Source organism: Paenibacillus sp. 481 (genome assembly GCF_021223605.1).
GTDB lineage: Bacteria > Bacillota > Bacilli > Paenibacillales > Paenibacillaceae > Paenibacillus_B.
This window is the reverse complement of the sequence record NZ_CP075175.1, coordinates 5,539,705-5,655,047: the sequence shown is the minus strand read 5'-3', so window position 1 is coordinate 5,655,047 and position 115,343 is coordinate 5,539,705. Positions and strand designations below refer to the sequence as shown.

General features: G+C 47.6%; 49 protein-coding genes, 2 pseudogenes and 2 riboswitches (2 of these 53 only partly in view). Of the genes and pseudogenes, 37 read left to right on the top strand and 14 right to left on the bottom strand.

Translation table 11 applies throughout. The features are described from left to right. Window positions 1-1,167, bottom strand: the 5' portion of a protein-coding gene (locus KIK04_RS23980; RefSeq protein WP_232276290.1) for an amidohydrolase. 48 nt of this gene lie to the left of the window's left edge; only the first 1,167 of its 1,215 coding nucleotides appear in the window; the start codon lies at window positions 1,165-1,167; its stop codon lies beyond the left edge, outside the window. Between the two features lie 343 nt (window positions 1,168-1,510). Here KIK04_RS23980 and KIK04_RS23975 point away from each other — a divergent pair, with 343 nt between their 5' ends. Then, complete coding sequence (locus KIK04_RS23975; protein WP_232276289.1) at window positions 1,511-2,095, top strand: GNAT family N-acetyltransferase; 585 nt, start codon at window positions 1,511-1,513, stop codon at window positions 2,093-2,095. Window positions 2,096-2,448: 353 nt separating this feature from the next. Here the strand turns inward: KIK04_RS23975 and KIK04_RS23970 are convergent, their stop codons facing one another. Then, window positions 2,449-3,714 carry a nitric oxide synthase oxygenase gene (locus KIK04_RS23970; protein ID WP_269670981.1) on the bottom strand — a complete coding sequence of 422 codons (1,266 nt, stop codon included), beginning with the start codon at window positions 3,712-3,714 and terminating at the stop codon, window positions 2,449-2,451. Between the two features lie 745 nt (window positions 3,715-4,459). Here KIK04_RS23970 and KIK04_RS23965 point away from each other — a divergent pair. Together KIK04_RS23965 and KIK04_RS23960 are read left to right on the top strand one after the other, a co-directional pair. Then, complete coding sequence (locus tag KIK04_RS23965) at window positions 4,460-4,945, top strand: YiaA/YiaB family inner membrane protein (protein ID WP_232276288.1); 486 nt, start codon at window positions 4,460-4,462, stop codon at window positions 4,943-4,945. Window positions 4,946-5,182: 237 nt separating this feature from the next. Then, on the top strand, window positions 5,183-5,434 hold the full coding sequence (locus KIK04_RS23960) for a hypothetical protein (protein ID WP_232276287.1): 252 nt from the start codon (window positions 5,183-5,185) through the stop codon (window positions 5,432-5,434). Here the strand turns inward: KIK04_RS23960 and KIK04_RS23955 are convergent. Beyond that, on the bottom strand, window positions 5,384-5,578 hold the full coding sequence (locus KIK04_RS23955) for a hypothetical protein (RefSeq protein ID WP_232276286.1): 195 nt from the start codon (window positions 5,576-5,578) through the stop codon (window positions 5,384-5,386). The genes KIK04_RS23960 and KIK04_RS23955 overlap by 51 nt on opposite strands. 137 nt (window positions 5,579-5,715) lie before the next feature. Here KIK04_RS23955 and pdxR point away from each other — a divergent pair, with 137 nt between their 5' ends. The 6 genes from pdxR (at window position 5,716) to KIK04_RS23925 (ending at window position 15,326) form a co-directional block, all read left to right on the top strand. Further along, window positions 5,716-7,164, top strand: a complete 1,449-nt coding sequence (gene pdxR, locus KIK04_RS23950; RefSeq protein WP_232276285.1) for a MocR-like pyridoxine biosynthesis transcription factor PdxR — start codon at window positions 5,716-5,718, stop codon at window positions 7,162-7,164. A 195-nt stretch (window positions 7,165-7,359) separates the two neighbouring features. Next, the gene (locus tag KIK04_RS23945; protein ID WP_232276284.1) at window positions 7,360-9,084 is read left to right on the top strand and encodes a methyl-accepting chemotaxis protein; all 1,725 of its coding nucleotides are present in this window, start codon (window positions 7,360-7,362) and stop codon (window positions 9,082-9,084) included. 185 nt (window positions 9,085-9,269) lie between these two features. After that, window positions 9,270-10,130 (top strand): DUF421 domain-containing protein, encoded by an 861-nt coding sequence (locus tag KIK04_RS23940; RefSeq protein WP_232276283.1) that lies wholly within the window; start codon window positions 9,270-9,272, stop codon window positions 10,128-10,130. A 186-nt stretch (window positions 10,131-10,316) separates the two neighbouring features. Next, window positions 10,317-12,038, top strand: a complete 1,722-nt coding sequence (locus KIK04_RS23935) for a methyl-accepting chemotaxis protein (RefSeq protein WP_232276282.1) — start codon at window positions 10,317-10,319, stop codon at window positions 12,036-12,038. A 158-nt stretch (window positions 12,039-12,196) separates the two neighbouring features. Further along, a complete protein-coding gene (locus KIK04_RS23930) occupies window positions 12,197-13,672 on the top strand; it encodes an ABC transporter substrate-binding protein (RefSeq protein WP_232276281.1) in 1,476 nt (491 codons plus the stop codon). 181 nt (window positions 13,673-13,853) lie between these two features. Further along, window positions 13,854-15,326, top strand: a complete 1,473-nt coding sequence (locus tag KIK04_RS23925; protein WP_232276280.1) for an ABC transporter substrate-binding protein — start codon at window positions 13,854-13,856, stop codon at window positions 15,324-15,326. A gap of 116 nt (window positions 15,327-15,442) precedes the next feature. Here the strand turns inward: KIK04_RS23925 and gcvPB are convergent, their stop codons facing one another. The 3 genes from gcvPB to gcvT are packed head-to-tail and all read right to left on the bottom strand — an operon-like array spanning window position 15,443 to window position 19,438. Next, on the bottom strand, window positions 15,443-16,900 hold the full coding sequence (gcvPB, locus tag KIK04_RS23920; protein WP_232276279.1) for an aminomethyl-transferring glycine dehydrogenase subunit GcvPB: 1,458 nt from the start codon (window positions 16,898-16,900) through the stop codon (window positions 15,443-15,445). Further along, window positions 16,872-18,260: an aminomethyl-transferring glycine dehydrogenase subunit GcvPA gene (gene gcvPA / locus KIK04_RS23915; protein ID WP_232276278.1), complete on the bottom strand. Its 1,389-nt coding sequence runs from the start codon at window positions 18,258-18,260 to the stop codon at window positions 16,872-16,874. The genes gcvPB and gcvPA overlap by 29 nt, the downstream gene beginning before the upstream one ends. Then, complete coding sequence (gcvT, locus tag KIK04_RS23910) at window positions 18,257-19,438, bottom strand: glycine cleavage system aminomethyltransferase GcvT (RefSeq protein WP_232276277.1); 1,182 nt, start codon at window positions 19,436-19,438, stop codon at window positions 18,257-18,259. Before gcvT ends, gcvPA begins: the two co-directional genes overlap by 4 nt. 298 nt (window positions 19,439-19,736) lie before the next feature. Further along, window positions 19,737-19,832, bottom strand: a riboswitch (glycine riboswitch). Window positions 19,833-20,019: 187 nt separating this feature from the next. Between gcvT and gcvH the strand changes: the two genes are divergently transcribed. The 3 genes and pseudogenes from gcvH (at window position 20,020) to KIK04_RS23895 (ending at window position 23,583) form a co-directional block, all read left to right on the top strand. Then, a complete protein-coding gene (gene gcvH / locus KIK04_RS23905; protein WP_232278880.1) occupies window positions 20,020-20,409 on the top strand; it encodes a glycine cleavage system protein GcvH in 390 nt (129 codons plus the stop codon). Between the two features lie 982 nt (window positions 20,410-21,391). Continuing rightward, entirely contained in the window at window positions 21,392-22,267 is an 876-nt protein-coding gene (locus KIK04_RS23900; protein ID WP_232276276.1) for a family 16 glycosylhydrolase, read from the top strand. Between the two features lie 134 nt (window positions 22,268-22,401). Continuing rightward, window positions 22,402-23,583 (top strand): annotated as a pseudogene (locus KIK04_RS23895) (hypothetical protein). Between the two features lie 190 nt (window positions 23,584-23,773). Here the strand turns inward: KIK04_RS23895 and KIK04_RS23890 are convergent. Next, window positions 23,774-24,661: a helix-turn-helix domain-containing protein gene (locus KIK04_RS23890; protein WP_232276275.1), complete on the bottom strand. Its 888-nt coding sequence runs from the start codon at window positions 24,659-24,661 to the stop codon at window positions 23,774-23,776. A 74-nt stretch (window positions 24,662-24,735) separates the two neighbouring features. Further along, window positions 24,736-26,085: a C45 family autoproteolytic acyltransferase/hydrolase gene (locus KIK04_RS23885; protein ID WP_232276274.1), complete on the bottom strand. Its 1,350-nt coding sequence runs from the start codon at window positions 26,083-26,085 to the stop codon at window positions 24,736-24,738. Between the two features lie 287 nt (window positions 26,086-26,372). Between KIK04_RS23885 and KIK04_RS23880 the strand changes: the two genes are divergently transcribed. Then, entirely contained in the window at window positions 26,373-27,239 is an 867-nt protein-coding gene (locus KIK04_RS23880) for a GNAT family N-acetyltransferase (RefSeq protein ID WP_232276273.1), read from the top strand. Window positions 27,240-27,274: 35 nt separating this feature from the next. Here the strand turns inward: KIK04_RS23880 and KIK04_RS23875 are convergent, their stop codons facing one another. Next, window positions 27,275-27,646, bottom strand: coding sequence for a hypothetical protein (locus tag KIK04_RS23875; protein WP_232276272.1), 372 nt, complete (start codon window positions 27,644-27,646; stop codon window positions 27,275-27,277). A 107-nt stretch (window positions 27,647-27,753) separates the two neighbouring features. On the opposite strand from KIK04_RS23875, the gene KIK04_RS23870 reads away from it, so the two are divergent. Together KIK04_RS23870 and KIK04_RS23865 are read left to right on the top strand one after the other, a co-directional pair. Next, window positions 27,754-30,894, top strand: a complete 3,141-nt coding sequence (locus KIK04_RS23870) for a GNAT family N-acetyltransferase (RefSeq protein WP_232276271.1) — start codon at window positions 27,754-27,756, stop codon at window positions 30,892-30,894. Between the two features lies 1 nt (window position 30,895). Then, window positions 30,896-31,756 (top strand): amidohydrolase family protein, encoded by an 861-nt coding sequence (locus KIK04_RS23865; protein ID WP_232278879.1) that lies wholly within the window; start codon window positions 30,896-30,898, stop codon window positions 31,754-31,756. A gap of 53 nt (window positions 31,757-31,809) precedes the next feature. Here the strand turns inward: KIK04_RS23865 and KIK04_RS23860 are convergent, their stop codons facing one another. After that, window positions 31,810-32,298, bottom strand: coding sequence for a DUF4214 domain-containing protein (locus KIK04_RS23860; RefSeq protein ID WP_232276270.1), 489 nt, complete (start codon window positions 32,296-32,298; stop codon window positions 31,810-31,812). Window positions 32,299-32,760: 462 nt separating this feature from the next. Between KIK04_RS23860 and rsgA the strand changes: the two genes are divergently transcribed. Together rsgA and KIK04_RS23850 are read left to right on the top strand one after the other, a co-directional pair. Next, a complete protein-coding gene (gene rsgA / locus KIK04_RS23855; protein WP_232276269.1) occupies window positions 32,761-33,849 on the top strand; it encodes a ribosome small subunit-dependent GTPase A in 1,089 nt (362 codons plus the stop codon). A gap of 240 nt (window positions 33,850-34,089) precedes the next feature. Next, the gene (locus KIK04_RS23850) at window positions 34,090-34,809 is read left to right on the top strand and encodes a DUF8817 family protein (RefSeq protein ID WP_232276268.1); all 720 of its coding nucleotides are present in this window, start codon (window positions 34,090-34,092) and stop codon (window positions 34,807-34,809) included. 403 nt (window positions 34,810-35,212) lie between these two features. On the opposite strand, the gene KIK04_RS23845 is transcribed toward KIK04_RS23850, so the two are convergent. Beyond that, window positions 35,213-36,271, bottom strand: a complete 1,059-nt coding sequence (locus KIK04_RS23845; RefSeq protein WP_232276267.1) for an alpha/beta hydrolase — start codon at window positions 36,269-36,271, stop codon at window positions 35,213-35,215. 291 nt (window positions 36,272-36,562) lie between these two features. Here KIK04_RS23845 and KIK04_RS23840 point away from each other — a divergent pair, with 291 nt between their 5' ends. The 7 genes from KIK04_RS23840 to rpoN all read left to right on the top strand — a co-directional run bounded on the left by KIK04_RS23840 (window position 36,563) and on the right by rpoN (window position 44,762). Beyond that, window positions 36,563-36,754 (top strand): hypothetical protein, encoded by a 192-nt coding sequence (locus KIK04_RS23840; protein WP_232276266.1) that lies wholly within the window; start codon window positions 36,563-36,565, stop codon window positions 36,752-36,754. Between the two features lie 171 nt (window positions 36,755-36,925). Continuing rightward, entirely contained in the window at window positions 36,926-37,942 is a 1,017-nt protein-coding gene (locus KIK04_RS23835; RefSeq protein WP_232278878.1) for a helix-turn-helix transcriptional regulator, read from the top strand. An 11-nt stretch (window positions 37,943-37,953) separates the two neighbouring features. Continuing rightward, the gene (locus KIK04_RS23830; RefSeq protein WP_232276265.1) at window positions 37,954-38,955 is read left to right on the top strand and encodes a BtrH N-terminal domain-containing protein; all 1,002 of its coding nucleotides are present in this window, start codon (window positions 37,954-37,956) and stop codon (window positions 38,953-38,955) included. Between the two features lie 27 nt (window positions 38,956-38,982). After that, complete coding sequence (locus KIK04_RS23825) at window positions 38,983-40,083, top strand: hypothetical protein (RefSeq protein WP_232276264.1); 1,101 nt, start codon at window positions 38,983-38,985, stop codon at window positions 40,081-40,083. A gap of 194 nt (window positions 40,084-40,277) precedes the next feature. Next, on the top strand, window positions 40,278-41,759 hold the full coding sequence (locus KIK04_RS23820; RefSeq protein ID WP_232276263.1) for a UDP-N-acetylmuramoyl-L-alanyl-D-glutamate--2,6-diaminopimelate ligase: 1,482 nt from the start codon (window positions 40,278-40,280) through the stop codon (window positions 41,757-41,759). Between the two features lie 138 nt (window positions 41,760-41,897). Then, window positions 41,898-42,060, top strand: a riboswitch (FMN riboswitch). 137 nt (window positions 42,061-42,197) lie between these two features. After that, entirely contained in the window at window positions 42,198-43,127 is a 930-nt protein-coding gene (locus KIK04_RS23815) for a DMT family transporter (protein WP_232276262.1), read from the top strand. Window positions 43,128-43,391: 264 nt separating this feature from the next. Next, a complete protein-coding gene (gene rpoN, locus KIK04_RS23810) occupies window positions 43,392-44,762 on the top strand; it encodes an RNA polymerase factor sigma-54 (RefSeq protein WP_232276261.1) in 1,371 nt (456 codons plus the stop codon). Here the strand turns inward: rpoN and KIK04_RS23805 are convergent. Next, window positions 44,757-45,542 (bottom strand): sulfotransferase family 2 domain-containing protein, encoded by a 786-nt coding sequence (locus KIK04_RS23805; RefSeq protein WP_232276260.1) that lies wholly within the window; start codon window positions 45,540-45,542, stop codon window positions 44,757-44,759. The two genes, rpoN and KIK04_RS23805, sit on opposite strands and share 6 nt — an antisense overlap. Window positions 45,543-45,725: 183 nt before the next feature. Between KIK04_RS23805 and cysC the strand changes: the two genes are divergently transcribed. Beyond that, window positions 45,726-46,268, top strand: a complete 543-nt coding sequence (gene cysC / locus KIK04_RS23800) for an adenylyl-sulfate kinase (protein WP_232276259.1) — start codon at window positions 45,726-45,728, stop codon at window positions 46,266-46,268. 44 nt (window positions 46,269-46,312) lie between these two features. Here the strand turns inward: cysC and KIK04_RS23795 are convergent, their stop codons facing one another. After that, window positions 46,313-47,794 (bottom strand): aldehyde dehydrogenase family protein, encoded by a 1,482-nt coding sequence (locus tag KIK04_RS23795; protein WP_232276258.1) that lies wholly within the window; start codon window positions 47,792-47,794, stop codon window positions 46,313-46,315. Window positions 47,795-48,675: 881 nt separating this feature from the next. Between KIK04_RS23795 and KIK04_RS24510 the strand changes: the two are divergent. From KIK04_RS24510 to KIK04_RS23765, 7 genes and pseudogenes are all read left to right on the top strand, one after another. Further along, window positions 48,676-51,870: pseudogene (locus KIK04_RS24510) on the top strand (non-ribosomal peptide synthetase); the annotation flags it as partial. A 6-nt stretch (window positions 51,871-51,876) separates the two neighbouring features. Continuing rightward, complete coding sequence (locus tag KIK04_RS23790) at window positions 51,877-72,120, top strand: non-ribosomal peptide synthase/polyketide synthase (RefSeq protein ID WP_442951198.1); 20,244 nt, start codon at window positions 51,877-51,879, stop codon at window positions 72,118-72,120. Window positions 72,121-72,236: 116 nt separating this feature from the next. Beyond that, entirely contained in the window at window positions 72,237-92,153 is a 19,917-nt protein-coding gene (locus KIK04_RS23785; protein ID WP_232276256.1) for a non-ribosomal peptide synthase/polyketide synthase, read from the top strand. Window positions 92,154-92,287: 134 nt separating this feature from the next. Beyond that, complete coding sequence (locus tag KIK04_RS23780) at window positions 92,288-102,109, top strand: non-ribosomal peptide synthetase (RefSeq protein ID WP_232276255.1); 9,822 nt, start codon at window positions 92,288-92,290, stop codon at window positions 102,107-102,109. Between the two features lie 607 nt (window positions 102,110-102,716). Further along, window positions 102,717-103,628 (top strand): helix-turn-helix transcriptional regulator, encoded by a 912-nt coding sequence (locus KIK04_RS23775; RefSeq protein WP_332330025.1) that lies wholly within the window; start codon window positions 102,717-102,719, stop codon window positions 103,626-103,628. 43 nt (window positions 103,629-103,671) lie between these two features. Further along, complete coding sequence (locus KIK04_RS23770; RefSeq protein ID WP_232276253.1) at window positions 103,672-104,160, top strand: DinB family protein; 489 nt, start codon at window positions 103,672-103,674, stop codon at window positions 104,158-104,160. A gap of 420 nt (window positions 104,161-104,580) precedes the next feature. Then, window positions 104,581-105,576 carry a hypothetical protein gene (locus tag KIK04_RS23765; RefSeq protein ID WP_232276252.1) on the top strand — a complete coding sequence of 332 codons (996 nt, stop codon included), beginning with the start codon at window positions 104,581-104,583 and terminating at the stop codon, window positions 105,574-105,576. A 94-nt stretch (window positions 105,577-105,670) separates the two neighbouring features. Here KIK04_RS23765 and KIK04_RS23760 read toward each other — a convergent pair whose 3' ends face one another. Continuing rightward, complete coding sequence (locus KIK04_RS23760; protein WP_232276251.1) at window positions 105,671-108,955, bottom strand: ATP-binding protein; 3,285 nt, start codon at window positions 108,953-108,955, stop codon at window positions 105,671-105,673. A gap of 129 nt (window positions 108,956-109,084) precedes the next feature. On the opposite strand from KIK04_RS23760, the gene KIK04_RS23755 reads away from it, so the two are divergent. The 5 genes from KIK04_RS23755 to KIK04_RS23735 all read left to right on the top strand — a co-directional run. Further along, on the top strand, window positions 109,085-110,206 hold the full coding sequence (locus KIK04_RS23755) for a response regulator (RefSeq protein ID WP_232276250.1): 1,122 nt from the start codon (window positions 109,085-109,087) through the stop codon (window positions 110,204-110,206). Window positions 110,207-110,372: 166 nt separating this feature from the next. Then, a complete protein-coding gene (locus tag KIK04_RS23750; protein WP_232276249.1) occupies window positions 110,373-111,059 on the top strand; it encodes a GGDEF domain-containing protein in 687 nt (228 codons plus the stop codon). A gap of 117 nt (window positions 111,060-111,176) precedes the next feature. Continuing rightward, the gene (locus tag KIK04_RS23745; protein WP_232276248.1) at window positions 111,177-112,316 is read left to right on the top strand and encodes a glycosyl hydrolase family 8; all 1,140 of its coding nucleotides are present in this window, start codon (window positions 111,177-111,179) and stop codon (window positions 112,314-112,316) included. Between the two features lie 39 nt (window positions 112,317-112,355). Next, entirely contained in the window at window positions 112,356-113,888 is a 1,533-nt protein-coding gene (locus tag KIK04_RS23740; protein WP_232276247.1) for a glycan biosynthesis hexose transferase WsfD, read from the top strand. Between the two features lie 50 nt (window positions 113,889-113,938). After that, window positions 113,939-115,343, top strand: partial view of a DUF2334 domain-containing protein gene (locus tag KIK04_RS23735; protein WP_232276246.1) — the 5' portion only. The gene runs 230 nt beyond the window's last position; 1,405 of the gene's 1,635 nt are visible here — the first part of the coding sequence; it begins with the start codon at window positions 113,939-113,941; its stop codon lies off the right edge, out of view.

Below are 115,343 nucleotides of genomic sequence, written 5' to 3'. Positions count from 1 at the left end.
GTCAGGTCTGCGAGCTACGACCTCCGCCGAACAGGTAGCATCGAAGAAGACGATGTTAGCTGCATCGCCTTGCATTGGCCAGAGGCGGTTGCCCTGCTCATCTAACGTTTTGCGTCCACCTGTAATAAAAGTTAACGCTCCTGTCAGTGACCGCTCGTCGATCCAGCGGTAGCGTTCTGCAAGGCGCGTTGCTTTTTCAAGGACATCGCCCGTGCCGAATGGTGCCCATGAATCGTAGAAGCCGTCACAGCCAAGGGCAACGTGTATTCCTTGTTCATGCATCAAGGGGACAGGAATGGCCCGATTTGTGGCGACTGTTGTCATGATCGACACGCCGAGTGCGGCGAAGCGATCGATCATCTCATTCGTTTGCGCTTGCGGCGAATCGCCCAGCGCAAAAGCATGGCTAATCGCCATCCGGTTATGCCAGCCCGCATCCGCTGTCATGTCGGCCAGCCGTTGCATCGTATGTAAACCGAGCGTGGACGAGTCGTGCAGATGAATATCTACATCTGCATCGGCCTCTACCGCGATGTCCATCATGAGCTGAAGGGAGCGCTCAATGTCGCCATCGACACCTCCTGGGTCGAGTCCACCAACGTGGGTTGCACCTTCCTGCATCGCCTGTCTCATCAGATCGCCTGCTTGCGAGCGCAGCAGGCCGTGTTGTGGAAAGGCGACAATTTCAGCAGTCATGCGGTTGCTGAACGTATCCAGTGCTCTGCGCACCCCTTCCAAATTTTTCAGACCGACATGGGGGTCAATATTGACATGAGTGCGAATATGAGTTGCACCGAAAGAGGCGATCAGCTCTAGCATCGCTTCAGCTCGCGTTTGAATGGAATCTAATAGAATGACCGATTCTTTCGCTTCCATATTCAAACGTTCGATTAAGCTATTGACCGGTTTGCATGATTTCCAACCATAGCCGAGATACGTTTTATCCAAATGATTATGATTTTCTTGGAAAGAGGGAAGTGCCAGCAAATGGTTCGCATTATGCTGTGGCATTTCCGTCTCTAGCGGGCGATCCGCAGAAACGATTTGTTGAATAGTCCCTTGGTCAATTAGAAGATGACACAATTCTGAACGGGTATGAAATACGCCATCCTCGTCTTCGATGAAACCGCTGTCCAGTCGGACGTTTGTGAGCCAGTATGCTGTCATGGGTGGGTTCAGCCTTTCTTTTTGCTAGGATAAAAGAATGGAATCTTTGAAGCTTTGAAGCATTATAGTGAAGCTTAGCACAACTAGGATGAAGAGTGGCATATGGATATTGTATCGTTGTCATATGGAAATGATATGGTGGGATAACTGAATTTTTTATGAAAAAAAAGGATCTTCTCACTTCGTGTGAAAAAGCCTTGATTAAAGTTAGGCAAATCTATTATTTATGCTATTGATGTAAAAAGCAATGGGCGCTATAGTAACATGAATGACATCAATGGCCAGTACATAATAGTTATTAATTTCCAGTTAATGAAACGCCCAACGACAAGGAGACATGGACATGACTACTCAATCCCTACTAATGATGAATATTTCAGAACAATTTGAAACAGCACGCATGTACATTCGCAAACCTTTGCTTGGCGACGGGGTTGAAGTAAATGCAGCGATTATGGAAAGCTGGGCAGACTTGCACAAGTGGATGGTATGGGCGCAAGAAAAGCCTACTGTGGAGGAAACGGAAGAAAATATACGTCAAGCACACATTCATTTTTTAGAACGCAAGCAATTTCGGTTACAAGGCTACCATAAAGAAACAGGTGAATTGGTTTTTTGCGGAGGTTTACATTTGCCGGACTGGAAAGTAAGGAAATTTGAAATTGGTTATTGGGTGAGGAACAAATACGCAGGCAAAGGTCTGGTAACGGAAGCGGTGCAAAAGATCGAGCAATTTGCGATCGAAGAATTGAGGGCCAACCGACTTGTGATACAATGTGATGCTGAAAATGAGCAGAGCGCCAATGTAGCAAGACGATGTGGGTTCACATTAGAGGGGATCATGCGTAACGAGTGCTATGATGCTACGGGTACGAATTTACGTCATACGATGTTGTTCTCTAAGGTAAGAGGGATTGAGTTTAACTAGCAGTACATTTACGCAAGAACTTCTTTATCTGATGGTATAAACTTTGGTGTCATTAATCGAGTTCGTCGTTGTGAATATGATAGTCAGAAAATTACTTTAAGATATTAGTAAAACGAAATCGTTTAACTTATACGCAAACGTGATACAAAGGGTATGGTTAGGGGGATTTTGTTTCATTGATCCATATTTGTTCTATATCTAAATACAATCTGTTTTTCCTACGGTTTACTGCATGTAAGGCTCCGCTGATGGTTGTCAGCTGGAGCCTTATTTTTTAGAAGAATAGTTCCAGTACCAAGCTTCAACTTCTTCTTAGCTTCTAGTCAGCATACGCAACTACTCGTTCCCTACACTTAGGATAAGCTACCCGAAGTCGAATGGAACGGACAAGAAGCCGATTTTTCGGGAAGCGCGTGCGATTCACGCAGCTCGGAAAGCTTGTGCAGCTCGCGTAAATCGTTCACCGACAACTTCTCGTACGGAGCATCCTGATACAAAAAGTTAGGCGACTGCTGCCGATTGTCGTACTGATGATGGAAAATCGGTGTTGCGGCAGGTGAGATCGGCGGAATCAGCCATGTCCAATCGCCTGTTATCGATCGGCCAGCCGTTTGCTCAAGCTGTTCAAACCGCATGAATTGCTGCGCGGCCGTATGATGGTCTACAATACTAACCCCAGCTTCTTTAAATGAATAGAGCACAGCTGTATTCAGCTCAACGAGCGCACGGTCTTTCCAGAGCGAGTAATTAGAGGTCGTCTGGAGTCCCATTTTAGAGGCGACGACAGGCAATACATGATAGCGCTGCTCATCAGCCAAATTGCGCGCTCCGATTTCAGTTCCCATATACCAGCCGTTAAACGGTGCGGCTGTATAGGCAATGCCGCCAATTTCAAGCTGCATGTCCGAAATGATTGGCACGGCGTACCATTTAAGCTGCAAATCTTGCTTAAACCAATCATATTCGGGATGACTTAATGGAACTTCAAGCACCAGTTCCTCAGGAATCGGGAACCATTGCGGGGTTCCATCATCTATTTGTACAACGAGTGGCAGGATATCAAAGTCGGTGCGCTTTCCTTGCCATCCAAGTGACTCACATACGCGTGTAAAGGTCAAGGAGTGCGGGTCACCAATGATCCCATCAGCATGACCATGACCAGTTTCATCACCAATCTCATTTTCACGCTTATATCCGGCATAACGTAGCAATTGATGATTCCAAATTTGGACTCGCGATTTGCCATGTAAACGAGCAGGGAACACCGTAATCGTTGGTCGGATACGCCCCTCGTTCGTTGCATACTGGATATGGTTCAGCAGCGCAGCGCGCACTTCATCGAAGTGCTGCACATCCCGTGCATCCATAACGTGCAGCGACTGCCAAAATAACCTACCAATGCAGCGATTGCTGTTGCGCCATGCCATTTTGGCCCCATGCTCCAGCTCTGAATACGTATGAACATAGCTGCCTGTACGTGTTATTTCTTCCCGAATATGTTGAAGACGCTCAGTCGTTTCCTGTTCGGTGCGACCAAGCTCGCTATAGCATTGTTTAATAAAAGGGACAGCTGCTTCCCAAATGGTTTCGTTTCGAATGATGTTAGCCCCCTTATCCACCCTTGTTCACAATGATACGGAACTAGAAGTGGCTGCATACCGCACATGATTGGCGTTAATACAGTTAGCGTATCATATCGCATAGGCTCGAAAGCATGTCAATTTTCCGAATTTTGAAGCCAATCGATGGTAGCAAGCATGTGAAGTGTTCATTTCCTCATTCCAACCCTCTTCGTCTGCGTAAGTCTATTCCATCCACTCCACATGCTGGAATTAAGCTTTTACATCTAAATACCGATTATATATAATAGATACTAGTTTCATACTCGATAAGGGGAATAATCCCGTGTAATGTCAACGTGTTGCTAAGCCCTGTCCTTGAAGGTATACATATGAACACATGAATACACGAATTGGTTTGTACGATCTGTTATCACTATGATCTGTTTTCACTATGATCTGTTTTCACTATGATCTGTTCTCACTACGATCCGTTATCTTTACGATCGGCTATCTCTGTGAGCGGATATACGTACGAGGCGACCTTATCATACAGTCTTCTATGTTTCCTACACACATGTTAATCACACACCTAAGAAAAAGTAGCGCCGTCGCACGATCGGATCGGTACATACCACGAATAAATTTACAACTATCACCTCTTTTTATACATATATTCATCTTATTTTTTTGTGAAATGCAAGCATGTTGCTTGTCAGCTATATGGGGCAGCGACAATTACGTTGGCAATGGGCGCTTCTTGTGACTTCTGAGTATGGATCAAACAGAGAGGAGAAGATTGCACTTGAAGAGACGTAATACAATGGCATTCACCGCAATGTCTTATGTGTTCTTTACCGTTTCGGTAGCACTCACACTTGGGGGGATCATTTGGTATCTCGATCAACCTTTTGCTGTTAAGGGCTACTATGGGATGGGTGTGTTTTGCACGATCATGGCGAGCTTCACCTTGCAAAAAGTGATTCGTGACAACGAAGAGGACAAACTAGCTCAAGAACGGTCCCCTGATCGTCAGCAGCCAATGGGCAAGCGCAATACGGCAGCGTTTACAGCAATGGCGTATGTGTTTTTTGCTGTATCAGTTGCGCTTACGCTCGGCGGGATTGTCTGGTTTCTGGATCAACCTTTTGCAGTAAAGGGTTACTATGGAATGGGAATATTTTGTACGATTATGGCCAGTTTCACCCTGCAAAAAGTAATTCGCGACAACGATGAGGACAAGCGCTTGGTTGAGAGCCCTGTCGGGGCGAGGGCGGAGCACCTTTCGTAACAACAGATGGCAACAAACTGTAATCATTTCAAAAACGGACTGCCCATCAAGGGTAGTCCGTTTGTTCGTTCTAATATAACAAAAGTATTCCGGGTCAATCCGTGCAAAACGTAGGTGTGTATCTTTATATTTAAGTTAAAGTGCCCATTCACGATGGCAGATGTCTACATATGGTGGTATATATGCGGAAGCGGGTTTATTGAATGTATGCCTTGAAAAGGGAAGGGTGCTCGTACAATGGCCAAAAAAAAGTCAGAAGAATTAACATGGACAGCAGACGACATCGCCATAGTTGGACTTTTATTTTCCATTTTAGGTGATTTTTTTGAGTTACTGGCCATTTTTCAAACACGTCTAGAAGAGGCCGAAGCGGAAGCTGAAGGAAAACCATCGGAGGATGTGCCTCCACTAACACTGCCGCTTAGAAATAAACGAGCCTTAACTGCGCACATAAAACAGAAATATACCAACCAATATGAAGAAAAATAAGACGTAATAAACCGTTAACCGGCCCCAATTTTTCATAAAGCTTGCTCCGTATTTCTCCCGATGCTGCTGTGAACCGAGCCATAAGGTTATACCTAGCCCTACGAGCATGACTACGATAACGATCCCCATTAAAATCTTCATCATGATGCCCCCTAGTAATAATTATCTACGTATAGCATACTTTGTTCTGTTTTCGCTGAGACCATCCAATTGTTGTTTATTTAGGCCATCCACTTTATGATAATAAGCGTATACATTATGAAATGGACAGGTGAGGCAACTTGGAATGGAAGCCCAATCGTAATATAAGTATGCCCGTTTACCGTCAGATCGCAGCTTACATAGAAGAACGAATTTCTTGCGGTGAACTCCCGCCAGGAAGCTTGCTTCCGTCTGAGAGGGAATTGGCTCAATTGCTGCAAGTAAATCGGAGTACAGTTGTGTCCGCTTATGATCAGTTGCGTTCTTTTGGCATCGTCCAACGCGAGCAAGGGAGCGGAACACGTGTAAGTAAAGATATGTGGGGCAGCTCCAAGGTGCGCGTTCCGAATTGGAAACGCATGATCGATACAGGAGCATTCGCCTCTAATCAACCACTTATGCAGACCATTCGCAAAGTGGTACAAGAGTGCAACGCCAACATGATCGATCTTGCCAGTGGAGAGTTGGCCGAATCATTATATCCAACCGAGGCGCTGCGGCGAATTATTGCTGAACAGTCATTCGATATGCCGTTTGGCTACGGCCATTTGCAGGGCTATTATCCGCTGCGTCAGACGTTGGCCGAACAAGAACATCATATGAAGCAAATTGATTGCACGCCCTCATCTATCTTAATCACGTCAGGGGTGCAGCAAGCTCTGCACCTTGTTGCGCAATGCCTACTCAAAGCAGGGGATACGGTGGCAATTGAAAATCCGTCTTACTGCTATTCGTTGCCGATGTTTCATAAGGCAGGCATTCGTACATGTTTACTATCAGTCGATCGGCACGGGATCGATCCCGAACAGCTCGTCCAGCTTCATCGCAAGCAGCGGATTAAGATGATATTCGTGAATCCGAACTATCATAATCCTACAGGCACTGTGCTTTCGTATGAGCGCCGCTTACGGCTGCTCCACATTTCGGCTGAATACGGAATTCCGATCGTTGAAGATGATCCTTACAGCTTGACATCGTACGATGGACAGGTTGTACCTACTTTAAAATCGTTGGACCGCAATGGCTCTGTCCTGTACATAAGTTCTTTGACGAAGATCGTATCTTCCGGCATTCGCATGGGCTGGGTTATTGGCCCGCAAGCAGTTATTGAGCGGTTAACAGATGCGAAGCAGCAAATTGATTTTGGACATAGCGTTGTGTCGCAATGGGTGGCCAATCAGTTTATTCGTTCGGATGCGTACACGACTCATCTCATTCGCTTAAGACGAGAACTTAAGCAGCGCAAGGACGCTGTGATCAGCAGCTTGCAGCAGATGCGGGCACAGGGAATACCCATTGAAGAGCTGGCGGAGCCGCAGGGGGGGATTCATGTGTGGTGCAAGCTTCACGCCACATTTCCTGCATCCAGATTGCTTAAGGAAGCGATACAACGGGATGTGATATACGTTCCTGGTATTGCAATGGGGCAAGATGAACGTTGTGTACGTTTCTCTTATGGCAAGGCTACTCCGGCCCAGTTGGAAGCAGCGCTGCAGCGATTTTCTGCGGCATGGGCAGCGTGTAATTGAAGGCTAAAATAAGGACTTGCTGATCGCGGATTTTTTCTGCAGAAAGGCAAGTTTTATTTTGTTGCCAAAAGGATATGCGTCAAATGGCACAATTTACATAGTGCCAAAAGCCTAAATTATTTAGCTGTTAATTCCGATAAATATATCTTTGAACTATGAAATAGATAGAGAGAGTTAGAGAGGGGAAGCAATACGATGGAAATGCTTGTGAAGAAATTCCGAGATTTGAAGACATCAACCAAGATAGGGCTGCTCGTAGGTGTGAGCCTTTTATTTTTACTGCTCAATGCAACCATCACTTATCGTGCTTTAAAAGATATTGAGGGCGTAAATGCGAGTATTTACAATTACAATTTGAAGTCGATTATTTGGCTGAATGATATGATTCAAAATAATCGTTCTGTCGACGCTGCATTGTTTGAAATGATGGTGTCAGATGATGCTGCTAACAAAGAAAAGTTGAAAGAGTATATTTCCCAGTTAAGAGATAGTAACAATAAGTTACTTAAGAGCTACAAACAAGTTACGGCAAATGAAGAACATCTAAAGCTAGTCAAACAATATGAAGACTTATTGAAACCTTATCGTCAACAATACAATAAGACAAAAGAGCTGGCCATGCAAGGCCGCGGCGCAGAAGCTTTTGACGTATACGATGAGCATGTACGTCCCGTTCGTGCGAAAGTGCAGGTCGTATTGGGCGAGCTTGTAACGCGCAACGAAAAGCTTGGGGGACAGCAAGTGAACCAAGCGCGAGACTGGGCGAGATCGGCAACAGAATCGACGCTTGTCATTTGTCTTATTTCCATTATAGTGAGTGGGGCATTTGCCTACCTTATCGTTCGTGTTATCGTTCATCCTTTGCGAGAGGTGCAGTGGCTGATGACAAACGCTTCGCAAGGAGATTTGTCTATACGAGGTACATATAATGCCAAGGATGAAATCGGAACGCTTGTGAAAGATTTCAATTCAATGATTGACGGTTTGTCTACGATTATACAGACGGTTAACGATCGTTCTAATCTGCTTATGAACAGTTCTTATACGGTTGCTAATCATGCACGAGAAACGATGCAAGTTACGGAAAAGATTACGGCTTCGATGGAAGATATGTCAACGGGTGCAAAGATGCAGAAGCAGGCGTCGAAAGAAAATGCAATCGCATTGGAAGAGTTTGCACGTGGCATTCAATCTATCGTTGAAAATTCCACCAGTGTAGCTGATCTATCTTCGCACTCAGCCGTACGCGCTGAAGAAGGAAACCGTACGTTGAAGCAAGCGATTGAGCAAATGAACTCGATTCAGTTATCTGTACGTACGACTGCTTCTGTCATTGAAGAGCTTGATGATCGCTCTAATCAAATTGGCAATATTGTTGGCGTTATGACAGGGATTGCTGGCCAAACGAATTTGCTGGCCTTGAATGCCTCCATTGAAGCTGCTCGTGCCGGAGAGAGTGGCAGAGGATTCGCAGTGGTTGCAGGTGAAGTGCGTAAACTGGCAGAGCAGTCATCCGTGTCAGCGAAGCAGATCAAAGAGCTAATTGAAGAGATTCAATCCAGCACGCATCAGACCGTATCTGCAATGGCCCATGTACAAGAAGATGTTGTTGCGGGTACCGTAATCGTGAAGCAAGCAAGTGAAATGTTTGAACATATTTTAGCGCTTGTCCAGCAAGTATCCGGTCAGATACAGGAAGCTTCTGCCGCAACCGAGGAAATGTCGGCCGGCACGGAAGAAATTTCGGCTTCCATTGATGAGATGGCTGGAATCGCTGCGGAAACAGCGGGTACGGTTCAAGTTGTCGTATCCGAATCTGAAGAGCAGCTTGCTTCGATTGAAAGCATTAGCGAAGCCATGGACGAGTTAAAGCAACTCGCAGAAGATTTGCAAAGCTTAGTCGCAAAATTCAAATTGTAACACGCCATCTACGATCGTGTTCCTCAATCGCCTCGCTTATTAAGCGAGGCGATTGTTATTTACCTCTACCATGGAAAAAGTGGAATAATAAAGTTCACTCCTCCACATACTGATTTTGCACCCTGTATACATACATGTTGGATGAACCATACAGGTCAGACGGATATTGATGGAGGAGGGAGTATATGCAGAACGTTCTTGAAGTTATTTTGCGTACGCTGACAGCTGTGGTCGTCTTGTTCTTTATTACGAAAATGCTGGGTAAGCGGCAAATTTCGCAGCTGTCCTTGTTCGAATATATTACGGGCATTACGATTGGCAGCCTTGCGGCCTATGTATCGCTTGATTTGGAAAGTAATTGGTATTTAGGCATTTTATCGCTAGCTGTATGGGCGCTCGTTTCGCTAGGAATCGAATTTGCCCAACTCAAAAGTAAGAAGCTCCGTGATGGTATTGATGGGACAGGCACTGTGCTTATTAAAGAAGGCAAGATTCTAGAAGATAATTTGAAAAAAGAGCGCCTAACCTTGGACGAATTAATGGAACAACTGCGTAGCAAGCAGGTGTTTGCCCTTGCGGACGTCGAATTTGCGACGATGGAAGTTAACGGTCAAGTTAACGTCTTGCTTAAAAAAGAAAATTTGCCGGTCACGGCTAAAATGCTCGGGCTTAGCGTACTTGCAGAATCGGAGCCGCAGACGGTCATTTCAGATGGAAACATCATGAATGAACCACTGGCTGCCGCAGGATATACACGGGAGTGGTTAAAGGCGGAACTGAATCAGTTAAGCTTAACACCAGAGCAAGTATATGCGGCTCAAGTTGATTCTAATGGTCAGTTGTTCGTAGATTTATACAAAGACAGCATTAGCCCGACCAATCCGAGTCAGCATATGCAGCTGTTAGCCGCCTTGAAAAAATGCACAACCGAACTAGAGCAGTTAACTGGAACTGCAAAAACAAAGCAAGACCGAAAGAAAGTGGAGCAATGCACGAAGAGCTTGAAAGAGGCGATTGCTAAAGTAGGCCCCTTGTTGCAAACGTAGCGATTATAGCTCCTCTAGAGGTGGGAATAAGTTGAAGCAAAGAAGCGTTCTCCTAGTGTCAGGTGGAGAATGCTTCTTTTTGTATATAAATGGATGTTAATTACTATAAAGGTTTTGTCGTATTTTGTCGATAAATAAGCAACGCAAGACAACAGAAATCGTAACACGAAGGAAAGAGGGACAAGAATGATTAATCTCAAATTACAAAATTGGAAGACATCTGTAAAGATGTACACACTTGTGGCTACAGGTGTATTGTTTTTAGTTCTAATATCAGTTAATGCGAACTACTCGCTACAGCAAATCGGTCAAAAAAATAGTAGCCTCTTCGAACATCATCTCAAAGGTATTATTTGGCTCAAACAAATGATTATTAACAATCGCACGATAGATACCGCGTTATTTGAACTCATGGTTTCTTCTGATCCGGCACGCATGAATATCCTCAAAAAAGAGGTAGATGAGCTGCAAGCGGACAACAATCTTCTACTAACTCAGTACAAAGCAGTCGCAGATGATAAACAGGAACTCATGCTGTTGTCTAAATATGAAGCAGCACTTCAACCTTATCGACAAGAAGTTGACGAAACCATTGCGCTAGCGAGCGTAAACAAAAATGAAGAAGCGTATGCCAAGTACAAAACAGAAGTACGCGATGTCCGTAAAGTTGTACAAGATTTGTCGCTAGAACTTATCCAATGGAATGAGAAAATCGGGGAGCAGGAAGTAGCTAAAACGAACCAACTTGTGCAATCCTCGGCCTCAGGTAGTGTGGTGATGACAGGTATTGCATTAGTGCTCTGTCTGGCACTAGGAACGTATATCGTCCGTCTGATCGTCAAGCCGCTTCAAAAGATGCAGCAGCTTATGGCTCTAGCTGAGCAGGGCGATTTAACTGTACGTGGTACGTACAACGCTAAAGATGAAATTGGGAAGCTGACGAGGGACTTCAATAAGATGATGGAAGGGTTATCGACGATCATGCGCACCGTGCAAGAGCGCTCGCAAACCCTACTTGCTAGTTCTACTTATGTGGCCAAACATGCACAGGAATCGACCCAATCGACGGAGCGGATTATCGCTTCCATGGATCAAGTTGCAACAGGTGCGCAAGTACAGCAGCAAGCTTCACAGGAAAATGCAACTGCCTTGGAAGAGTTTGCACGAGGCATTCAGTCGATTGTGGAAAATACGAGCGCTGTCGCTGATTTGTCAAACCAATCATCGGATCAAGCGAATGAAGGGCAATTGATTTTGCATAAGTCGATGGAGCAAATGGAATCTATTCACCAATCCGTAACGACAACCTCGCAATCGGTGTCGTTGTTGAGTGATCGTTCTGAGCGGATCGTCGGCATCGTTGATGTGATGAGCAATATCGCAAAGCAAACGAATTTACTTGCGTTGAATGCATCCATTGAAGCAGCACGAGCAGGTGAAAGCGGCAAAGGCTTTGCGGTTGTCGCAGGTGAGGTGCGCAAGCTTGCCGAGCAATCGGCTACCTCGGCACAGCAAATTACGGCGCTGATTACAGAAATGCAGCAAAGTACGAAGGAAACGGTAAGCGCGATGTCGGTCGTACGACAAGATGTCGCTTCTGGTAAAGAGGTTATCGAGCAAGCGGGCCAAGTGTTTGCAGACATTGTAAGGATCGTTCAACAAGTGTCAGCTGAAGTCCAGGAAGCCTCGGCTGCTACCGAGCAAATGTCTGCGGGCACGGAGGAGTTGTCTGCTTCGGTTGATGAGATGGCCAGCATTGCAACTGCGACGTCGGACAACGTGCAGACGGTTGTGTTAGCGTCGGAAGAGCAGTTTGCAGCGATGGAAAACATAACGAGTGCGATTGATGAATTGAAGCAATTAGCGGATGACATGCAGGAAATTGTACAAAAATTCAATCTGGCATAACGTGGTATCGTTCGAGTAAGCCGCGTAAAGATGGATATTTCGCCATCTTTACGCGGCTTTTTTTGTTGAATTTTGTATACAGGTGTAAGTAAAAGAGGTGCTGATCGTTATGTTAGTTATAACCTTTTTTTACAAGAGAGAATGGAGAGGAAGCGATCATGTTGAAGCACCATCGTACTGCCAGAAAGTTACTTATTTTTACGTTAACGATGTCATTCCTATTTCCGTTGTTGGCAGCTTGCAGCAGTGGGGATAAACAGCAAGAAGCCGAACAAGTATTGCGTATCGGAATTCCGACGAGCTACGGGGATGACAGCCATTTCCGGAGAGAATTTACCGATATGTTTGAATTGGCTCATAAAAATGTGAAGATTGAAATTGTTCCAGGGGCAGTAAAGGAAGGTTATCGTTATATGGACTGGTCACAGCCTCAAAAAGGTGAAGATGAATTTAAAAATATGAAAAAATTAATGAATTCTTCCCAGCCGGTCGACGTTGTCGTAACGGATATACAAACACATTCTCAATTGGCGAAAGAAGGGCTCATTAAAGATTTAGAACCGCTGATGAAAAAAGACAACGTGGATACAAACGATATGATCCCCGCGATCATGAACGGGATTAAAGCTATGGGAGATGGCAAAGTATATGGATTAACGTCGACCTTCAGCTCTTCTGCTTTGTTCTATAACAAGAAATTGTTTAAGGATGCAGGTGTTCCGTTGCCAACAGATGGAATGAGCTGGGATGAAGTATTTGCGCTTGCGAAACGTGTAAGCAAAGGCGAAGGCAAAGATCGTACGTATGGTTTTAATTTTGATAAATACCCATCGAGTCTGTACTATCAACTCTATCATTACACAGCACCGCTAAATATGCGCGAATATGACGATAAAGCTGAGAAAATGGTCGTGAACGGACCTCAATGGAAAAAGTTTCTCGAACAATTGAGCAGCTTGAGCAAAGAAAAAGTGATGTATCAAGAGGACGATTCTCAGCAGGAACGCAGAGAAGGCCCGCTTGCGTATGATTTGTTCCTATCCAACAAAACAGCAATGGTAATAGGCCACTATGGTTATACGGATGAACTCAATACGGTCATGAATATGGGGAATAAAGTTAAAGGATTAACTCCGTTCGAGTGGGATGTTGTCACTTTACCTGAGCATCATGAAGCTCCTGGCGTGAGTGGTGGTTATTACTTATCGGATATGACGGCGATCAATAACAAAGCGACAAATCCAGATCTGGCTTGGGAATTTGTTAAGTTCGTCAATAGTCCCGAAATGATCAAGCTTAAATCTCGCAGCTCGTATCAACTCGTCAATAGCCAATCTGTACTGAAACAAAAAGAGGGGCTCAATTTTAACGCGGAAGCCTTCTATAAGCTGAAATTGAATGTGCCGGACGCTTCAGCGATTAAGCAGCAAGAGTTGCAACGAGAAAGACCGAGTCTGCGCTATATGAGTGACTTGCAAGCTCGAATTATTGGTGAGATTATTTCCGGTAAAAAATCAGTGGCAGACGGTTTAAAAGAGTGGGAAACAAGAGGTAACGATATGCTGCAGCATATTAAGAAAAATCCATCTGGTAAAATGGATAATCTCATTCAAAAAGAGGTTTATGGTAAATAATATCATAGCATTGCCATGAATATTGTCTCTTAGCAAGCATAAATGTGCTGAACATGCTGCTAAGAGATTTTTTTATAAAATGTTGTTGTTAAAGTGTAACTTTATATCCAATTATTACGTCTAAGTTACGTATTATTTCAAATATATTGAAAATTGATGCAATTCAAGGAGGAGTAACAGAGTGAAGAGCAAGCGAATCGTGAAAAAAGTGCTGCTGTTGTCGTTAGCGATGTCTCTTATGATCCCGTTGTTTACAGCATGCACCAGCAGTGAATCTAGTAAAGGGGAAGGCAATCAAGTATTGCGTATCGGTATTCTCAACGGAATCTCTGATGACTCTCATTTTAGAAACCAATATACAGATATTTTTGAAATTACAAATAAGGGTGTCCGGATTGAAATTGTGCCCGCTGTAAACCAAGATGCTAGACGCTACGAGGATCACAATAACCCAACAGCTAAAGCGGAAGATGGCTTGGCCAACTTAAAGAAATTACTGACCGGATCGAATCCGGTAGATGTCGTCGTAGCTGACGTGCACAGCTATCAAGCATTAGTGCGCGATGGCTTGTTAAAAGATATTTCTCCGTTAGTACAAAAAGAAAACATCGATCTAACGAAATATGTTCCTGCTGTTATCGACGGAATTAAAGCGCTTGGCGATGGCAAGCTATACGGTTTAACACCTTCATTCGATGCTTCCGCTATTTATTACAATAAGAAATTGTTTAAAGAAGCGGGGGTAGATTTCCCGCGGGATGGGATGGATTGGGATGAGTTATTTACACTTGCTCAACGGGTAAGTAAAGGTGAGGGGAAGGCGAGAACGTACGGCTTTAGCTTCTCACAACATAGTTCTGATCTTAATACTGCCGTTGATATGTATACGAAGCCGTTAAATTTGCTTAAATTTGATGAAAAAGGAGAGAAGATGCTTGTCAACTCTCCGCAGTGGAAAAGAGCGTTGGAAAAACTCGTGAAGTTGTATCGGGACAAAACGGTGATGAGTGAGCAGCCGCAATGGAGTGAGAAAAGTGGACCACTTGATTACGATTTATTCTTATCAGGTAGAACCGCAATGGTCGTTGGGTCGTATTTTTTTGCCCAGTCGGTTAACGATGCGATGCAAAATGCAGGCAAAATCAAAGGCTTCACTCCGTTTGAGTGGGATGTGGTAACCTTACCCGAACACCGCGAAATGCCAGGTGTAAACAGCTCGATACAATTGTCTGACATTATTTCCATTAATGCAAAAGCGAACAACCCCGAATTGGCATGGAAATTCCTTGAGTTTTCCAATAGCGAAGACATCATTAAATTAAAATCACGCAACAGCTACAACTTAGTCTCCATCAAGTCCTTAATTAACAAATCGGAAAAAGCAAACTACAACATTGAAGCTTTTTACAAGATGAAGCCACTTCCTCCCAACAAGAACGACATTCAAATGTCGAAGCTGTTCGAACAAAAACCTAACATTCATTACATTTTAGAACTTGAGCATCAAATGATGTATAAAATGCTGGCCAGCAAAAAGTCTGTCGATGAATTTTTGAAAGATTGGGAGTCAAAAGGAAATAGTCTACTTCAACAAATTAAAAAAACACCACGAGGCAATTTGAGCGAATCGGTACTGCAAATCATTCATAATTAAAAAGCGATCACAAAAGAAGCAGGTAAGTGCTAGGATGCACAACCTGCTTCTATTTGTGGACTAAGTAAAGTGTAAATCCCAGTACGTAAGGTAACAGGTGTAGATAGACGCCTACACTAAGAACAAGAGCAATTCAGCACGGGCTTGCGTGCGGCCTGCGTTTCGTCCAGTCTCCTTACAGGTGTATGATGCGGCGCGTTCAGCAATAGCTCCGGATTGGTGGCCGCTTCTTGAGCAATTTGAATCATCGTATCCGCAAAAGCGTCCAGCGTTTCCTTACTTTCTGTCTCTGTTGGCTCAATCATGATGCACTCTTCGACGTTAAGTGGGAAATAGATCGTTGGCGGATGGTAGCCAAAGTCGAGCAACCGTTTGGCGACATCAAGCGTGCGTACGCCGAAAGCTTTAAGACCTTTGCCTGACATAACGAATTCATGCTTGCATACACGTTGATACGGCATGTCGTAAAAAGGAGCCAAGCGATGCATTAAGTAATTGGCGTTCAATACAGCGCACTCCGAGACACGGCACAATCCTTCTGGGCCGTACGTGCGCATATACGTATATGCACGTACGAGAATACCAAAGTTGCCGTAATACGCTTTGACACGGCCGATAGACTGCGCACTGTTATCCTCAAAATAGAACGATCCGTCATCACGTTGGGCGACAATTGGTTTTGGCAAGTAAGGGATCAGCTTGCTTTTTACCCCAACTGGACCTGCACCAGGACCGCCACCGCCATGCGGCGTACTCATCGTTTTGTGCAAGTTCAGATGCACGACGTCAAATCCCATATCGCCAGGGCGGGTAATTCCCATAATCGCGTTCGAATTGGCGCCGTCGTAATAGAGCAGTCCGCCAGCTTCATGCACGATTTGGGCGATTTCTACGATCTGTTCCTCGAACAAGCCGAGTGTGTTCGGGTTCGTGAGCATCAGTGCAGCCGTGTCCTCATTCACTACGGCACGCAGCGCATCCAAGTCAACGAGACCTTGCTCGTTAGACTTGATCGTAATCGTGTCCAATCCGGCTACTGTCGCACTGGCCGGATTCGTGCCATGTGATGAATCCGGCACGATAACTTTCGTGCGTATTTCACCACGACTTTCATGATAAGCGCGAATCATCATGAGGCCGGTCCATTCACCGTGCGCACCCGCTGCGGGCTGGAGCGTTACCTGATCCATGCCCGTGAGCGCTGCGATGTCTTGTTGGAGGGTATACAGCAGCTGCAATGCTCCTTGGATGCTTTCTTCCGGTTGATACGGATGAATCTTGGCAAAACCAGCAAAACGGGCTACATCTTCATTAATTTTCGGATTGTATTTCATTGTGCATGATCCGAGCGGGTAGAAACCGTTGTCAATGCCGAAGTTGCGGCGTGACAGCTCGGTATAATGGCGAATCACATCCACTTCGTACACTTCCGGCAGTTCAGCTGGCTGACTGCGCAGCAGCGAAGCTGGAATCAGCTCTTGCAGCTCGATTTCAGGGACGTCACATTCCGGCAGCGAGTAAGCGACACGGCCAGGCTTGCTAAGTTCAAATATGAGCGCTTTGTCTTGTTTCATGTAGGCAAGCCTCCAATCGTTCAACAAATTGATCCATTTGTTCTTTCGTTCTACGTTCTGTTACCGCGATAAGCATATGTCCTTGCAGCTCCGGATACGCTTTTCCTAAATCGTAGCCTCCGAGTACACCTGCATCCAATAGCTTTTTATTAATTTCCGTCATATTGGCCCCGCTAGGTAGCTTGATGACGAACTCATTAAAAAATGGTGCAGAGAAAGGAAGCGACAGATCAGCTCGTTTCGCAAATTGGGCAGCCGCATAGTGCGCTTTTTGCACATTTAAGTGCGCCACCTCTTGCAAGCCCGTTTTGCCCATAGTGGACAAGTAGACCGACGCGCACAGCGCCAATAACGCTTGATTCGAACAAATGTTAGAAGTCGCTTTCTCACGTCGAATATGCTGCTCACGCGCTTGCAGTGTGAGCACAAAGCCGCGCTTGCCGTCCAAGTCCTGCGTCTGGCCAACGATACGCCCTGGCATGCGACGCATTAAAGCTTCCGTCACCGCGAAGAAGCCACATGTCGGCCCGCCAAATGCAGCCGAAATGCCCAACGGCTGCGCATCGCCGACAACAACGTCCGCGCCAAGTTTGCCAGGGCTTTCAAGCACGCCTAAGCTAAGCGGATTCGTGCTAAGTACGAGCAAGCCTTTCTTCGCATGAATGATCGGCTCAATCGCGCGAACATCTTCCACGCAACCAAAGAAATTGGGCGATTGAATAAGTACAGCCGCTGTCTGCTCGGATACATGCGCTTCCAGCTGTTGCAAATCGGTCACGCCGTTCACGTAATCGATTTCCACGACATCCAAGTTCAGACCGCGCGCAGCTGTCTTCACAATTGCGCGTGCTTCAGGATGCACCGTGCGAGAGACGATAAGCTGCTTGCGCTTTGTTGCACCGCTTGCCAAAGCCCCAGCTTCTGCTAACGCTGTGGCGCCGTCATACATGCTTGCATTCGCGACAGCCATTCCTGTCAATTCGCAAATGTAAGACTGGAACTCGAAAATGGCTTGCAGTTCGCCTTGGCTAATTTCTGCTTGATACGGCGTATAAGCCGTATAAAATTCGGAGCGTGAAATCACGTGATTAATGACGACCGGCACGTGATGATCGTAAATGCCTGCGCCTAAAAAGCTCACATATTGCTCAAAGTCAGCATTGCGTCCTGCCAGATCCTTCATATGCAGGAGCATTGCTTGCTCGTCTAAGGCAGAGGACATCGGCAAGATGCCTTCATAGCGTACCGCGGCTGGAATATCGCGAAACAACTCTTCTATAGACGAAATGCCGATCGTTTGCATCATATCAATTTGATCTTGCTCCGTCATCGGGATGTAGCGATGCTTCTGCTTCTTCATTGTTTCGCTCCTTCTGTATGAGTTCCGTCAGTGTGCGTTCCTGCTGCGGGCTGACTTGGTGTCCGTTTATAAAAAGGGGCCTTGATAACGCGCGCCTTCAACTGTTTCCCGCGCACATCAACGAATACGTCCGTGTCGAGTGTGCTGTAAGCGGCATCAATTAAGGCAAGCCCGAGATTACGCTTGAGTGTAGGGGATTGCGTGCCCGTCGTCACTTCCCCGATCTGCTTGCCGTCAGTGTTGTAGACGGCATAGTGTGAGCGCGGGATGCCGCGATCGATCATTTCAATGCCAACGAGCTTGCGCGGTAAGCCAGCTGTTTTTTGCTGGATAAGCGCCTCGCGTCCGATAAAATCGTCGGTATCGAGCTTCACGAACCATTGCAGCCCTGCCTCCAGTGGCGAGATGTGCGCCGACAGCTCTTGCCCGTAGAGCGGCAGTTTAGCTTCGAAGCGCAGCGTGTCGCGCGCACCTAGGCCAGCTGGCACTAAGCCATGCGGCGCGCCAGCTTGTAGCAAGGCTTGCCACAATTGCGGGGCATCGTCCGCTGCTACGTATAGCTCAAAGCCGTCTTCACCCGTGTAGCCTGTGCGTGATACAAGCGCACGCACACCGCTGACGAGCGCATCTGGCACGAAGCGGAATCCGGCTAACGAAGCGACAGGCGCATCGGTCAATTGCGACACGATAGCAACAGCCGCTGGGCCTTGGACCGCCAGCAGTGCCGTCTGTTCAGAAGCGTTCTCCATGACGACGCCGTCTTGAAAACGGTCTCCGGCATCGGTAAGTGCGCGTTGCAGCCAGCTCCAATCTTTCTCAATGTTGGAAGCATTCACAACTAGCATAAAGTACTGCTCCTGAATGCGGTATACGAGCAGATCATCGACGACTCCGCCATCGGGATAACATAGCAGGGAATATTGCGCCTGCCCATTTTCTAAGCGGGTCACATCGTTTGTCGTAACGTATTGCAAAAACGCTTGTGCAGCGGAACCGCTTACATAAAACTCTCCCATATGGGACACATCGAACAAGCCTGCACGCTGGCGAACAGCCTCGTGCTCCTGCGTAATACTGCTAAATTGGACAGGCAGCTCCCAGCCCCCAAAATCAATACAGCGAGCAGCAGGGTGGGCGGCGTATAAGGGAAACAATGGCGTTCGTTGTAAGGTTGTCATGACATCACCTCGTTATCGACTTAGGCACTTCATCAAACGAATGAATAACAAAAAAAGACAGAGCAAAGAACACGACATCCAGCAGCATGACCACATGCAGCCGCATATCTAATTCTTTGAGCTCTGTCCTTTGTACCTGAGAGTTACCTCGCACGCGTGTATGTGATGTGAGTCTCTATGATGTCGAAAGTCGCGAGTCGCGAGTTTCCCCTTGGGTGACCCTCGTCGCACCACGTTCAATCATGCCGTCTATAAGCATAAGTACAATCGCGATGTGAGTGGGCTCTCTCCAGAGGTGCGTCCATTAAAGGTCCTTTTGCCTGAGAGATTCACCCGTGGGGGCTTACTCCTTCGGCGTCACCTATAACACAGTGATCTCTCCCTATAACTTCATCCGCATATAAAGTTGTTCTACTATCATTTTTACTCGATGCTTCCGGACGTTGTCAAATTAATTTTCGGTTAAGATATCCCTACTTGACAGTTACTAGCGAACTGAAATACGCTAGATGGTGTTAAAATTATACATTGTAAGCGCTTGAGACAATACCTTATAACTGATGAGGAAATGAGGCGTTATGATGAGTGAAATTAGAGACAATTTCGTGTATAGCGAAGAGCATGAGTGGGCGATAGTGGTTCAAGATCGTACGATCCGTGTCGGTATTTCCGATCACGCTCAAACCTTGTTAGGGGACATCGTATTTGTTGAATTCCCTAACGTAGGTGCTACTGTATCTGCTAATGACAGCATCGGCTCTATTGAATCTGTTAAGACCGTATCCGAGTTGTATTGCCCTGTATCAGGGACGATTACAAGCATTAATGAATCGCTAGTGAATGAACCTGAAAAGCTAAACAGCGATCCGTACGGCGACGGCTGGATTTTTGAAATTGAAGTCGCAGGTAGTGTAGAAGAAGCATTAAAGTCATTATTAACACCAGCGCAATATCAATCTCATATTTCGTAGTATATGCATCGGGTTGACGCCTTGTTTTTTATTGTGAGCGGGCGTCAACTTTAACTTAGACATCACGGATGACTCACTTTCACAGCCAAGCCATTGCTGTTCATTTACCTACCATATCGGTCAGCATGATGGTTCCTCGCATACATCGCATACATAATGATGAATACGCAGTGCGCAGCACGTAATAACATCCCAACTTCCCAACATCCCTAACGACATGACAAAAGTTAAAGGCTTTTAACTTTCGGTTCCCAAATTTCATGTTCCGAATTTCCAGTACCAGTTCTCACATATGCCTTAAGCATGAGAGGGGGTGAGGATTACATTGTAACGAAGTCTACCATTTTTGATGTCGCCCGCAAATGTGGATTGTCTACCGTGACGGTGTCCATAGTACGGAATCATGCTCCATCTGTAAAGAGACTACGATCGCCGCAACGTTCTGTAAGCCATCTATGAGCTCCAATACATCCCAAGTTCTGCGGCCAGAGTGCTCGTGCGAAGAAGAAGGAACGTGATCGGCTTTATGTTAACTACGTTAAATGACTCTTTTTATGACTGAATCGTCAGATCCGTGTATAGCTGCTTAAAAGATGATGTCTATGTGCTCGCTATATGCATTGCGGCAGAAGATGATTTGGAAATAATGGATAACAACTACAGTCAATGGGAACTGCACCCGAGACTAGCAATGATGTGCTAACCTGCTGAACAGACAGGCGTGGTGGCAATTCGGACACTGTACAGCCTCATTAACAACACGTTGACAGCGCCTGCTCAACTAGTGCTTCAATCTGAAATCATCGTTCGGGAATCTATGCGCGTGTCAACGAGAAATGGCACGAGACATGATAACGGGGCAACAAGCAGGGAGAAGAGCAGACAAGCATCATCGCAAGCATGATGGCAATCGCTATCGCTATCGTAAGCGGCATTAAGCCGCATTAAGCTGCATACCAAAATACGAAATGGGGTATCGATCATGAACAAGTTTAACAACCGTTTTAATACAGCTAAGTGGCCGTTGCTTATTGCTACATTCTTGTTAGCGAGCACTTTCCCTACAACGCCTACAGTGACGCAAGCCGCAGAACAGACGGCTGGGAATACATCAGTAAATACATCTGCCTCTGTTACTGCACCAACCTTATCTGCTGGATTTACCGATGAATTGAATCAATTTGATCCTGTCAGATGGTACAAGGCTAATGGCTGGGGGAACGGCCCTGGATTTGGCGCGGGCTGGCGGGCTGATCATATCGAATTTTTGGGTGATGATATCGAAACCAAAAATAAAGTGATGGCGCTTCGACTTGACAATGACCCATGTCCAACGGGCTGTGCCAACAAAGCATACGCTTCCGGCGAGTACTTTACGACGCAAAAATATGGTTACGGTCGGGTAGAGGCACGGATAAAGGCAGCCAAGGGCGATGGACTTGTTACATCGCTATTTACGTACTCGGGCGGTTCAGGACCTGCCGATGAAATTGATATTGAAATTCTCGGCAAAGATACGACAAAGTTGGAGACCAACTATTTTACGAACGGGGTAAGCGCTCACGGTAAGATCATCGATCTCGGGTTTGATGCCTCCGAAGATTTTCATGATTACGCCTTTGAATGGTCGGCAACATCAATCAAATGGTACGTCGATGGCAAGCTTGTTCATACGGAAACAGGTGCGCGTGGCCCATTGCCGACAAAGCCAAGCCATATCATGGTCAATTTATGGCCTGGAGCAGGACCGACTGAGTCATGGACCAAACCGTTTGTGTACAATGGAAAGCCGATTCGCGCGTACTATGATTGGATTAAGTTTACACCGGAAAATGAACTGAACACACCGCAACCATAAGCTATTTGCACACTTTAGTCATGCATTGACCTCTAGCTAGGTATACATCTACAAGTTCGATACGTGTATGGCTTGAACGGCTAGTGATTTCAGAGTAAAAGGCGATGGGAGTTTTGCGCATGGTTCGTGTCCACATGTCAGCTTCACGCTATTTCATATCGATAATCGTGATCGTGGTGATGTTCTCCATTGTAATGGGTTGTAGCGGTCAGCAGGGTTCGAAAGAAGCCGCACCAGATGCAAGCAGAGAAGGTACATTTGTTCTTGGTCAGCAGCCACTGGCCTTCACTTTTTATGCACACTATGATTCATTTACATTGCCTCCATGGGGGAAAGATGTAGCCACGAAATGGATTAAAGAGCAGAAACAAGTCCAAGTCACGGGTATTCAAGCTGGCGGTAGTGCCCCACAAAAGTTGAATACGATGCTTGCGGTTAATGAGCAGCCGGACGTCATTTGGATGTAGCGTGATGCGACAGTCGAGATGCTGCGTGCGCAAGGCTTGCTCGTACCTTTGGACGATTATGTAGCCAAATACCCCAACTTGAAAAAGTGGGCTGGGCAAAGCACGCTTGATTTACTGCGATCACCGGATGGGAAGCTGTATCAATTCCCGAACTGGTATACATCCTAGCCCAACGGCAACGCGGGCTATTTCATGATTTGGCCGATTCATAAGCAAGGACTAGATAAAAATCGTATTTATCCTGGCGACTACAAGCAACTTGGTTGGAATGTGAGTGTCATTACAAAAACGGCCAAGGATCCCGAGGCTATATTTGCGTATTTGGATTGGCTAACTGGACCAGAGGGGCAGCGGGTTACGTTTTGGGGGCCTGAAGGGCTTTACTGGAAAGGGACGGATGCGGATGACGCCCCGATTTTTACAGAGAAGTATACGACTGATATAGTCGAGCGCAACAAATTGATGGATTCCATCATTAACTTTCAATGGCATGGTAACACGGTCTACCTTGATAACGTGAAGGTTAAACATGAGTCTAAACTACCCGTTGAGAAGCGCAGCTGGGAAACTCGCTGGCAGACTGACATTACGTGGAAGACGCAGTTTAACGCGACCGAGTTCGTCAATTTTCACCCGCCACGCGATTCGGAGGAGGGCATTGTTGCGCAAGCCGTGCTTGATATTTATACGGAGGCACGAGCGAAAGCGATTTCGAACGCAAGCTCGGAAGAAGAAGTGCTGGCCATCTTGGATAGAGCAGAGCAAGCCGCGCAGCAAGCGGGCTATGCGAAACTGTTAGCCTACAGAACAAAGGTGTGGCAAGACAATCGGAAGAAGTTGCAGCGCTAACGTACGTGTAACTTAACTTTCAAGTAGCCTTAATTTACGTGTAACTTAGCTCTCGTCTAACCTAACATGCGTGTAACGCAAGCAGCTGTCGCTTTTTACCCAAATGGGTGAGGCGGCAGCTGCTTGTTGAACAATGAATGATGATAGCATGAAGCATCACGGTAGGGAGCGGGTCGTGTTATTTATACGGCTACTTTTGTGCGCGTACCGGAATGTGAATCCAGATGATGGATTCCTCATGGTCATGGCCTATATAGTCAGCACCGTATTGCTCAAAGTCAAACCGTTCTTCATCCCAGCTATAAGCGGAGTTCGGTAGCCATGTTCCCCAAATATAAGCGTACGTGTCGCGCAGAGAGCGCACCGTGCCGAGGTGGCGAAACAACGCATATTTCCCGCTGCGAATCATCTGCTGTGACATGCCGAGCGGAGCAACCGTATCGGGAATCGCTCGAGCACCGATAAAGTGTGCAAACTCGCTAGTCTCGTCCACGGTCATCATTTGGACGCTTGGTTCTGGGATGCAAATGCTATAGTAAGGTTCGTGCATCGCAGGCTCATTTGCCGCAAGGTGCAAAAAGGATTTCCACAGTTCCGGCAATCGATTATGCTGCAAACTTGTTCTACCCTCGATGCCGATGACTGCAATGGGTTCGGCGAGGTTAACGATGCACGGTTCAAGGCTAATATGTGCTAACCGATGCTCTAATCGGGTACCAAGTAAGCACTGCTTCTCCAGTACGGCAGGGTTCATCCGCTGCTTGCGAAACGTCGCCGGAGGCAGGCAGAAAAAGCTTTTGAACGAGCGGCTGAAAGCTTCCTGTGATTCAAAATGAAAATCAACAGCGATATCCAAGATGGAACGTTCGCTAAATAGAAGTTCACGTGCCGCTTCGCTCAAACGGCGTTTACGAATATAGTCTCCGATCGTTTCACCCGTTAACGCATAGAAGACGCGGTGAAAGTAGGAATAAGAAAAATTCACCTCAGCCGCGACATCTTCTGCTCGCAGCGGCTCCCGCAAATGCTGCTCGATATAACGAATTGCTATATCAATGTGCTGCAGATTCGACTTCATTCGATCACCCTATTATTATTATTTTCTCTGATGTGAATTCGGCACTAAATAAGCTTATACAGTCTTAGGCATGCTTACATAGGCTGCCAAAATTGAGGCCCATAAGCCTCATCCTTCACCTTAACCGCTATTTGTTCAAATGGCAATGTGCCTCCCACCTCTAACGTATGCCACTCGTTTAGCAACGGGGAGCCAAAGCATACATTCAGCTCCTGTGCCTCCAAATCGAACAGCATGGAACGAATCGTACCGAACCATTCCTTATAATTGTGAACCGTTAAGCCTTCCGGATATGATGTTTCGACAAGCTGCCGCAACTGCGCTTTCGTCAATTTAGGATGTTGTTCCATATGCGCGTTGATCTGATTGTAGCGGATTACAGAATGCTGTAACCGCCTTGGATCTAACGATTGGATGGTGGGCAGGACGGCGTGGTTTGTTGCGGCCGTATATCCTTGTCCGCTGCTGTCGGGTTCTAGCACCGACACCGCTCTTGCCCCATCAACCGTCTCGATGAATGCGGTTGCTCCGGTACGATCCATCACGATGAGATTCATATTGGAGGCAATCGGCATCTCATCGATGAGCGCCAACGCTTCCGCCGTATCACGGCAGCGCTCTAGCAAGCTGCGCACGACGGCCCAGAACTGCAAGCCCGTTGCTTGCGGTTGTTTCAAGCCTGGGTAGTTGCCAACGGGCATTCCGCACGAAGCAAAGGCAACCGCCAAGCCCCATTCATTCATCCCTTCGCTGCGCCCGAAGAAGGCGGTCGAGAAACCCGTGTGACGATACAAGCCCGTCACCGCAGTGGAACAAAGCCGCATATCATCCATTTGCGGCGCCAAGTCATAGTTGCGCAGCAAATACGGGCGCTTATCAATCATTTTAGCGGGTTGTACCGCGCAAATGCTGCACCCCGTCGTTAACCACGTGCTATCCACATAGTGGAGCTGAGCAGGAGACAATTGAAGCTCCTCGCAAAAGCCCGCCAGCTCTTCGTTAAGTCCCGCACAGTATGTGTCGAGCAGTTGTGCATGCTCCTGCCAGCTTGTCCCGACGCGTTGCTGCGGAGGGGCGAGCAGGGAATGCAGCAAGTGCGGATACCGTTTCACAAATAGAGCTTGCTGCCGTCCGACCTCATAACTGCTGCCTTGCAGCTGCACAAAGTAACCTTGTACAGACTCCTTTGCATGTTGCGGAAGATCAGCCTCTACGGAATGATCGTGTTGCTCCGAATGTTCGGTTGGTCCACAATTCATTGAGCTTTCTGAGCTTTCTGAGCTTTCTGAGCTTTCTGAGCTTTCTGAGCTTTCTGAGCTTTCTGAGCTTTCTGAGCTTTCTGAGCTTTCTAAGCTTTCGTAGCGATCGGAGTGGTTACCCCTCTCTGCATGGTTCAAGTTATTCGAATGAGATTGGTTGTTCATCGTATATACCTCCGCCTTCACCTAAGTTGTTGATCGTCCATGAGCGAACCGTGGCGAACCTTAGCGAGCCGTGATTTAACTCATGTTCTAATCATAGCGAGCTGAGCTGCTGCTTTTTTGATAATTTTTGCTCTTTTTGGGCTGCCTGTTTGCTTGCTGATGGATGGAGGTGGAGTTGTATTCGGTTGTGCACGTGTCGTATAATGGAACAAATTTCCTCGTTCTCATCATGAGTAAATGAGTGTCATTTGGCAGCTTAAAGGAGGAGACTTCACATCGTACATCTAGTGACTTGCAGTGACCATGATCTTGCTGATTTGCTCGCTTTATCACAGCGTGTAGGTTGGGATTATAATCTAGCAGAAGTAAAGATTTTACTAGCTACAGGTAGCGTGTTCGGGGTTAAAAATGAGCAAGGCCGCGTGATCGCATCCGCCGCCATTATTCCGTATGAATCCACGTCGCTTGAGGCGCAACCGATTGCGTCTATCGGCTTCGTCATCGTGCACCCCGATGTGCGTGGCTTAGGCTATGGAACACAAGTCATTAAGGCATGCATGGATAGCGTGCCTGATCACGTTGCCTTCATACTTGTTGCGACTGTGCAAGGCCGTCCTCTATATGAGAAGCTTGGCTTCAGCGCGGTCAGCGCAGTTCACGTCTGCCTTTGTGAGCAGTTTGTGCCTTTGAATCCTATCCGCGACGCTGCTTTGCACGACGAATATAGAGTCGTTCCTTATACGGATGATGACTTTGAGGCTGTGCACCATCTAGATAGACATGCCTCAGGTTATAGCCGCGCCATCTTCTTGGCTGCACGAATTCAACAAGCTGATACATGTCTCATTTTACGTACTCCAGAAGGCGAGCCTATTGGCTTTGGCATGACGATTCAGACAGCTGCGAACCTCATTGTAGGGCCAATAGTGGCACCTGATCATGAGGCAGCTGTATTTTTAGTTGAACAGCTTGTTGCGGGTAAGTCAGACGTGTTGCGGATAGATGTGCCTATGGGTAATCCCGCGTTCTTATTCGAACTGGACAAGTGTGGATTTAAGGAAGCACGTACGCCTCCTGTCATGATGAATCGCAACGCGCAGCTGCCAGCACGCGATGGCCAATTGTATGGTATAGCTTCACAAGCATTCGGCTAATGAAGGCCACCGCTGCACTGCTGCTTGGTCAACGATCATTTCATTTTCGTAATAAAAAAGCCGACCACAACGATGCTCAACCCGAGCCACGTCTTCCACGTCGGAATTTCACGCATAAACAGAAAGCCCATCAACACACAAATGACAATTTCAATCCCTTTTGATACGGTGAGGACGAATGTCAAGTTGCCAAGCACTTTATGACCAAACTTTACACCATATCCGATAAGCATACTCGCCGCCAAAAAGAGCGGCAGCACGGCTACTTGATATTTGAGCGTCGTCCAAAACGCGGGATCAATGTGTATGCTTTGATACGAATAAATGGCATTCACGATTAGCAGTCCACCAATAAGACAGATAGCACTGTACACATACAGCAATATGTTTACACTCCTTTTTCTCATATGATTAAGTTTCTCTAACACAACTTTTTTATATGCATGCAAAAAAACTTGATAATCGTATCGCTTACTTGTGCTTCTAACGTTCATCAAAGGGGGGGATAACAGAAATGGAGCAACTACGTATTGTTCGCTATGAACCTGATCTGGCCGCAGCGGTTGCGGACATGTGGAATGATAGTCACGAGGGTTGGGGTGGAGGCAGTACGGTTATGACGGCGCAGCAAATCGTGGAGCAGGAAAGCGCTTCGGATGCTCTGCTCGTCCAATTAGCTATGATCGAAGATGTTGTCGTTGGGTATATGAGCCTTTCTGAATACCGCGAAGATACAGGGGCGTTATACATTAATCTTTTAAATGTCCGTCCGTCTTATCACGGCCACAAAATAGGCAAACAGCTCGTGCTAGAAGCAGTCAAGGAAACGGTGCGGCTTGGTTGGCCGCGGCTTGATTTGTATACGTGGGCTGGCAATACGAAAGCCGTTCCGCTTTACAAAAAATGCGGATTTTTTTGGAATGATCGGGACGATTGCACGCATTTTATGAATTTTATGCCATCGATATTGCAGACCGAAGCGGTTGCGGCTTATTTTAATCAGGCGGATTGGTATACCGATTCCATACGGCCGATCGCGATTGAGCGTGACGGGAAGAAAGAGAACGGATTTGATTATTACGAATATGCGTGGAACCATCATGGTAGCATGCTGCGGATCGAATTTGAACAGCGTGGCCGGGGGCTGCGACTTATTGAAACCGATGACTATATGGTAGAGGCGACCGTTGAATGTGCGGAGCTCGTATTCGGCCGTCGATATCAAATTGCGTATCGTCTTGTCAATAAGACTGACAATCCGCTGCACATCCGTCTGCAAGGCATGGATGACGAGCATATTTCATTTGCATGGACGCATGACACGGAAGTTAGTGGCGAGTGTGTCCTGCACGCAAGCTTCGACGTCGAGCCGATTGCTGAGCGGCAAAATGACTGGCGGACGCACCCAGGTGTTCGTACGAACGTTTGGATCAATGGTCTACACGCTGAATTGAAAATTGGTGTTCTGACGAACTATCCGGCATCGATTCAGATGCATGTCCCGAGCCCAATCGGATACTTAAACCGTCCAGCGCAATTGTACTTGGATGTTGAAAACCATGGTGCTACGGAGATGACCTACACGTTTGAACTACCTGCTCAGCCGCATATTCAATTTGAACAACGGTTTCATTCGATATCGCTTGCTGCAAAGGGAAAGACATCGATACCAGTAGCTTACCGTCTATGTAATTTTGGTTTTTACACGGCCATATTACATATACAAGCAAGACAAGATAATGGCTCTGAATTGTCATTTGAGTACAAGGTTAGCGCGGGATTTACTGGCTTAGGTGCTCGAGTATTTGGTGAAACGGAAACGGAATGGCAGCTTATGCACGGGAAGTTCCAGCTCCTATTTGATAAAGGAGAGAACACGTGTTCATTAGTTAAGCTGGATGTGGACGATTCGCCAATTGAGCTCGACTATCCGAGATTAGGGAAACCTTTTTCTAGCGAATTTTCGAAAAAGAAACCCGATAAGGTCGAAGATTTCGAGCAAGCGGGAGCGTACGGTTTAAAAATGAGTTATCGTTCCGAGTCGTTCGCGCAACTTGTGCTATACAGCTACACACTGCTTTATGGTGACGGAACGGTCAAGCATTGGTTTGAGGTTGAAAATACGTCCACAACGGCGAGTACGCACGATTTGTGGCTGGAACAGTCGATTTATGATGCCGCGAATCGAGTCATGATGCCGTATGAAGGACGTGCTATGGCGATAACCGATTATCATGGCAGCGATTACGGCTATTGGGATGCAAGCAAAGTCAGTGAGAGCTGGCTCATCTATCTTGGGCTTGCTACGATGCGCGGTGTGTGCTGGTCCCCTCGCCACCAGCTACGATTTGAACGTAATAGCATCGCATTAGATATTCATATCGGGCCATTGTCTGCGCGTGAGACAAAAGCTTGTGAACCGATGTATTTCTTGCCCGATAACGTTACGGATTGGAAGCAATGGCGAGCATTTGCATTGCAACAATTTGAGCAGGACGAGCCGATTCAGTCCATCCCGCTCGTACGCTCAACGGAGCTTATCGTGAATGGACACAATCCGTTTGTACAAGGTGATATTCCGATTGAAGTGAAAGACTATAAGCTGCTGCACTGGGAAGGTGAAATTTCCGTTTCATGCGGCGAGCATATGCATAGTGAAACGTATGCGGAGGAAGACGAAGCGACCTGTACCGCGTTCGTGCTCCCGCTCCCGTTGTCTACACCCAACAACGGGTACGCAAGCGTGCAGATGAATGCACGATTCACGACGCATGATTCGATATGCCAGAGCGTCGTATTTGCGCAATCGCAGCAGCAAATCGCACTAGAGCGCACGACTGAAGCCGAACATGACGTTTTCTCGGCGGATAATGGTACCATTCGAATCAAAGCTGCGCCAACCTTTTTTCCAGGACTGTTCTCGTTAACGTTTGCAGGAGAGGAATGGCTGGATAGCAGTTTCCCGCAGCTTACACCTAAATCATGGTGGAACCCATGGGCAGGCGGAATTACGACGAATTTTAACGGACTCAGCAATATGTCGCTCATCAAAGAAGAACGGACTGCACACTTCGTTCAACTAACAGACAACAAGCAAAATAAGTGGCAAGGCATTCGCGTTAGCTATGAAATTAATCAACATAAATCATTCAAGGGGCTTACATGTCATCAATATTTCGTGCTGTTGCCAGGGGTACCCGTATTAGCGCTGACCTCGCAAATTGAGCAGCATACAGGTACTTATTTTAACGAGAAGGAATGTTGGGTAGAGATTTTTGTGAAACTGGTAGAACAAGAAGAAAGTGGATGGGCGCAAGCGTTTACGAGTACGAATGAGGCACTTACGTTTCGTCTGGGCGAGGACAATCTGGAAGTGACCGAGCAATCCGAGTACGTGTTGGGCTCAGAAGAAAGACGTCACATCATGCAGGTGGTCACGGATTTGTCGGCAGACCATTCGATTTTGTATTTGAACCAAGAAGTGTGCAAGGTTGGAGTTAGTCGAAACATTCATGTGGCGCATCGCGATAGCATGTGGACAACGCCTACATTTATTATGTTTGGCGAGCAGAAGATTCCGTCTGGCGCACTGGATGCGCTTAAGGCGATCCGCTTTTCTATGGCAACGAACATCGATGAACAGCGAGGTGGTTAGTTTGAAAATTATAGATGCGCATATGCATTTATCACACATTGAGGAATTTAAGCGTACAGCTGCGGAGAAATCGTTGGTCGATTACAGTGCAGCGGGCATTTTACGGGAATATTCAGAAAATGGTGTCGTGCTTGGCATTGGAATGGGGTTGACGGAGACGCAGGCTGATGGATTTCCAGACCGTGCAGCTAGGACGCCAATGGGATTAGACTTGGTCGATCCGTTGCCTGCCCAAATCGTATATTGTATCGGCATTAACCCTTACAACTTAGGGGTGCAAGCTCTAGCAGATATCGAGCGCGATATACAGAAGCCAGAAGTCGTTGGCTTAAAAATATATCTCGGCTATTATCCGTTCTACGCATACGATGCCGTGTATGAACCTATTTATAAATTAGCAGCACAATATGGGCTTCCAGTTGTCTTCCATACGGGTGACACGTATTCAGAAAGGGGTCTGCTCAAATATTCGCATCCACTCACCCTTGATGAAGTAGCGGTCAAGCATCGTGACGTAACGTTTATGATGGCCCATCTCGGTGATCCATGGGTGTTAGATGGAGCCGAAGTCGTTTACAAAAATCGCAATATGTACGCCGATTTATCGGGCTTAATGGTAGGGGATGCAGCCAACTGTACACGGCTAAAAGATTCCCCGTTGTTTTTTGCACATTTGCGTCAGGCGATTACGTACTGTGACCATTTTGATAAGTTTTTGTTCGGTACGGATTGGCCGCTGGCACCAGTGAAGTCATACATTGAGTTCGTGCAGGAATTAATTCCGGTCGAGTATCATGAGGACGTATTTTTTAATACCGCCCTCCGAGTATTTCCGAAACTTAACATGCGCCTCCAAGCGTAACCGAATCATTCGCACGAACACGAAAACCGCACAGTCTGTGCGGTTTTTGCGTATTATTCTTGATTTTTCTTCGGTTTTGGAGCTTTCGTGTTCGCCTGTTGATCGTACCTGTGTAACCGTTGCCTACATTCTTTACTATCAATCAGTGTCGCCATGAGCACGATGGGGCTTAATCCTCCTGCTAGTGCTTGATCGTAAATTTTGCGTTCTTCCGGTACGGGCTGTCGGTCTAATATTTGCAAGAACATCTGCTGCACAAAACGATTCGGAGTAAAGGTTAGCACTTTACGAATCGTGTTCACGATCGTTGTATTGACATTTTCATCGGATTCGAAAGGGGTATAAATATGCATTCCTGTCTCATTGCTCATCACAATGTTAATCAAATAGTCAACACGGTCAACGCCACCTGACAAGCTTTCTAAATAATGCTCCATTTCATCCTCATAAGGTTCACGATTACGCAGGTGAATCGAAATGGCTCTTATAAAATCAGCATTACTAAGCTGCATGGCCACACAAAAATGATCAATGATCCGCATGATAGGCCCCTCGCTTCATATTCATTTTTTAAATCCGTTCAATTTAGCGGTTCAAGTAATGTATTGTATGTCAGTTTGTTATTTCCCGCCTGTACACATGTACAACTACGCATGAATGAATTGTTGACATTTTCCAAATTAATGCTATACTCCTATTATTAAAAAGTGAAGGGAGTGAGTGGAACGATGATAAATGTGATGAATAACATGACAATCTTTTTCTCTTCGTTGCCCCTCACTCAATCGGTTAAAGCTAGCTGATCCTAGCTGTTCATGCCGCGTTATGAGTTGTAGTCCAGGCGACGGAAGCCTGGGCTTTTTATGTTGTATTCCAGCATACAGAAGCCATGAGGATTATTTCCTGTGGCTTTTTTTATTGCACTGTTGAGCTGAGGGGCGACGAAGAGTGTCACAATGTCGGATACACATGTACAACGAAAACGTTTAGGAGGAATATACGCGATGGATCAACAGTACGTTCGTTTAGGATGGAATTCTTTTTTCGAGCAGAACTACGAGCACCACAAACATAAAGGTTTTTTGCCAGGAAGAGTCATGCTGAGGCAGAACCAGATGTATACCATCTGTTACAAAGAGCAGCTATTAACGGCAACCTTGTCCGGCAAATTTCGTTACAAAGCTACTGCTAAGCATCATATACCTGCTGTAGGTGATTGGGTGTTATTTCAATGGACGGGTCAAGGTCAGCAAGTCGTCATACAAAACGTACTTCCGCGCGCAACTAGCTTTGTGCGGAAAGCGGCCATTTCAGGAGGCCGACGGATGTATAAAGGTGTGCTAGAGGGCGGGGCAACCGAGCAGCAAGTTATAGCCGCCAATATTGACACGGTGTTTATTGTTAGCGGACTGGATCAGAACTTCGATTTACGCCGGATTGAACGGTATTTGACACTTGTGTATAACAGCGGTGCGGCGCCCGTTATCGTGTTAAATAAGGTTGATTTATGTCCGCAGGTCGACCATGTTGTGAACCAAGTGAAGCAGGTTGCTGGCGAGGTGCCGATCCATGCCATTAGTGTAGCAACGCAAGTAAACATGGACGTATTTGATCGTTATTTACAACTTGGGAAGACGATTGTATTTCTTGGTTCGTCTGGGGTAGGGAAGTCGACACTTACGAACGCTCTGCTCGGAGAAGCGCGGCAAAAAATACAAACGATTAGTGATGCGTCTGGAAAAGGAAAGCACACGACGACGAATGCGGAGCTTCTATTTCACACTAGTGGTTGTCTAATTATGGATACGCCGGGTATGAAAGAGGTGCAATTGTGGGGCGATGAAGCGCAGCTTGCACAAAGCTTTGACGATATTAGCGAATTAGCAAAACGTTGCAAATATTCGAATTGTCGGCACGGTAACGAGCCAGGCTGTGCGGTGGAGCGGGCCATAGTAGACGGAGTCGTCAGCGATGAAAGGCTGCATAGTTATATGAAGCAGCGCAGTGAACTGAAACGTCTAGGCTACAAAATGAAACAGCATGCCAAAATGGTGAGTCGCAAAGGAGGGGGATTCCGCGACTCTGGAAGATAAGCGGGCTTGATTGATCGGATGTAAAGAAGCTTCCAAGCGCCATGATTGCGCTGAACATAGCGACAAATACCTCAGAACGATAGCGTTGTTCACCAATACTTGCATGAACAACGCTATCTACTTCATACAAATTGCGAATCACAAAGTTGGCCTCTTCGGAAAAATACGGTTGCAATCGATTTGATAACATATGGATCTTTTATTTTGGACGATGGTTCAATGTTGGGAGGAATGAAGGGGATGGAGCAATCTTCGATAAGTGTAGTACCTATGCTACCTAGCGATAACGTTGACGAAAGCGTCGCATTCTATAGGGCGCTTGGTTTTGAAATTGTCCGCGATGAGGCGTTTCCTTACCGATTCGCGGAAGTTCGGGATGGAGATCTGTGGCTTATGACGTCAAACTATGCCCAATTCGGGGGCAAGAAAGCGTTCGGTGCCCTCATCGTTAACGTGATGGAATTGGGGGAATTCCATGATCGTTTCGCGGTTAATCTTAGGAACAATCTCGGGACTGTGCCGCTCAGGGGCTTCCCTCGTCTGACGCGCCGTTCGCGGGATGGGAGTCAGTTTCGAGTCTTCGACCCGTGCGGCAACATGCTCGTTTACATGGACAAGCATTACGCGCCTCCTCTATACCTTGAAGCCCAAGATCGCACGGAGGAAATCCTCAATCAGGTATGGTTCCTGCGCGATATTTACGCCAATGATCGTGCGGCAGCTAAAACGCTCGACCGCGCCTTGGAAGAAACGAAAGATGAATCCGGCATCGGGCGTGCAAGACTGCTGGCAGCGCGTGCCGAGATCGCCGTGGCCATGGGTGAATTGGATCTTGCCTCCAAGTTGGAGGACTTAGGCTCTCGCGTTCGGCTGCAAGACTCGGAGCGCCTAAGATTCGAAGCGGAACTAAGCGCATCTCAACACCTTCGAAACTGGGCTGGAATCGAGTCTGGCGCATAGCGAGGAATAGTTGCGTTGGTGAAACGTGGTTCGATTTTTCAGGTTTAAGACGATGGTGTCAGGTAAATGGACATATTGAAACTACTAACATTCATCGTGCTGTATGTTATCGACAGTGAATACGACTTACACATTTAGGTGGAGATGAACTCTCCACCTTTAGCTTGCCCTCATTGCGGGTACACAGCTGCCTGAGATCCAACTAGAACTAAGAGAAAAGAACGTAACCGTTTATCATTACATTTTTGAAGATAGTTAAGAACTGTAATTGCTCTAGGGTACAGCTCACATATGTGTAAAAACAGCTCATAGGATGGATATTGTGTCCACTATGAGCTGTTTTATCTTTTACGGTAATCGGAGTGTTAAATCATTGAGTTGGTGCGGTTTTGTAACATCTGGATCAAGGACGTCGACGCTTACGTTTGACGACGAACAGTCCAACGATCGTGACCAAAGTGACCAAAAGAGTTCCGCCAATCCAATTGAAGCTTAAGCGTTCGTCGTTTTTTGGAACAGACTCGTTCGTGACACCCTTTCCTTCATCATGTAAGGGCTCTTGCTTCGTCTTATCCGAGTCGCTTGGCGCAAGGCTGTTCTTGGATTCTGCATGTGTCTGGTCGGGATCTCCAAGCGTTTGTAGGAAGAAAGCCCAGAGCTTGTCGGATAACTGTTTTCCTTGAGTTCTATCCACGATTCGGCCCGTGCCATACTGTTTCCCTTGAAGTGTGTCAGAGAGCATGTCTGTGCCATGATAAGCTTCATCGATGACGACCCATTCCTTCTGCTCGGATGCGGAAGCCTTATACAAGGCCTCTGTCTCGGAATAGTAGTCCCCAGTCGGATCGTCAGAGGAGACCGCGAAGAACGAAGGCACGAGGACATTCTTTATGGCTTCAACCGCGCTAAGATTGGGAGATGATTCACTTCCCAGCAACGTCCGCGGCGACGACAGGATCGCTAGACCAGCGAGCTGCGGAATGTGGGGTGCAGCCACGGCTGACGATGTGCCGCCGATTGACGCCCCGGCTGAGACGATCTTGGTAACACCCCGTTCGGTGAGCACCTGGGCCGCCGCCAGCACGTCGAGATCCTCACGCGAGAAGGACTTTGTTGTAGCTTCCCCGTTCGGATTATTGTATCGATAGCTCCACAAAATGACCTGATAACCGTGGTCTGCCAGTTTCTCCGCCATCGGCAGCCAACTGCACACATCCCAGCCGCTAGCATGACCCAACGTGACTCCTTTTGAGCCTTCTCCGAGCAGGAGTCCCGATAACAAGACACCGTCCGAGGTTTTGAACTGCACTGCTTTGTCCTTCAATTTAGTAGGTATACAGGCATCGACAGGCACCGAACTTCCTGTAGCGACGATTGATGACGATGGATTGGTCGAATTAGCCTGCACAGAAGCGCCGAATAGGGGAACACTTATCGTCACGATAAGAATGAATAGAATCACGCGTTTAGATTTTTTCATCATTCACACCTCAAATAATATAGTTAGACTTCCAGTTTATAATCATTAGATTTTTCACCTTAATGACTATAGTAAAGGTCTAATATAAAGATAAAATGTAGATAAGATAAAGATGTGTGTTCCAGTTGGTGCTATACTGACATGGAAAATAAATTCGTGTGCTTAGAAAATTGAATATATGTTCATGGTACGACACTTTATGTCATACCATAGATCTTATAATGGGTTCATATCAGCTCATTCATTATAAGACTTGAGAAAAGGGGTTACACAATGGCAAAGAACAAACGGGGTCGCTCACTTTGGAATCTACCTTCAAGAGGACGAGGAACGTGTCCGATTTGCAGCAGCACACGAATTAAATTGCTTTATCCGCGTACAACAACGGATGGAACGCAATTAAAAGTGTGCAAGCGATGTGCAAATGCATCGCAGGAGCGTATAGACACAGCTGTAGGCGCTTAATTAGACCGCGTAAAAGAGAAACGAAAGGATGCCCACCCTCTAAGTGTGAAGTTGTTCAAGAGGGAGCATCCCTTTTCCCTGTGGTGCCAATACGCCGATACGCCAATACGTAGTGATTCTAGTGATGTTAGCGACTCCTCATTCAGGAAGGGGTCAATTGGCTTGAGCAATATGCATCGTATTCAATGGTTTGACCAGCGAATTAGAGTTGGTCAATATCCGAACAGCAATCATTTAGCGGAACAGTTTGAAATTTCGAAACGCCAAGCGCAGCGCGATATTGAGTATATGGCGGCTTCTTTGCGTGCGCCGTTGCAATATGTGGCGAAATATCGTGGCTATAGCTACGAGGATAAGACTTACGTGCTTCCGCTCGTTTATATGACGGAGGAAGAAAAGAAGATTCTAAAATATTTAGCCTATCGATATCGGCAATACAATTACGAGAACGCCGCAACTGTGCAGCGAATTGCCTATCTCCTTGATCGCTTCACAGATGAGCAAGAGGTTGAAATGTACAAGCAGTTGCCAATGTTTAAGGCATCTCCGATGATGATCCAGTACGCCGAGCTGTTCTCGCAAGCGATCCAGCAGCGCATGATTGTACAGATTACATATAAAGAACAAACAGAGGAAACGAGACTGCGCATCTACCCGTTGAAGCTCGTCTCGCATTTTGATGCTGACTATGTGGTCGCTTATTGTGAGCAGCAGCATAGGCAGCGCTCTTTTCAGCTTGATTACATCCAACAAGCTACGGTTACGAATCTTAACTTTGCACAAACGGCATCCAGTAGCGAAACGACGAACGCACAAGCGGCATATGTAGCAGTAGGTGTGGAAGAGATAGCGCAGGTTCGTTATTTCAACAAGCCGGGGCAAACGGGGCAAAGTTCAAGCTCGCTTCATGTGATCCGTTCGAGCCATGCTGCCGCTCATCCACTACCGCGTAAGAAACCATTTGTCGCGAAAATCGTGCTCGCACAGCCGCATCATAACCATGCATGGCACGGATATCCGATTCGCCATATGGAGGGTTCTATTTATGAAATGGAGTTCCATGATGCAGATCTACTTGTACAGCAATTAGTCATATCGGAGTGGGAGGAGCTTATTTCCCCAAAATGGTTGAAGCAAAAGTTGCAGCGCATATGCAGCCAAGTTATTGCGAAATGCAGTCCAGACTAGGGGGATTACGGATGTCTTCAGCTGTTTATTTGGACGATATTGTGATGAAGCGAGAGTCCAAATCGTTTACGGATAGTTTGTATGCTGTGTTAACGGCAGCGCATTTGTTTGAAGGCCCGAAGTATATGCTTTCGGGGCTAAGTGGCATGGCTTTTAAATTTACGGTACATGAGCAATTGTTACCGATGTCTGTCACCGCATATGGACAGTGGGGGATTACGCATCAACCTGCTGTCGATAATTTAGGAGTGTACACGGTGTCGGATTCAGGTCGTACAAGGCATCCGACTTTTAATACGTATCAGCAAGAGGCGATCAAGTGGGTGAAGGAGTCATTGGATTCCGGTATAGGCGTCATTTATTGGATACCCGAATTTGGCGTTATCCATGGGTATGATGATGCAGATCAAGTTTTTTTCGTTTTAAACGGCTGGTCGGATGAAAGTCAGGTGTTGTTGTACGACAATTTTGGTGTAAATGATACGCCATTCTGGTATTGCCAGTTGGTAGGCGGAAAAGTGGAAGTGGACCGTAAAGAAATGGTGCTTGAATCGCTGCGGCTGGCGATAACGGATTGGGAAACGCCATACAGAACGCTGCCCTACACCGACATCGCTTCAGGTCGGTTAGCTTATTCGTATCTCATACGTGCCTTAGAACAAGGACAATACCATGAAAGTGGAGCTGTCTACATTTTGAACGCGTATCGATATTCCCGCATGGAAATTATGGCTTACTTGCGTGATGTGCACGATCTGTTCAAAGACTTACGAGAGGCTTATGACATGTATAAACAGCTTGTACATGATATTTCTGCGATTAGCAGTTGCTTCGTTACGACAGGCCAAACGGAAAAAATAGATCTAACTTACATACCCAAATTAACTGCCATCTTACAAGCGGCTAAACAGTACGAGGAGCAAGCGATAGAACAGTTTAAGATGGTGTCCGATCAATATCCAGATTTAAAAAGGTTCACCGTTCCTAGATGGGGGTCTCATGCTCCAAGGTAAAGTGCAGCCATGATGGGGGAGTATACCATGTATAAACATCACAACAAGCTTGCACACCATGCTGTTAAAAATGAATATCCCGATACAGAGGTACTGGTAAGCACAGAGGTGAGCCCTATTGCAAGTTTGGGGGCAAAAATGTTGTCCAATTTAACGTTGCACAGCGAGTTTAACCGTTACGTCGATGCGATGCACGCTATTTTGACCCATAAGGGTTGGATTTCTTGCCCCAAGTATATGCTAGCCGGCATGACCGCTTTGTGCTTCCGATTTACGGTTCAACGTCAGCTGGATTCGGTTTCGACAACCGCGTACAACTGGATGGCGGAGCATTTTTTAGCGGCCGATTTTATCGGCATTTCGGCTTCGCAAGACGCAGGCTTTCACTTTATGGCCACATTTCCATTATATCAGCAGCAAGGCATCAATGAGATTAAAGCGTCAATCAATGACGGAACGGGCGTAATCTTGTGGAAAGATGCCTTTGTAGTCGTCACCGGTTACGACGATAGCCGCGCTGAGTTGTATTATTGTGATGGCACGGAGGCAGCGTTATCGGAGCCTGCTGAGCATTTGAAGCATATGAAAGCAATTCCTTATGCTCAATTGGGCTACAACGATTCTCCATATTGGTACTTTCAATCGTTCGGGGAACGCTCGAATGAGCTGGACGAGCTCTCCGTTTATAAGGAGTCTTTCCTGCAAGCCATTTATGTGTGGGAGACGCATGATCCGATGCTTCCCGAAGACGAATACGCTTGCGGGCAGCAGGCTTACGACGCTATTGTCAAGGCGTTGCAGACAGGTGACTACGACCAAGAAGCAGCGCGCGAAGTCGTACGATACTACGCCGCAGCCAAAAAAGACATCGCGTTATATACCACAGCGTTGCAGTCCATTTGGCCCAACTTGCAGCCAGTCGCGGCGCAATATGCGAAGGTAGCGCAATATTTTGCGCAAGCGACGGCTGTATTGCGTGGTACGCATGAGCAAGTCACCGACTCGCAGCAACTGCTTGTGTCATGGTTTGAGGAAGCAAAAGCGGCAGAGGGGCAAGCGATCCAAATGCTTAAAGAGCGGCTGCTTGAAACCGTACATAACCGCTTTAATCATGTTGGTCTAAGATAATGGCTGACCTATTGGTGGACATTTTTTGTGGTGAAATTCATGTGCGGCACTCCTTTTGCCAAGTAGACGAATGATTGACGAATTGACCGGCTGTATAGCCGGTTTTTATTTTTGTACATGAAACCAAATGTTTCCGTTCATACTAACTCCCAAAATACTAGCACATGTAAACAACGACAAGGAGAATGGACGAGATGCAACCCATAAAGCTGTCTACTTTACTCGAATGGCTACTTATTAAACATATCAAAGGCGACCCGCACATTCCTATACACGGCTTAAGCGTGCACTCGACGCAAGTACAGCCAGGCGATCTCTTTTTTTGCCTTACAGGCACACAGACGGACGGTCATCAATTCGCAATCGAAGCGGTCGCCCGCGGCTGTGCTGCGATCGTATCCAGTAAGAAGTTGGATTATATCCCAGTTGGCATTACACAAATTATTGTACCAGATTCGCGCAAAGCGATGGCGATGGTTGCTGATAAGTTCTATGGACATCCTACCAGAAGTCTGAAATTAATTGGCGTTACCGGAACAAATGGAAAAACGACCACGACGAGCATGATTGAAAAAATATTGTCGGACAACGACCGCGCTTGCGGTTTAATTGGCACAATGGCGATGAAATTAGGAGCGCTTACGGAAAAGACGGCACACACAACGCCGGACGCGATACAATTGCAACAGTATTTGAAAAAGTTGGTGGATTGCGGAGCCGAATATGCGGCTTTGGAAGTGTCATCACATGCATTAAGTATGGGTCGAGTGCGCGGCTGTCATTTTAAAACGGTCGTATTTACAAATTTGACGCATGATCATCTGGATTACCATCACCACATGGATCGATATTTTCAAGATAAGGCATTATTGTTTGCGCAACTTGGGAATGCGTATTCGGATAATGTTCAAGTTGCCGTCATAAACGCAGACGACCCCGTATCCGCTAGATTAGCTAGCATGACAGCAGCTCAAGTCATTACGTACGGTATACATCAGACTGCCGATGTGCAGGCAACCGATATATCGGTTGGGCCTGATTACACGGAATTCACCGTTCTTAGCTACAAGGGAAAAATGTCCATCCGCATGAACATGATAGGCGAATTTAACGTCTACAATGCGCTGGCCGCCATTACCGTCTGCCTCATTGAAAACATCGCACTATCCGCGATTAAACAAAGCTTGGAATCGTTTACAGGTGTGCAAGGACGTTTTGAATCCGTCGATGCCGGACAAAGCTACCGTGTCGTGGTCGATTATGCCCACAATCCAGACGGTTTGGAAAAAGTATTATCAACCGCGAGACATCTCACAAGCGGGAGGTTAATTACGTTAGTCGGCTGCGAAGGAGACAGGGACAAGCTGAAAAGGCCGCTCATGGCCTCTAAAGCGGCTGCGCTTTCGGATCTTGTCATTTTAACGTCCGATAATCCTCGATCTGAACATCCCGAAGCTATTCTGAACGAAATGGTGCAAGGCTTAAATGTGCAACAATTGTCACGCTGTTTATTGATTGCAGACCGCAGAGAAGCGATTAAGCAGGCCATTCAAGCAGCAGAAGGAGATGATTGTGTCATGATTACTGGAAAAGGACACGAAACGCATCAAATTTTTGCAGATAGACTCGTTCCTTTTAATGATGTGGAAATTGCTCGTGAAATGATGGAGTTGTAAGTGGTAAAGGGGGTGTTGTTTGAAAGGGCTAGTTTTTGATTTTTGCACAATGAATTGCTTTCTCACTAAAAGTAAGTATAATGAAAAGCAGAACTATTGCTCGTCTAAATAGGTTCACAATTTTGATGATGTTGAATAGAGGATCTTCGGGGCAGGTGAAATTCCTGACCGGCGGTAATGTGCATTTATGCCTAAGCCCGCGACTCACTGTCTTTTGCTTATGGAACTTATGGAAGCAAGCAGTGACTGACTTGGTGCAACTCCAAGGCCGACGGTACAGTCCGGATGGGAGAAGATCAGATACACGCATTTCACACTCAGAACTGCATACTACAGCTCTAATGCGAGATCGACGGAAGTTCAGCCGCGGATGGCTGGGCGACGTTTAACATCTCCACAAAGGTCCTATGTTCAATCAACCTGAGGAGGTTATTGAATATGGAAAAAACGGCTTTAAATCCATTAGCTGTGGATCAAACAAACAAGAGCGTTCCGAGCGGAGTGTGGCTCGTGGCGCTAGGTGCTGCCTTTTGGGGCATTGGTCCACTATTTCGAGTTCTGACGTTAGAGTATTTAACGGCCACGCAGATCGTATTTATTGAGCACTTACTGCTACTTGTGTATGCAGTGCCTGTGCTGTGGGTGCATCGGAAGGAACTTGCCGGCATTTCGTTGAAGCATATTGCTGCCTTGCTCTTTATTTCGTGGGGCGGGTCTGTCGTCGCAACGATTATGTTCACGCAAGCCTTCGCAGTAGGCAACCCGAATGCGGTACTGCTATTGCAGAAGCTGCAACCGTTGTTTGCAATCATTTTGGCACGCATTTTACTAAAGGAATCGTTGCCACGTCATTTTTCGTTGTTATTACTGCTCGCCATTGTAGGTACTTACTTGCTGACATTCGGTTTGTCGCTTCCAGTTGGATTGAACGATGTTATCGGCATAAGTAGCTTGCTGTCCGTAGGAGCTGCACTATTATGGGGCGGATCTACTGTCATGGGCAGAATGCTGCTCGGGCAAATGAAATATGAGACCGTCACTGCGTTGCGTTTTGTATTGGCACTTCCATTGCTGATGGCCCTTACATGGGTCGAAGCACCAAGCTGGACGGTTCCAATGTCCGCGTGGGGAACGGTGTCGCTGAACATTGTGCTACAAGCCTTTATTCTTGGCTTATTGAGCTTATTGTTGTACTACCGTGGCCTATCGAGCACGAAGGCATCCTATGCGACGCTGGCCGAGCTATCCTTTCCGATGGTCGGCATGCTTGCGAATTGGCTCGTGCTGCACCAAGCCATCACGATACCGCAGCTGTTTGGTTTTGCTCTTATTTGGATCGCTTTATACTACGTATCAAAGCAAAGTTAACTTTAACTTTTATAAATAATCGTGCGCCCTGCAACATAGAGAACGTGTTGCAGGGCGCTTTTGCATGTTGAAAGCCATTGTAAGTGTGTGATTGGTTCGTAGTAACAGTTAACGATACCTTTTGTTGTTCAGATCGCTTGAAAACGTTATTGATCCATGGTAAAAATGAACATAACGACACATTATTGAAAGCGTTGACAATCAGGCGCGACGCTGCATATGAAGAAGGATAGCCACTAGAAAATAGGTTGAAGGGGATTGAGGATGACGAGTAAATTCGGATTGCTTCAACAGCAAACAGCTGCAATGGCAATGACGCCACAACTACAGCAGGCGATTAAAATCCTTCAATTATCGACCTCCGAGTTACATGATTATTTGAACGAGGAATTGGTAAACAACCCGTTGCTGGAATTTGCAAGCGAAGGGGATCATATCACTCCATACGCGCCATCTGAATATGACCACAATCCGTATCGTTTAACCAGTCAGCCGTATTCGTCACATGGTCATGACGATGATCCGCTAGCTTTAATTCCTGCATCTGGCGAGGTGACCTTAGCCGATCACTTAATGGAGCAGTTGCAATTCATGAGCAACGTTCCCGCTTCCATACGCGCCATTATGATGTATATGATCGGTAACCTTGATCCTAACGGCTATTTAGAGCTATCCGCGCTCGATATTTCGCATACGCTTTCATGCAAGCGCGAGGAGGTTGAATATGCGTTAAGCGTCTTACAGAGCTTTGAGCCTTACGGTGTTGGCGCGATGAGCTTGCGGGAATGTCTGCTCATTCAGCTTCAGCATATTGCCTCCTATCCGTCTTTTACTCCACAGCTTATCCAACACCATCTTGAAGATATTGCCCGCCATCGTATGACGAAACTAGTAAATCTTTTTCAAACGACTCTAGCGCAAATTCAAACCGCGATACACATTATTAAGCAGCTAAACCCTCGGCCAGGGGCGTCATTTTCCGGTGATCGTACAACGTATATCACACCTGACGTTGTTATTGATCGCAAAGGGGGCGGTGGAGACGATAGGGACAAATTCGTAGTTACCGTACTTGATCGAGCGGCCCCGCGATTGACGGTCAACAATCAATATTATTCCATGCTAGCGCAGCAACGCTCGCTGTGTACGACGCACAGCTATGTAAAAGCAAAGCGCAGTGAAGCCCAGTTTTTAATGAAGTGCGTAGCACAGCGACATGCGACTTTGCTGCGAGTTACGGAGGCGATTGTGGCGGAGCAAATCCAGTTTTTTCGTAACGGAAAATGTGGATTGAAACCGTTGACATTGAAGCAAGTGGCAGCGGAAGTACAGTTGCATGAATCCACGGTTAGTCGGGCAACGAATGGCAAGTATGCGCAGACCCCATGGGGGCTATTTGAACTGAAGTTTTTCTTCCCTACAGGAGTGAGTACGGATCAAGGTGAAGATGCTTCATCGTTGCGTATTAAGGAACGGCTGAAAATAATGGTTGCGCAAGAACATCGCAGCAAGCCGCATTCTGACCAGAAGCTGACGGAATTGCTTCATCAAGAAGGAATTCATATCTCCCGTCGTACAGTGATGAAATATCGGGAGGAGTTGGGCATTTTAAGTTCGGCTAAACGAAAATTATAAACGTCTCCAAGCGAAGGGTAGGCTACTTTTGCTTTTTGTAAGAGAAAATGAAGGAGACCACCCTTTCTGCTTACGAAACAAGCTCTCTGCAAATTCGTACAATTGGAAATCCAGCTCATTTTTTTCGAATAATAGTTGCATGGTTGAAGCATCTAAGGAGGAGCGCGAAGGACGGTTGTCGGTCGTATTTTCTACGTACAGTTGGATAGGTGTTGTCCAACGAAGTATTTTGGATAATCGTCGAACGCCTTCTTTAAATCGGTCGGTAACCCCGACAACAGCGAAATGGTTGCGCAAGTGTTCCTGCGCCTGCTTCACATCTGGAGTGAAGTGATTCCATAATGAATATTCAACTGATAGCGATAATTCATGCTGTCGCTGCATCCCATATAAAAATTTGGTCTGAACATTGCTCGTTGCAAAGTTCCATTCCGTACTCTCGATAAACTGTTGAAAGTTCAAATGAGCTATCCTATCAGGATTATGTTTTAAAATAAAGTAATAAGTAGACAGGATTAAATCGATCGGATGTCGTAAAAAGGTAACATACGTACACGGGCGAGCAATGAACTCGTGAATACCGAAAGGAAAGTGACCGGATATCACTTTAATCGTGTTTTGCTCTGAATTGCATACATGAATAAGGCGTTCAAGGGACCACTCTGGATCGTCATGCAAAAAAGCAATTTGATCACGCTCATACTGATCGAGCAGCATTTTATTTAGTGTGGTGCCGCCTGTTCTCGGGATGTGAAGAAAGATGATTAATGGCTCTGACATCGAACCGGCTCCTTCCATTCCAACTACTATAGCATATTATGGTGGTCGTAGATTCGTGCTAGGAGAGTCCCTTTATTTTTCGGTTATTTAGCCAAACAAACAATCCTCGCTCAGTATCCAAACGTCATTTATCGATTATGCATACACTATCGAACTAGCACTAAATAGGGGGAATATAGTGGAATGGGTGGCAAACAGCGCGGAGTAACTGTTTGGTTTACGGGTCTGTCTGGGGCCGGAAAAACGACCATTGCAAAGTGTGTCCATACTCGACTAACCAATGCAGGATTAAAGGCGGAATGCTTAGATGGAGATGTGATACGTACGAAACTGTGCAATGACTTAGGCTTTTCAAAGCAAGATCGCCACACCAATATTGAGCGGGTTAGCTATGTGGCTCAATTATTGACGAAGCATGATGTGATTTGTCTGGCTTCCTTAATCTCACCATATCGCTCGATGCGACAGTATGCGAAAGAAGAAATTGGAGATTGGCTGGAAGTTTATGTGACCGCGCCACTAGAGCTACTCATTGCACGCGATGTCAAAGGACTATATCGAAAAGCGATAGCGGGTGAGATCTTACATTTTACCGGAATTAGTGATCCATATGAACCGCCACTAGCACCAGATTTGGTACTAGAGACCGATCAGCAAGATGTGCAAGCTTGCGCCCAACATGTGATTGATTTACTAGCGAATAGAGGCTATATAACGAGGGGATAAAGGCGACACAGCGCGGAGGCCGTATCGCCTTTTTGGATTACGAATTAGTCCAAATTAACCCAAACAGTCTTGACTTCTGTATAATTATCAAGTGCGTAGGAGCCCATCTCACGCCCAAGTCCAGATTGTTTATAACCTCCGAAAGGTGCGGCGGCATCAAATACGTTATAGCAATTGATCCATACCGTACCCGCTTTTAATTTGTTTGCAATGCTGTGCGCTTGCTGCAAATTTTGGGTCCAAACTCCAGCGGCCAAACCATATGTAGAATGATTGGCTTGCTCCACTAGATCATCCACCGTGTCATACGGGATAGCCGCTACTACAGGCCCGAAAATTTCCTCGCGTGCAATAGTCATCGTGCCGTTTACATTGGCAAAAATAGTCGGCTCCACAAAATAACCGCTCGTGTAAGGAACCTTGCCGCCAGCTAACAGCTCTGCACCTTCTGCTCGGCCTTGCTCAATAAATTTCTGGACGACAGCATGCTGCTCGGTCGAGACAAGCGGGCCCATTTCCGTCTCCAAATCGAGTCCGGAGCCGACTTTAATCTTTTTCGCTGATGTAACGAGATCAGCGACCACATTGTCATAACATTTCTTTTGCACAAATAGACGCGAGCCAGCAGAGCACACCTGTCCTTGATTAAACGTTATGCCTTGCAGAGCGCCAGGAACCGCTTTAGACAGATCGGCATCCGGCAAAATGATGTTCGGTGACTTACCGCCAAGTTCAAGCGTCACCTTTTTCACGGTATCAGCGGCTTGCTTCATAATGAGCTTACCTACAGAAGTAGACCCTGTGAAGGCTATCTTGTCTACTTTAGGGTGCTGAACGAGTGGGGCACCTGCTGTCTCACCGAACCCAGGTATGATGTTGATAACCCCTTTCGGGAATCCAGCCTCTTGTGCTAACTGTGCTAAGTATAAAGCGGATAGAGGCGTTTGTTCAGCTGGCTTTAATACGATTGTACAGCCGACAGCAAGCGCAGCACCTAATTTCCACGCCGCCATGAGCAGTGGGAAGTTCCACGGAATGATCTGTCCGACTACACCGACAGCTTCGTGCCGCGTGTACGTATGAAAGTTACCGGCCGTCGGAATCGTTTGTCCGACAACTTTAGTTGCCCAGCCTGCATAGTAACGGAAATGCTCAACCGTCAACGGAATATCGGCAGTTAACGTTTCACGAAGCGGCTTGCCGTTGTCCAGTGTTTCCAGTTCAGCCAGCTCTTGCTTATTCGCTTCAATTAAATCCGCTAACTTGTAGATGAGTCGGCTGCGATCAGCTGGTCCGATTTTAGACCATTCGCCATGATCGAATGCTTCACGCGCAGCATCAACAGCAAGGTCAACATCTTCCGCCGTTGCCTCATACACGACAGCTAATACGTCACCTGTAGCGGGATTCATCGAAGTAAACACATTTCCTTTTACGGATTCGACCCACTCTCCATTAATAAAAAGCTTTTTTGTTCCTTGCAAAAATGCCTCTACTTTCGGACTTAAACTTTTCAACTGTGCCATTTTTTGTTCACTCCTTATTCATATTTGTATATATGTATACATGCATTTAACCGATCTAGAACGAAGTAAAGCGGACTTGTGGCTTCGGTTTCATTCTCATGTTATCTCATGTACGATCTTATCTCCGGATAAAATTAAATCTCGCAACGCTTTATAACCGACTTTACATACATGGTGGCGAACATTGTGACAAAAAAAAGAACTGTGTCTAAAGTAGTAATTATGTAAATGATATTGTTAAATATCATTAGATGCGTATATAATAGCTCGTAGACACACTTGTCGAAGTAAGGAATAAGGAGTAAGATGTAAAAAGTAGGTAGTAAGAAGCAAGATTTAGGAACTGAAGAGTTAAAGTAAGAAAGAAGTAGAAAGAAGTAGAAAGAAGAAAGAAGGTGAAGCAGTGGCGCCTGCTTTTGCTAGACCTTAATCATTCTGAAGCTTTGTTATCGGCAACATTCTAATGAAGCAACGCATGAAACTAAGATTTGCAACGCACATGTTGGGAATTTCATTTTATTTACACACCACCTAGACACCATCTAAGACACCTACCTAGATATCACACGCAACAGTCTACATTTGACTGCACATCTTTGCACACCTCAAGAGTCTTAACACCATTAGCGTATAACCTTTATCACTTATATTTCATCATCTACCTATTCGTAGCTGTATGATTTGTATCCCGTTGACAATTGAATATAGTTCCATAAGCACAAGTACTGTGTATATTTTTTCTCAGGATCGATCAGTCGCAGTTTATTTACATGAGGTAAATTAAAGCGGTTTAACATGTGCGCCATTTTATTCGACTCCGACTGACTCCGAAAACGTAGTCCCGACTGTACTAATCATCTTTTTTGTAGGGGAGAGTCAATGTGAACGTGAATTTGAACACACTGTTTCCTTTAACGCATGCACAACGCAGAATTTGGTATATGGAAATGCTTTATCCGAATACAACGGTTAGCACCATTTCAGGCACCTTAGTTATCGAAGGGAACGTCGAACAAGCGGTCTTAATCCAGTCTATTCAGCAACTGATAAAGCAGTATGATGCATTTCGCATCCACATTTCCGTTGAAAATGGTGAACCACAACAATGGTTCATGCCACAATCAGAAGAAGCTGAATCCATTACGTATATGAACTTCAGCAGTGAAAGTGAAGCGCTTGATTGGTTGCAAGAATACAACCGCAAGCCAATCAGTATATACGATTCTAAGCTCTATCAATTTGTCGTGTTTAATATGAATGATGAAGAACATTGGGTAAACTTTAAAAGTAATCACATTATTTGTGACGGTGTATCTTCACATATTATTTCGCAATCGATTATGAACAATTATATCGCAATTACAAGTGGAACGTTCTCCGAGCAAGAACAAAAAGAGGGCTACCTGCGATATATTGAAACCGAGCAACAATATGAGCAATCAGAGCGATATCGGAAAGACAAGGCTTACTGGTTGGACAAGTTTCAGACATTGCCCGAGATAACGGGGATTAAACCGTACCCTCCATATTCGATTAGCACGGCAGCGAGTCGCAAGACGCTAACGATTACCGGTGAACGTTACGAGCAGTTGAGGTTGTTTAGTGAGCAGCACAACGTCAGCTTATATACTCTATTTTTGGCTGCATTGTACACGCTTCTTCATAAGTTGACAGGCAGCGAGGACATTCCGATCGGTAGTGTGTATGCGAACCGTACAACACGACACGAAAAAGAAGTGATAGGTATGTTTGTAAGTACGGTGGCAGCCCGCTTGACGTTAGAGCCGGATCAACCGATGCTTGACTTCCTACACTATGTAGCCAAAGAACAGAAAGCTAACTTACGCCATCAAAAATATCCGTATAATCAGCTTATTCAAGATTTAAGAGACACCTATAACACGAAAGAGATTCAAGATCTTTTTTCGGTTTCTGCGGAGTATAGACCGCTTCGTTGGTCAGACTATGGCAGTTTTCGTGTCCAGCAAAAGACAAGCTTTACTGGACATGAAGTAGATGATTTATTGCTTCGCATTGAAGAAATGATTGACGACGAGCAAATCGTACTGCATTTCGATTACCGCAGTGAATTGTTTGACGATCAAGAAATAGCCCGCATTATCGAGCAGTTGTTCACCATCGTAAACCACATCTTAGTTCATCCTCAGCAGACGATACGCCAATGTTCACTTTTGAATGACATGGAAAAAAATCAAATTATATCGCAGTTCCATCAAGCGGCTTCAGACATACATATACCACGGGACAAGACCATTCATCAGCTGTTTGAAGAACAAGTTGAACGGAGTCCTGATCAGGTTGCCGTCGTGTTTGAAGACCAGCAACTCACCTATCGCGAATTAAATACACGGGCGAACCGGTTAGCGAGAACGCTTCGCAATCACGGTGTGAAGCCTGATCAACTCGTTGGCATTATGGTTGATCGCTCACTGGAAATGATCGTTGGCATTATGGCCATTTTAAAAGCGGGTGGCGCGTATGTGCCGATTGATCCGGAGTATCCGGAGGAGCGTATTCGTTACATGCTGGAAGATACGCAAGCCAACGTATTGCTGACTCAGCAGCATATGCAAGCGCGGGTTGCTTTTACAGGAACTTGCATCATCTTGGACGGCGTGAACGTCGCTGGTGCAGAAGCAACTGGAGCATCAGTAGAAACAGCAGCAACAGCAGAAATAGTAGCAACAGCTGCAATACTCTCGGCAGAAGCTTATCACGAAGATGGCTCCAATCTACCATCTGTCAGTGAGCCGGAGCATTTATCTTATGTTATTTACACATCTGGTACGACAGGCAAGCCAAAAGGGGTCATGATCGAGCATCGACAGGTCGTCGCCATGGCGTACGCTTGGAAACATGAATATAAGTTGGCGCAGGAAGGGATGAAATGGCTACAATGGGCCAGCTTCTCCTTTGACGTCTTCTCTGGCGACTTGGTGCGGACGTTATTACACGGCGGCGAACTCGTGCTCTGCCCAGCGCATGCACGGGCGAATCCAGCGGAAATCGTCAAGCTTATCCAAGCGCATCGCATTCACATGTTCGAATCGACGCCAGCACTCGTTATTCCGTTGATGGATTACGTTTATGAGGAGCAGCTGGACATTAGCAGTCTGAAATTACTCATCGTCGGTTCAGATCATTGTCCGGTCGAACAGTATCAGAAGCTGCACGAGCGGTATGGCTCGCAACTGCGCATCGTGAACAGTTACGGGGTAACAGAAGCTTGTATCGATGCTTGTTATTTCGAACCGTCAGCGGAGTCTGCGGAGCCGCTTCGGATGTTGCCAATCGGGAAGCCGTTGCCAGCGGTAGAAATGTACATTTTGGACGACAATCGTTCGATGCAGCCAATCGGACTGGCAGGTGAGCTGTTTATCGGCGGAGCCGGCGTCGGCCGCGGGTACTTGAATCAGCCGGAAATGACGGCGGATAAGTTCGTGGACAATCCGTTTGCAGCAGGTGAACGGATGTACCGGACAGGCGATCTCGCGAAATGGATGCCAGATGGAAACATTGAATACTTGGGACGGATTGACCACCAAGTAAAAATTAGAGGCTTCCGCATCGAAATCGGCGAGATCGAATCACAGCTCTTGAAGACGACAGCGGTTCGTGAAGCGGTCGTAGTAGCACGCGAAGACGGCAGTGGTCAGAAAGTGCTGTGCGCGTACTTCACAGCTGACCAAGAGTTGACGGTCAATGAGCTACGCGGAGGCTTGGCGCAGGAACTGCCAAGCTATATGATTCCGTCCTATTTCACCCAATTGGATCAACTTCCTTTAACGCCAAATGGTAAAGTCGATCGGAAATCGTTGCCAGAACCAGAAGGCAACGTACAGACCGGCATCGAGCATGTTGCACCACGAACACCGCTAGAAAGCGAACTGGCCCACATATGGCAGCAATTGCTTGGTATTGCGAATATCGGTGTGAAGGACAATTTCTTTGATCTCGGCGGACATTCCTTACGAGCAACGTTGCTTATTAATAAGCTGCAAAAACAGATGCACATCGATGTATCGTTGCGAGATGTGTTCCGCTTTCCAACGATCGAACAAATGGCTATGTTTATTGCGGGATTGGACGAACAGGTGTATAGCTCTATTCCTGTGGTCGAACGAAAAGACTACTATCCTGTGTCATCTGCGCAAAAACGGTTGTACATTTTGCATCAAATGGAAGGTGCGGAGCTTAGCTACAACATGCCAGGCGTGATGACGATGACAGGCCGGATCGACCAGCAGCAATTTACGTCTGCATTTCACCAGTTAATTGCTCGGCATGAGACACTGCGCACGAGCTTTGAAATGGTGAACGGCGAACCCGTGCAGCGTGTACATGATACGGTTGACTTTACGCTTGAGGTGATTCAAGCAAGCGAGGAGACGGCAGGGGAAGTAGTCCGTCGTTTTGTTCGTGCCTTTGAGCTGGATAAGCCGCCATTGTTGCGGGTTGGTCTGGTTGAGATCTCAAGTGAGCATCATATTTTAATGCTCGATATGCACCATATCGTGTCCGACGGTGTTTCGTTAGCGATATTGGTAGAAGAGTTCGCCCAACTTTATAACGGAGCAGAACTATCTCCGTTGCGCATCCAGTATAAAGATTACGCTGTATGGCAACAATCCGCGGCTCAGCAGGATGCTATGAAGCAACAAGAAGCGTACTGGTTGGAATTGCTTCAGGATGAATTACCAATATTGGAGATGCCTACCGATTACGCGCGACCTGCTGTACAAAAATACGACGGACGCACGATCCAATTTACGATTGATTCGCAGCAGAACGAGCGCTTGCAGCAAATCGCAGCGGAGACGGGATCGACATTGTATATGGTATTGCTTGCTGCATACACGATTTTGCTACACAAATATACCGGACAAGAAGATATCGTAGTCGGCACGCCGATTGCAGGTAGAACACACGGAGATGTGCAGCCGCTCATCGGGATGTTCGTCAATACGCTTGCGATTCGAAATTATCCCGCAGCGGATAAATCGTTCCGCTCCTATTTGGAGGAAGTAAAGGCAACGACGTTAGGGGCGTTCGAGCATCAGAATTTCCCGTTCGAACAACTGGTAGAAAGTTTGCAAGTGACGAGAGATTTAAGCCGCAACCCGTTGTTTGATACGATGTTCGCGCTGCAAAATACAGAAAACGTGGAGTTCCAGCTTGAAGGACTGCAAATGACACCGTACCCGAGTGAATATACGGTTGCCAAATTTGATCTGAGCTTGGATGTGACCGAAGGAACTTCAGGGCTTGAGTGCAGTCTGGAGTATGCGACTTCGTTGTATAAGCGCGAAACGGCAGAGCGAATAGCGAAGCACTTTGAGCAATTGCTTGTCGCTATCGGAAGTGAGCCGGATGCTTCTATTTCTACTTTAGGCATCATTAGCGCAGCGGAGACGACACAAATTTTAGACGAGTTCAATGATTCCACCTTGGAAGCACCAAGTGAGCAGACGCTCCCGCAGCTCATTGAGGAGCAAGCGGCGCGTACGCCAGACGCAGTAGCTGTGCAATTCGACCAGCAGCAGCTTACTTATCGCGAACTGAATGAGCGTGCAAATCGCTTGGCACGCACGTTACGAGCGAAAGGTGTACAAGCTGATCAGCTTGTTGCCATTATGTCCGATCGTTCGCTAGAGATGATTATCGGCGTTCTCGCGGTCTTAAAAGCAGGAGGCGCGTATGTACCGATCGACCCGGACTATCCGGAAGAGCGCATCAGCTACATGCTGCAAGATTCGGCAGCTCAATGGCTATTGGTACAAGGACATTTAACGAATCGTGTGACAAATCAAGCGGCGAATCTGGCTCCTTATGCGGGCACGATTATCGTGATCGATGAAGAGTCAGCGTACAGTGAGGACGGTTCGAATGTGGAGCCTGTTCACCATGCTGACCATTTAGCTTACGTCATTTATACGTCTGGTACGACGGGCAAGCCAAAAGGAGTCATGGTCACGCATCGCAATGTAGCGAGCTACGTTCAAAGCTTTATCACCGAGTTCCAAATCGTAGCTAACGATCGCATCTTGCAACAAGCGTCCATCTCATTTGACACGACTGTGGAAGAATTGTACCCAGCACTGCTTACCGGTGCGCGTATCGTTATCGTAAGCAAAGAAGATGTCGTTGACGCACAGCGACTAGCTGAAAAAGTGCGTATGTACGAGGTGACAGTCGTTTCCTGCTCACCGCTGCTTTTAAATGAATTAAACCACTGGTTAACAGAGCAGCATGGTGTAAGACTGTTTATATCTGGAGGAGATATCCTTAAAAAGGAATATTACTCCAACTTGCAGTCAGCTACCGTTTACAACACGTACGGTCCGACAGAGGGTACCGTTTGTGCAACTTATTATCGCTGTACTCATCAAGAGCAATCCAGCGTGCCGATTGGTAAGCCAATCGCGAATAAGCGCGTCTACATTTTGAATCGAGCCAACCAGTTGCAACCGATTGGTATTCCAGGAGAGCTGTGTATTGCAGGATCAGGCACGGTGCGGGGATATTTGAATCAGCCTGAGATGACAGCAGAGAAGTTTTCTGCCGATCCATTTGTAGCAGGCGAGCGGTTATACCGCACAGGAGATTTAGTAAAATGGCTACCGGATGGCAACATCGAGTATGTCGGCCGCATTGATGACCAAGTTAAGATTCGCGGTTATCGTATTGAGTTAGGCGAAGTGGAAACCCACTTGTTAAAGGTGGAGCACGTGCAAGAGGCAGTTGCTATCGCACGGGAGGATGATAACGGAACGAAAGTGCTGTGCGCTTATTTCGTAGCGGATAAGGAGCTTACGGTAAGCGAGCTGCGCGGGGCGATGGCACGTGAGTTGCCAAGCTACATGATTCCGTCTTACTTTGTGCAACTGCCGCGCATGCCGTTAACGGCGAACGGAAAGTTGGATCGCAAGGCGTTGCCAGCGCCAGAAGGTCAGATACACACGGGAGGAACGTATGTTGCTCCACGCACGGAAGCAGAAAAGGCGCTAGCGGCTGTATGGCAAACGGTGTTGGGCATCGATCGCGTCGGTGTAAATGATCATTTCTTCGAGCTTGGTGGAGATTCGATTAAATCGATCCAAGTATCATCCCGTTTACATCAGGCTGGTTACAAACTTGAAATTAGAGATTTATTCAAATATCCAACGATTGTTGAATTAAGCACGCAACTGCAACCAGTCGCAAGAATCGCGAATCAGGGCGCAGTAAGTGGTGAAGTCATCCTTTCACCGATTCAACGCTGGTTTTTTGAACAGCAATTTGCACATCCGCACCATTATAATCAATCGGTTATGTTGTATCGGAAAGATCGTTTTGATGAAGCGGCGCTGCGCAACGTGCTGCACACAGTCGTTGAGCATCATGATGCACTGCGGATGGTGTTCCGTGTAGCGGAACAAGGGTATACCGCTTGGAATCGTGGCGTAAACGAAGGCGAGCTTTATCATTTGGAAGTTGTCGATTTCACCGCACTAACCGATGACCAACAAGTGCTAACTCACGAAGAGCTTGGCAAGCGGATTGAAGCGAAAGCAAATGACATGCAGAGCAGCTTTACTTTGCAGACGGGACCGTTAGTACAAGCAGGGTTATTCCAGTGTGCAGACGGCGATCATTTGCTCATTGTCATTCATCATAGCGTGGTCGACGGTGTATCGTGGCGCATTGTGCTGGAGGATATTGCGGTCGGTTATGAGCAGGCGATCCAAGGAAAGCACGTACAACTTCCGGCCAAAACAGACGCTTATCAGTTATGGTCCGAGCAACTCGTGACGTATGCGCAAAGCGAAGCGATGGAGCAAGAGTTCGCATATTGGCAGCATATCGCACAGACCGAGACGAAGTTGCTACCTAAAGATCATGCAGTGGCTGAATCGTTGCAGCAAGACAGTCAATCCGTGGTCGTGCGCTGGAATTCGCAGGAGACGGAGCAACTGCTCAAGCATGTGCATCGTGCGTATCGCACAGAGATGAACGACATTTTGTTAACGGCGTTAGGAATGGCTTTGCAAAAATGGAGCGGTCATGAGCGCATTTTAGTTAATTTAGAAGGTCACGGCCGAGAATCGATTTTGGAAGATATGGATATTTCCCGAACCGTGGGCTGGTTTACGAGTGAATTCCCAGTCGTGCTTGATATGGAACTAAGCGCAGATCAATCCGAAAAAGCGTTGGCGTACCGGATTAAAAAGGTGAAGGAACAATTGCGGCAAATTCCGAACAAAGGAATCGGCTATGGCATCGCTCGTTATTTGTCTGAACATGTGATCAGTGATGTGAATGTAGCTGGAGACTTGCATGTCAATCCGGAAGTTAGCTTTAACTACTTGGGCCAATTTGACCAAGATTTGAACAATCATGCGATTGCGATCTCGCCGTATTCAAGTGGGAAAGACGTAAGCGGTGAACAAGTACGCAAGTACGTGCTGGACATCAACGGCATGATTGCGGAAGGCTCATTGTCGTTAGATATCACGTACAGCCATAAGCAATACGATGTGGATACCGTGGAGCAGTTGGGTGAACTTTTGCGACAAAGCTTGCAGGATATCATCGCTCACTGTTTGACGAAAGAACGGACAGAACTCACTCCAAGCGACCTGTCATTCAAAGCAATTGAAGTGGAGGAACTGGAGCAGCTCGTGGAACAAACGTCTCACATTGGCGAAATCGAAAATATGTACACGTTAACGCCGATGCAAAAGGGAATGTGGTTCCATAGTGCGCTGAACGAGCAGTCGGGTGCTTATTTTGAGCAGACGCAGTTCACGCTGGAAGGGCCACTTGATGTAGACGTGTTCATGCGAAGCTTGAACAACTTGACAGCACGCCACGCTGTGCTGCGTACGAATTTTTACGGTAGTTGGTCAGGACAGCCACTGCAAATTGTATACGAGCAAAAGCAAGTTGGGTTCGCTTATGACGATTTGCGCACATGGGATGAAACGGAGCAGCGTGCTCTTATTGAGCAAGCGGCGAGTGATGACAAGGTACGCGGCTTTAATTTAGAACAGGATGCGCTGATGCGTATGGCGGTTATGCAGACAGGTGACGAAAGTTACCAAGTGCTATGGAGCTCGCATCATATTTTGATGGACGGTTGGTGCTTGCCGCTGATCGCCAAAGAAGTGTTTGATACGTACGCTGCATTTATGCAGAATCAGGTGCCGGAACGTACTTCTACATCCTCGTACAGCCAGTATATTGAGTGGTTGGAGCGTCAGGATGCGAACCGTGCAGCTTCTTATTGGAATCACTATTTACAAGATTATGAGCAGCATACGGAGTTGCCGCAGCAGCGGGGACGTAGTGAAGAGTATGTCGCTGAACAAGTCGTGTGCCAACTAAGCAAGAGCTTGAGCGAGCGGATGAATCTCGTAGCCAAGCAGCATCATGTCACGTTGAATACGTTGATGCAAGCGGCGTGGGGCATTATTTTACAAAAATATAACAGCACGAACGATGTTGTATTCGGTATCGTCGTATCCGGAAGGCCGGCTGAAATTCCAGGTATCGAGGAAATGATCGGCTTGTTCATTAATACGATTCCGATTCGGATTCGTTGTGAATCAGAAGCAAGCTTCGCAGATGTAATGAGCAGCATGCAGGAACAAGCATTGGCATCTGCCAGCTACGATTACTATCCGTTGTACGAGATTCAAGCGAATAGTACGCAAAAGCAGGATTTAATTAATCATATTATGGTATTTGAGAACTACCCGATGGAGCAGCAGCTTCAGGAAGTCGATAGTCTCGATGAAACGCGGTTGAAAATGTCGAACGTGACGGCGGCGGAGCAAACGAACTATGACTTCAACTTGATGATCGTGCCAGGTGAACAAATTGTTGTGCAGTTGGACTACAACGCGAACGTGTTTGACCGCACCAGTGTTGAGCAAATGAGAGATCATCTTGTCCATATGCTGGAGCAAGCTGTTTCGGATCCGCACATTCGTGTCGCGCATTTGGAAGTGGCGACTGCGGAAGAAAAAGTAGAAATTGTCGAGCGTTTTAACGACACAGCTACGTCGTATTCGCGTAACAATACGATTCATCAATTGTTTGAAGCGCAAGCAGAACGTACGCCAGAAGCGACAGCTATCGTATTTGATAATGAGCAATTGACTTATCGCGAATTGGATGAGCGTGCAAACCGCTTGGCCCGCACGATTCGTGCGCAAGGCGTACAGCCTGATCAGCTTGTCGGCATTATGGTGGAGCGTTCGCTTGAAATGATGGTCGGTATTTTGGCCATTATGAAAGCTGGCGGAGCGTATGTACCGATCGATCCGGCCTATCCGACAGAGCGTATCCGCTTTATGTTGGAGGATTCAGGAGCGAATGTGTTGTTAGTACAGCGCCATTTGCAACAACAAGGTTCCGCTACGGACTATATCGTACAGCAGCAAACGGATGGCAAGCTGATCGTAATCGAGTTGGATGACGAGCAAGCTTATGCTGAAAATGGAACCCGTTTAACGCCGATTAGTGAAGCTCAGCACTTGGCTTACGTCATTTACACTTCAGGAACGACAGGTTTGCCTAAAGGGGTAATGATTGAGCATCAAAGCGTGTGCAATGCACTACTGTGGCGTAAATCAGCCTACGAACTGAACGCATCCGATCGGGTGCTACAACTGTTCTCGTTCTCGTTTGACGGTTTTGTGATGAGCTCCTTTACACCGTTATTAGGTGGAGCTAGCGTTCATATGCTGCAAGAGGAAGAGTCCAAGGACCCTGTCTCCTTACGGGCAGCTATTGAGCAAGCGGGCATTACACATTTCATTTGCGTGCCTAACTTGTATGCCGCACTGTTAAATGTTATGCAGGCTGAGGATGGCCACACATTGCGCAGCGTGACGTTGGCGGGCGAGAGCATCAGTACGCCGCTAGTGAACCAGAGTAAACTGCAGTTGCCTCATGTGGCGCTGTTTAATGAATATGGACCGACGGAAAATAGCGTGGTCACGACTTGCGCGAGCGATATTGCTGCGCACGAGAGCATTACGATCGGGACACCTATTTCAAATTGTCAAGTATTGATTTGCAATGAACAAGGACATGTGTTGCCGACCCATGTGCCAGGTGAGCTTTGTATTGCGGGTGCAGGTCTAGCGAGAGGGTACTTGAATCAACCAGAGCTGACCGATTCGAAATTTGTGGCTCATCCTTTAACAGCGGGCGAACGGTTGTATCGTACGGGCGATTTGGCGAGATGGCTACCAAATGGCAGTATCGAATATTTAGGACGTATTGACCATCAGGTCAAAATTCGCGGATTCCGAATTGAGCTTGGCGAGGTTGAAGCTCAGCTACTGAAAATACAGTCCGTGAGGGATGTCATCGTCATTGCCAGAGCAGATAACAACGGACAAAATGTATTGTGTGCGTATGTTGTGGCAGACAAGGAACTGACGGTAAGCGAGTGGCGGGAAGCGTTGCTGCAAGAGCTGCCAAGCCACATGATTCCGTCGTATTTTGTTCAGTTGGAACGATTGCCGTTGACACCAAACGGAAAAGTGGATCGCAAGGCGCTGCCAGCCCCGCAAGATGGAATGCAAACGGGGACGGAGTATGTTGCGCCGCGAACATCGCTTGAAGCGACGTTGGTGGACATTTGGCAAGAGGTACTTGGACTTGCGGGTAGCATCAGCGTGAAGGATAGCTTCTTTGAGCTAGGTGGTCATTCCTTGCGTGCAACTACGCTCGTGAGCAAGCTGCACAAGGAGTTGAACGTGCATGTGCCGCTGCGCGATGTGTTCCAATTCCCAACGATCGAAGAGTTGGCGAACGTGATTGCTGGAATGGACAAGCAAGCGTACAGCGCGATTCCGCTGATTGAAGCATCGATCGAAGTGCGGAATTCAGCTAACACTGGGGACCGTGATCAAAATGGTAGCAACACCGACAGAGACATTGACAGTGATTACTATCACGTCTCGTCTGCGCAGAAGCGGTTGTATATTTTACAACAGCTTGAAGGTGCCGAGCAGAGTTACAACATGCCAGGCATGCTGTTGCTCGAAGGTAAGCTGGATCGAGATCGGTTCACAGCCGCGTTCAAGCAGCTGATTGCACGCCACGAGACACTGCGTACCGGCTTTGAAATGATCGATGGCGAGCCTGTGCAACGCGTGTACCGTACCGTCGAGTTCGCGGTGGAGTTGATGAAGGCAAGCGAAACAGAAGCGAATGCGTTAATCGATTCGTTTGTACGCACCTTTGACCTCAAGCAGCCACCATTGCTACGTGTCGGATTAATTGAACTCGCACAGGAAAGACATATGCTGCTGTTTGATATGCACCATATCGTTTCTGACGGCGTTTCGATGGCGATTTTGGTGGAAGAGTTTGTCCGTTTGTACAGCGGTGAAGAACTAGCGCCATTACGCATTCAGTATAAAGACTACGCTGCATGGCAGCAGTCTGAAGCACAGCGCAAGCTGCTACAAGAGCAGGAAGCGTACTGGATTCACGAACTGCGTGGCGAGCTACCGCTGTTGGAAATGCCAACAGACTTTGCTAGACCGCTATTCCGTAGCTATGCCGGAGATACGCTCGAATTTACCATCGATGCGGGCAAGCTTGCACAATTGAGACAGCTTGCAGCAAGTAGCGGGGCGACGCTGTACATGGTGCTACTGGCGCTTTATACAACGATGCTTCATAAATATACGAATCAAGAAGATATTATTGTGGGCACTCCGATAGCGGGTAGAACGCATGTGGATGTGGAGCCGCTCATCGGGATGTTCGTTAACACGTTGGCGATCCGCAATTATCCAGCCAGTGACAAGACATTTATGTCTTTTGTCAAAGAAGTGCAGGCCACGACGTTACGTGCTTATGAACATCAGCAATATCCGTTCGAACAGCTCGTGGAACAGGTGCAGCTGACACGGGACGTAAGCCGCAATCCGGTGTTCGATACCGTATTCGTTTTGCAGAACATGGAGCAGGAGAAGTTTGCACTTGAAGGCTTGGAGTTGACGCCGCAATCGCTTGAGCATGCTGTAGCGAAATTTGACTTGAGCTTCCATGCAGCGGAGAGCGACGCAGGGTTAGCGTGCAGCATTGAGTTTGCGACATCCTTGTACCAACGTGAAACGATTGCACGGATGGCGAATCATTTCGATCAGCTCGTCGAGGCTGTTATTCGTGAGCCACAGGCGCAGCTAGCTGCTCTGACGATGGTAACCGTGGAAGAAAAAGCGCAAATGCTGAACCAGTTCAACGATACAGCAGCGGACTACCCACGTACGAAGACGATTCACCAGTTGTTTGAAGAACAAGTGGAACGAACGCCAGCAGCGATCGCGGTTCAGTTCGAGCAGGAGCAGTTAACGTATCGCGAGCTAAATGAACGTGCAAATCGTTTGGCGCGAACGTTACGTGAGCTTGGCGTGCAGTCCGATCAATTAGTAGGTATTTTGGTCGAGCGTTCAGCCGACATGGTCGTAGGGATACTGGCGATTTTGAAAGCTGGCGGCGCCTATGTGCCGATTGATCCTGATTATCCAATTGACCGTATCCAATACATGCTGGACAATTCGGAAACGAAAGTACTCATTTTGCAACACCATCTACAATCTTTAGCAGTTGACTTTACAGGCACTACGGTCTGGATCGAAGACGAGCAAAGTTATAGTCAAGACGACACGAATTTGGCGGGCATCAATAAGCCAGCTGATCTGGCCTATGTCATCTTCACATCAGGAACGACAGGTAAGCCGAAGGGAACGTTGATTGAGCACCGGAACGTCGTCCGACTCTTGTTCAACAGCAACAATTTGTTTGACTTCAATTCAACCGATACGTGGACGTTATTCCATTCATTCTGCTTTGATTTTTCCGTCTGGGAAATGTACGGGGCGTTGTTGTACGGGGGCCGACTCATCGTTGTGCCACAGTTAACAGCTAAAAATCCAGCCCAATTCCTGAATCTGCTTAAGCAGCAACAGGTAACGATACTGAATCAGACACCAACGTATTTTTATCAGCTCGTGCGTGAAGCTTTGGCAGACGAGGGTCAGACGCTGAACATTCGTCAGGTCATTTTTGGTGGCGAGGCGCTTAGTCCACAATTGTTAAAAGATTGGCGTGCCAAGTATCCGCAGACGCAGCTTATTAATATGTATGGCATCACCGAGACGACTGTACACGTAACTTACAAAGAAATTACAGAAGTGGAAATTGAACAAGCGAAAAGCAACATTGGACACCCGATCCCAACGCTGCAAGTATACGTGCTCGACCCGAATCGTCAGTGCGTGCCTATCGGAGTTGCGGGTGAAATGTATGTTGCAGGTGATGGTTTGGCACGTGGGTATTTGCATCGTCCAGACTTGACCGCTGAAAAATTTGTAGACAATCCGTTCATTTCAGGTGAACGCATGTATCGCTCGGGTGATTTAGCGCGATGGCTGCCAGATGGCAACATCGAATACTTGGGTCGGATCGATCATCAAGTCAAAATTCGCGGCTATCGTATTGAGCTCGGCGAAATCGAGGCTCAACTAGCGAAGGTGGAATCGATTCAGGAAGCAATCGTCCTTGCACGTGCAGATGATACCGGAGAAAAGTTGTTATGCGCTTATTTTGTTGCCGATCGGCCGCTTACGATTGCTGAACTGAAGGGAACGTTGTCGCAGGTATTGCCAGCTTATATGCTCCCGTCGTTCTTTATACAGTTGGAACGGATGCCATTGACTTCAAACGGCAAAGTCGATCGCAAAGCGCTGCCAGCACCAGAAGGCAGCATGAGCATCGGAACGGAGTACGTTGCACCACGAACAGCGCTCGAAGCGCAATTAGCTACTATTTGGCAGGAAATATTGGGTATTTCGGCTGTAGGTGTCAAGAACGACTTCTTTGAACTTGGCGGTCACTCGCTGCGTGCGACGACATTAGTAAGCAAGTTGCATAAGGAAATGAATATCGAGCTGCCTTTGCGGGACGTGTTCCAACATCCAACGATTGAAAAAATGGCTATAGCCATTGCAGGGATGGAAAAGCAGCAGTACGTGTCCATCCCGACGATCGAAGAACGCGAGTATTATTCGGTATCTTCAGCACAAAAGCGGTTGTACATTTTGCATCAGCTCGAAGGGGCTGAACAAAGCTACAACATGCCAGGCGTGATGCAGATAGAAGGTGTGCTAGATCGGAATCGCTTTGAAGCCGCATTCCGAGGGTTGATCGCGCGTCATGAAACGCTGCGCACGGGCTTTGAGCTCGTGAACGGGGAACCTGTTCAGCGGATATACCGCGCTCAAGAGATTGAGTTCGCGATTGAAGTGATCCAAGCTGCTGAAGCAAACGCACATGAAGCCGTACGTAACTTTGTTCGCGCGTTTGCGCTGGATAAACCGCCGTTGCTGCGCGTAGGGCTGATAGAACTCGCACAGGAACGCCATTTGCTCTTATTTGATATGCATCATATTATTTCTGACGGTGTTTCCATGGGCATTGTGATGGAGGAATTCGTCCGCTTGTACGGTGGCGATGAACTGGCACCGTTACGTATTCAATATAAAGACTATGCTGCTTGGCAGCAGTCAGCAGAGCAACAACAGCAGTTGGAGTTGCAGGAAGCATACTGGTTGGACGCATACCGCGGTTCACTTCCAATCTTGGAAATGCCAGCAGATTATGCGCGGCCTGCGGTACAAAAGTACGATGGAATAACGTTGAAGTGGCATATGCGCCCAGAGACCGGCGCAGGCTTGCAGCGTATAGCGGCCGAAACTGGCTCCACGTTGTATATGGTGCTGCTAGCTGCTTATACCGTGCTGCTTCACAAATATACGGGGCAGGAAGATATTGTGGTCGGAACGCCGATTGCGGGTAGAACACACAGTGATGTGCAGCCGCTGATTGGAATGTTTGTGAATACGCTAGCTATTCGCAGCTATCCGACTGCTGACAAAACATTCCGCACGTATTTGGATGAAATAAAGGCAGCTACACTCGGTGCGTTTGAGCGTCAGAGCTATCCATTCGAGCAACTGGTGGACAAGCTGCAAGTGACGCGAGATTTAAGCCGCAATCCATTGTTTGATACGATGTTTGCTTTGCAAAATACGGAAGAGAAGTCCTTGGAGCTGCAAGGATTTGGGCTTGAGCTCACACCGTATCCGTTAGAGTCGACGGTATCGAAGTTCGACCTCACCTTAGATGTTATCGAAGGCGAGGAAGGGCTGGAATGTAGCCTTGAGTTCGCGACTGCGTTGTATAAGCGTGAAACGATTGAGCGGATGATTAGCCATTTTGGGCAGTTGCTCGACGCGATCGTAAACGAGCCAGAAGCGAAGCTGGCGGCGCTAAATATGTTGACTGTGGAAGAGCGAACACAAATTCAGGAGCTCTTTAACGATGCAGCTGCTGCCGAACAGTATCCGCGGGATAAGGCGGTTCATCAGCTATTTGAGGAACAAGTTGAACGGAGTCCTGATCAGGTTGCTGTCGTATGTGAGGACAAGCAACTCACATACCGCGAGCTGAATGCACGCGCGAATCAATTGGCACGAACGTTGCGTGCGCACGGCGTACAGCCGGATCAGCTCGTTGGCATTATGGTCGATCGTTCGTTAGAGATGATTGTCGGCATTATGGCTATTTTAAAAGCGGGTGGCGCGTATGTGCCGATTGATCCGGAATATCCAGAAGAGCGTATTCGTTACATGCTGGAAGATTCGCAAGCACAGGTGCTGCTGACGCAGCAGCATTTGAAAGCGCGGGTCGACTTTGCGGGAACATGTGTCGTGCTAGACGGCGTAGAGAGCTTGGAGAGCCTTGATAGTCTGGAAAGTCTGGACGGCGTAGAGAGCCTTGATGATGCGGAGGCGGGAGCAAGAGCAGTAACAGCTGCAACTATCACGTCCGACGTGTATCACGTAGATGATTCCAATTTACCGTCAGTCAGCGCACCGGAGCATTTGTCTTATGTCATCTACACCTCCGGAACGACAGGCAAGCCAAAAGGAGTCATGATCGAACAAGGTCAACTTGTTGCCATGGCGTACGCTTGGAAGCATGAGTATAAGTTGGAGCAAGTAGGAACCAAGTGGCTGCAATGGGCCAGCTTCTCCTTTGACGTATTCTCGGGCGACTTGGTGCGGACGCTATTACACGGCGGCGAACTCGTGCTCTGCCCAGCGCATGCACGGGCGAATCCAGCGGAAATCGTCAAGCTTATCCAAGCGCATCGCATTCAAATGTTCGAATCGACGCCGGCACTCGTTATTCCGTTGATGGATTACATTTATGAGGAGCAACTGGACATTAGCAGTCTGCAATTACTCATCGTCGGATCTGACCATTGTCCGGTCGAACAGTATCAGAAGCTGCACGAGCGGTATGGCTCGCAGCTGCGCATTGTGAACAGCTACGGGGTAACAGAAGCTTGTATCGATGCTTGTTATTTCGAACCGTCGGCGGAGTCTGTGGAGCCGCTTCGGATGTTACCAATCGGGAAGCCGCTACCAGCGGTACGGATGTACATCTTGGACGACAATCGTTCGATGCAGCCGATCGGTCTGGCAGGTGAGCTGTTTATCGGCGGAGCCGGCGTCGGCCGCGGGTACTTGAATCAGCCGGAAATGACGGCGGATAAATTCGTGGACAATCCGTTTGCAGCAGGTGAGCGGATGTACCGGACAGGCGATCTCGCGAAGTGGATGCCAGATGGCAACATTGAATACTTGGGACGGATAGACCACCAAGTGAAAATTAGAGGCTTCCGCATCGAAATCGGCGAGATCGAATCACAGCTCTTGAAGACGACAGCGGTCCGCGAAGCAGTCGTGGTAGCACGCGAAGACGGTAGCGGTCAGAAAGTGCTGTGCGCGTACTTCACATCCGACCAAGAGTTGACGGTCAGTGAGTTGCGCGGAGGGTTGGCGCAGGAGCTGCCGAGCTATATGATTCCGGCACACTTTGTACAGCTGGAAGAAATGCCATTAACGCCAAACGGCAAAGTAGACCGCAAGGCACTGCCTGCTCCAGAAGGAAGTGCGTACACGGGAACGGAATACGTCGCGCCGCGAACCGATGCGGAGAAGGCGTTGGCTACCGTATGGCAGTCTGTATTAGGCGTTGAACACGTCGGAATCATGGATCATTTCTTTGAGCTTGGCGGGGATTCGATTAAATCGATCCAAGTTTCCTCGCGCTTGCATCAAGCTGGATACAAGCTGGAAATTCGCGATTTGTTTAAATATTCAACGATAGCTCAACTAAGCTTGCACATTAAACAAGTGGGCAGAATGATCGATCAGCGTGCAGTGACCGGAGAGGTCGCGCTGACGCCGATTCAACGTTGGTATTTTGCGCAACAATTCGCTGATTCGCATCATTACAACCAATCGGTCATGCTGTATCAGCCAGCAGGCTTCGATGAGCAGGCGATTCGTCAAGTGCTCCGCAAGCTGGCCGAGCATCACGATGCACTGCGGATCGTGTTCCGTGAAACGGAGCATGGCTACAGTGCTTGGAATCGAGCCATTGAGGAGGGCGTTCTTTACAGCTTAGAAGTTGTTGATTTCAAGGCAAACCCAGCGTTCGCTGAAGCTATCACAACGAAGGCAAATGAGCTGCAAAGCAGTATCGACCTTCAAGCAGGTCCATTGCTTAAAGCGGGTCTATTCCAATGTGTAGATGGCGACCATTTGTTAATCGTCATTCATCATGGTGTGGTTGATGGCGTATCGTGGCGCATCTTACTCGAAGATATCGCGCTTGGCTACGAGCAAGCATTAAAAGGCGAAGCCGTTGTTCTGCCTACGAAGACCGATTCGTATCAGACGTGGTCGGAGCAGCTTACAGCATATGCGCAAAGCCCAGCGATGGAGCGGGAGCAAGCATTTTGGAGGCAAATCGTGCAGGGGCAAGCGGAACTACAACCGCTACCTAAGGATAAGCACACGGAGAGCTCGTTGCAGCAAGATAGTCAATCGATTGTCGTTCAGTGGAGTAAAGACGACACCGAGCAGCTATTAAAGCAAGTTCATCGGGCTTATAACACCGATATGAACGATATTTTATTAACGGCTTTAGGGATGGCTGTTCATAAATGGTGTGGCTACGAGCGACTGCTTGTCAATTTGGAAGGACACGGACGCGAGTCTATTGTGCCGGACATTGATATTTCACGCACCGTCGGTTGGTTCACGAGTGAGTATCCAGTGCTGCTGGATATGAATCCAGAACACGAGCTGTCTTATCGGATTAAAAAGGCGAAAGAGGACTTACGCCAAATTCCGAATAAAGGTATTGGATATGGCATTTATCGTTATTTAAGTGGGCAAGTAGCAGACTGGGGTCAGGCACCGGAAGTTAGCTTCAACTACCTCGGTCAGTTCGATCAAGATTTGCAAAATAATGAGCTAAGCATTTCGCCGTTTTCGAATGGTGCGGATATTAGTAGTAATCAGGTACGTCAGTATGTATTAGACATTAATGGCATGATTACGGACGGCTCATTGTCCTTTGACTTAAGCTATAGCCGTCAACAGTACGAAAGCGAAACGATGGAGCAACTGGCCGCATATTTGCGGGAAAGTGTGCAGGAGCTTATCGCCCATTGTGTAGCCCAAGTGCAGAGCGAATTGACGCCGAGCGATGTGCTGTACAAAGGATTAACAATTACAGAGCTGGATCAAATTGTGGAACAAACAAGCCAGATTGGTGAAATCGAGAACATTTATTCGCTGACGCCGATGCAAAAAGGAATGTGGTTCCACAGTACGTTGGATCAGCACAACGGAGCTTATTTTGAGCAAACTCGCTTTACGCTGCAAGGTATGCTTGATGTCCAGACGTTTGCCAAAAGTTTGGATGCTTTGGCGAAGCGCCACGCTGTGCTGCGGACGAATTTCTACAGTGCGTGGAACAATGATTTGCTGCAAATCGTGTACCGTGACAAATCGGTCGGATTCTCGTATGAGGATATCCGCGGGCTAACAGCAGCCGAACAGTCAGCGCATATTGAGCATGTGGTCAAAGCGGATAGACAGCGCGGATTTAATTTGGAGCAGGATGCCCTGTTACGTGTGTCGCTGTTACAGACGGGTGACCAAAGCTGTCAGGTACTGTGGAGCTCCCATCATATTTTGATGGACGGTTGGTGCTTGCCGCAGCTTACGCAGCAATTGTTCGACATCTATGCTTCGTATGAGCAGCCTAACTACACGGATCAAGCTGTAGAACCATCGTACAGTGACTATATTGAATGGTTAGGACAACAGGATGAACAGGCAGCATCCGCATATTGGACGAACTATTTAGCCAATTACGAACAGCAAACTGTGTTGCCGCAGCAAAAAGTGCAAAGCAGTCATGCTGAATATGCTGCCGAGAAGCTGAGCTGTGAGTTGGGCAAGAGCTTAAGCAGTCGTATTGAGCAAGTGGCGCGGCAACATCACGTGACCCTGAATACGTTTATGCAAGCGGTATGGGGCATTATGTTGCAAAAATATAACGGTACCGATGATGTCGTATTCGGTGGGGTTGTGTCAGGTAGACCAGCCGAAATTCCAGGCATCGAAGAAATGATCGGTCTGTTTATTAATACGATTCCGATTCGGATTACTTGCGCAGCGGAGTCACGCTTTGCCGATGTCATGATTGACGTACAGACGCAAGCATTGGAATCGGGTCGTTACGATTACTACCCGCTGTATGAAATGCAGGCGAAGACGACGCAGAAGCAAGACTTAATTTCGCACATTATGGTGTTCGAGAACTATCCGGTCGAAGAGCAAATGGAGCAAGCAGGCAGCGAAGAGCGTGACCAGCTGTCCATTATTGACGCCGAAGTAGCTGAGCAAACGAACTACAATTTCAATTTGATGGTCGTACCAGGTGAAGAAATAGGTATCCGTTTCGATTACAACGGACATGTGTTTGAGCGTGCGAGCATCGAGCGCTTCAAGGGGCATTTGCTGCACGTGTTAGAACAAGTGGTAGCGAATCCTCTAGTAGCTGTAAGCCAGATTGAGCTGGCAACCGCTCAAGAAAAAGCGGAAATTGTGGGCGTGTTCAATGATACGGCAGCTGAATATCCGCACGAGCAGACGATTCATCGGATGTTTGAAGAACAGGTGGAGCGTACGCCTGATGCGGTAGCCGTAATTTTTGAAGGGCAGCAGCTTACGTATCGCGAGCTGAACGAGCAAGCAAACCGCTTGGCACGTACGATACGGGCAGCTGGGGTACAGCCAGACGAGCTGGTAGCCATCATGTCAGAGCGTTCGCTTCCGATGATGATTGGAATTATGGCGATTTTAAAAGCTGGCGGTGCTTATGTGCCGATCGATCCACAGTTCCCAGAGGATCGGATCCGCTACATTTTGGACGATTCAGGCGCACGGTTGTGCTTGATGCAAGGTCATTTGCAGGAGAAACTGCAAGCTAGCTTTGCAGACGGAACCGTAGACATCGTGAATGTAGATGACGCAAGTGTGTATCATGCGGACGGGACAAATGTAGAGGCGGTCAACGATTCCAGAGATGCCGCGTATGTTATCTACACTTCGGGAACGACGGGTAGACCGAAAGGGGTCTTGATCGAGCATCATTCGGTCATCAATCGATTGTTATGGATGAACAAGAAATACCCGATAGATGCTGCGGATACGATTGTGCAAAAAACCGCGATCACGTTTGACGTGTCGGTCTGGGAGTTATTCTGGTGGTCCTTCGTTGGCGCCAAAGTGTGCTTGCTTCCAGTTGGCGGGGAGAAGAACCCAGCGACCATTTTGGACACGATTGCCGAGCAGCGTATTACGACGATGCACTTTGTACCGTCCATGCTGCATGCGTTCTTGGAGCATGTTGAACAGCAACCGACAGCGGAGTTACGTACGAAGCTGACATCGTTGCGGCAAGTGTTTGCGAGTGGTGAAGCTCTAACGGCTTCACAAGTAACGAGGTTCCATCAATTTATTACTCCGGTGAACGGAGCAAAAATTATCAACTTGTATGGCCCGACAGAAGCTACCGTCGACGTAACCTACTTTGACTTCACAGAGGTTGAAGAAATTGCAGGATACGAGCGAAGTGCATCTGACGCAACTGAGGCTACACAGACGATGCCAACATTGACGACTGTGCCAATCGGCAAACCGATCGACAATACGCAGATGTATATTGTGAGTGGACACAATCAACTGCAACCAATCGGCGTAGCTGGCGAGTTGTGCATTGCAGGCGTCGGTCTAGCACGAGAATATTGGAACCGCCCTGATTTGACGGCGGAGAAGTTCGTCGCTGTACCGTTTGCGCCAGATGAGCGCATGTACCGTACAGGTGACTTGGCGAGATGGATGCCAGACGGCAACATTGAGTATTTAGGACGATTCGACCATCAGGTCAAAATTCGTGGTTATCGCATTGAGCTTGGTGAAATCGAAGCCCAACTGTTGAGTATGGCAACGATTCAAGAGGCCGTTATCGTCGCACTTACAGACGACAGCGGACAAAATATGCTCTGTGCCTACTACGTGGCCACTGAAGAGCTGACCGTAGGCGAATTGCGAGAATATTTGTCGCAAGAGCTGCCTAGCTATATGGTTCCATCGTATTTTGTACAGCTTGCGTATATGCCGTTGTCTGCGAACGGAAAAATTGATCGCAAAGCGCTGCCTGCTTTAGACGGCAGTACACATACGGGCACGGACTATGTGGCACCACGCTCATGGCTGGAAGTGAAGCTGGCGCAAATATGGCAGCAAGTGCTAGGCGTTGCCAAGGTTGGCGTAAAGGACAACTTCTTTGACCTCGGCGGCCATTCCTTGCGGGCGACTACTTTGGTTACGAAGTTGCATAAAGAGCTCAACGTCAGCTTGCCGTTAAGAGATGTATTCCGCTTCGCGACGCTTGAGCAAATGGCGCAAGCGATAAATGAGCTGGAACAGCAGCAATACACTGCTATTCCGACAACGGAGCAGCAGGACGTTTACATGCTGTCGTCCGCACAAAAGCGGTTGTACATTGTGCAACAGCTGGAAGGTTCGGAGCATAGCTACAACATGCCAGGAGCCATGACCATCAAAGGGGAAGTGGATCGGGAGCAATTGGAGCTTGCTTTCCGGCAATTAATCGCTCGACACGAGACGCTTCGTACTAGCTTTGAGATGGTGAATGGCGATGCGATGCAGCGCATTCATGAACAGGTGCCTTTTGTGGTCGAGCATATGCAAGCCACAAGTGCAGAAGAAGCGGATCAAATGGTGCATAGCTTTATCCGTCCGTTCGATCTAGCGCAACCGCCATTGCTGCGGGTAGGCCTAATCGAGTTGGCACAAGACCATCATTTGCTGTTGTTTGACATGCACCACATCATTTCAGATGGGGTCTCGATGGGCATTTTAATTGAGGAATTTGTGCGTCTGTACAGTGGAGAGGAACTGCCACCGCTTCGGATTCAGTACAAAGACTATGCTGCATGGCAGCACTCCGAAGCACATGGTGAACGGATGAAACGGCAGGAAGCTTATTGGCTAGCAGCGCTGGCGGGCGATTTGCCACAGTTGGAACTGCCAACTGATTTTGCTCGACCAGCTGTTAAAAGCTATGAGGGAGATACGTTCCAATTTGCAATTGGCCAGCAGGAAAGCGATAGACTGCAACAAATTGCAGAGCAACATGGAGCGACCTTGTACATGGTGTTATTGGCCGCGTACACGACTCTACTCCATAAGTACTCGGGACAAGAGGATATTGTCGTCGGTACGCCGATTGCAGGTAGAACACATGCGGATTTAGAGCCGATTATCGGAATGTTCGTTAACTCACTCGCCATTCGCAGCTACCCAGTCGCGGACAAGCCGTTCCTGTCCTATTTGGAAGAGATGAAAGAAACGACTTTACATGCCTTTGAGAATCAGGACTATCCATTCGAAGAGCTTGTCGAACACATTCAGGTTGTTCGGGATTTAAGTCGTAATCCGCTGTTTGATACGATGTTCGTGTTGCAAAATACGGAACCGCAGGACGTTCAGCTCGGAGGGCTCACCGTGGAGCCGTATGAACAGCAGCATACAATCGCTAAATTCGATTTAATGCTGGAAGTTGCGCTAGCAGATGGAGCTTTAAGTGGACGTTTTGAATATTGCACGAAGCTGTTTACAGAGAACATGATTGACAATTTTGTAGCAGATTTCTTGTCCATTATTACTCACATTTGTGCGCAGCCTGAGTTGCGATTATCCGATCTGACGGGCAGCGGCCAGACGGATCAAGATCAAACGGATGAATTGGAAGAAACGATTGATTTTGCTTTCTAGGGGACTAGCTTGCTAATTTACTAACTTACTAATTTATATCTATTGCACACGATGGTTGACTAGATTTTTCTAGGTGAGGGTTGTGCTGCTGTGGCAATGACATCGAGATACGCGAGATGACGTTCAAACACACAGCAGCACAGTCTCAACTAGCTGAAAGTGGCTTTGCCCGATCGAGAGGGGAGACGATGAAATTGGCATTTGAAAAAGAAACCGCATTTTGGAACGAACAGTTTGATGCTGATCAGCTGCCTACAGTGCTGCCTTATCGTTACGCATCAACTGACGCTCCAGTACACATGGATTCGCTAGTAGACACCTTGACTGCGGACGTGTCAAATCGCATTACACAATTGGCTAAAGGTTCCCATTTAGCGACTTATATGATTTTGTTAACAGGCGTGCAATGCATGCTTCATAAATATACGAGTGAACAGACGATTATGGTCGGGATGCCGATCGTAAGAAAGCCGACAGAAACGCGGCGGCCGATCAACAATGTCGTACTTCTCAGCCATAACATCAACGCTAACGACTCCTTCAAAACGTTATTAACAGCACTAAAAACTTCACTGACAGAAACGATAAGCCATCAGAACATCCCGTTTCGCAAAATGACAGAGCGGCTCCAGTTACAGCATGTAAACGGGGTTCCAGTTGTGAATACCATCGTATCACTTTCCAATTTACATACGGTTGACATGGGTCAAAGCGTGGCGACTGAGCTTCACTTGCAGTTCGAATGCAAGCCGTCGCAGGAAATCGGTATCCGCGTATCTTTTGACGCTAATCGCTATGACAACCGATTGATTGCCCAATTCGTTAATCATTTGAATCAACTGTTCGCGGTGATGTTGTTCCAGCCAGAGCTTGAGCTTGGTCGTATGAACATATTATCTGAATCAGAACAGCATCAACTGCTGCATCAATTTAACGACACGTCGATTCCGTATCCGCGTGAGAAGACGATTCATCAACTGTTCGAAGAACAAACAGAGCGAACACCGGATGCGGTGGCCGTTGTGTTCGAGGACAAGCAGCTGACGTATGCGCAGTTGAATAGGGCGGCAAATCGGTTAGCCGTTCGGTTGAATGAGCAAGGTGTTGGACTGGGATCGCTGGTAGGTATTTGTGTAGAACGATCCTTTGAAATGGTAATTGGTCTGTTGGCCATTGTTAAAGCGGGCGGGGTGTATGTCCCGATTGATCCGTCTTACCCGCAAGCACGAATAACGGCTATGCTTGAAGACACAAAAGTTAACGTGTTGTTAACACAGGCGCATTTGCAGCAGCAATTGGAGTTACAACTGAATGAGAGCTCGGGACAACATTTAACATACCTTATTTTGAATGATGCTTCGGCAAGTGAAGCTACATTTGATACTAATCTAAGTGCGGATGGCCCAGAATCAGTAGCGCCAATGACTAGCGGAACTCACACGCAGGAGATGACAGGCGATGAAGGAGCATACATCGTCTACACTTCGGGGTCGACAGGTACGCCGAAAGGCGTTTGTGTGCCGCACCGTGGCGTTGTGCGACTCGTCACTTCACCAACCTATGTCAATATTTGCGAGCAGGACGTGTTTTTGCAAGGTTCGACAATTTCATTCGATGCGGCGACATTTGAGATTTGGGGAAGTTTGCTCAATGGCGCGACTTTAGTTATTTTGCCGCCTGGCAATTTATCGTTGGCGGAATGGGCGAGTGCGATTCAACAGCATGGTGTTACTGTGTTGTGGCTCACCGCAGGACTGTTTCAAGTGATGGTAGAAAATCAGTTGGATCAGCTACAAGGCGTCAAGCAGTTGTTAGTCGGTGGCGACGTTGTGTCGAAGACGCACGCACAAAAAGTGTTGGCACGCTATCGTGAATTAAGGCTTATTAACGGATATGGACCGTCTGAAAATACGACCTTTACGTGCTGCCACGACATTACGATGGCGGATGTGGAAGAGCGAGGCGCAACCTCGTCGATTCCGATTGGGCGTCCGATCGGCAATACGCAAGTATACGTGCTGGATAACGAGCAACAGCTGCTTCCGATAGGCGTAGTTGGCGAATTGTATGCGGGCGGCGATGGTTTGGCACAGGGATACTTGAACCGTCCAGATCTTACAGCAGAAAAATTCGTCGATCATCCTTTTGTGCAAGGACAGAAGTTGTACCGCACAGGCGATTTAGCGAAATGGCTGCCGGATGGCACGATCGAGTTTGTCGGCAGGATGGACGACCAAGTCAAAATTAGAGGCTACCGGATTGAGTTAGGTGAAATCGAAGCTTCTTTATTAAAAATAGAGGCAATTCAGGCGGCAATCGTCGTTGTGAGCGCAACCCACACGGGAGAGAAGCAACTATGTGCGTACTATGTTGCAAATCAGACAGTACCAACAGCACAATTGCGCGACGAATTGTCGCACCAGCTTCCAGCTTATATGATGCCGTCGTACTTTGTGCAGTTGGAGCAACTACCGCTCACATCGAACGGCAAGATCGACCGTAAAGCACTGCCTGCTCCTGAGGAGTTGGCGCAAGCGGGTATCGAGTATGTTGCACCGCGCACACCGCTTGAAACGCAGCTGGCAACCCTTTGGCAAGAGGTGCTAGGGCTTGAAAAAGTTAGCGTCAAAGATAACTTCTTTGACATAGGCGGGCATTCTCTGCGTGCTTCTACCCTTGTAAGTAAGCTGCATAAAGAACTGGGCTACAGCTTATCGCTGCGTGAGGTGTTCCAATACGCTACGCTTGAAGCGATGGCGGAGCAGCTTGCTGGTGCTACGCAGCATCACTATGAAGCCATTCCCATTGTAGAAGAGCAAGACTACTATCCTGTTTCCTCTGCGCAAAAGCGTCTGTATGTGCTGCATCAGCTCGAAGGGGCGGAGCAGAGCTACAACATGCCAGGTGTGATGCAGCTGGAAGGGCAGATCGATAAAGAGCGGTTCGAGTATGCTTTCCAAGCGCTAATCGCACGCCATGAAACGCTGCGAACGGGCTTTGAATTAGTGAACGGCGAGCCTATGCAGCGCATTTATCGCAACGTAGACTTCGCGGTTGAATATATACAGGCGAGCGCAACGGAAGCGGATGAGCAGGTGCACCGCTTTATTCGGACGTTTCATTTGGAACAGCCGCCGTTGCTACGTGTAGGATTGATTGAATTGACGGAGCAGGCTGCTGATCGGGCAGCGAGTAACACTGGTGAAGTAGATACGGCCGTTCAGCGGGATGCGCAACGCTATATTTTAATGTTTGATATGCACCATATTATTTCCGATGGTACTTCAATGGGTATTTTGGTAGAGGAGTTTGTCCGCCTTTACAGCCGCGAAGATTTGGCGCCATTGCGTATTCAATATAAAGATTATGCGGTATGGCAGCAATCGCAAGCGCAGCAGGAACAGTTGGCGCACAACGAAGCATACTGGCTCAAGGCACTTGGTGGCACGCTGCCTATCCTTGAAATGCCGACGGATTATGCGCGCCCTGCTGTACAAAGTTATACGGGCGATACGTTCAAATTCGTTATCGATGCGAATAAGAGCGAACAACTGCGTCGACTTGCAACAGAGAGCAGTACGACATTGTATATGGTTCTGCTAGCGGCCTATACGATTTTGCTGCAAAAATATACAGGCCAAGACGACATTATCGTCGGTACGCCGCTTGCAGGTAGAACGCACAGCGATGTGCAGCCGCTCATCGGAATGTTCATTAATACACTCGCGATTCGCAACTATCCGACGACAGAAAAAGCGTTCCGCGCCTACTTGGAAGATGTGAAGGAAGCGACTTTAGGGGCGTTTGAGCATCAGAACTACCCGTTTGAGCAATTGGTAGAGAAATTGCAAGTTACACGTGATTTAAGCCGTAATCCGTTGTTCGATACGATGTTTGCGCTGCAAAATACGGACAGCAAGGACTTTCAGCTTGATGAACTGTACATGCAACCGTATTCGGTTGACTACAACGTGTCCAAATTTGATCTGAGCTTAGACGTGGCAGAAGGCAGCGAAGGGCTGGAGTGTAGCTTCGAGTTTGCAACTGCTTTATACAAGCGCGACACCGTCATACGAATGGCAGAGCATTTCGATCAACTCATTGCTGCTATTGTGAACGAGCCAGAGGCGAAGTTGGCTGCATTAAGCATGTTAACGGAAGAAGAAACTGCACAAATTCAGTACGTATTTAATGATCCAACAGCGGACTACACGCGTGACAAGACGGTTCATCAGCTGTTTGAAGAGCAGGTAGAGCGTACGCCGAATCAGACGGCGGTCGTATTTGCGGGCGAACAGCTCACCTACGAACAATTGAATGACCGCGCGAATCGGTTAGCGCGTACTTTGCGTGTGCATGGTGTTCAGCCTGACCAATTGGTCGGCATTATGGCAGAGCGCTCGCTCGATATGATCGTGGGCATTATCGCCATTTTGAAAGCGGGTGGCGCTTATGTGCCAATCGATCCGCAATATCCAGAAGATCGTATCGTCTATATGTTGGAAAATTCAAAGGCACAAGTTCTGCTTACGCAGCAGCATTTGCAAGCGCGTGTGCCGTTCGACGGAACGTGGATCTTTATTGACGATGAAGCAGCCTATCACGAAGATGGGTCAAATGTGGAAGCGCTCAGTCAGCCTGACCACTTATCGTACGTCATTTATACGTCAGGTACGACGGGCCAGCCAAAAGGCGTTATGATCGAGCATCGCCAACTGACCGCGATGGCAAGTGCTTGGAAGCAAGAATATGAATTGCAGCAAGCGAATCAATCAGGTGTTCGCTGGTTGCAATGGGCCAGCTTCTCGTTTGATGTATTCACAGGCGATATGGCCCGTGCGTTACTGTTCGGCGGCGAGCTTATACTCTGTCCGGAAGAGACGCGGATTAATCCAGAGCAGTTGGTGAAGCTGATTCAACAGCACCGCATCCAAATGTTTGAATCGACGCCAGCACTCGTTATTCCGTTAATGGACACCGTATTTAAGCAGAACTTGGATATCAGTAGTCTTGAACTGTTAATCGTAGGATCAGACCAATGTCCGACTAAGGATTTCCAAACTTTGGTGACGCGTTTTGGTTCACAAATGAGAATTGTTAACAGCTACGGAGTCACAGAGGCGTGTATTGATGCCAGCTACTTTGAGCTGAGCGCAACCGAACGCGATTCACTCGGAACTGGAACTGGAGTTGGAGCTGGAGCTGGAAATGGATCTGCAACCGGATCTGGAAATGCAAATGCAACTGGAACGGAAAGTGCCAACCATGTTCAACCGCTGCGCAGTTTGCCGATTGGCAAGCCGCTGCCAGCTGTAACGATGTACGTACTAGATGAACATTTTAAATTTCAGCCAATCGGCATCGCGGGCGAACTATTTATCGGTGGTGCGGCTGTAGGGCGCGGTTACTGGCTCCAACCAGAGCTGACAGCAGACAAGTTTGTGGACAATCCGTTCGTGCCAGGCGAGCGTATGTACCGTACAGGTGACTTGGCCAAATGGCTGCCGGATGGCAATATCGAATTCCTAGGAAGAATCGATCATCAAGTTAAAATTCGTGGTAATCGGATTGAAATTGGGGAAGTTGAAACGCAGTTGCTTAAAGTGGCTGCTGTCCGCGAAGCAGTCGTGGTCGCACGAGAGCATGCTGGACTAAAAGTATTGTGTGCGTATTACACAGCAGACAATGAATTAACGGTGAACGAGTTAAGAGAAGCGATGGCACAGCAGTTGCCTGGATATATGATTCCGTCTTACTTTATTCAGCTCGAGAAATTACCGTTAACACCGAATGGCAAAGTGGACCGCAAAGGGCTACCAGCGCCAGAAGGTAGTGTCCACACGGGCACAGCCTATGTCGCTCCACGTACTGAGGTGGAGAAGCTAGTCGCAGATGTGTGGCAAGCGGTGTTGGGTGGCGAGCGCATCGGCGTCATGGATCATTTCTTTGAACTCGGTGGAGATTCGATTAAATCGATTCAAGTGTCGTCCCGTCTGCATCAAGCGGGATACAAATTAGAAATTCGTGATCTGTTCAAATACCCAACTGTCGCACAGCTCAGTTTGCATATTCAGCCTGTGGCTAGAATTGCGGATCAGGGTGCAGTGCATGGAAGTGTACCGCTGTCTCCGATTCAGCACTGGTTCTTTGCCCAGCAATTTGCCGACCCGCATCATTACAATCAGTCGGTGATGCTGTACCGGAAAGAAGGTTTCGCCGTAACGGCTATGCACAGCGTGCTGCAAAAAATGGTCGAGCATCACGATGCGCTGCGGATCGTATTCCAAGCGACTGAGCAGGGAGTTACAGGATGGAATCGGAGCGTTACCGAAGGTGAACTTTACGGCTTGGAAGTTGTTGACTTAAGGGGTGTAGCAGAAGCAGAGTGCGGCCCAGCGGTTGCAGCTCGAGCCAATGACATCCAGCGCAGCATGCAATTGCAGACAGGCCCGTTAGTTAAAGTCGGATTGTTCCAATGCGCAGACGGCGATCATTTACTACTCGTCATTCACCATGGTGTTGTCGATGGCGTATCGTGGCGTATCCTGCTAGAAGATATCGCAGCTGGTTATGAGCAAGCGCTGAACGGCGCAGACATCCGTCTGCCGCTCAAAACAGATGCGTACCGCACATGGTCCGAACAGCTTGCTGCATACACGCAAAGCGCTGCAATGGAACAAGAACGTGCATATTGGCAGGGCATCGCTCAAGTCGCTTCTGATCATGTGCAGCCTTTGCCTAAGGATGAGCAAGTCGCTCACTCGTTGCAGCTGCATAGCGACTCTGTCATCGTCCAGTGGAATGAGCAGGAGACCGAGCAATTGCTCAAGCAAGTCCACCGGGCTTATAACACCGAGATGGATGATATTTTGTTAACAGCATTAGGAATGGCCGTACAACAATGGAGCGGCAATGAGCACGTACTCGTTAATCTAGAAAGTCATGGTCGGGAATCGATTATGGCGGACATCGACATTTCGCGTACCGTCGGCTGGTTTACGAGCGAGTATCCGGTGTTGCTTGATGTAGCGTCGGGACAAGATTTATCGTATCGCATTAAAAAAGTGAAAGAAGACTTGCGGCAAATTCCGAGCAAAGGTGTAGGCTATGGTGTCTATCGTTATTTAACGCCACATGTGAACGACGCTGACCCTGAACAAGTAGGGAACGGTGCGCGGGCGGTAACACCGGAAATTAGCTTTAACTATTTAGGTCAATTCGATCAAGATTTGCAGCAAAATGAGTTAGACGTCTCGCCGTATTCAAGCGGCTCCGATTTAAGTGAACAGCAGCATCGTCAGTATACGTTGGACATTAACGGTATGATTTCCGACGGCTCACTTACGCTGGATTTAAGCTACAGCACACAGGAGTACCGCAAGGAAACGATTGAGCAGCTCGCGCAATATTTGCAGCAGAGCTTGCAGGACATTATTGCACATTGCACCGCAAAATCTCGTCCTGAATTAACACCAAGCGACGTCCTACTTAAAGGGCTAAGCGTGGCTGAACTGAATCGCATTGCGGAGCAGACTCGTCATCTCGGCGAGCTTGAAAATATGTACATGCTGACGCCAATGCAAAAAGGCATGTGGTTCCATAGCACGATGGATCGGCAATCGGGCGCTTATTTTGAACAAACTCGCTTTACAATCGTGGGTGAATTCAATGTCGAGCTGTTTGCAAACAGTTTGAATATGTTAGCGAAACGGCATGCCGTGCTGCGAACGAATTTTTATAGTGACTGGAAAGAAGAATTGATTCAAATCGTGTATCGTGACAAGCCGCTCGGTTTTATGTATCAAGATTTGCAGACGCTCACCCAAGATGAGCAACAGCTACATCTCGCCAACTTGGTTCAAGAAGATAGAGCGCGTGGATTCGATTTGGAGCAGGATGCATTAATGCGCGTTGCCGTCATTCGTACGGAAGCAGAGCGCTATCATGTGCTGTGGAGTTCGCATCATATTTTGATGGACGGCTGGTGCATGCCGCAGTTGATTAAAGAATTGTTCGAGACGTACGCGGAATGGGTTGCTGCACAGGCACAAGGATCACAAGGCCAGCTACCGAATGCGACAGATCGTTCATTCGTACCAACTTACAGCCAATATATCGAATGGCTGGATCGGCAGGATGAGCAAGCAGCCGCTGACTACTGGGGATCATACTTGGCAGGTTACGACCAGCAAACGGTGCTGCCGCAGGCGAAGACGCAGCAGAAGACGGAAGAGTATGCGATCGGGCAGGTCATTTGCGAGTTAGGTAACTCGTTAAGTGGGCAGTTGAGCCGCGTAGCGAAGCAACATCAGGTGACGCTCAATACGTTGATGCAAGCGGTATGGGGCATTATGTTGCAAAAATACAACGGCACGGACGACGTTGTATTTGGTGGTGTTGTATCAGGTAGACCGGCAGAAATTCCGGGTATCGAGGAAATGGTCGGGCTGTTTATTAACACGATTCCGATTCGTGTCGCGACTACTGCGGAGGCAAGTTTTGCTGATGTCATGGGCAAGTTGCAGGAGCAGGCGCTGGAATCGGGGCGCTATGATTATTATCCGCTGTATAGCGTCCAAGCGTTAACTTCGCAGAAGCAGCAGTTGCTCAATCATATTATGGTATTTGAAAACTACCCGATGGAAGAACAGATTGAGCAAGCTGGTGGTAACGATAGCGGCGAATTGGCGATTGCAGACGTGACCGTTGCCGAGCAGACGAACTTTGACTTTAATCTGATGGTCGTGCCGGGTGACAATATCGTCATTCGCTTCGACTTTAATACACACGTATTTGAGCGTGCGAGCATTGAACGATTAAAGGGGCATTTGATACATGTACTCGAACAAGTTGTGGCTAACCCGCACAAGACGGTCGGACAGCTTGCATTGATTACAGCCGAAGAAACGGTTGAATTGCTGGACGTATTCAATGATACGGCAGTGCCGTATCCGCATACGAAGACGATTCATCGCATGTTTGAGGAGCAGGTAGAACGGACACCGCATGCCGTTGCCGTTACGTATGACAATCAACAGCTAACGTATACGCAGTTGAACGAACGAGCGAATCGTCTGGCACGGACATTGCGAGCCGCGCATGTGGAGCCTAATCAGTTAGTAGCGATCACGGTAGAGCGCTCGCTTGAAATGATGGTCGGCATCATGGCGATCTTAAAGGCTGGGGGCGCCTATGTACCGATTGATCCGAATTTCCCAGGGGAGCGGATTCGCTTTATTTTGGAGGATTCGGAAGCGAAGGTGCTTCTGACGCAAGGTCATTTGCTGGAATCTATTCAGCAGCATGTGCTGATGGATGAACAGCCATTTGCGGGCCGTATCGTCAACTTGGATGACCATACCGTTTATGATGCGGATGGTTCGAACATCGAGTCGGTCAACGATGCGAAGGATGCCGCTTATGTCATTTATACGTCGGGAACGACAGGCAAACCGAAGGGCGTGCTGGTGGAGCATCATTCTGTCATTAACCGCCTGATATGGATGCACAAATCGTATCCGATCGATGAACACGACACGATTATGCAAAAAACAGCCATCACGTTTGACGTTTCCGTATGGGAGCTGTTCTGGTGGGCATTTGTCGGCTCAAAAGTATGTTTGCTTCCTGTCGGCGGAGAGAAAAATCCTGCCGTCATCGCAGACACGATCGCCGAGCAGCGCATTACGACGATGCACTTTGTACCGTCGATGCTGCATGCCTTTTTGGAATATGTCGAGACGCAAGCAACGCCGGAATTGCAAGTGCAACTGCAGACGAAGTTGTCTTCGTTACGACAAGTGTTTGCGAGTGGTGAGGCATTGACCTTATCACAAGTTGAACGGTTCCAGCGCCTCGTTGCACCCGTTAGCGGCGCGAGACTAATCAATTTATACGGGCCGACTGAAGCGACCGTCGATGTGTCGTATTTCAATTGCGAACCGGGTCAAGTGTACACGAGTGTACCGATCGGGAAACCGATTGATAACACGCAGCTGTACATCGTTAGCCGCCATAATCAGTTACAGCCAATTGGCGTGGCTGGCGAGTTGTGTATCGCAGGCGTTGGTTTGGCGAGAGGATACGTGAATCGACCGGAATTGACGGCTGAAAAATTCGTTACGATTCCGTTCTCAGGTCCTTTCGCGGCGAGTGAGCGCATGTACCGGACTGGCGATTTGGCCAGATGGATGCCAGATGGGAATATCGAATACTTGGGCCGATTTGACCATCAAGTTAAAATACGCGGTTACCGGATTGAGCTGGGCGAAATTGAAGCGCAACTGCTCAAAGTGTCTACCGTGCGCGACAGTGTCGTCGTTGCTCGGGACGACGATAGCGGGCAAAAGGTACTGTGTGCGTATTTTGTAGCGGACAGTGAACTGACCGTCAATCAGCTGCGAGAAGAGCTAGCACAAGATCTGCCTAGCTATATGATTCCATCTTATTTCGTGCAATTGGAGCAATTGCCTTTATCAGCTAACGGAAAAATCGACCGCAAGGCACTGCCTGCACCTGAAGGCAGCATGCATTCCGATACCGAGTATGTCGCGCCGCGCACCGAAGTGGAAGCCACTTTGGCAGCGGTATGGCAAGCCGTATTGGGCGTACAACGGGTCGGTGTACGCGATCATTTCTTCGAGCTTGGCGGCGATTCTATTAAGTCGATACAGATTGCTTCGCGACTGCATCAAGCAGGTTACAAGCTGGAAATTCGCGATCTGTTCAAGTATCCGACTATCGCGCAGCTAAGCCCGCATTTGCAGCCAGCTGGCAAAATAGCGGATCAAGGCGAGGTAGCAGGTGAGGTGGCGCTGACACCGATCCAGCACTGGTATTTTGAGCAGCAGTTTACAGATGCACATTATTTCAACCAATCGGTCATGTTGTTCCGACCGGATCGCTTTGATGAGACGGCACTTCGTCAAACGGTGCAAAGCATTGTCGTCCATCACGATGCGCTGCGGACCGTCTTCCGCCAGACCGAGCAAGGCACATATACAGCTTGGAACCGTGGTGTTGAGGACGGTTCGCTCTATAGCCTTGAAGTGGTCGATTTAAAGGGAACAGAAGCAACGGCATGTGAGCAGGCGATTGAACATAAAGCGAACGAACTACAAAGCCAGTTCGATTTGCAGGCAGGCCCATTAGTCAGAGTTGGCTTATTCCAATGTGCAGATGGCGATCATTTGTTGATCATTGTCCATCACGGTGTCATTGACGGCATATCGTGGCGTATTTTGCTAGAGGATTTAGCGGACGGCTACGAACAAGCGCTGCGTGGCAAAGACATTCGTCTGCCATTAAAGACAGATGCGTATCAATTGTGGGCAGAACAGCTGACGAAGTACGCGCACAGTCCAGCGATGGAGCAAGAGCAAGCGTACTGGCAGCGCATCGCGCAGCTTGAAACAAAGCCTTTGCCGAAGGATAAGTTGTCAGAGCTTTCCGCAGCGGAGTTCACAGGTGGGGCTGATCAAGATAGCGTAAATACGGCTTCGCTCCAACGAGACAGTGAATCGGTTGTCGTGCAATGCAGCAAAGAGGAGACCGAGCAGCTGTTGAAGCAGGTGCATCGTGCATACAACACCGAAATGGACGACATCTTGCTAACGGCACTTGGGTTGGCTGTGCAGCAATGGAGTGGCCACGAGCGAATTCTCGTTCATTTGGAGGGGCATGGGCGCGAGTCCATTTTACCGAATGTCGATATTACGCGTACGATCGGCTGGTTTACAAGCCTCTATCCGGTCATTTTGGAAATGGAACGAGACAACAGCCTGTCTTATCAGATTAAAAAGACGAAAGAAGATTTGCGCCAAATTCCGAACAAAGGTATCGGGTATGGCATTTTCCGTTACTTGTCGCAGGTGGATCAAGCTTATGCCGACGTTGCATGCAGCGTGGACGGTCAAGCAGTTCGCCACGAGCCGGAAATTCGCTTTAACTATTTAGGGCAGTTCGATCAAGATTTGCAAAATAATGAGCTTGCTGTATCGCCATTTTCAAGTGGCTCAGACGTAAGTGACAACCAGCAGCTGCCGTACATCCTAGACATTAACGGCATGATCGCGGAAGGCTCGCTGTCGCTCGATTTAAGTTACAGCGGCAAGCAATACCGTCGTGAAACGATGGAGGAGCTGGCTGGATTATTTTTGGCAAATCTTCAAGACATTATTGCGCATTGCACCACAAAAGAGCGACCTGAAGCGACGCCAAGTGACGTTCTGCTGGCAGGGCTTAGTGTGGAAGAGCTGGAGCAGATCGCAGACCAGACCCAGCATATCGGGGAAATTGAAAATATGTACACGTTAACGCCGATGCAAAAAGGAATGTGGTTCCACAGTGCGTTGGATCGGCATACAGGTGCTTATTTTGAACAGACGCGCTTTATGCTGCAAGGTGTGCTCGACGTTGATCTATTCGTCAAAAGCTTGCAAGAACTCGCGAAAAGCCATGCCATTTTACGAACGAACTTCTACAGTGGTTGGAAAGAAGAGCTATTGCAAATTGTGTACCGGAACAAATCGATTGGCTTTGCCTTTGAAGATGTTCGGCATTTAGCAGGCGCGGAAAGTTCGGCTTATGTGGACGAGCTTATTCAAGCGGATAAGGATAGAGGATTTGATTTAGAGCGGGATGCGCTGATGCGTGTCACGGTGGTGCGTCTAGAAGATGCGAGCTATCAGGTCATTTGGAGCTCTCATCATATCCTAATGGACGGTTGGTGCTTGCCACAGCTGACCCAGCAATTGTTCGCGGCTTATTCCGCCTTTGTCCAGCAGGAACAACCGGATCAATCACTTGTGCCATCATACAGTGAATATATCGAATGGTTAGGTAAACAAGATGAACAAGCAGCGGCTGCGTATTGGAGCGGGTATTTGGCCGATTATGACCAGCAGACGGTTCTGCCGCTTGGTAAGGCGCAAGGAAAGAGTGATTCGTACGTTGCGGAGCACGTTGTATGCGATTTGAGCAAGTCGTTGAGCGGGCGCTTAAGCCGCGTGGCGAAGCAGCATCAAGTGACGTTGAATACGTTGCTGCAAGCGGCTTGGGGTATCATTTTGCAAAAATATAACGGCACGAGTGATGCTGTATTTGGCAGCGTCGTGTCAGGCAGACCGGCGGAAATCGGCGGCATCGAGGAAATGATCGGGTTATTCATTAACACGATACCGGTTCGTGTCGCGTGCACTGCCGAAACCAGTTTCGCAGATGTGATGGAGCAGCTGCAAGAACAGGCGCTGGAATCCGGTAAGTATGATTACTACCCGTTGTATGAGATTCAGGCACGAAGCGCGCAAAAGCAAGATTTGCTCAATCACATTATGGTGTTCGAGAATTACCCGATGGAAGCGCAAATCGAACAGGCTGGAGCGGGAGCTGGTGACGGTGATGGCAGCGAGCTGATGATTGCTGACGTTATCGTAGCAGAGCAAACGAACTACGACTTCAATCTGATCATCATTCCAGGTGAAGAGCTGATCATCCGCTTCGACTATAATGGTCAGCAGTATGAGCGGGCGAGTCTGGAACGGTTAGCTGCTCACGTAGTCAACGTGTTGGAACAAATTGTGTCCAATCCACGCATAGCTGTAGGTGAATTGGAACTCGCGACAGCAGTTGAACAGGAGCAGATGGTGCATGCGTTTAATGACACGGTGGTACCTTATCCACGGGAAAAAACGATTCATCAACTGTTCGAGGAGCAGGTGGCGCGTACTCCGGACGCGGTTGCGGTCAAGTTCGCGAGCGAGCAGCTCACGTATGCACAGTTAAATGATGCGGCGAATAAGCTGGCTTCTTCGTTGCAGCAAACAGGTGTAGGCGTCGGTTCACTGGTCGGTATTTGTGCCGAGCGGTCACTGGAAATGATCACCGGATTGTTGGCCATTTTGAAAGCTGGAGGGGCGTACGTACCGATTGATCCGTCCTATCCGCAAGAACGAATTGTGGCGATGCTGGAAGATACCCAAGTTAAGGTGTTGTTGACGCAGCAGCATTTGCAAGCAGACTTGCAGTCGTATGTGCAATCGTTAGCTGGCGTGCAGGTTGTGTTATTGGACGCAGCTGCGCAAGACGATGTGATAGGCGAAATGAGTAGTCGAGCGAGTGTGCCTCAAATGAATGGCGATGATTTAGCGTATATCGTCTACACGTCTGGATCGACAGGTGTGCCAAAAGGAGTCTGTGTCACACATCGCGGGGTTGTAAGGCTCGTCAAGTCAACGAACTACGTAGATATTCGCGAACAAGATGTATGCTTGCAAGGCTCAACCATTTCATTTGATGCAGCTACGTTTGAAATTTGGGGAAGCTTGCTGAACGGAGCAGCCTTAACAATTTTACCGTCTGGAAACGTATCTTTGGCCGAGTGGGCAGACACGATTCAGCAACATGGCGTTACGATTTTATGGTTAACGGCGGGATTGTTCCAAGTGATGGTGGAGCATCAGTTGCAAGGTTTGCAAGGTGTGAAGCAGTTGCTCGTAGGTGGCGACGTTGTCTCGAAATGGCATGCGAAAAAAGTGTTGGAGCAGTTCAGTGGGATACGACTCATTAATGGATACGGTCCTACGGAAAATACGACCTTTACATGCTGCCACGACATTAAGGTTGAGGATTTGGCGGCAGCAGCGATTCCGATTGGTCGTCCGATTAACAACACGCAAGTGTATGTGTTGGATGGGGCTAAAAAGCCGCTCCCTATCGGCGTAGTTGGGGAATTGTACACAGGCGGAGATGGATTGGCACGAGGCTATTTGAACCGTCCTGATTTGACAGCCGAGAAATTTGTGGACCATCCGTTTAAGCAGGGAGAACGGTTGTACCGCACGGGTGATTTGGCTAGATGGCTGCCAGATGGCAGCATCGATTACGTTGGTCGGATCGACGACCAAGTCAAAATTCGCGGCTACCGCATCGAGCTAGGCGAGGTCGAAACGCACTTGCTGAACGTCGAAGCGGTGCAGGAAGCGCTTGTCGTTGCTAGGTCTTCGGCAACGGGAGACAAGCAATTGTGCGCTTACTATGTTGCAGATCGACTGCTTTCGGCGAGTGAGTTAAGAAGCAGCTTGGCTCAAGAGCTGCCTGCCTACATGTTGCCGTCTTATTATGTGCAGCTGGAGACGATGCCTTTAACGCCGAACGGTAAAGTAGACCGCAGAGCGCTGCCTGCACCGGAAGAGCATGTGCAGACGGGAGCCGATTATGTTGCGCCACGAACGCCGCTGGAACAGCAATTGGCGCGGATTTGGCAAGCTGTACTCGGACTTGATCAGGATCAAGTCGGCGTACACGACAACTTCTTTGAACTCGGTGGGCATTCACTGCGTGCCACGACCTTAGTAAGTAAGCTGCACAAAGAAGAAAACATTAACTTGTCGCTGCGGGATGTGTTCCGTTATCCAACGCTTGAAGCGATGGCGCAGCACATTGAAGCAGCTGCTGCGGACGGTACGGAGCAGACCGAATATGTGTCGATTCCGTTAGTGGAAGAGCGCGACGTGTATCCAGTCTCGTCGGCGCAGAAGCGGATGTATATTCTCCAGCAGTTGGATGGAGCGGCTGAGAGCTACAACATGCCGGGAGTAGTGATGCTTGAAGGTCCTCTGGATCGGGCTCGATTCGAAGCGGCGTTCCGTGGGCTGATCGAGCGTCATGAAACGCTACGCACAGGCTTTGAGCTGGTGAACGGCGAGCCAGTGCAGCGTGTTCACATGCATGTGCCGTTTGCGGTGCAGTATATTCAGGCAAGTGAAATAAGTGAAGCAAATGAAGTAAGTGATGCAAGTCAAGCATCTAAGGCAGATCAGGCCAGTGCAGACTCCGAGGAAGCTACCGCAGAAACGATCCGTCAGTTCGTGCGCGCGTTCCAATTGGATCAGCCGCCGTTGCTACGCGTTGGCTTGGTCGAACTGGCGCCGGAACGCCATATGCTCATGTTCGATATGCACCATATTGTTTCGGATGGCACATCGATGGGCATTTTGGTAAATGAATTTGTCCATCTGTACGGCGGCGAGCAGTTGGAGCCGCTTCGCATCCAGTACAAAGACTTTGCGGTCTGGCAGCAATCCGATGCGCAGAAGATACAGCTGCAAGCACAGGAAGCCTACTGGTTGAACGCATTGGGCGGTCAACTTCCAATATTGGAAATGCCGACCGATTATGTGCGACCAGCAGTACAAAGCTTTGAAGGGTCATTCATACAATTTGTACTAAATGCCGAGAAGAGTGAAGCCTTGCGGCGCATAGCTGCCGACAGTGGAGCTACGGTGTATATGGTGCTGCTGGCAGCGTATACGGCATTGCTGCATAAGTATACCGGACAGGAAGACATCATCGTCGGGACGCCGATCGCCGGCAGAACGCACGAGAACGTGCAGCCGCTGATCGGGATGTTCGTCAACACGCTGGCGATTCGCAGCTATCCAGCAGGACATAAGTCGTTCCAAGCTTACCTAGAGGAAGTGAAAGAAACGACCTTAGGTGCTTATGAGAACCAGAATTATCCGTTCGAAGAGCTAGTAGACAACGTGCAAGTGACGCGGGATATGAGCCGCAACCCTGTGTTCGACACGATGTTTATTTTGCAAAATACAGAACAAGGCGATATGAGCATCGACGGACTACATTTTAAAAATGTGGCGAGTGAGCATACCGTATCCAAGTTCGACATGACGTTCCAAGTCGCCGAAGAAGACGCGGAAATGATTTGCAGCATCGAATATGCGACCGGATTGTACAAGCAGGCGACAATCGAGCGAATGGCTGGTCATTTTGAACAATTGGTTGACGCTATTATTGCTGATCAGCACATAAGTCTTGCGACACTCCATTTGCTGACGGCTCAAGAGCAGGTGCAAATTCGAGACCAGTTCAATGCCACAGCAGCGCCTTATGCACGTGAACAGACGATTCACGAGCTGTTCGAAGCACAGGTAGAGCGCACGCCAGATACGACAGCAGTCTGGTTCGGAGCTGAGCAACTGACGTACGCACAGCTGAACGCGAAGGCGAATCAGTTAGCGGCTGTACTTCGTAGCAAAGGCGTTACGGCTGAGCAGCCGGTGGGCATTATGATCGAGCGATCCATCGAACTCGTCGTCGCTGTCCTTGCCGTATTGAAATCGTCGGGGACGTTCGTGCCGATCGATCCGGAGTATCCGGACACGCGTATCCGCTACATGCTGGATAGCAGCGGCGCGAAGCTTGTATTGACCGAGCCGCAATGGTTTAGTGTAATTCCGGATGAAGTGGACAAAGTCGATATTCATCAGGCTTCCTTGTTCACAGGCGCAAGCGCAAATGTACCGAATTGGAACGATCCGTCTCATTTGCTGTACATCATCTACACATCAGGCACGACGGGCAATCCGAAGGGGGTTATGCTGGAACATCGCAATATGGTCAATTTGTTGCAGTTCCAGTTCGCGGGCACGAGCATTCCGTTCCCAGCTTCCATTTTGCAATACGCTTCTAACAGCTTTGATGTGTGCTATCAAGAAATGTTCTCCGCGCTCTTGTACGGCGGATGCTTGCACATGATTAACAACGAGGTGCGTAAAGATCCGCAGCAGTTGTTCGCGTGCATCAAGCAGCATCACATTGAAGTGCTATATTTGCCAGTCGCTTTCTTGAAATTTATTTTTACGGAAGCGGATTGGGTGGAGCAGTTCCCAAGCTGCGTGCGCCATATTATTACAGCTGGTGAACAGCTTGTCGTAACACCGCAAGCCGAGCAGTGCTTACAGCGACTGCAAATTAGTCTGCACAATCATTACGGCCCGTCGGAAACACATGTCGTGACGACGTTTACGATGAAGCCGGACGAAATTGTCGCGGGTCTGCCGCCAATCGGTAAGCCGATCGCCAATACGAGCCTGTACATCGTGGATGACAACTTCCAGATGCAGCCGATTGGGGTAAGCGGAGAATTGTACGTCGCAGGTGATTGCGTAGGACGTGGATATTGGGGACGTCCGGATTTGACGGCTGAGAAGTTTGTCGACAATCCGTTTGTACCAGGAGAACGCATGTACAAGACAGGCGACTTGGCTCGTTGGTTGCACGACGGCAACGTTGAATATGTAGGCCGCATCGACCATCAGGTCAAAATTCGCGGATTCCGTATCGAGCTTGGTGAAGTGGAATCCCAGCTTCTCAAATTGGAAGCTGTGCAAGAAGCGGTCGTCATCGCGCGTGATGATGAGGCTGGACAAAAGCAGCTCTGCGCTTATTTCGTTGCGGAGCGGTCGCTGTCGGCAAGTGAACTGCGAGGTGCGTTAGCTCGCGAACTGCCAGGCTATATGATTCCAGCTTATTATGTACAGCTGGAGCGCATCCCGTTGACGCCGAACGGCAAGGTTGACCGTAACGCGCTGCCGCAGCCAGAAGGAAACGTCATGACGGGCGCCGAATTTGTGGCACCGCGGACGGCTGTTGAGGCGCAACTGGCGCAAATCTGGCAGGACGTGCTCGGCTTGCCGAACGTCGGGGTAAAAGACAACTTCTTCGACCTTGGCGGGCACTCGCTACGTGCGACTACGTTGGTCAGCAAATTGTACAAAGGCATGAACATTAACTTGCCATTAAGAGATGTGTTCCGCTTCCCGACGATTGAGGAAATGGCTACCGCGATTGCGGGTATGGAACAGCAGCACTATACAGCCATTCCGTTAGCGGCCCAACAAGACAACTATGTGTTGTCTTCGGCCCAAAAACGTCTCTACATGCTGAACGAGTTAGATGGAGCCGAGCTTAGCTACAATATGCCTGTTGTGATGAACTTGAACGGTGCGCTGGATCGGGAGCGATTCGAAGCTGCCTTCCGTGCCTTGATTGCACGTCACGAAGCATTGCGTACGGGCTTCCATTTGGTTGATGGCGAACCGATGCAGCACATTTATGCAAGCGTGCCATTCACGGTTGAATACAGCCAAGCAAGTGCGGAAGCCGCAGAGGAAATCGTGCAGCGCTTTGTCCGTCCATTCCAGCTGGAGCAGGCACCACTGCTGCGCGTTGGTCTAATCGAATTGGCAGGTGAGCACGAGCGTTACATCCTGATGTTTGATATGCATCATATCATTTCAGACGGAGCCTCGATTTCGATCTTGGTCGAAGAGTTTGGGCGCTTGTATGCGGGCGAAACATTGGCACCACTTCAAATCCAGTACAAGGATTATGCGGAGTGGCAGCAATCGAACGTCCTTGGCGAGCAGATGAATCGTCAGGAAGCGTATTGGTTGCAGCAAATGGCAGGACAGTTGCCAGTTGTTGATTTGCCAACGGACTATGACCGTCCGGAAGTGCGTAGTTTTGACGGGGCGCTGTTAGAGTTTGAAGTGGATGCTGTGACGACAGAGCGGTTGAATCAACTGGCGTCTAAGCAAGAAAGCACATTGTATATGGTGCTGTTGTCCGCTTATACGGTGCTGTTATCTAAATATAGCGGTCAAGAAGACATTATCGTCGGTACGCCAGTTGCAGGTAGAGCGCATGCAGATGTAGAGCCACTGATCGGGATGTTCGTCAATACTTTGGCAATTCGCAATTATCCAGCAGGGGACAAGTCATACCTCTCCTATTTGGCTGAAGTAAAAGAAACGACTTTGGGCGCGTTTGAACATCAAGACTACCCGTTTGAGGAGCTTGTCGAGCGATTGCAAGTGAAGCGGGATGCAAGCCGTAATCCGGTGTTTGATACGATGTTTGTTCTCCAAAATATCGAAGATCGGGCAGTTCAGTTCGACGAATTAACGTTATCTCCATACGTGTCAGACCATGAGATAGACGCTAAATTCGATCTGACTTTGTTCGTCAGCGAAGATGACGGCGCCATTAAGGGCGGCATGCAATATTGCACGAAGCTGTTTAAGCCAGCGATGATTTTGAAAATGCAAAAAGACTTTTTGCTCGTCCTGTCGCAAATTTGCGACAACTCAGAGCTTCAATTGAGTCAGCTCAAGTTCAATGAACATACAGCGAGTGCACCGAACAACCTAGATACGATTGAATTTTCATTTTAAAAAATGAATCTCTTGCGAGTGTGTGTCCACTTACGACACACACTCCAAGTGATCGTCATGTAATCATTCATGATTCCCCTTGGGCATAGGTAGTGGATTGTGCGATAGGTGACATTTTACAAGGAGGGTTATAGATGAAGTCGATGTTTGAGCAGGAAGAACTTTATTGGCAGGAAAAATTTGACCCCGAAGATGAACTTACGGTGTTGCCTTATCATAAGTCGTCCAACAAAAGCACAGAGCAGGTTGAAACATTTACATTAAGAACATTACATCGTACGCTGCCATCGGAACTGTCGAAGCGAATATTAACATTAGCTAACGGAATCGATATGGCGGTGTATATGATTTTATTAGCAGGCGTAAACGGCTTGCTATCTAAATATACGAACCAAGAGCATATATTAGTAGGTATGCCTACGACTAGTACCTCGCCCGACGCGGATCCACCCATTAATGACTTTGTCATTTTAAAAAATAAGGTGAGCAGCACGACCACGTTCAAATCACTGCTAGGCCAAGTTAAAACGACGATCAGCGAAGCGCTTACGCATCAACAAATTCCTTTCCGAAAAATGGTGCAACAGCTCCCTATACATGTCGATTCTGCAGGTATACCAACCATTAGCACGATTGTTCTGTACAAAAATATACATATTCACACCGTTGCACAACGTGCCGTGGCGGACACCGTGTTTCATTTTGAGACCGAAAATGGCGTCCTGCACTTAAATGTTAGCTTTAATGAACAGCATTATGAGCATGGTTTTATCGAGCAAATGGTGGATCATTTGTTGCGTTTGCTTGAAGTTGTGCTATTTCAGCCAGAGCTTGAGCTGGGTCAAGTAAGCGTGCTATCCGATGAGGAGCAGCATCAACTGCTCACCCTGTTTAATGATACCGAAACGGATTATCCGAAACATAAGACGATACATGAATGGTTTGAGGAGCAGGTGGCTCATACCCCAGATGCAGCAGCCGTTAGTTATGAACAACATACGCTGACGTATCGTGAACTTAATGAGCGAGCGAACCGTTTAGCGAGAACGTTAAGAGGCAAAGGCGTAGAGGCTGAATATTTGGTTGGTCTGCTAGCTGATCGTTCCTTGGATATGATTGTAGGTATTTTAGCTATTTTAAAAGCAGGTGGAGGCTATGTGCCGATTGATCCTGCGTATCCGGCCGATCGTATCCGCTTCATGTTAGAAGACTCTGGCACGAAAATGGTGCTGGCGCAGCGTCACTTACTTGACCGCATTCCGCTGGCTGAGCCGCAGGATGAAGTTGGCGCAGTAGCTGAGCTACAGAATGCAGCTGGCGAAGGGGCCGTGGCGATTGGTGATGTTGCTGTGGCGTTGGAATTGGAGCTGGGTTCGACTAGCGCGCTTGAATCGACGCCGATGTTGGATTCGATTGTAGTGCTGGACGATGAGCAATCGTACAACGCAGACGGTTCGAATTTGGACCTGAACACCGAACCGACTAGTGTAGCTTACGTCATCTATACGTCTGGTACAACGGGCAAGCCGAAGGGTAATTTAACGACTCACCGCAACATCATGCGGGTTGTCAAGCAGACGAATTACATTGAGATTACGGCGCAGGATGCTGTCTTGCAATTGTCAAGCTACGCGTTTGACGGTTCAACGTTCGATATTTATGGCGCACTCCTAAATGGAGCAAGGCTGGCCCTTATTCCGCGTGAGACGCTGCTGGACATCAGCCAACTAGCACATTTTATCGAGCAAGAACGCGTTACGATCACTTTTATTACGACAGCGCTATTTAATGTACTCGTGGATATCGACGCGACTTGCTTGCGGCATATGCGTGCCGTACTCGTGGGTGGAGAGCGGATATCGGTCAATCATGTCCGCAAAGCACTTGCCGTTGTTGGGCCAGGCATCATTAAAAATGCGTATGGGCCAACGGAGAGCACCGTCTTTGCGACATGCTTCGAAGTTACGGAGCTAGATGCAAATACGGCATCTATTCCGATTGGCGCACCGATTAGCAATACGTCCATTTATATCGTAAATCGGGATAACGGACTGCAACCAATCGGCGTTGCTGGCGAGTTGTGCATCGCGGGAGATGGTTTAGCCCGCGGGTACTTGAATCGCCCCGAGTTAACCGCAGCGAAGTTCGTCGCCAACCCGTTCGTAGCTGGTGAACGGATGTATCGCTCAGGAGACTTAGCCAAATGGCTGCCTGATGGCACGATCGAGTATGTTGGGCGCATCGACGATCAAGTCAAAATTCGTGGTTTCCGCATCGAATTGGGTGAAATTGAAGCTCACTTGTTTGCGAAGCCTGCGCTTCAAGATGTGGCCGTTGTTGTCCGCGAGACGGAGGCGGGCGAGAAGCAGCTATGCGCGTATATCGTGGCTGAGTCTGCGGCACATGCGTTTACGATTAGTGGGCTGCGTGAGGAATTGGCCGCTGAACTGCCGGCCTATATGATCCCTGCCTTTTTCGTGCAGCTGGATCGCATGCCCCTCACGCCAAACGGTAAGCTCGATCGCAAAGCGCTGCCTGCGCCAGAGCTTCACTTACAGGCAGCCGCTGCGTATGTGGCACCGCGCACGGAGCTTGAAGCGCAACTTGCACATGTGTGGCAAGAGGTGCTCGGGCTGGATCAGGTCAGTGTGACAGACAGCTTCTTTGACCTTGGTGGACACTCGCTGCGTGCAACGCTGCTCGTAAGCAAGTTGCACAAGCAGCTCGATATTAGCTTGACGCTGCGCGATGTGTTCCGCCACCCTGTTCTCGAACAGATGGCGGAATTCATCACTACGACGGAACAGAAGGAATTTGTCTCCATCCCACAAGCCGAGCTGCAAGCGTATTATCCCGTCTCGTCTGCACAGAAACGAATCTACATTTTGCAGCAGCTGGAAGGTGCGGAGCAAAGCTATAACATGCCAGGCGTCATGCTGCTGGAAGGCCCATTGGATCAGGAGCGGTTTGCAGCAGCTTTCCGCGGGTTGATTGCCCGCCATGACACGCTGCGAACGGGATTCGAAATGGTAAATGGCGAACCCGTGCAACGTATATATCCAGAAGTGCCATTTGCAGTTGAGGTGCTTCACGTCGCCAGCGAAGCAGAAGCAGGTGAAGCTGTTCAGCATTTTGTGCGCGAATTTAACTTGGAGCAACCGCCGTTATTAAGAGTCGGACTCATTGCACTAGCGAGCGAGCGTCACATTTTAATGTTCGATATGCATCATATTATTTCGGATGGTACGTCAATGGGTATTTTGGTGGAAGAGTTTGTCCACCTGTATGCGAAAGAGGAATTGGCACCTTTACGAATTCAGTATAAGGATTATGCAGCTTGGCAGCAGTCTGCTTCGCATAAGGAGCAGTTGGACAAGCACGAAGCGTACTGGCTGGAAGTGCTCGGCGGGCATTTACCCGTATTGGAAATGCCGACTGACTTCACGCGACCTGCGGTGCAAAGTTATGAAGGACATACGTACGAATTTGTAATCGACGCGCAACAGAGCGAGGAACTGCGCCGATTAGCCGCAGAAAGTAGAACGACGTTGTATATGGTACTGCTTGCTGCCTATACAATTTTGCTGCACAAGTATACGGGGCAGGAAGATATTATCGTCGGTACGCCGATTGCGGGTAGAACTCATGGGGACGTACAGCCGTTGATTGGCATGTTCGTCAATACGCTCGCACTGCGCAGTTACCCAGCGGGCGATAAATCGTTTATGTCTTTTTTAGCGGAAGTCAAAGAAACGACCTTAGGTGCGTTCGATCATCAAGACTATCCGTTTGAAGAACTCGTTGAACGTGTTCAAGTAACAAGGGATTTGAGCCGTAATCCCCTGTTTGACGTCATGTTCGCTCTGCAAAATATAGAGCAAGGGGAGTTCGATATCGAAGGGTTGCAACTGAAGCCGTATCCGAGTGAACGTGGAATGGCGAAGTTTGACCTTGATTTGACGGTGACTGAAGGCGACGAGGAGTTGTTGTGCAGCTTTGAGTTTGCGACTGCGTTGTACAAGCAGGACACGATTGCACGGATGGCAGGTCACTTTGAGCAACTGCTCCACCATGTTGTGCGTAATCCGCATGCAACGTTGGCGCAGCTAGGCATCATCACAGCCGCGGAGGCCACGCACATCGTTAACGTATTTAACGATACAGCGGCGGACGTTCCGTTAGCGTGTACGTTGCCGCAAGTCATCGAAGAACAGGCAGCCCGTACGCCTGACGCGATAGCGGTCATCCATGACGGCAATCAGCTGACGTATCGCGAGCTGAATGAGCGTGCCAATCGCTTGGCGCGTAAGCTTAGAGCGAACGGTGTGCAAGCCGAGCAGTTCGTAGGTATTATGGTCGAGCGTTCGTTGGAGATGATGGTCGGAATCTTGGCCATTTTAAAAGCTGGCGGTGCATACGTACCAATCGACCCTGACTACCCTGAGGAGCGCATTCAATATATGTTGCAAGATTCAGGTGCCGCATGGTTATTGACGCAACGTCATCTACAAGCACACTTGCACAATCATGTTGCGTACGCAGGCACGGTGCTCGTTGCCGATGATGAGCAGGTGTATGATGCTGATGGCACGAATGTTCCGTACGTCCATCGGCCGGAACACATTGCGTACGTCATTTATACATCGGGTACGACAGGCAACCCGAAAGGGGTTATAGTGACCCATCAACAAGTATGGAGTTATGTCCATAGCTTTATTGATTATTTCCGCATAAGTGCGAAAGATCGCGTGTTACTGCAAGCTTCCATTTCATTTGATACAACGGTAGAAGAACTGTATCCGGCGCTCGCAACAGGGGCAAGCATTGTCATTGTAAATAAAGACGAAGTCATGGATGGTGCTAAGCTGGCTGAAAAAGTGACGGCAAGCAACGTGACCGTTGTTTCTTGCTCACCGTTGCTATTGAACGAATTGAATGTCTGGCTAACCGCTGATCATTCGGTGAGATTGTTTGTGTCCGGCGGGGATGTATTAAGGAAGGAATATTATTCAAACTTGGCGGCGGCAGAAATCGTTAACTCGTATGGGCCGACAGAAGGTACGGTTTGTGCAACGTACTACCGTTGCCGTAGTACGGAGCATGAGCCAACTAATGTTCCGATCGGCAAGCCGATTGCAAATAAACGGGTCTACATTTTAAATCGCGACCATCAAATGCAGCCGATCGGTGTTGCAGGAGAGCTATGTATTGCGGGAGCAGGCACGGTAAATGGGTACTTGAACCGTCCGGAGCTGACGGCGGAGAAGTTTATTGAAATTTCTCTAGCGGCTGGGGAACAAGCGGAAGAAGCGCGACAAGAGGGACAAGGGGCACAAACGGAACGAATATATTGTACTGGCGATTTGGCAAAATGGCTGCCAGATGGCAACATCGAGTATTTAGGGCGCATTGATGATCAAGTCAAAATTCGCGGCTACCGGATCGAGCTTGGTGAAGTGGAAGCCCATTTGTTGCAGTTGGCGCACATTCAAGAAGCTGCTGCGGTTGCACGGGACGATGAACACGGTGCAAAAGTGCTCTGCGCATACTATGTCGCAGACAAGGATCTTACGGTTAGCGAGCTGCGCACTGCACTATCGCAGGCCGTTCCTAGCTATATGATCCCTTCGTATTTTGTCCAGCTAACGCGCATGCCACTAACCGCGAACGGAAAGCTGGACCGTAAGGCGCTGCCTGCTCCAGAGGGAAGCCTTCACACGGGTACGATGTACGTTGCACCGCGCAACGCGTTAGAAGCGCAATTGGTCGAGCTATGGAAAACGGTGCTCGGACTTTCTACTCAGACGAAAGTAGGCGTGCAGGACAATTTCTTTGATCTAGGCGGCCATTCTTTACGCGCGACTGCGTTAGTAAGCAGGCTGTACAAAGAGATGAACATTCATTTGCCGTTGCGTGATGTATTCCGATACCCTGTGCTGGAAGAGATGGCTCAGGCGATTTCGGGAATGGAGCAGCACACGTATGCAGCCATTTCACGAGTAGAAGAGCGTGACTTCTATCCAGTGTCTTCCGCGCAAAAGCGGCTGTTTATTGTGCAGCAGCTTGAAGGAACAGACACAAGCTACAACATGCCGTTGGTCATGGTCGTGGAAGGAAAGCTTGATCGGAAACGGTTCAACGCGGCGTTTCGTGAGCTAGTAACTCGGCATGAAATTTTGCGTACAGGCTTTGAAATGGTGAATGGTGAGCCTGTGCAGCGAGTGCTGCCTGAAGTGAGCTTTACGGTACAAGTTGTCCAAGCCAATGAAGCAGAGGCCGAACAGCTTGTGCAGCAATTTATTCGTGTATTTGACTTGAATGAACCGCCGTTGCTTCGCGTCGTACTTATCGAACTGACAGAGCAGCGCCATCTGATGATGGTGGATATGCATCATATTGTTTCAGACGGCGTGTCGATGGGCATTTTGGTCGATGAATTTGTTCAGTTATATCGTGGGGAGCAATTGTTTCCTTTACGCATTCAATATAAGGACTATGCCGTATGGCAGCAATCGGAAGCGCAGCATGCGCGAAGCAAGCAGCAGGAGCAGTACTGGTTGGAGCAGCTGCACGGAACGCTGCCTGTGCTGGAAATGCCGACCGATTATGTGCGGCCTGCGATCCAACGGTATGACGGCGGACTCGTTCCGCTGACGATTGATGGGCACATAACTGCGCAGTTGCAAGCCCTTGCTGCGCAGACAGGAACGACGTTATACATGGTATTGCTGTCAGCCTATACGACGTTGCTTCATAAGTATACGGGGCAAGAAGATATTATTGTGGGAACTCCGGTGTCTGGTAGAACACATACGGATTTAGAACCGCTTATCGGGATGTTTGTAAATACGCTCGCGATTCGCAGTTATCCAGCGGGCGAAAAAACGTTTTGGGACTTTTTGCAGCAAACGAAGGAAACGACCCTCGGTGCATTCGAGCATCAGGATTATCCGTTCGAGGAATTGGTCGAGCGGTTGCAGCCAGCGCGGGATTTAAGTCGTAATCCGTTATTTGATACGATGTTCAGTCTGGAAAATACGGAGCAAGGCGACTTCCAAATCGATGAGCTGCAACTCACTTCTTATCCAAGCGAGCATAAGACGGCTAAGTTCGATCTGACTTTCCATGCGGAGCCATTCGAGGATGGTATTGCGTGCGGCTTTGAATATGCGACGGCTTTGTATCGCCACGATACGGTCGAGCGGTTGGCACTGCATTTTAATCAATTGCTTGCAGCTATCGTCGCTGACCCGCATATGAAGCTGTCGGGCTTAAATATAACGACGGCGGATGAACGGGCTCAGTTGGTAGAGAACTTCAATAATACGAATACGGATTATCCACGTGATAGCACGATTCATCAGCTGTTCGAGGCGCAGGTGGAACGCAACCCGCATGCCGTGGCCGTTCGTTATGAGGGTGAAACGCTGACGTACAGTGAACTGAACGAACGGGCAAACCAATTGGCCCGAACGCTGCGAGCCAAAGGTGTTCAGGCGGACGGTTTGGTCGCACTGATGGCCGAGCGGTCGCTCGACATGATAGTAGGGATTTGGGCGATTTTAAAAGCTGGCGGAGCATACGTGCCGATCGATCCCCAGTATCCAGAAGAGCGGATACGCTATATGCTGGAAGACTGTGGGGCGCAAGTTATTTTGGTACAGCGTCATTTGCAGGAGCGAATTCCGGGGGTGTCTGAAGCCGAAGGAGTGGAAGTAGGGCAGCTTGATAAGTTGGATGCTGAAGCTCTTGGTTCCGATAGCGATGCTGAACATGCGGATGAGCAAGCTGTTACAGGCATTGTTAGTCCTGTCGCGACACAAATCGTTATCTTAGATGATGAGCAATCGTTTAGCGAAGATCGTTCGAATTTGGCATTGAACAATGGGGCGACGAACTTAGCTTACGTCATCTATACATCAGGTACAACGGGCAAGCCGAAAGGTAACTTAACGAACCATCGCAACATCATTCGAGTCGTTAAGGACACGAACTATATCGACATTCACGCTGAGGATCGCGTGCTGCAACTATCTAGCTATGCCTTCGATGGCTCCACATTTGATATATACGGTGCCTTATTAAATGGAGCGCAGCTCATTATGATTTCGCAGTCGACACTACAGGAAATTGGACAATTGGCGACCGTCATGGAGCGGGAACGCATCACGGTGACGTTCATCACGACTGCGTTGTTTAACGTGTTGGTAGATATGAATGTAGATTGTTTTAAATATATACGTGCTGTGTTGTTTGGTGGAGAGCGAGTATCGATTAGTCATGTGCGGAAAGCTCTTCAATATTTGGGGCCGAAAAAAATAAAGCATGTGTACGGGCCTACGGAAAGCACGGTTTTTGCTACTTGCCACGATGTGAATGAAATCGATGCAGATGCGGTCACGATTCCGATCGGCCGCCCGCTTAGTCAAACGGCGATTTATATCGTAAATCGCGAACACGAGCTGCAACCTATCGGGGTAGCCGGAGAGTTGTGTGTTGCTGGGGATGGCGTTGCTAGAGGATACTTGAATCGTCTCGACCTTACAGCGGAGAAATTCGTGGACAATCCGTTTGTGTCTGGTGAACGGATGTACCGTACGGGCGATCTGGCGAGATGGCTGCCGGATGGCACGATTGAATATATCGGCCGCATTGACGATCAGGTCAAGATTCGCGGTTTCCGCATTGAGCTGGGCGAGGTGGAAGCTCACTTGTTGAACGTAGCGTCGATACAAGAAGCGACGGTTACGGTATACGAGACAGATGCTGGTGGGAAGCAATTGTGCGCTTATTTTGTGGCAGAACAGGCGATTTCGGGAAGTGAGCTTCGCGGCATTTTAGCACAAGAGTTACCTAGTTATATGATTCCTGCCTACTTTGTACAGCTTGAACGGATGCCGTTGACGCCGAATGGGAAAGTGGATCGTAAGGCACTGCCAGCTCCTGAACAGAGTGTACAAACAGGCACACCATACGTGGCTCCACGCACACCGCAGGAAGCACAATTGGCTCAAATTTGGCAAGAGGTGTTAGGGAGAGAGCGAGTTGGCGTACAGGATAACTTTTTTGAATTAGGCGGACATTCCTTGACTTTAATGCAATTAATTCAACGCGTGTTCAATGAAATGGGCGTCACGATTGCGCTGCATAAAGTGTTCCAAGCACCAACGATTGAAACGATGGCGTTTGAGGTATTAAAATCCGAGTTCGAAGAAAATGACCACAATCCATTTGTTAAATTGAATGAGCATGGGGCGATCAACGTATTTTGCTTACCGCCAGGGGTTGGCTTTGGATTAAGTTATTTGGATTTAGCTAAAAAAATGGACGGCCATTCCGTTCTGTACAGTATTGATTATATTGATGATGCCGACAGCTATGAGGAGATGCTTAATCGATTCGTGGATGCTGTCGTCGAGGTTCAGCCACAAGGACCTTATGTATTACTTGGCTACTCTTTAGGTGGGAATTTAGCGTTTGAAGTGGCCAAAACGATGGAGCAGCGCGGCTATGAGGTGTCGGATATTTTGATGCTCGATTCGACACACAAACGGACGATTGATTCACTAGAGACGTCGGAAAGCGATATTGAGCACATGCTTGAGGCCGAAGACGAGATGGAAAAAGAATTGCTCAGCAATCCGTTTATTCGTGAACGTGTAAAACGGAAAATGAGAGCATATACGACATACGGCGCCCAATTGATTAATACAGGCAGTGTGTCTGCACTTATTCACGGCTTAGTGGCCGATGACGCGGACGTTAACATCGAGGATCAGGCGAATCAATTGTTGTGGAGAGAGGCGACGTTGCAGCCTTATGCCGAATATAAACTGCTGGGGGCGCACGATGAGGTCTTGCTACCAGGATGTATTGACGAGAATGTGAAAGTGATTCAGGCGATTGTGCAAAAAATGTTGAACCGAGCAGTAGAGGGTCGTACAGCGGAGGTTTAGCAGTTGTAATCTTAAATCTAGTTTGTTCACGAAAGTTTGTTCGCGAAAGGGCTGCCACACGGCAGCCCTTTCTTCATGTTGAGCATGCATTTTTAAAGAGTCCAAGAGGCCCAGCGCTGGAAAGAGTTAAATCGTTAATTGACGCTTACGATTCGCCATTTTTAATTATTGTGCCGTGTTCTTTGCCACTGTATGACTTCTGCACCGTTTGCTGTAGAGCTACCACTCACATCAAGTGCTTTGTTGCTGTATGACTGAATACAAGCGTAAGGAAGCAAACACTGAACAAGAGGAGCATTAGCTTTATTCGGCCTATTTTAAAAAAATGAAGCATGATGATCCCTCCATCAGATTATGGTGCCAAGCGGTTACTTCTATGACATCACCATGAATGGTGACCTCTTACATAAGGTAATTGGAACATGTGATTTGTGTGTTTGTAATGGATTCCTTTTACATGATCGACGGCACCGTAGATAAATAGGGGATTTTACATTTCCTATTGGTGCTAATGGTGACATACAAGCTGTCACAGAGCGTGTGCTATGATAACATCATAACTTGCTCTGGAAGGCATGGACAAAAGGGGGAAGCCGACGTGAGGCGGATGGATCGCTTGATCGCTATCGTGATTGCCTTACAACAGCGACAAGAATCTGCGCAAATGCTTGCGGATAAGCTTGAGGTGTCTAGGCGTACCATCATGCGGGACATACAGGCACTCTCAGAGATGGGCATACCTTTGTATGCGGAGACAGGCCCGGGAGGAGGGTACCGATTGTCGGAAGGCTATCGGTTGCCGCCGTTGCAACTTGACGTGCAGGAGACCTTGACCGTACTTGTCGCGCTGCGGGCTCTGACTGCTTATGCGGACACGCCGTTCAATCGGGAAAGGTGGACGGTCATGGATAAGATCCGCCACATTCTACCGCCCGAAGCGCTTCATCAAGTTGAGCCGCTGCTTGAATTGATGCGTGTGCAGGTGCCGAAGCGCTCTTACAAGGCACCTCTCTTGACCGAGCTGCTTGCTTACTGTTCGAGCGGGGCGTGGATGAAGGCCTACTATCGTTCGGAGAAGCATCGCCGTTGGCTGTTATTGCAGCCCAAACATGTTTATGCGGAGAACGGGTTCTGGTATTGTGAGGCCTACTCGCCTACACATGGGGAGCTGCGGCTGTTTCGGGCCGATCGTTTTGATGAGTTGCTGGCCGCCGATCCGCCTGCTGATGAGAATCAGGGGGAGGCGTCAGATTCCGCGAGCAAGTACATTCGTATTCGAGCCACGTTAAGCTATCGGGGCCTGCTACTTGTCGAACAAGACCCGCATATCGGGGAAAAAGTGCACGCTGTGCAGGACGACCTGTGGGAAGTTGACTTCCAATGCCCAGAATCAGAATGGGGATGGGCGATACGGTTCTTTTTCTCGCTTGGCGAAGATGCGAACGTGCTGGAGCCGGAAGCGCTGCGGGCTGCGCTCTACGAAAAAGCCCGTGAGCTGTGTGAGCGTTACGGAAAGTAGTCATTTCAGTTCAATGAATATGAACAACAAAGGAGATAGGATCATGAGCGGTGTTGCACAAATTCGGGATCATCTATTGGCGGAAATAGATTTAGCCGTCCGCACAAGCGAGGCACTTTTGGCTAGAATTACACCAGAAGAGTGGGAGTATCGGCCAGCTGACAATATGCGCACGTTATTGGAGCTTGCCCATCATCTTGTATCCATTCCAGCTTCGGACTTGGCTATTTTGCAAGAGAAGTCACAAGCGGAAGTGGAGCAGGTGGAAATGAGCGTAAGTGGAATGAGGGACCCGCAGGAATTGGCGGCGCGGTTTCGGGCCAATTACGAGCAATTGCGGGTGTATATGCTCTCATTAAGCGAGGACGAGCTATTGAACAAGTCCAGTAAAGCGTTTTATTTAGAGCACGGTATGGTGCAAATCAAGTGGTTGATTGAGATTGTCACTCATTCATTTCACCACCGGTCGCAACTTTATAACTATTTGAAACAGTCGGGGCATGAACTCCAGTTCTTCGTGCTATACGGCTAAGAGGCGCTTGGGCCAATGCTTATGTCAATGCTTATATCAATGCATAGGTAAAGGCAGTTTATGAGTTGTATCAAATGTTGCAATAAGCGCTGCAATATATCAAAAACCGCGAACAGGTAGGGCTAACCGTCCGTTCGCGGTTTTTTTGCGTTGCTCTTCAATAAAATAGTAGGATGAAGAAATATGAGTTGATACAAAATATGGATGTTATTATGTTATTATGTTATTATGTTATTATGTTATTATGTTATTATGTTATTATGTTATTATGTTATTATGTTATTTTTCTATTATTTGATGATTATACCTAAGTGCTAACCTATGTTATGATTCTTTCATCTTGTTTCATTTTCATGAATAGGGTACGTTTTTACTTTTTATTCAGCATGAAATGATCCACAACTAAGGAGTGTAGGGAAAGTGAACAAAAAATTCCTAGCTATTGCAATTGCTTTGCTGTTAATAGTAGGTGCAGTGTTCGTGTACATTTACTTTCAATCTGACGAATATCGCGTAAAACAATATGTAAAAAATGAATATGGTGTTAACGTAGAAATAATAAAATTAAGTAGAGAGGGAATTTTTTCAAATAAAAAGTATACGGTTTCTCCTAAGAACCATAAGGATATACAATTCACAGTTGTAATAGATTACACTACAGACAGTGTTATTGCAGACAATTATGCAAGAGCATTAGAAGTGGATAATGAACTACACAAGTTAGAAAAAGTGATTCCTGATGTAGAGAAACTGGGGTTTAAAGATGGCATTAACGATGAAATAAGAGTGGGGTTCACAGAAGAAAAAAATAGTCTTTTTTTACATTCTATCTCACCCATTGAAATAGCCACTTTTGCGGAAAAAGAGTTGGGCCGTTTCTTTGAATTACAAAAATTAATCAAACAAAGTGGGGCATTAATCCACCATGTATCCGTTTATGACATGAGAGAACCTAGTAAGCGTAAGTCCATTCACTTAGATATGGAAAAGATAAAGAGTGTAACTACGAAAGAACAATTATTATCACATATTAAAAAATCAAATTGGGAAATGGTTAGTTTCTATGAGAATAAGAAATGGGAGTCGGAGAAAGCAAGCGTTGAAAACGGACGCTTTACTTTTGGAACGAAGTATGATGAGTATTGGTTCAACTGTAGAGAAACGAATGAAAAAGGGGAATGTTCAAATATCTTGGTCACCCTGAGTTTCAAGGAAAATAGCTTAACCAAAGCAAACAGCAATCTAGAGCAAGATTTCAATTCCATTTTCACTTTATTCGAAGAGACGATTACACCAAAAGCGAAGATAGAATATATTTTTATTGAAGACGGTGCAAGTGATCCTGTAAGATTTACGGAGCAGGAAATAGCTAAATTCGGCACCACGTCCAATTTTATTGCTAAAAATTTCAAATAAAAGCATCAGATTTCACCCCACAAAAGTCGATTCCTGCCTCACGGAATCGACTTTTCTTCATTATCTTTTTATGTACACGATGTAGAAGCGTGATCTAGCTTCGGGGCATCTGAAAGCGAACGATCGTTCCTTTGCCGAGCGTGCTTTCGATGTGCAGCCCGCTGCCGTATATTCGTTTTAATCGGCGGTCTACATTTAACAGGCCGATTCCTGTTTTTCGATTCGGATTTACTTGTAGAAGTTGTTCAAGCTTTTGCTCGTGTATACCTACGCCGTTATCTACGATAGCCACCTCTGTGTAATCGGGATGCTCCTTAATGCGAATCGTAATGACGCCGCCCTCAAACCGTTTCAGCACACCGTGTCGGACCGCATTTTCAACTAGGGGCTGAATGGATAACGGCGGGATGTGAAGAAGTGCGGTCTGTTCCACTTCCCATATGATCTGCATCCTATCTTCGAAGCGCTCCTTCTCGATATACAAGTAGGACTTCACTAACGCGAGTTCATGTTCGAGCAGCACGAGCCTTTTCGTATTTTGAAAGTCAAAGCTAGCGCGTAAATAATTGCTGAACTCCTCCAACATCCTCCGCATGCGGTCGGTATCGATTTCACTAAGCGCAGAGATCGAATTCAACGTGTTGAACAAAAAATGCGGCTGAATCTGTGCTTGCAACCAAGCTGCCTCCATCATTAATCTTTCATGCACAGAACGCTTAAATTGTGTCAGCGCGCTTACTCTAGCCTTAAGCTCCAGCGTGTCCATCGGTTTAATGATGTAGTCATTGGCACCTGCTCGGAAGCCTGCTTCGATATCGTTGGACGAACTGCGTGCCGTCAATAGCAGTATCGGCAGCTCGGAGATCGAAAATCGCTCGCGAATGTGACGCGCCAGCTCATAACCAGACATATGCGGCATCATCACGTCAGCAATGACCAGATCGAATTCCGCTAATTGAATCAGCGATAGCGCTTCTTTTCCGTTCGTTGCAGTGAAAATTCGGTATCGCTCCGTGTCGAAAATTTGGCTCAAAATTTCTAAATTAATCGGATCATCGTCGACCGCTAAGATCGTAATTTGGTTATATTCATGGTTATCCTTTTGACTAGAGTTCAGTGAATGCTTTAAATCCCGTGAACTCCGTGAATGCTGTAATTTCTGTAATTCCTGCAAATTCTCTGAATTCTCCGAATCCCGTGAGTCCCACGAATCGCATGATCGTTCCTCCTTCGATACCGCACCCTCTCTAGCAACATCCGTGAGGAGGCTTGCCTTAGTGGGCTGCGTGCGATGAGTAGACATCAACGCCGACTCCTCTACAGACACCGCAGCAGCAAGTGGACCACTTTGCTGCTCCGCAAGCGGTAATGCATCTACCTCACATAGTTCCAAGGAAAAGGTGAACATAGAACCTTTTCCAGGTGTCGAACGGAACGTTAAAGTACCGCCATGCAGTTCAGTCAACTGCTTGCTTATACTTAAGCCAAGCCCTAGACCAACTTCATACGATTCATCAGGGGCAACTCCTTGTTTATAGGGGAGGAACAACGACTGCTCTGTATGCGCATCAATGCCCACGCCTGTGTCGACGACGTGAATGTACGCCTTGCCTCCCGACATGTCAGCGCGTACCGTAACGACACCTTCGTTCGTAAATTTAATCGCGTTGTGCACCAAGTTGCACAAGATTTGAGTAAGCCGGTTCTCATCCGCAATAACGTGTGGGAACGTATCTGGAATTTCATTGCTTAAACGTATCGGCTTGCCTTCTGTCATATGTCGCATCATATCCATCACACCCACAACAACGGGCTGAATCGATACTTTTTTTAGCTTAAGCTGCACCCTTTTTTCTTTTAATCGCGTCAAATCAAATAGGTCATGAAGCAAGCTAGACATACGACGGCCAACGGTAACGAGCAACTCCAAGTTTTTTTTGCTGCTGTCTTGCATGGAATTGTGCTCGCTCTCTAATACATGTTGAGCTAAATTCATCATGCCATGAAGCGGGTTACGCAGTTCATGGGACGTATTTGCTAAGAAATCATCCTTTAAACGATGCTCTTGTTGCAGATCTTCGGTCATACGCTCTAATTGTATAGAAGTGCGAAAATATCGTCTGAACCAAAAAGAGGCGAACGCAAAAAACGAAATAAGAATGTCAAAAGGATAGTAGCTCGTATACAAAAGTCCCATACTTTTGCAGGTACCCCAAATAATATTGACTGCAATGGAAGTAGAACCAAGCGCTAGCAAGATCGTATCCTCTTCGCCCTGTAAAGCCGCTTTAAGTGTCGTGAAAAGCATAATCACCGGTGGTATAACTACAATAATCATATAAACCGGCATAATTTGCAGTGTTAATTGGATAGGAGCGACAACGATAAATATACACATCACCAAGCACAACATCGTAAACGTGAGAATCAGCTTGGAGTTGGCATCTTTGGCCAGCAAATGTCGTGTCAGCTGCAGCTGCGGGATCGCAACCCCTAAATAAGAGAGGAGTTGAAGCTTTGTTGACCACGCATATCCAATTCCCAGCCATTGTGTAAGCAACATGTTGTCGTCAAACAGAACGGCAGCACTTGCGAACAACATGAGTAAAGTAATATAAATCAATCCGGATTGTCGTTTTCCGAACCGATAAATGAGAAATGCATACACAGCATGGAATAACAGTACGATGCAGACGGTAAGTTCGGTTCCGATGGAGAACCAAGTCGCTCTTTGAATAGCATCTAGTGGGCCAAAATAAATAGGTTGCGTAATTCCGCCAGTAGCGCTGTTGTCATAGTTTGCGACATGGATCACAATATCGACCTTGGCCTGATCGGCCTGGAAATCAACCATATAAGGAACGCTGCGAGCGGTATAACGCTCTGCCGCTGACGATGGCTGCCCAGACTTGCCAACAGAGATACCGTTAACGAACACTTCCGAAGAAGCTAGAATGGAAGCAAGGCGTAGGGCATATTGCTCGCCACCATGTTCCCCAAGCAAAATTTGCAAGTGGTACGTTCCATAACCGTACGTGCTGTCTTGTTGCGGATGTAGAGCAGGCGCCCAATTGCCTGGTACCTTAATCGGTTTGTTTACAGTGTTATCATGATGAGAGAGAGCACCATCATTTTTTAACAGCACTTGGGGATAAAACATCCATTCCCCGTTCAAAGTGACGGCACCGTTTGCATCAAAGTTCCACTCGCGTAAATCCAGAACGCCTTGCATGGCTTTAGGTTGATGCGGTTGTGTAAATAAATCGAGCCAACTGACGCGAATGCTTGTAATGAAAATGATGAACAAAGCGATGATCAGCCATACTTGTAGTTTCTTCCTGTGTTTTGGGACAGTTTGTTTTCGTGTAATTGTTGTCATAATATTGTCTATTTCGACACAAAAAGCGATGTTCCTTCTACTATATTTTCATATAATGGGAAGAGTGGATTTGAATACGGCACAGTTCGGTGCAGAAATGATCAGAACAAGAGGGAGTGCAATGCATAGATGAAGACGATGATCGTTGATGATGAAATCATGGCATTGCGTAGTATGCACAATCACTTAAACCATTTTGCAGATTTAGAGGTTGTAGGGTTGTTTCAAGATCCACGCGAAGCGCTGAAGCTGGCGAATGAGGAGCATATCGATCTCATCTTTTTGGATATAGAGATGCCTGAAATAAATGGGATGGTGCTGGCCGAGTTGCTGTTAGAAGCTCAACCGCATGTACAGATTGTGTTTGTAACAGCGTACAGTGAATATGCCATTGAGGCATTTGAAGTGAACGCGCTTGACTATATACTAAAGCCCGTGCAGCGTACCCGACTTGCCAAAACACTGCAAAGGTGCAGCGTGCAAGAGGGAAACATGACGAAACGAGCAGCACACCCGGCGCAAACCCTTTGTTGTATGGCCTATTTGCATCTGCGTGATGAACAACAGAATGTTCACCTGTTTCAGTGGCGAACGTTAAAAGCGCAGGAGTTGTTTGCCTATTTGCTGCACTATCGGGGGCAGACGGTGCGGAAAGAATCGATTTTGGAGTGGCTATGGACTGAAGTGGATATAGACAAGGCGTCCAGTCTGTTGCACACGACGATTTATCAAATTCGCAGAATTATTAAGCTAACCCATATGGACATTACAATTAAATATAGCGATGGCGGCTATCGCTTGGACTTGGGCAATATCCATTTGGATGTCGAACTGTGGGAACGGGAGATCCATTCCGCATTGCCTGCAACGGTAGACACGTTAACATATAAGCAGCAATTGTTGGACCGATATCAAGGCGACTATTTTGGCGATCATGAATATTTATGGGCCGAACATGAACGTGAGCGTTTACGGACATTGTGGTTGTTCCATGCCCAGCAAATCGCCGAATTTCATTTGGCACAGGGCAGACAACTTGATGCGTTGCACATCTATTTGAATATGATCGAGAAATACCCGTATAACGAAGCGATTTGTTTTGAAACGATGAAAATTTACGCTTCGCTCGGATATACATATGAAGTTAAAAAGCAATATGACAGATTGGTTACTTATTTCCAGTGTGAGCTAGACATTGTACCTAGTAAACAATTGGAAGAATGGTATGACCATTTTATGAGTCGTGTATAAGTCGCAAGGAACGAGTCGGGAAGGAACATACAGCTATACCTGTCCAAGCTGCTCCATTTATGAGTGGCTTGTTTGCCATGTGCCCACCTATAAGCAGAGCGAGTTCAGAAAATGTTCAGACACTTTCACTATAATAGTAGTTATATTTTTATAGGAGTGTATGTTGGTGAAATATTCAGGTAGGCTGTGGTTGGCTTTGTTATCCTTTAACGCTACCGTTGCCTTAAATGTATATGTATTTGCACAAGGTATAAGTAGTTTAGCATTTTTGTTCATCTCGAATATGTGGGTACTCGTCTCGTGGCAAATTGGAAAATATATTGACAAGCTGAACTATGAGCTAGATAGGGATGCACTAACAAATGCGTACAGCCGTAAAGTAGCTGCTCCTATTTATCGAAAACTTACACGCAAAGCGGTTAAAGCGAAAAAAATGGTCGCGATCTTTTTTGTAGATGTGGACCATTTTAAAATGATTAATGATCGTTTCGGACACAAAGCTGGAGATTTACTGCTGCAAAAAGTAGCGGTCCACCTATCAAGGCTGCCGTCAGATCCTCCCGCAACGGTAATTCGTTGGGGAGGGGATGAATTTGTCGTCATGGTTCTATGCCAGACGGAGGAAGAGATTGCACAGATTAATCGCAAATTGCTTACGAATATGGATTATGTATCGAGTCAGCACACCGTAACGATTTCAATTTCCACAGGATATTCGATATTTCCGCATCATGGGAACGAGTTAGAGCAATTGGTTGAGTTTGCCGACACGCAAATGCTCTGGGCGAAGCGATTCAAGAAATTGGAGCAGAGTGACAGATTCTATCTTCGCGGTGAGCGGAATGTCCGCTGATGAAATAATCGCCATCACGTTTACAACGGAAGCGGGCTATGTTACGGTCAATTTATAGAATTCACAGGGATTCACACGGATTCACGCGGGTGTAATTTATTGAAGGAGAAATAAAGGATGCAAAAAAGGGGCTTTTATGCAGCTCTTGGTATATGTTTAAGTATGCTCACAGGTTGTGAAGACTCCGAGCAGCCAACTCGCTCTCCGCAAGAGACGGTGCTGCCGCAAGATAAAGCGCCGGGGAAACGGTTCGGAGCGGACACACAAACACAACTTCAAGCCAAACAGTTGCAGCAATTTATCGTTACTCGTCTAACTGGAAATTATGGTATACATACGAATTATCGTGATACCGATCAAGCTGCGACTGTGGCAACTGGGCATGAGGTGCTGAGCGAGTCGGCGGGATTGCTTATGCGCTATTATGCGCGCACGGGCCAGCAGCAAGCCTTTGATGCAGAGTGGGCGCGGGCCAAGCGCACGTTTGACAACAGCTCAGGCTTTAGTTACCGCTACAGCCCTAAGTTGAACAAGCGTTATCCGCTGAATGCAGCGGTCGACGATCTGCGCATCATTCGTGCGCTCCATGAGGCTGGACAAGCGTTTCAAGATAACCGCTATGCAGTGGAAGCTGCTACATATGGGGAACGATTCTACAAGCATTTAGTGAAAGACGAATATGTGTTTGATTTCTACGATGAAACGTATCAAATCACGAATGATTTCATTACGTTATGCTATATCGATTTTACATCATTGCAGCGGCTGTCAATATCATCTGAGCAGCAGCAACAATTATTCGCCAATATGCTGCAAATTGTGCAAAAAGGGTACTTGTCCGACGATTTTCCGTTCTACGAAACTAGGTATCAGTACAAATCACAAACTTATCGATCAGAACACATTAATACGGTGGAATCGATGTTGACGATTTTGGCACTTTCTGAAGTGCGGCAGCACAATCCTGCCAGCATTCGTTATATTCAAGAGCACGTGAAGGCGGGGACGCTGTATGGACAGTATACGACAAGCGGAACCCCGACTAACGATATTCAATCGACGGCTATCTATGCAATTGCAGCTATGATTGGCGCTGAAATAGGTGATAAGTCGCTTTATGAGAATAGTATTCGTAGAATGAACCAATTTCTAGTTCAAGACGGCGCAAGCCCGCTAAAGAATGGCTTTGGCGATGTTGCATCAGAGCAAGCCTATTCGTTTGATAATTTAATGGCGTTACTAGCCTATACGTATTAAAAATGGCGAAGTGTAGCCGACGAAAGGTAGGCGTGCAACATGGCAATCATCAAGACGCAACATGACAGCAAAGTGCAACATGACAACAAGATGCAACATAACTTCAAGTTGTTTCTTATATTGTTCTGCCGTTATGTATCACCAGCGATGCTAGCTGCTGGCGGTGTATTATTCATTACGGTACTTGCATTGTTCGTGCCACCTTATATTGGAATGGCAGACAACGGCGATTATTTTCGCATTTTATACAGCAACGGTCTGTATTTCAATACACCTGACTACGATAGTCAATATCTTGGTTATTTCATCAAAGAATACGGAATATTCCAATATTACAATGAAAATGGTGCGACCTTATCATCGTCGCAGTCGTTATTTATTCGGTTATCTGTGTGGATAAACGCGTTATTTAATCCACAAGTATTCGACATACGCGTGCAAACGGCCATTTTTACGGCGTTATATACGATCGCGGTCTATTTGCTGATCGAGAGCCTGACATGGAAGATGCCGGTGAAATACGGCTATCCGATCGCGCTAATCGCTATTTTTATTTTTGCAGATACGGCTTACACCGCTTTTTTGAACTCATTTTTCAGTGAAAGTATCGTCATGATTATGTTAATGCTTCTATTTGCATCAGGGTTGCTGCTCTATCGAAATAGGTACAACGACTACGTGCTAATCGCTGTATTTTTTGTGAGTGGCCTACTACTAACGACGAGTAAGCAGCAAAATGCGCCAGTTGGTATCATTATCGCGGTAACATGTGTCCTGTTCATCTTTATTCGAAAAGAGAGGACGTTTCGAATTTGGATGGCCTCCGCGCTGGTCGGCTTGCTGTTAGCGGGGATTGGAACTTACGTGCTAATCCCGAAAGAGTTCGTTAACATTAACAAGTATCATGCGATGACGCGCGGTGTATTGATGGAGTCTGACAATCCAGAAGCGACGCTTGAGGCTTTCGGCATCGACAAGCAGTACGCGGTGTTGAACAAGAGCATTTACTATGAGCCATACACAACGGTTGATGTCGATTCGGACATTTTGGAAAATACGTTTTATAACAAATACGGATTCGTATCCATTTTGTTCTATTATATAACGCATCCCGATCAAGCATTTAAAATGCTAGACTTAGCGGCTAAGCATGCGTTTACGATCCGTCCGCCGGCGATGGGTAACTATGAGAAGTCGGAAGGCAAACCGTTTGGGGCGCAGACGTCGTTTTTTTCAACTTATAGCAAAATTAAACATGCACTAGCCCCGAAAACATTCGGCTTCGTCGTCATTTGGACAATTCTCGTGGTCGGTCTGTACGTACCGTCATTTTTGGAAGCTGTGAAGGCGAGGAATATGCGGCACATGCTGCGGCTGTCACTAATGGTATCTATGATTTTAATGGGGCTGTCCGGCATATTCGTGTCCATTGTCGGAGCTGGGGACGCCGATTTGTCGAAGCACGAATTTTTGTTTACGGCCGTGTTCGACGTCGTGACCTTTGCGACGGTGGCGGATGCGATCGGACACCGATTATGGCGCAACGAGATCGAATTAACGGCTACCGATTAAATAAAATGGTCTCGATTATGAGGGTGAACAGTGACAAGGTGGAGATTTACATGTTTAATAAAATGTTGTTAAGGACGTTAGTGTTGACGGTTAGTCTGATGCTTGTGCTGCCTTCTCCTGTGATTCAAGCCGTTCAAGAGGCAAAGCAAGAGCATGCTATAAAGCAAGAGGAAGCTATAGAGCAAGGGCAAGCTGTAAAGCGTGAACAAGCCGAGCCTCATGTGCTGCTACTGTACGATAGTCTGGCGAAAGGCACGTCCAGAGAAGGCAATGTAGAAGCACTCCAGCGTTTGCTCGCTGCCTATGGGGTAAAGGTGACTATAGCTTCGCTCGATACGTATAAGCAAGGTACATTGCAGCAGTATACGAAGGTGATAGGGGTTCACAATGCGAGTGATCTAATCGCAAGCAATCCCTATTATGGAACTGACTTTGACCATTATGCAGGCGATTATTTGCATATTGGAACACGTATTCCAGCTCTCGTGCAATCGAAGATGAACATGCGTACTCGCGTCGCGGAAGGGAGCACGGTCAGCATATCGATTGGCCCGTACTCACAGGAAGCGATTCAAATTCAGGAGATGCAGCATGTGCGCTATATTGGGCAAACGGACGGGAAAACGTATGGAACCATTGCGTCTAGTAGTACGGGACAATCAACGCCATTTGGAGTTGTGAATGGACGGTATGGGTACGTCCCGTATTTGGAGCAGGGGAACCTAAGCGAGTTAGCCATTGCTTACGTGCTCAAAGATTGGCTTGGTATTACGAAGGAGAGCAGCACTTATCTCGTATTTAAAGAAATTTATCCGTTCTCGGATTTGAAATTGCTGCAACAAATGGCGGATCAGTTGTATGATGCAGGTATTCCGTTCATTGTCAGCGTTAGGCCTGTATTTAGCAATGCGGACTATCCCGCGATGAAGCGGTATTTGGAGACGTTGAAATATGTACAGTCCCGCAACGGTAGCATTATCGTAAACGCACCTGTCGTTGCTTCAACGATTACACAGTTGGATCGGGACTTGAATACGCAGCTGGCATCTTTTGTCGATGTGCTGGCTAATTACGGGATCGCCCCTTTAGGATTTGGGGCTGAAATGTACTGGTCGTACGATCAGCACTATGCGGCTGAAGGAATGGACTTTTTTGACTCCGTGATCTTATTTCCGAATGAGCGGTTGATGTATAAATCTCGTGGAGATACGTCAAAGTCGTTTCCTTCATCCATGTATAGCTTGCAGCCGCGGTTTTTACAGCAATTTGAACACGCGGGTACAGCGATACAAGATTTTCCGATGAATACGGCGCTCACGTTTGATTTCGTGAAGGATGGGAAAGAGCTTCACGAGCTAATAAGGACGCTAAGCGATAGCTGGATTCCATTTGCGGATTATAAGCAAGAAGCACACACGGTCAGTACGCCGAAGAGTACCGTGTCATCACGCAATG

Bases quoted from the DNA above. Each gene is read 5' to 3' on its own strand.
- gcvT (WP_232276277.1), bottom strand. From the start codon at position 19,438: ATGACAACCTTACAACGAACGCCATTGTTTCCCTTATACGCCGCCCAC.
- KIK04_RS23775 (WP_332330025.1), top strand. From the start codon at position 102,717: ATGGATCGCTTGATCGCTATCGTGATTGCCTTACAACAGCGACAAGAA.
- KIK04_RS23830 (WP_232276265.1), top strand. From the start codon at position 37,954: ATGTCTTCAGCTGTTTATTTGGACGATATTGTGATGAAGCGAGAGTCC.
- KIK04_RS23770 (WP_232276253.1), top strand. From the start codon at position 103,672: ATGAGCGGTGTTGCACAAATTCGGGATCATCTATTGGCGGAAATAGAT.
- KIK04_RS23820 (WP_232276263.1), top strand. From the start codon at position 40,278: ATGCAACCCATAAAGCTGTCTACTTTACTCGAATGGCTACTTATTAAA.
- gcvPB (WP_232276279.1), bottom strand. From the start codon at position 16,900: ATGAAACAAGACAAAGCGCTCATATTTGAACTTAGCAAGCCTGGCCGT.
- KIK04_RS23945 (WP_232276284.1), top strand. From the start codon at position 7,360: ATGGAAATGCTTGTGAAGAAATTCCGAGATTTGAAGACATCAACCAAG.
- KIK04_RS23885 (WP_232276274.1), bottom strand. From the start codon at position 26,085: ATGAACAACCAATCTCATTCGAATAACTTGAACCATGCAGAGAGGGGT.
- KIK04_RS23960 (WP_232276287.1), top strand. From the start codon at position 5,183: ATGGCCAAAAAAAAGTCAGAAGAATTAACATGGACAGCAGACGACATC.
- KIK04_RS23780 (WP_232276255.1), top strand. From the start codon at position 92,288: ATGAAGTCGATGTTTGAGCAGGAAGAACTTTATTGGCAGGAAAAATTT.
- KIK04_RS23955 (WP_232276286.1), bottom strand. From the start codon at position 5,578: ATGATGAAGATTTTAATGGGGATCGTTATCGTAGTCATGCTCGTAGGG.
- KIK04_RS23900 (WP_232276276.1), top strand. From the start codon at position 21,392: ATGAACAAGTTTAACAACCGTTTTAATACAGCTAAGTGGCCGTTGCTT.
- KIK04_RS23890 (WP_232276275.1), bottom strand. From the start codon at position 24,661: ATGAAGTCGAATCTGCAGCACATTGATATAGCAATTCGTTATATCGAG.
- KIK04_RS23760 (WP_232276251.1), bottom strand. From the start codon at position 108,955: ATGACAACAATTACACGAAAACAAACTGTCCCAAAACACAGGAAGAAA.
- KIK04_RS23870 (WP_232276271.1), top strand. From the start codon at position 27,754: ATGGAGCAACTACGTATTGTTCGCTATGAACCTGATCTGGCCGCAGCG.
- KIK04_RS23785 (WP_232276256.1), top strand. From the start codon at position 72,237: ATGACGTTCAAACACACAGCAGCACAGTCTCAACTAGCTGAAAGTGGC.
- KIK04_RS23740 (WP_232276247.1), top strand. From the start codon at position 112,356: ATGGCAATCATCAAGACGCAACATGACAGCAAAGTGCAACATGACAAC.
- KIK04_RS23790 (WP_442951198.1), top strand. From the start codon at position 51,877: ATGGCTATGTTTATTGCGGGATTGGACGAACAGGTGTATAGCTCTATT.
- KIK04_RS23755 (WP_232276250.1), top strand. From the start codon at position 109,085: ATGAAGACGATGATCGTTGATGATGAAATCATGGCATTGCGTAGTATG.
- rsgA (WP_232276269.1), top strand. From the start codon at position 32,761: ATGGATCAACAGTACGTTCGTTTAGGATGGAATTCTTTTTTCGAGCAG.
- KIK04_RS23875 (WP_232276272.1), bottom strand. From the start codon at position 27,646: ATGAGAAAAAGGAGTGTAAACATATTGCTGTATGTGTACAGTGCTATC.
- rpoN (WP_232276261.1), top strand. From the start codon at position 43,392: ATGACGAGTAAATTCGGATTGCTTCAACAGCAAACAGCTGCAATGGCA.
- KIK04_RS23975 (WP_232276289.1), top strand. From the start codon at position 1,511: ATGACTACTCAATCCCTACTAATGATGAATATTTCAGAACAATTTGAA.
- KIK04_RS23795 (WP_232276258.1), bottom strand. From the start codon at position 47,794: ATGGCACAGTTGAAAAGTTTAAGTCCGAAAGTAGAGGCATTTTTGCAA.
- KIK04_RS23805 (WP_232276260.1), bottom strand. From the start codon at position 45,542: ATGTCAGAGCCATTAATCATCTTTCTTCACATCCCGAGAACAGGCGGC.
- KIK04_RS23935 (WP_232276282.1), top strand. From the start codon at position 10,317: ATGATTAATCTCAAATTACAAAATTGGAAGACATCTGTAAAGATGTAC.
- KIK04_RS23860 (WP_232276270.1), bottom strand. From the start codon at position 32,298: ATGCGGATCATTGATCATTTTTGTGTGGCCATGCAGCTTAGTAATGCT.
- KIK04_RS23835 (WP_232278878.1), top strand. From the start codon at position 36,926: ATGCATCGTATTCAATGGTTTGACCAGCGAATTAGAGTTGGTCAATAT.
- KIK04_RS23840 (WP_232276266.1), top strand. From the start codon at position 36,563: ATGGCAAAGAACAAACGGGGTCGCTCACTTTGGAATCTACCTTCAAGA.
- KIK04_RS23940 (WP_232276283.1), top strand. From the start codon at position 9,270: ATGCAGAACGTTCTTGAAGTTATTTTGCGTACGCTGACAGCTGTGGTC.
- cysC (WP_232276259.1), top strand. From the start codon at position 45,726: ATGGGTGGCAAACAGCGCGGAGTAACTGTTTGGTTTACGGGTCTGTCT.
- KIK04_RS23850 (WP_232276268.1), top strand. From the start codon at position 34,090: ATGGAGCAATCTTCGATAAGTGTAGTACCTATGCTACCTAGCGATAAC.
- KIK04_RS23930 (WP_232276281.1), top strand. From the start codon at position 12,197: ATGTTGAAGCACCATCGTACTGCCAGAAAGTTACTTATTTTTACGTTA.
- gcvPA (WP_232276278.1), bottom strand. From the start codon at position 18,260: ATGAAGAAGCAGAAGCATCGCTACATCCCGATGACGGAGCAAGATCAA.
- KIK04_RS23825 (WP_232276264.1), top strand. From the start codon at position 38,983: ATGTATAAACATCACAACAAGCTTGCACACCATGCTGTTAAAAATGAA.
- KIK04_RS23745 (WP_232276248.1), top strand. From the start codon at position 111,177: ATGCAAAAAAGGGGCTTTTATGCAGCTCTTGGTATATGTTTAAGTATG.
- gcvH (WP_232278880.1), top strand. From the start codon at position 20,020: ATGAGTGAAATTAGAGACAATTTCGTGTATAGCGAAGAGCATGAGTGG.
- KIK04_RS23815 (WP_232276262.1), top strand. From the start codon at position 42,198: ATGGAAAAAACGGCTTTAAATCCATTAGCTGTGGATCAAACAAACAAG.